Here is a 115,343-nt window from a genome sequence, read left to right on the forward strand (position 1 = left end):
CGGGGATGTCCTGCGACGTCACGGCGGACTGCACGAGGCGTCCGAAGCCCTGGCGGGAGAACACCGTCTCCACCACCACGGCCCCGGCGAGCAGGTTCCCGACGATCACGCCGAGCAGCGTCAGGGCCGGCAGCGCCGCATTGCGGGTCACGTGCCGCAGCTGCACACGCGTACGCGTCGCACCCTTCGCGAGCGCCGTCTCCACGTACGGCGCGGCCCATGCGGCCCGCATGCCCTGCGCGAGCACCTGCGCGATCGTCGCCGACAAGGGGATCGCCAGGGTGACCGCCGGCAGGACGAGGCTCGCGAAGCCCTGGTTGCCGACGGCCGGGAACACCGGCAGGCGGAACGACAGCAGCTGCAGCAGCACCAGCCCCACCCAGAACGTCGGCACCGCGACGCCCAGCGGCGGCAGCGCGAGCAGCAGGCCACGCAGCCGCGACGAGCGCGTCCACGACGCCGACGACGCGAGCCCCAGCCCGCCGACCACCGCGAGCAGCAGCGCGAACCCCGTGAGCCGCGCGGTCTCCGGCAGCGCCTGCCCGATGAGCGTCGCCACCGGCGCACCCGACGCGAAAGACGTCCCGAGGTCGCCCGTCGCCGCGTTCCCGAGCGCCTGCAGGTACTGCTGGAACGGGCTCTGGTCGAGCCCCAGGCGGTCGCGCAGCGCCTCCGCCTGCGCCGGGTCGACGCCCCCGCCGCCGGTGCCCGCGTCGAGCATGATGCTCGCCGGGTCGCTCGGCAGCAGGTAGAGGACCACGAAGGTGACCGTGAACGCCGCGAGGAGCACGACGAGGGCCGCGGCGACCCGGCGCAGGACGTAGGTGGTCATCAGTCCTGCTCGATCCAGGCGTCGTGGAACAGCAGGCGGGAGGACGCGTCGAACGTCACGCCGTGCACGTCACCGGCCACGCCGATGGACTGCGCGAGCTCGAACAGCGGGATCGCGAGCGCCTGGTCGACGATCTCCTGCTGCGCCTGCGCGACCAGGTCCGCACGCTTCGCCGGGTCGGCCGCGGCGAGCTGGTCCGCGAGCAGCGGGTCGAGCACGTCGTCGGCCTCGCGGTGGTTGATGTTGCGGCCCGTCGAGGCGAACTGCGGGCGCAGGATGTCCGCGTCGGCGCGCGTGACGTTGTAGTAGTACGTGTCGTAGTCGCCCGAGTCGAGCAGCGCCTGCTGGTCGGCGGGCGTGACCTGCCGCAGCACCAGGTCGATCCCGACCGCGCGCAGCTGCTGCTGCACGAGCTCGAGCACCGCCTGCGAGCCCGTGAACAGCGGCGCGTACACCACGTCGATGCTGAGCTTCTCGCCGTCCTTCGCGCGGATGCCGTCGGCGCCCGCGACCCAGCCCGCGTCGTCGAGGAGTGACGCCGCCGCGGCCGCGTCGAGCGCGAGGTCGTCGGACAGGTCCGTGTACCCCGGCGTGGTGGACGCGAGCACGCTCGTCGCCGGCTCGAACGCGTCCGACAGGACCGTGTCGACCAGCTGCTGCCGGTCGATCGCGAGGTTCAGCGCCTGGCGCACCGCGACGTCGTCGAGCGGCGCGGCCGAGACGTTCGGCTGCAGGACGAACGTGACGCCCGGGTTGGTGCGCGTGAGCACCGAGCCGCCCGCGCCCTCGACCTGCGCGACGTCCTGCGGAAGCACGTCCCCGACCGCGTCGAACTGGTCGGACGCGAGCCCGCCGGCCCGCACGCCCGACTCCGGGACGACCGTGAACTGGATCTTGTCCAGGTACGCCTCGCCGTCGTTCTCACCGAGTCCCGACGGCCACGCGTACCCGTCGCGGCGGGTCACGACCGCGCCCTGGTCCTGCGTGTAGCTCTCGAGCACGAACGGCCCCGAGCCGACGACCTTGCCCTGCAGGCGCTCGTTCGGGTCGACCGCCGCCGTGGCGTCGGACAGGATCGCGAGCGACACCGTGGACGTGGCCTGCAGGAACTGCGCGTTCGGCGCGTCGAAAGCGACGGTCGCGGTGTGCTCGTCGACGACCGTCGTGCCGGCGTACCCGGCGAGGTAGCTCGCGGCGAGCGGCGCGGTCGCGCCGAGCTCGCCCGTGAGCGCGTCGAAGTTCGCCTTGACCGTGGTGGCGGTCAGCGGCGTGCCGTCGGAGAACGTCACGTCGTCGCGCAGGTGGAACGTGAACGTCGTGAGGTCGTCGCTCACCTCCCAGGACTCCGCGAGCCACGGGACGATCTCGCCCGTCGTCAGGTCCTGGTCCGTGAGCGAGTCCGCGAGCTGGCGCGCGATGTAGATGCTGACGTTCGAGCCGACCTGCTGCGGGTCGACGCCCGACGGGGAGGCGCCGAGCGCGAAGCGCAGCGTGCCGCCCGGCGTCGCGTCGGCGGTGTCGGCGGTCGTGGTCGCGGCGGCGCTCGTCCCGGACGTCGTGCCGCCCGACGAGCAGGCGGCGAGCAGCAGGGCCGGGACGACGAGCGTCGCGGCGAGCGCGCGGGCACGGGCGGGGATCCGCGGGGTGCGGGTCATGGTGTCCTCTCAGGGGGAACGGGGGACGAACGGGGGGTCGTGGGTCGTGCGGGTCGCAGGCCGGGTCAGCCCGCGAGCTCGGTCGCCTGGTCGGCCACCTCGGGGCGGCCCAGCCCCAGGTGGTCGCGCAGCGTCGGGCCGGAGTACTCGGTGCGGAACACGCCGCGCTCCTGCAGCAGGGGGACCACCTGGTCGAGCACGTCGTCCAGGCCGTGCGGCGTCAGGTGCGGGACGAGGATGAAGCCGTCGGAGGCGTCCTCCTGGACGTGCCGGTCCAGGTCCTCGGCCACCTGCTGCGCCGTCCCGACGAAGCTGCCGCGCGTCGTCGTGTGGATCACGAGGTCACGGATGGACCAGCGGTTCGCCTCGGCCTGCTCGCGCCACGCCGCGACGATCGCGAGCGGGTCGCGCGCGTGCCGCACGCGGCCGCGCGTGATCGAGATGTTCTCCACGTCGGGGTCGACGTCCGGCAGCGGGCCGTCCGGGTCGTACGCCTCCAGGTCGCGGCCCCACACCTGCTCGAGGAACGCGATCGCGGTCGGGCCCGAGACCTGCTGGCGGCGGATGTGCGCCGCGCGCTCGGCGGCCTCCTCGGCGGTGTCGCCCAGCACGACCGTCGTCGCCGGCAGGATCTTGAGGTCGCCGCGCGAGCGCCCGGCCGCGACGAGCCGCGCCTGCACGTCGTCGTAGAACGCGCGCCCCGCCTCGAACGACGAGTGCATCGAGAAGATGACGTCCGCGGTGCGCGCCGCGAAGTCACGGCCCTCCGCGGAGTCGCCCGCCTGGAACAGCACCGGGTGGCCCTGCGGTCCGCGCGGCGTGGTGAACGTCCCGACGACGTCCGCGTACCGGCCGTGGTGCTCGACCGGACGCACCGCGCCGGGGCGCAGGAACCGGCCGCCCTCGGCGTCGGCGAGCACCGCGTCGTCGTCCCACGAGTCCCACAGCGTGCGGGCGACCTCGACGACCTCCGCCGCCCGCTCGTACCGCTCCGCGTACGGCAGGTACCCGCCGCGCCGGAAGTTCTCTCCCGTGAACGCGTCCGGGCTGGTCACCAGGTTCCACGCCGCGCGCCCGCCCGAGAGGACGTCGAGCGTCGCGAACTGCCGCGCGAGCTCCCACGGCTCGTTGAACGTCGTGTTGATCGTCCCCGCGAGCCCGATGCGCTCGGTCACCGCCGACAGCGCCGCGAGCACCGGGAGCGTGTCCGGCCGGCCCACGACGTCGAGGTCGTGGATGCGGCCCTTGTGCTCGCGCAGCCGCAGCCCTTCCGCGAGGAAGAAGAAGTCGAGCTTCGCGGCCTCGGCGCGCGTCGCGAGGTGCTCGAACGAGGCGAAGTCGATCTGGCTGCCCGACTCCGGGTCGCTCCAGACCGTCGTGCTGTTGACCCCCGGGAAGTGCACGCCCAGATGGATCTGCTTGCGTCGCGTGGTCATGTCCCCCCGCCCTCAGGCCGTCGCGGCGAACACGTTGGCGGGGCGCGCGAGCCCGAGCGTGTCGCGCAGCGTGCGGCCCGGGTACGCGGTGCGGAACAGGCCCGCGGACTGCAGCGTCGGCACGACCTTGTCGACCAGCGCGTCCAGGTCCGTCGACAGCGACGACGGCCGCACGACGAACCCGTCCGCGGCACCCGCGGCGACCCACGCGTCGATCGCCGCGACGAGCGCGTCGGGCGTGCCCACGTGCTCGAACGTCGTCGACGCACCCGCGCGCGGCTCGAGGTCGTCGAGCAGCTCGAGGCGCGCCCGCGCGCTCGCCTCGTCGTCCGCGAGCACCACGAACGCGTCGACGAGCACGCGCAGCTGGTCCGCGTCGCGCCCCGCGTCGGCGGCCCGCGTGCGCAGCAGCTCGCGCTGCGCGACGGCCTCGTCGAGCGAGGTGGCCTGCAGGCGGACGACGTCCGCGTGCCGCGCGGCGAGCGTGAGCGCCGCGTCGCTCGTCGCGCGCACGACGACCGGCGGTCGGCCCTGCGGCGGGCGCGGCGTGATCGACGGGCCCTTCACCCGGAACCTGATGCCCTCGTAGTCGACGTAGTGCAGCTTCTCCCGGTCGACGAACCGACCCGTCGCGACGTCGCGGATCTCCGCGTCGTCCTCCCACGAGTCCCACAGCCGGCCGACGACGTCGATCACGTCGCCCGCCTCGTCGACCGCGTCCGCCTCGTCCTGCACGCCCTTGCGACCGAACGCGCGGGCGGCCTCCGGCGTCGTCGACCAGCCCACGCCCCACGCCGCGCGGCCGCGGCTCACGTGGTCGATCGTCGCGACGGCCTTCGACACGTGGAACGGCTCGGTGTGCGTCGTGTCGATCGTCGGGACGAGGCCGATCCCCGCGCTGCGCGGCGCGAGGCGGGACGCGACGAGCGCCGCGTCGAGCCGGCCCTGCGCGCCGTGGCGCTGCACGGGCTGCAGCGAGAACGCGTCGTCGAGCACGACGAGGTCGAGCAGGCCGCGCTGCGCGGTCGCGACGAGGGACGCGAGGCGCTGCGCGTCGAACAGCCGCTGCGCCTGCGAGCCCAGGTCACGCCAGGCGGCGGGGTGCGCGCCGGCGTCGGTGAGGTCGACGCCCAGGTGCACCGAGGGTGCGCTCAGGTCGGTCCGGTGGCGGTGGTGCTGCGACATCGGGTGCTCCAGCTCGGTCAGGTGCGGTTCGGTCGGGTCGGGTGGGGCGCGGGTCGGCGCCGTGACGTCGCCGCACGCCCGGACGGGTCGTCCGGGTACGGCGATGCCGGGCGCGCGGGTGTCGCGCGGTGGGTCCGGGCGTCGTCGACGCTCGGACCCTGCCTGCGGCGTGCGGGGACGCGCGGTCGTCGTCGGACGTGTGCGCGTCCGTGGACCGTCAGGTCAGGTGGCCCGGCCGGTGGCCGGTGGGCGGATCAGCGTCCGCCGTGCCCGTGAGGCGTCGTCAGCGACAGCTCTCGTCGGTGCACATGGAGCGACAGCACATGTCGAGGCGCGTGGCGCGGGTGTCCCCGTCGGTGCTCCTCATGCTCATGGGCTCGTCTCCCTCGGTCCGCTGCGTTGCCGGACGGCGGGGTTTCGCCGTCCGACCAGGTCCTCACCCGGGGCACCCCGCCGCGCGGGAGGGTTGCCGTCCGACCAGCCGGGGCTACGCGTCGGAGCTCATGACCTTCGTGCTGCAGACCGGAAAATTCGGACTGCATTGGTCAGGAAAACTAGGCCCACCCCGTCGAGGTGTCAACGACGCCCCACCCCTGTCCCACAATCCGGACCAACACACTCCCCTTTTGCGACCGGCCCCCGCCCACCGCCTCCGGTCCACCCCGAGACGAGACCGGGGTTGCTCCGGCGTCGACCGGTCAGAGCCGGAGCAACCGCGGGGTCGGCGGAGGAGACATCGCCGAGACCGTCGTCGCTCCGGCTCTGGGGTCACGGAACCGGAGGAAGCGCGGGGTCGACGGCGGGTCGTCGGGACGACGACGAGGCCCCCGCGCCGGTGGGTGCGGGGGCCTCGGGGTCGTGCGGGGCCTCGGTTCGTGCGGGGCCTCGGGTCGTGCGGGGTCAGGCGAAGTGGCGCGGGAGGGTGGCCTCGAAGACCTCGCGGGCCTCGGCCAGCGGGATCGAGAACAGGCCCTCGACCTCGACAGCCGGACCCGCCTCGTCGTCGTCCGTCGCGACGTCCGCCGTCTGGCCCAGCTTGAGGGCCGGGACGCCGCGCGCGACGCACAGGTCCGCGAACCGCACCTCCTCCGAGCGCGGCACCGCGACGAGCGCTCGGGCCGTGGACTCGGAGAACAGCGCCTCGAACGGCGTCACGCCGTCGCGCTCGCACAGCGCGTCGAGCGACACCCGCGCACCCACGCCGAACCGCAGCGAGGACTCGAGCAGCGCCTGGACCAGACCACCCTCGGACAGGTCGTGCGCGGCGTCGACGAGCCCGTCGCGCGCCGCGTTCTGCAGCACCGCGGCCAGCGCGCGCTCGGCGGCCAGGTCGACCCGCGGCGGCAGGCCGCCGAGGTGGGCGTGCTCGACGTCGGCCCACGCGGAGCCGTCGAGCTCGGCGCGCGTCGTGCCCAGCAGGTAGACGGACACGCCGGGGGCCGTCCAGCCCGACGGCACGGCCTGCGCGACGTCGTCGAGCACGCCCAGCACGCCGACGACGGGCGTCGGGTGGATGGCGGAGTCGATCTTCCCGGGCTCGCCCGTGCCGTTGTAGAGCGAGACGTTGCCGCCGGTCACCGGGACCTCGAGCGTCTGGCACGCGTCGGCCAGGCCGCGGATGGCCTCGACGAGCTGCCACATCGAGTCCGGGTGCTCGGGGCTGCCGAAGTTGAGGCAGTCGGTCACCGCGAGCGGGCGGGCGCCCGTCGTCGCGACGTTGCGGTACGCCTCGGCGAGCGCGAGCTGCGCGCCCGTGTATGGGTCGAGCTTGCCGTAGCGGCCGTTCGCGTCGGTCGCGAGCGCGACGCCCAGGCCGGTGGCCTCGTCGACGCGGACGACGCCCGAGTCGTCGGGCTGCGCGAGGGCCGTGTTGCCCTGCACGAACCGGTCGTACTGCTTGGTCACCCACTCCTTGGACGCGAGGTTGGGCGAGCCGAGCAGGCGCAGCGCGGTCGCGCGCAGCTCGTCGGGGCTCGTCGGACGCGCGAGCGACGCGGAGGTGTCGGCGTTCAGCCCGTCCTGCCACGCGGGACGCGCGTAGGGACGGTCGTACACCGGGCCCTCGTGCGCGACCGTCTTCGGGTCGACGTCGACGATGCGGTGGCCGTGGTGGTCGATCGTGAGGCGGCCGGTGCCGGTGACCTCGCCGATGATCGCGGTCTCGACGTCCCACTTCGAGGTGATCGCGAGGAACTCGTCCAGCTTGGCGGGCGAGACGACCGCCATCATCCGCTCCTGCGACTCCGACATGAGGATCTCGCCGGCGGTCAGCGTGGGGTCGCGCAGCAGCACGTTCTCGAGGTCGACGTGCATGCCGCCGTCACCATTGGAGGCGAGCTCGCTCGTCGCGCACGAGATGCCCGCGGCGCCCAGGTCCTGGATGCCCTCGACGACGCGCGCGGCGTACAGCTCGAGGCAGCACTCGATGAGCACCTTCTCCATGAACGGGTCGCCGACCTGCACCGACGGGCGCTTGGACGGCTTGGTGTCGTCGAACGTCTCGGAGGCGAGGATCGACGCGCCGCCGATGCCGTCGCCGCCCGTGCGCGCGCCGAACAGCACGACCTTGTTGCCCGTGCCGGACGCGTTGGCCAGGTGGATGTCCTCGTGCCGCAGCACGCCCAGGCACAGGGCGTTGACGAGCGGGTTGCCCTGGTAGCAGGGGTCGAACACGAGCTCGCCGCCGATGTTCGGCAGGCCGAGCGAGTTGCCGTACCCGCCGACGCCCGCGACGACGCCGTGCACCACGCGGGCGGTGTCCGGGTGGTCGACCGCGCCGAACCGCAGCTGGTCCATGACGGCGACGGGGCGCGCACCCATCGAGATGATGTCGCGCACGATGCCGCCGACGCCCGTGGCCGCGCCCTGGTACGGCTCGACGTACGACGGGTGGTTGTGGGACTCGACCTTGAACGTCACCGCCCAGCCGTCGCCGATGTCGACGACGCCCGCGTTCTCGCCGATGCCGACGAGCAGGTGCTCCTTCATCGCCGGCGTGGTCTTGTCCCCGAACTGGCGCAGGTGCGTCTTGGAGGACTTGTACGAGCAGTGCTCGGACCACATGACGGAGTACATCGCGAGCTCGGCGGCGGTGGGCCGGCGGCCGAGGATGTCCCGGATGCGCTGGTACTCGTCGGGCTTGAGACCGAGCTCCGCGTACGGCTGCTCGAGGTCGGGGGTCGCCGCGGCGTCCTCGACGGTGTCGTAGTGCTGGTCGCTGCTGGGGCGCGCGGGTGCGGAGGTCATCGGTTCCCTTGGGCGAGTTCCAAGCCGTGCTGGCCGGCCGGCAGGGACACGGCCGTCGTCGGCGGACGGCCACAGGATACCGACGCCCCGGCGGCCGTCGGACCCGCGTCCACGACCCGGCGCGGACCCGTCACGGACCGCCGCGCGCGGCCCTCGGCGCGCGGTCGTCGGACGTCCGTCGGACGCTCGTCCAGGTGACGCTCGCCCGGACGGGCGAGCCGACGGTGGGCCCAACGGGTGACACGTGCCCGGAACACGGCGTGCCGCACGCGACACGCCGATGGGGGAATTGTGCGTTATGCCTGATCACCCCTACTGTTCCGGCTTGGTCGGATGTCCGATTCGACCGTTTTCGACGCACTCTCCCCGAGTCGAGGTCCGATGCTCTCCCGTGCCGCTGCCGCCACCGCCCTCCCCCTCGTCACCGGTCTCCTCCTCGTCGCCTCGTCCACGGGCGCGTGGGCCGGCGGGTCGGACGACCCCGTGCCCTACTCCGTGACGGTCGACGGCCTCACGCTCGCACCCGGTGACACGTTCGCGAACCACGACCACGTGAACGTGACGTACACGCACCGCGGCCGCACGGGATCGGCGAACCTGCACATCGAGGGCACGCGGTCGACCGGCGGCCTCATCGGCAAGAACGCGGTGCGCTGGGACACGGTCGGCATCCCCGAGAACTCGTGCATCACCTGGGTGCAGGTCAGCAAGTACAACGAGCACTACGGCGAGGGCGGCCAGAAGCCCGTCTGCTCGACGACGTGCCGCCCGACCCCGAACCCGACCTACCCGCCGCAGCCGTCGCCGTCGCCCACGCCGACGCCGTACCCGACCTACCCGCCGCGTCCCACGCCGACGCCGACGCCCACCGCGACGCCGACCCCGCCCGTCGAGGAGCCGACGACCCCGCCGGTCGAGGAGCCCACGCCGACGCCGGAGCCCTCGGACGAGGCACCGACCCCGGAGCCCACCCCGGAGGAGACCACGCCCGCGCCGACGCCCACCGAGCCGACCCCGCCGTCGGACGAGGAGACGCCGACCCCCGAGCCGTCGCTGTCGAGCCCCGTCGCGCCGGGTGACGACGACGAGGTCGTCGTGGCCGGACCGACGCCGACGCCGAGCTACCCGTCCGCGGTGCTGGCCGACGAGCCCGAGGAGCCGCCGCTCGCGGCCACCGGCTCCGACTCGCTCGTGCCCGGCCTCGCCGCCGGTCTCGGTGCGCTCGCCGCGGGTGCCGGTCTCCTCGCGGTCCACGCCCGCAAGCGGTACCGCCCCGCGCACCGTCGCTGACACGACCGACGGACCGGCGACCGCACGCACGGGTGCGGGAACCGGTCCGTCGGGTCGACGTCCGGCCGCACCCCCTCCCCCTGAGCGACCGGGCGCGGGCCCGGCGGGCACGAGCCTCGGCTCGGCCCGCCGGGCTCCGGCACGTGGGCGCTAGGTTCGGCGCGTGCCCACCGCCGTGACCCGCCGCGCGCTCGCCGCACTGCTCGCGGGGGTCGTCGTCGCGCTCGTCGGGGCGTGCACACCGTCGCCGGCGCAGCCTGGCGCCACGACGAGCCCGCACGCGGCGACGTCGTCTCCGGCCGCGGCGACGCCGGCCGCGTCGGCCGCGCCGTCAACCGCCGCGTCGGCGGCGCCGTCACCCGCCGCGTCGGCGGCGCCGTCACAGGGCGCGGACGACGCGCTCCTCGACCGCGCGATCCGCGGCGGTGTGACGGTGCGCTCGTCGGGCCCCTCGTCGGGGACGGTCGCGCTGCGCGTGCTCGCCGACGCCACGCCGCGCGCGCTCGACGACGGGTCGGTCCGGGTGCCGCTCGCGGCAGGCGACGGCACGGTCGTCGTCGTCGCGCCCGCGCCCTGGCGGCTCGACGTGCTCGCGGACGGGACCGCGCTCGTCCTGCTCGACGACGAGCCCGTCGCCGGCCTGCGGGCCGAGCCCGCGGGACGGCTGCGCACGCTCACGCGCACGGAGGTGGACGGCACGACGAGCGACGTCGCGGTGCTGCGCGCGGACGACGAGCCGACGAGCGTGTGGATCACCGCGCGCGCGGTGCTCGACCTGTCGTGGGGCGAGCGCGAGGGCGGGCGGTCGCTCGCGGTGACCCCCGCGGACTGGGCGCGCGGAGGCGGGCTCGCGGCAGCCGCGCTCGTGCCCGCGCAGGTCGTCGCGGCCGAGCCGGAGGCGGGGACCGCGACGATGCTCGACCAGCTCGCGTGCCACCAGCAGGGCGCGCGGCGCAAGGCCGCGTGGAACATCGAGCCGTGGCGGCCGCAGGTCTCGGCGCTGGAGCTGGTCGCGACCCGGTGCAACCCGACGTGACGCGTCAGCCGCGCAGCTCCTCGATGCGCACGAGCCCGCCGATGACGGGCCCGATCACCACGAGGTAGATCAGGCCCAGGAACAACGCGGTGAGCAGCGTGAAGAACACCATCCCCGTGAGCCCGCCGGGGCTGCGCACGTGCGCGACGACCTTGCGCACGAGCGAGGACGGGTGCCGCACGTCCCAGGAGTTGAGGCGCACGTTGCGCCCCAGGTAGATGCCGAGCGCGACGAGCAGCAGGATCACGACGCACAGCACGACGGACGACCGGTCGGCGAGCGCGGTCGCGTCCTCCCCGGAGGACACGAGCACCCACTCGAGCTGCACGACGAACACGTTGAGCACGGTGTTGAGCACGCCGGACATCGCCAGGACGAGCACGAGCAGCGTGTCGAACCACATGGGCACGTGCTCGTCGGGCTTGCGGTGGCTGAGGTTGAGCTCGGTGATGAGGTAGGCCGCGTTGGGCAGCAGGAGCAGCCACGCGAGAGCGCCGACGGCGAGCACCGCCCACCCGACGCCGCGCAGGTCCAGCCGGACCAGCACGGCCCACACGACGGCCACGAGGCCGAGCAGCACGAGGGGCGCGACGGACAGCGCGAGGTTGAGCAGCATCGGCCGGTAGACGCGCGTGCCGAACGCCGGCCCGCGTGCGAGCACCAGCGCCAGCGCGAGCACGTTCATGCCCGCGGCGCCGACGACGAGGCTGGTCAGCATGTCGCCATCACAGCAGAGCGCGACCGCCCCCGCTCTCCCGGTGCGGGAGGGACGGGGGCGGTCGACGTCCACCGGGCCGACGGGACGGGCCGTCAGCGCAGGTGCTTCTCGGGGACCGCGAGACGCCCGGCGGCGCGCTCGGTCCGGTAGTGCGCGCGTGCCTCGTCCTGCCGCTCCTTCTCGGCGCCCGACGCGATGGGCGCCCGCAGGTGCTCGGGCGCGTAGCCGAACCCGTCGACGAGGTCCTGCGCGTAGGGCCGCAGCCGCACGAGCAGACGGTCGATGTACGACGAGACCGTGCGCGCCCGGCCGGCGGACAGACGGCCGTTGACGAGGTACCACGCGAGGTTCCGCTCGACGAGCGTGAGCCCGAACAGGTCGCGCAGCCACGTGAGCACCTGACGCGTGCCGGGGTCGGTCGCGGCGTGCACGCCGCGCGTGAACGCCTCCCACTGCACGCGCTCGGCGTGCGCGCGCGCGGCCTCGATGAGCTCGTTCTGGTGCGCGTTCACGAGCGCCGCGGCCTCGGCCGGCGCCAGCTTCGTCGCGGGGCGCAGCGCGGCGGCGAGCTCGGCGACCATGACCTCGACGCGCTCGGTGAGCAGCTCGCGCTGCGTCTCCTCGTCGCGCAGCTGGCCCGCCGAGCGACGCGCGTCGCCGACGTCGGCGATGGTCTGCGCGGCGCGCACGAGCAGCGTGCGGTGCACGGCCTTGTCCGCGACGAGCCGCGCGACGTCACCCGCGCCGCCGGCCTTGAGCGCCTTCGCGAAGTCACCCAGGAGCCGCTTGCCGACGAGCTGGTAGAGCACGGTGTTGTCGCCCTCGAACGTCACGTAGACGTCCATGTCCTGGTGCAGGCCGACGAGCCTGTTCTCGGCGAGGAAGCCGGCGCCGCCGCACGCCTCGCGGCACTCCTGGACGGTGCGCATCGCGAGCCACGTGGAGGTGGGCTTGAGGGTCGCGGCGAGCGTCTCCAGGTCCTCGCGGGAGTCGGGCGTGTCGTCGCGGCCGGAGAACACCTCGTCGAACGACGCGAGCAGCTCCTCGTGCGCGAACGTCGAGGCGTACGTCTCGGCGAGCAGCGGCAGCAGGCGGCGCTGGTGACGCTGGTAGTCGAGCAGGACGACCTCGTCCTCGCCCGCGCCCGCGAACTGGCGGCGCTCGTTCGCGTACCGCACGGCGATGGCGAGCGCGATCTTGCTCGCGTTGACCGCCGCGCCGTCGAGCGAGACGCGGCCCTGCACGAGCGTGCCGAGCATCGTGAAGAACCGGCGGCCCGGGCTCGCGATCGGCGAGGTGTACGTGCCGTCCTCGGCGACGTCGCCGTACCGGTTGAGCAGGTTGGTCCGGGGCACGCGCACGTGGTCGAAGTGCAGGCGGCCGTTGTCGATGCCGTTCAGCCCGCCCTTGAGGCCGTCGTCCTCGCCGCCGATGCCGGGCAGGAACTGCCCGTCCTCGTCGCGCAGCGGCACGTAGAACGCGTGCACACCGTGGTTGACGCGTGGCTTGCCCTCGGGCGCGGTGATGAGCTGCGCGAACACGACGGCCGCGCGGCCGTGCAGCGCGGCGTTGCCGAGGTAGTCCTTCCACGCCGCGCGGAACGGCGTGTGGATGACGAACTCCTGCGTCTCGCGGTCGTACTCGGCCGTGGTGCCGATGGACGCGACGTCGGACCCGTGGCCCGTCTCGGTCATCGCGAACGCGCCGGGCATCTCCACCGACATCGCGGCGGGCAGGAACGTGTCGTGGTGGTGCTCGGTGCCCAGGTGCAGGATCGCGGACGCGAACAGGCCCCACTGCACACCGGCCTTGATCTGCAGCGACGCGTCGCCCGCGACGAGCTCCTCGAACCGCGCGAGGCTGCCGCCGTGGTCGTCGGCGCCGCCGAGGCGCGTGGGGAACGCGCGCAGCACGTCGTGGTGCGCGACGAGCTCGCGCAGCTGGTGCAGCACGCGCTCGCGGTGCTCCGCCATCGGCAGGCCGTCGATCTTCTGGAACTCGGGCGTGCCGGTCAGCGCGCGGGCCTCGCGACGCAGCGTCGCGTACTGCCCGAGGAGCTGGTCCGTGAGCGCGGCGACGTCGACGCGCGGCTGGTCGGTGGAGGCGAGGCTGGTGCCGCGCCGCGGGGACGGGGTGGTGGGACCTGTGGGTGCGGTCGTGGTGGCGGTCATCGGGTCTCCCGGGTCATCGGATCTCCCATGGGCGGGTGGACGTGTGGGGGAAGCGCTCGCGGGCGAGCAGGCCGACGGGGCCCGCCCAGAGCCACGCGGCGACCTGGGCGGTGAGGGTCTCGCGGTCGGGCACGCCGGGCTCGCCGCGGTGGGCCATCCACCACTCGCCCGCGCCGCGCACGAAGCCGACGGCTCCGGCGGCCCAGACCTCGGCGAGCGAGTCGCGCGCCGCGGCGGCGAGGTCCGGTGCCGCACCCTCGTCGTGCTCGCCCTGCTCGCCGTGGTCCGCGTGGTCGGACAGCTCGCGCGCGAACGGCAGCGCGACGAGGTGCGTCACGGAGTCGAGGAAGTGCCCGAGCGGGCCGCCGGACTCCACGGACCCGTCGCGCGTGACGAACGCGTAGACGTGCGGCGACGACTCGATCATCTCGAGGTAGACCGCGACCATCGCGCGCAGGCCGTCGCGCGGGGTGGGGGCGACGCGCAGGACGCCCTCGAGCGCGCCCTGGATCTGCAGCACGACGGCCTCGGCGACCGCGATCTGCAGGCCGGTCTTGTCGGAGAAGTAGCGGTAGACGATCGACTTCGACGTCCCCGCGGCGTTCGCGATCTCCTCCATGGAGACGTCGGGGCCCTTGTGGTGCACCGTGCGGCGCGCGATGCGCACGAGCTCGGCGCGGCGGGCCTCGCGGTGGTCGGCCCAGCGGGCGGAGCGGCCGTCGACGACGAAGGGGTCGTCGCGGCGGACGTCGCGTGCCGTCTCGCGCGAGAGGGCCCCGGCCGCGCTCCCCCCTGGGGTGCCCGCCGGCGCGCTGGAGGCCGTCGCCGTCGACGGGCCCGGTGTGATCGGACTCACGAAACCGAAGGTATCAGGTACTGTGGGTTCTGGACACCAGGTCGGGACATTGGTCCCTGGACCAGGGGACACGCAGGGCCCCTGGACACCGTCCCGACACCCCGCTGGACGAACCATCGCGACGACGCGAGAGGAGCGCCACCGCATGGCACTCGAGAAGACGGCCCGCTCGAAGGCGGCCCAGCCCACGCCCCCGTCCGGCCCGCGCCGCGCGCTCGTCCTGGGCGGCAACCGCATCCCGTTCGCCCGGGCCGGCGGGAGGTACGCGCACGCCTCCAACCAGGACATGCTCACCGCGGCCCTCGAGGGCCTCGTCGCGCGGTACGGCCTGCAGGGGCAGCGGATCGGCGAGGTCGCCGCAGGCGCGGTGCTCAAGCACAGCCGCGACTTCAACCTCACGCGCGAGGCCGTGCTCGGCTCGTCGCTCGCCGCGACCACGCCCGCGTACGACGTGCAGCAGGCGTGCGCGACCGGGCTCGAGACGCTCGTCGGGCTGTCCAACAAGATCCGGCTCGGGCAGCTCGAGTCCGCGATCGCGGGTGGCGTGGACTCCACGTCGGACGCGCCGATCGTCGTGACCGACCGCCTGCGCCGCGCACTGCTCGACCTGTCGCGCGCCAAGACGGCCGGGCAGAAGCTCGCCGCGCTCGGGCGCATCCGCCCCAAGGACCTCGCGCCCGTCGCACCGTCCACGGGCGAGCCGCGCACGCGCCTGTCGATGGGCGAGCACCAGGCGCTCACGACCGCGGAGTGGGGCATCACGCGTGAGGCGCAGGACGAGCTCGCGCTCGCCTCCCACCAGCGGCTCGCGGCCGCGTGGGACGCCGGGTTCTTCGACGACCTCGTCACGCCGTACCGCGGCCAGACGATCGACGGGAACCTGCGCAAGGACACCTCGCTCGAGAAGCTCGCGAGCCTCAAGCCCACGTTCGGCACCCGGCTCGACGCGCCCGCGACCATGACCGCCGGCAACTCGACGCCGCTCACCGACGGCGCGTCGACCGTGCTGCTCGGGTCCGACGAGTGGGCCGCGCAGCACGGGCTCACGCCGCTCGCCGCGGTCGTCGACGCCGAGGCCGGCGCGGTCGACTTCGTGCACGGCGAGGACGGGCTGCTCATGGCACCGGTGTTCGCAGTGCCGCGCCTGCTGGCGCGCAACGGCCTGTCGCTGGCGGACCTGGAGTACGTCGAGATCCACGAGGCGTTCGCGTCGACGGTGCTCACCACGCTCGCCGCGTGGGAGTCCGAGGAGTTCGGCCGCACACGGCTCGGGCTGGACGGCGCGTTCGGCGCGGTCGACCGCGCACGGCTCAACGTGCACGGCTCGTCGCTCGCCGCGGGGCACCCGTTCGCCGCGACCGGCGGGCGCATCGTCGCGACCATCGCCAAGGAGCTCCACCTGCGCAAGCAGCGCGACGGCGGCACCCCGCGCGCGCTCGTGTCCATCTGTGCGGCCGGCGGGCTCGGCCTCACCGCGATCCTCGAGGCGGCCTGACATGGCGAACCCCATCACGACCACCCTCTCGGCCAAGCTCTCGGGGCTGCTCGGCTTCTCCCCCGCCGTCCCGCTGCGGCGCTGGGAGCCCGGTCAGCCGCTCGTCGACGGCAAGGTCCTCGTGCTCGGCGCGGGCGACGGGCCGGACGCCGACGCGGACGCCGTCGCGGCGCTCCTGTCGGGCTCGCCCGCGCAGCCGTCCGCGACCCCCGACGCCGCGGGCGCCGAGGTGCTCGACGGCTGGGGCCTGGACGTCTACCGCCACCCCGTGCCCGACGAGCGGTACGCCGCGGTCGTCGTCGTCCTGACGGGCGTCGAGCACCCCGACGACCTGCACGCGCCGATGCTCGCCGCGGCCTCGACCCTCAAGAAGCTCGCACGCGGCGGCCGGGTCGTGACGATCTCGCGCGCCGCGACCGCGTCCGACGCGCCCGCCGTCGCGGCAGCCCGCCAGGGCGTCGACGCCGTCGTGCGGACCATCGCCAAGGAGTCGCGCGGCGGTGCCACCGCCAACGGCATCGTGCTCGGCGCGGACGTGCCCGTGACCGCGGCCTCGGCCGTCGGCGCGCTGCGGTTCCTGCTGTCCACGCGCTCCGCGTTCGTGCACGGGCAGCTGCTCGCCGTCGACTCGACCGCCGGCTCGCTGCCCGCCGACTGGGACGCGCCGCTCGCCGGTCGCGTCGCGGTCGTCACGGGCGCCGCGCGCGGAATCGGCGCGGCCATCGCCCGCACGCTCGCGCGGGACGGCGCGACCGTGGTCGCGGTCGACGTGCCCGCCGCGGGCGAGCAGCTCGCGGCGGTCGCCAACGAGGTCCGCGGCACCGCGCTGCAGCTCGACATCACCGCCCCCGACGCGGGCGCGACGATCCTCGAGCACGCCCTCGCGCGGCACGGGCACCTCGACGTCGTCGTGCACAACGCCGGCATCACGCGCGACAAGCTGTTCGCCAACATGACCGACGCGCAGTGGGACTCGGTCATCGCGGTGAACATCGCCGCGCAGCTCGCGATCAACGAGGCGCTCCTGACCTCGGGCGACTTCACCGACGCGCCCCGCATCGTGTCCATCTCGTCGACCACGGGCCTCGCGGGCAACCGCGGCCAGGCCAACTACGCGGCCACCAAGGGCGGCGTGATCGGCATGGTCCGCGCGACCGCGCCGCTGCTCGAGCCGTTCGGCGGCACCGCCAACGCGGTCGCTCCCGGCTTCATCGAGACCGAGATGACCGCGAAGATGCCCGCCGTGACGCGGCAGGTCGCGCGCCAGCTCAACTCGCTGCAGCAGGGCGGGCGGCCCGTCGACGTCGCCGAGGCCGTGTCGTTCCTCGCGTCGCCGCAGGCCGGCGGGGTCGTCGGGCGCACGCTGCGGGTGTGCGGGCAGAACGTGGTGGGCGCGTGACGCTCGTCGACCTGCCCGCCGTCCCCGGCCTCGGCGGGCTCTACGCGCGCGGCGCGGCGTCCACCGGTCGGCTCGCCGTCGCGCGTCGCACCGGCTCCGCGCCCGTCGAGCTGCCCGGCACCGAGTACCGCGTGCGCGGCGTGCGCCCCTCGCTCGAGCACCTGACCGCCTACCAGCGGCTCGTCGGGGAGTCGGCGACGGACACGTTGCCGCCCGGGTTCGTGCACGTGCTCGGCTTCCCGCTCGCGATCGCGCTCATGGCGCGCACCGACTTCCCGCTGCCGATGCTCGGGATGGTGCACCTCGCGAACGTCGTCGAGCAGCGCCGCTCCATCGGGTACGACGAGACGCTCGACGTCACGGCGTCCGCGCGCGACCTGCGGCCCCACCGCACCGGCACGCAGGTGGACCTCGTCGTCGAGGTCACCGTGGACGACGAGCGCGTCTGGCGCGGCACCTCGACGTACCTCGCCAAGGGCGTCCGGCTGTCGGGGTCCGGGTCCGACGAAGCCGCGTCCGACGCAGCCACGTCCGACGACGCCGCGTCCGACGAGAGCGCGACGGACGAGCGTGCGCCGTTCGAGCCTCCGCTCCCCACCGGCCAGTGGAGGCTCGGCGCCGACACCGGTCGGCAGTACGCCCGCGTCTCGGGCGACCGCAACCCGATCCACCTCAACCCGCTCACCGCCAAGGCGCTCGGCTTCCCGCGCACCATCGCGCACGGCATGTACACCGCGTCGCGCCTGCTCGCGGACGCGGGCCGGGGCCGCGGCGACGCGTTCGTCTGGTCGGTCGACTTCGTCAAGCCCGTCCTGCTCCCGGCGACGGTCGCGACGAGCGTCCGCCACCGCCCGCGCGGCGGCTTCGACCTCGCGGCCTGGCACCCGCGCACGTCCAAGCCGCACGTCCTCTCCTCGGTCCTCCCCCTCCCCTGACCACTCCACCGCCGACCCCGCGGTTGCTCCGGCTCCCAACCCTCGAAGCCGGAGCAACCCCGGGCTCGACCGTCCCCCTCGGCCGCGACCCCGTCATTGCTCCGGCTATCCGCGGTCTGAGCCGGAGCAACCGCAAGGTCGGCCGACGTCCATCACCGCCCATCAGCCTCGACCGCGACCCCGCCGTCGCTCCGGCTATCCCCGCTCAAGGCCGGAACAACCCCAGAGTCGACCGTCCCTCTCTGCCACGACCCCGTCATTGCTCCGGGTATCCGTGGTCTGAGCCGGAGCAACCGCGGGGTCGGCCAGAGAGCACTTGGACGGGGGATCGGGTCGGGCGGGCGGGTTGTCAGGTGGGGAGCCAGCCGGCCAGGGCCGCGATGCCGCGGGCGATCTCGTCGGGGGTGCGGCCCGTGGTGCCGACGCGGTGGACCGACGGTGGGCAGCCGCGGTCGAGTCCGCGCGCCGCGGCGTCGCTGCGCGCGACGTGCGCGTCGAGCTCCGCGCCGTGCTCGCGCCGCGCGAGGCGTTCGTGGGCCGTGGCGTCGTCAGCCGTGAGCAGCACCGCGGTGACGCGCGGGGCGTCGCCCATCGCGAGGGCCAGGTCGTCGGCGTACTGCGGGCTCACGGTGTTCGTGTAGACCAGTCGCCGGTAGCCCAGGTCGCGGTACGCGGACCAGACCGCGCGCAGGTTGCGTTCCGCGAGGCGCTCGGCGTGCGGTGCGGGGTGCGCGAGGTCGAGGTAGTCGCCCTCGATCACGGCGTGCCGCACGTCGGCGGCCGTGAGCAGCGCGTGCAGCGCGTGCGCGACGGTCGACTTGCCGACCCCCGAGCGCCCACCGATGAGCACGACGTGCGACCGCTCGCCGTCCGGGGCGCCGGCACGCGCAGCCTCGTCGGGACGCGCAGCCTCGTCGGGCCGTCCGCTCGCGTCGGTGAGCGCGGCCTCGTCGGGCCCAGGGAGCCCCAGGCGCTCGCGCAGGCGCGTGCGGGCGGCTGGCCACTCGTCGGCGAGGATCGAGAAGTACACCGAGTCGCCGCGTGAGCCGTCGGGCGCGAGCCGGTGCCCGCGCAGCCGCCCCTCCTCGACCGCGCCGAGCCGCGCGACGGCGGCGAGCGAGCGCGCGTTGCGCGCGTCCACCCGCAGCGCCACGCGGTGCACGCCCCACGTCTCGAACGCGTGGGTCAGGAGCGCGAGCTTGCAGGCGGGGTTGACGTGCGTGCCCCACACGGCGGGGTCGTAGAACGTGTGGCCGATCTCGAGGCGGCCGATGCGCAGGTCGACGTCGTAGAGCGACGTCGAGCCGAGCACCGCGCCGGTCGCGTCGTCGAGCACCGCGAACGCGTACCGGCCTGGCGCAGCGAGTGCGGTCTCGACGTCCGCGCGCATGTCGTCGGGCGTGCGCGGCACGGGTGACGTCATGCCGCGCCAGACCCGGTCGTCGACGAACGCGACGAGCGCCGCGGCGTGGTCGAGGGCGAGAGGGACGAGGCGGACCCCGGGGGCGCGGAGCGTCAGGTCGTGCTGCACGCGCCGCATCGTGCCACCGGGGCCGCGTGCGGCTCGAACGCTTTGCGCCCGCGGGTGGGTGCGGGGTGGCAGGGTGGGCGCATGCTTCTCGACGCCGGCGGCGACTACGACGGTCTGACGTTCACCGAGGAGGACCTCGCGGGCCAGGACGGCAGCGAGGCGCGGTTCCTGGACTGCACGTTCGTCGGTGTCGTGCTGGACGGCGCGGACCTGCGGCACGCACGGTTCGTCGACTCCGAGTGGAGCGGCGTGCGGGCGTCCGAGCTCGACCTGTCGAGCACCGCGTGGCAGGACGGCGAGTGGCGGGACTGCCGGCTCGGCGCGGTCCAGGCGTACGGGTCGCGGTGGACGCGCCTGCATCTCGTCGGCGGGAAGATCGACTACCTCAACCTGCGCGACGCGACGCTCGAGGAGGTGCGGCTGTCGGGGGTCGTGGTCGACGAGCTCGACCTGGCCCGGGTGCGCGCGAAGCGGCTCGTGCTGGAGGACTGCCGCGTGCGGCGGCTCGACGTGACGGGCGCGTCGCTGACCGATGCGGACCTGCGCGGCGTGCGGGACCTGCAGCACCTCGACGGCGTGGCGGGGCTCGCCGGCTCGACGATCACGTCCGAGCAGCTGGTCGAGCTCGCGCCGGCGCTCGCCGAGCACCTGGGTCTGCGCGTGCGCTGACGCCCACGCCGGGTGGCGGTCAGGAGAGCGTCATCGCCAGCGCCGACCTGGTGAACGCGTCGGGGTCGTCGGGGCGGACGCCGACGGCCGCGAGCTGGCCCAGCCCGACGACGGAGGCGAGCGCGACGAGCGAGCGGCGGCGGGCCTCGTCGGGGTCGTGGCCGAGCTCGACGAGCAGGTCGGCGAGGTAGTCGACGCGCCGCTGCGACACACGCGCCACCACGTCGCCGACCCCCTCGACGGCGGCCTCGACGTAGAGCCGCGCGGACTCACGGCGCAGGCGGGCGACCGCGGCGAACAGCGCCTCGAGGCGCGCGCGGGCATCGCCGCCGGTCTGCGCGAGCGCGATCACGGCGTCGGTGTGCTCGTCCTCCCACCGCGCGACGACGGCGGCGACGAGCTCGGCGCGGTCGGCGAAGTGCCAGTAGAAGGAGCCCTTGGTCGCGCCGAGCGAGCGCGCGAGCGGCTCGACGCGCACGGCGGCGAGGCCGTCGCGCCGGAACGTGTCGTAGGCCGCGTCGAGCCACGCCTGCTTCGTCGTCGAGGCCTTGACCATGATCCGTACGCTACCGTACGGTCATGTTCCGTACGGCACCGTACGGAACGGCTGCCACGAGGTGAGGGGGCACCACGATGGGCACGGCGATGGGCACCACGACGGGCACGACGACGCGCACGCGCTGGTCGCTCGCGATGCGCGACTTCCCGCCCGACTACGCGGACACGACGATCGTCCGCCTGCCCGACGGCGCCACGACGGACCCGCGCACCTGGGCCACGACGACGTTCTCGCCGCGCACCATGCCGCGCTGGGTGCTCGCCGCGCTCGGGCTGCGCCAGCTCCTCGTCCCGCTGATCGGGGTCCGGCCCGCACCGCGGGCCACGTTCGCGGTCGACGAGGTGGTCGCCGACGAGCACGGGGGCGAGGCGCTCGTCGTCGCCGACGACCGGCACCTCGACTTCCGGTGCGGCGTCGCGGTCGACGCGCGGGCGGGCCTCGTCGCGGTCACGACGAACGTGCGCGTCCACAACCGGCGCGGCCGGCTCTACTTCCTGCCCGTGCGCGCGCTGCACCCGCACGTCGTGCGCAGCATGCTCACGCGCGCCGCGCGCGTCCTGGCGCCCTGACCCCGGCTGCTCAGTCCAGCGCGGGGCCGCACGCGGCCGCGGCGGTCGCGGCCAGGTGGTCCAGGCCGTGCACCGCGAGCAGCGGACGCGTGTCGTCGACGACCGCCCAGCAGCCGTCCTCGATCGCGTACCGCGAGCGCGGCCCGTCCGTGACGTAGGCGTGCAGCGCGGCGACGAGCCGGTCGACCGCCTCGCTCGGCGTCCCGACACCCACCGACGCGCGGATCGCGCCGTTGCTCGCCCCCAGGCGCGTGAGCAGCGGGTGCGCGCAGAACCGACCGTCGCGCACACCGATGCCGTGCTCCGCGGCGAGGTACGCCGCGACGAGGCCTGGGTCGTGGCCCTCGACGGTGAACGTCACGACGCCCACCGGCTCGGCCGAGTCCGGCCAGATGCTCGCGACCCGCACGCCCGGCACCTGCTCGAGACCCGCGACGAGCCGCGAGCGCAGCGCCTGCTCGTGCGCGACGAGCGCGCCGTCGGGCAGCGCCGCGAGCGCGTCGCACGCCTGGGCGAGCGCGATCGCGCCGATGACGTTGGGCGACCCGGCCTCGTGGCGCGCCGGGGCCGGCTGCCACACCGTCCGATCGGTCCGCACGTCGCGCACCGCACCTCCCCCTGCGAGGTACGGCGTGCCCGTGTCGAGCCAGTCGCGGCGGCCGACGAGCGCGCCCGCGCCGAACGGCGCGTAGATCTTGTGGCCGGAGAACACGACGTAGTCGGCGCCCGAGCGCGCGAGCGAGAAGCCGCGGTGCGGGACCAGCTGGGCCCCGTCGACCGCGACGCGCGCCCCCGCGGCGTGCGCGATCTCGACGACCTGCTCGACGGGCAGCGCCTCGCCCGTGACGTTGGACGCCCCCGAGACCGTGACCAGCGCGTACGGCCGCGCGGCGAGCTCGGTGCGCAGCGACTCGAGCGTCGCCGCGACCGTCTCGGCGATCGGCAGGATCGTCGTGCGACGGCCCTGCGGGTCGGACGAGCGCAGCCACGGCAGCAGGTTCGCGTGGTGCTCGAGGTCGAGCACCAGGACGCGCTCGCCGGCGGGCACGACGCCCGCGAGCAGGTTGAGCGAGTCGGTGGTGTTGCGCGTGATGATCGCGACGTCGTCCTCGCGCGCGTCGACGAACCGCGCGATCGTCTGCCGCGCGGACTCGTACAGCGCGGTCGACACCTGCGAGAGGTACCCCGCGCCGCGGTGCACCGACGCGTACAGCGGCAGCACCTCCGCGACCCGGTCGGCCACGGCCTGCAGCGCCGGGGCGCTCGCCGCGTAGTCGAGGTTCGCGTAGACGCGCTGCGTGCCGTCGACGAGCGGCACCGTGGTGCTGGCGCCGACCACCGGCAGCAGGGGCTCCACGGCGCCCGCCGGGGTCGTCGTCGGGGTCGTCGCACCCGTCGTCGGACAGGACGTCGTCTCGGCCAGAGCGGTCACGGGGGTACCTCCGTGGGTCCGGGGACTCCGGGGTCGGGCGTCCCGCGCTTGCCGTCACCGGTCGGTGCACGGCCTGGTCGTCACCCGGGGCACCCCACCGCGGAGGAGGGTTGCCGGCCAGCGAGCCGGGGCTTCGCGCTGGCACTCATGACCTGACCGAAAGGGTGACGAGCCGGACGAGCGGCTGTCAACGCAGACGCGCGTCCGTCTCGTCACACGGGACGGTGTGTCCACGAGGTGGATACCTGCGGCGGACCGGCGTTAGTCTCCTCGCACCATCCAGAGCGGCCGAGAGATCTGGCTCGACGACGCCGCAGCAACCCGCAGGCCCCGCGCCTGGCCGAGGGTGCTACCGCCAGGACCGATGGAGGAGCGACATGGCCGAACCCTACGCAGGCGACCTCACCCCGCAGGAGGCCTGGGACCTCGTGACGTCCGACGAGCGCGCGCTGCTCGTCGACGTGCGCACCGAGGCCGAGTGGCAGCAGATCGGCGTCCCGGACGCCGCCGACGCCGACGACCGCGCCGCGTTCGTCCAGTGGCTGACCCCCGCCGGGCCCAACCCCACGTTCCTCGACGAGCTCGCGGCCACCGGGCTGCAGCCCGGCGACGGCCGGCCCGTGGTGTTCCTGTGCCGCTCGGGCGTCCGCTCCGTGGCCGCCGCACAGGCCGCGACCGCTGCCGGCTACGGCCCCGCCTACAACGTGCTGCGCGGGTTCGAGGGCGACGTCGGACCCGACGGGCAGCGCGGCCACTGGGGCTGGCGCGCCGAGGGTCTGCCCTGGCGGCAGGCGTGAGCGCGCACGTCCCGGGCCCCGGCGACTGGGACTCCCGGCGCGTCGAGCGCTCGACGCTGCGCCCCGACACGCTCGCGGTGCGCGGCGGTCAGGTCCGCTCGCAGTTCGGCGAGTTCGGCGAGGCCCTGTTCCTCACCCAGGGCTTCACGTACGACTCCGCGGGCCAGGCCGAGGCCGCGTTCGCGGGCGAGGTCGACCGGTTCCTGTACTCGCGCTACAACAACCCGACCGTCTCGACGTTCGAGGAGCGCCTGCGGCTGCTCGACGGGGCCGAGGCCTGCTACGCCACGGCCACCGGCATGAGCGCGGTGTTCACGGCGCTCGCCGCGCTCGTCGGGTCCGGGTCGCGCATCGTCGCGGCGCGCGCGCTGTTCGGGTCGAGCGTCGTGATCTTCGACGAGATCCTCGCCCGGTGGGGCGTGCGCACCGACTACGTCGACGGCCACGTGCTCTCCCAGTGGGAGGAGGCGCTCGCGACCCCGGCCGACGTCGTGTTCTTCGAGACGCCGTCCAACCCGATGCAGGACCTCGTCGACATCGAGGCCGTCTCGCGCCTCGCGCACGCCGCCGGCGCGGTCGTCGTCGTCGACAACGTATTCGCGACGCCCGTGTTCTCCCGACCGCTCGACCTGGGCGCGGACGTGGTCGTGTACTCCGCGACCAAGCACATCGACGGGCAGGGCCGTGTGCTCGGCGGCGCGATCCTCGGCTCGTCGGACTTCGTCAACGGACCCGTCCAGACGCTCGTCCGCAACACCGGGCCGTCGCTGTCGCCGTTCAACGCGTGGGTGCTGCTCAAGGGCCTCGAGACGCTGTCGATCCGCGTGCGGCACCAGGCCGCGTCCGCGCTCACGCTCGCGCGCTGGCTCGAGTCCCACCCGGCGGTCGAGTCCGTGCGCTACCCGTTCCTCGAGTCGCACCCGCAGCACGACCTCGCGCTGCGGCAGCAGACCGGCGGCGGGACGGTCGTGACGTTCACGCTCCGCACGCCCGACGGCGCGACGCCCGAGCTCGCGAAGAAGACGACGTTCGGCGTGCTCGACGCGCTGCGCATCATCGACATCTCCAACAACCTGGGCGACGCGAAGTCGATCGTCACGCACCCCGCCACGACGACGCACCGCAAGCTCGGCCCCGAGGGTCGCGCGAAGGTCGGCATCGGCGAGGCCACGGTCCGCTTCTCGGTCGGCCTGGAGGACGTCGACGACCTGCGCGAGGACCTGGACCAGGCCCTCGCCACCCTCCGCTGACCGCCCCGCGCCCCGCGCCCCGCGCCCCGCACCACCCGACGACCCCGGGGTTGCTCCGGCTCAGACCGTCCGAAGCCGGAGCAACGACGGGGTCGCCGTGCGTCTTGTCGGCCGACCCCGTGGTTGCTCCGGCTCTGACGAGCGATACCAAGAGCAACGACGGGGTCGTCGGGACCCACTGTCGACCCCGGGGTTGCTCCGGGTCTGGCCGGTCGGAGCCGGAGGAAGGGCGGGGTCGTCAGGGGTGGGCGGGGAGGGTGCGGGCCAGCGTGCGGGCGATCGTCGGCGCGTGGCGACGGGAGCGGCCGACGAGCACGAGCTCGACGCGGTCGACGCCCGTGCGGCGGGCGAGCTCGGCGGCCTCGTCGACGACCGTGCCCGGCGCAGCGACGAGCATCGTCGCGTCCGCCTGCCACGCGAGGTGGCTGAACGCCGCGGAGTAGGCCAGGTGGCCGCGTCGACGAGCCGCGTCGTCCTCGTCGTCGGCGACGACGGTCTCGACCTCGAGCACGACCGTGACGTCGTCGCGCGAGCGGCCGACGGCCGCGACCTCGTCGTCGAGCATCGCGACGAGCGCGCGGACCGACGCGTGCGTCGGCAGGCCGGCGCCGTGGCGGACCCGGATGACGTCCGCGCGGGCGGCTGCGAGCGCGAGGGTCGTGGGGACGAGCGTCGCATCGTCGATGACGAACTCGGTGACGTGCCGCGGGGCGGGTGCCGCGAGCGCGACGGTCGCGGCGGAGGACGTGAGGTCGGGGGACGTGACGGAGGGGGTGCGCACGTGCGCGAGGGGCTGAGCCACGGGAGGAGGTCCTCGGGTCGGACGGGGATGCGCGACGAGGGCCGTCGGGCCGCGGGCGCGCGCGAGCGTCAGCTCAGCGACAACACACCCGGACCGAGAACATGGCGGACAGGCTAACCATGGCCCGCTCGTCGTGACCACCCCATGTCCACGATCCGTCGCGTACTTCACCCGTGAAGGGAACTTCGCCGGCAACCGCCCGCAAGTTTCGGCCTCATACCCGGAATCGTTTAGCGGATGGACCGAAAGGGAAACCCCGGTCGAAGGTCCGAAGTGTTCAGCCCGCGTTCACCGTGCGTCCGCCGGTCGGTCTCCAGCCCGCGCGGGCGCGAACGCTACTTCCGGGGGGCAAGCGTTTCCATGACTCAGCTCGTGCTCATCGCCGTCGACCTGCTGGCCGTGTCCGCCCTCGCCGGCGTCTACTTCCACCGGCACCGTCGCCGTGACCTCGTCGCCGCGTTCGTCGGCCTCAACGTGGGCGTGCTGGCCGTGGCGTCCTCGATGAACGACGGCGGGATCGGCGCGGGCGTCGGGCTCGGGCTGTTCGGCGTGCTGTCGATCATCCGCCTGCGCTCCGCGGAGATCGACCAGAGCGAGGTGGCCTACTACTTCGCGGCGCTCGCGCTCGGCATCCTCGGCGCGCTGCGGCTCGACCCGTGGTGGCAGGCGCCCGCGCTCATGGCGCTGATCCTCACGGCCGTCGTCGTCGGGGACCACCCGCGCCTGCTGCGCCGCTACGCACGCCAGGAGCTCGTGCTCGACGGCGCGATCGCCGACCGCGTCGCGCTCGTCGGGCGGCTCGAGCAGCTGCTCGGCGCGCGCGTGCACGCCGTGTCCGTGCAGCGCCTCGACCTCGTCAACGACACCACCTGGGTCGACGTGCGGTACGAGACACCGGCCTCGCCGCGGCGCCGCGCGGCCGCACCCCGCCGCGAACCGGCGCACGCCGGCATCGCGCCGTGGGAGGTCTCCGGGTGACGGCGACGGTCGACGACCTGCTGCGGCGGCTCGCCCCGGTCAGCCTCGAGGAGCTGATCGCGGCCGCCGAGCTCCAGACGCGCGTCGACCGCAAGTACCTGCTCCCCGTCGGTCAGGTCGACCCCCTCGTCGTGCACCTGGCCGACACGGCGCAGGTGCTCGAGATCGGCACCACGCGGCTGTTCGACTACGAGTCGGTGTACTTCGACACGCCCGACCTGCTGGCGTACCGGCTCGCGGCCACCCGACGCCGCCGCCGGTTCAAGGTCCGCACGCGCAGCTACCTCGACTCGGCGCAGTGCTGGCTGGAGGTCAAGACGCGCGGCCCGCGCGGCGCGACGGTCAAGGACCGGCTGCCCTACGAGCTGCGGGACCGCCTCTCGGTCGCGCCCGGCCGCTGGTACGTCTCGACGGTGCTCGACCGCACGGGCGTGCTCGCGGGCAGCGGGCGGGACCTCGACGACCTCGTGCTGCGGCCCGTGCTGGTCACGCGCTACCTGCGCACGACGCTCCTGCTGCCCGGCACGGCGAGCCGCGTGACCATCGACACCGGCCTGCGCTGGGACGACGGCACGCGCAGCGCCGTGCTGGACGGGCTCGCGGTGGTCGAGACGAAGACCGGGTCGACCGCGTCCGCCGCGGACCGTGCGCTGTGGTCGCTCGGGCACCGGCCGGTGCGTGTCTCGAAGTACGCGACCGGCCTCGCGGCGCTGCGTCCCGAGCTGCCCTCGCACCGCTGGCGGCGCACGCTGCACCGCCTCGCACCCCACCTCGAGCCGGCCCCCGACGCGCGCGAGTGAGCCCCACGGGCGCCTGCCGGCCGCCCGCCACGGACGCAGCCCGCGTCCCTGACGAAGGAGAGTCCCATGCGCGCCTCGCTGCCGAGAGCCGCCACGACCACCCTGCTCGCCGCCGCGATGCTCGTCGGCGCGGGCGCGGCCGCCTGGGCCGCACCGCCGGGCGCCCGGCCCGCCGCGCAGCCCGCCGGAGCCCCGGGTGACGTGCCCGCGCTCGTCGCGCCCGCCGCGGTCGACACGGGCCTGGCCGGCGACATCACGTTCTCGCGCGCGAGCGGGACGTTCACCGGCAGCGTCCAGGTCACGCTCGGCACGGGCGTCGCGGGCGCGCAGATCCGGTACACGACCAACGGCGAGGCACCGACGGCGAGCTCGCCCGTGTACTCCGCGCCGCTCACGCTGACGCGCAGCACCGAGGTCCGCGCGCAGGCGTTCGTCGGCGGCACCGCGACGGGCGAGCCCGGCTCGGCGCAGTACGTCGCGACGAGCGTGACGACGACCCACGACCTGCCCGTGCTCGTCGTCGACAACTACGGCACGGGCGCGGTCGGCGACGACTGGCGCAACGCGGCGTTCCTGTCGTTCGAGCCCACGGGCGGCACGACGAGCCTGAGCGCGGCACCCGAGCTCGTCTCGCGCGCCGGGTACCACCTGCGCGGGCAGTCGAGCCGCATGTTCGCCAAGCTGCCGTACCGGATCGAGCTGAGGGACAACACCGACGACGACCTCGACCTGCCGCTGCAGGGCATGCCCGCCGAGTCCGACTGGGTGCTGCGCGGCCCGTTCAGCGACAAGTCGCTGGTGCGGGAGGCGTTCGTGCTGGACCTCGGCCGCGAGCTCGGCCTGCAGGTCCCGCGGTACAAGCTCGTCGAGGTGTACGTGAACGAGGACTCCCAGCCCGTGAGCAGCGACGACTACCGGGGCGTCTACCTGTTGCTGGAGACCATCAAGAACCAGAAGAACCGGCTCGACCTCAAGAGCCTCAAGCCCGAGGACGTCACGCCGCCCAAGGTCGAGGGCGGGTACATCCTGAAGTTCGAGTGGCAGGCCGCCGAGGGCGTCACGCTGCCCTGCACGGGCAGCACCTCGACGTGCTGGCGGGACCTGGAGGTGCACGATCCCGACGACCTGGTGCCCGCGCAGCGCGACTGGATCGCCGGGTACGTGCAGAAGTTCCACGACTCCCTGCGCTCGTCGCAGCCGGCCGACCCGAGCACCGGCTACCCCGCGTACATCGACGTGGACTCGTTCGTCTACCAGGTGATCGTCAACGAGCTGAGCCGCGAGATGGACTCGTACATCCGCAGCCAGTACTTCTACAAGGACCGCGGCGGCAAGCTGGTCGCGGGGCCGTTGTGGGACTACGACCTGTCGTTCGGCGTCGGCGGGTACTTCGGCAACGAGCAGACCAGCGGGTGGCAGTACCAGCAGACCCGCACGCCCGTGGCGAACGACTGGTTCGTGCGCCTCATGTCCGACCAGGCGTTCGCCAACCGCGTGAAGGTGCGCTGGCAGGAGCTGCGCCGCGGCGCGCTGTCGGACGCGAGCCTGCAGGCGCGCCTCGATGCGCTCACCGCGCCGCTGGGCAACGCGGCGGCGCGCAACTTCGCGAAGTACCCGAACCTGTCGACGCGCATGATCGGCCCGTTCATCACCTCGACCACCGGGACGTGGCAGGGCCAGGTGCAGGACCTGCGCACGTGGCTGCGCAGCCGCGCGGCGTGGCTCGACACCACGGCGGCCTGGGGTGGTCCGACGACCCCGCTCCCGACCGACGAACCCACGGAGGAGCCCACGGAGGACCCGACGGACGACCCCACGGAGGACCCGACCGACGAGCCCACCGACGACCCGACGGACGACCCGACCGAGGAACCCACGGACGAGCCGACGACGAGCCCGGCCGGTTGCACCGCGTCGGTGAACGTCCCGAGCCGGTGGCCCGGCGGGTTCCAGGGCGACGTGGTGGTGACCGCAGGGTCACGGCCGGTGAACGGCTGGACCGTGACGTTGACGTTCCCGGCGGGCTACGGCGTGAGCCAGGTGTGGAACGCGTCGACGACGACGAGCGGGCAGACCGTGACCGCGAGGAACGTCTCGTGGAACGGCTCGCTCGCGGCGGGTGGCACGGCGATGTTCGGCTTCATCGGCAGCGCACCGACGTCCGGCGGCACGGGCACCCCGACCGCCACCTGCAGCGCGAGCTGACGGACGGCCCACGCCGGCTCGCGGACGCGGCGGCCCGCCCTCGTGGCGGGCCGCCGCGTCGTGCCGCGACCCGCGCGGCGAGTCCGCCCGGGGCACCGCCGAGGACGCCGCTCAGCCGAGCGGGCGGCCGAACCAGAGCGTGAGGAAGTCGCCCGCGCGGTCGGTGAACGGCAGCACCGGCCGGTACCCGGCGGACAGGTACAGCGTCACGGCCTCGGGCTGGCGGATGCCGGTGCCGAGCACGGTCGTCGCGAATCCGCGGGCACGGGCCTCGTCGTGCGCCGCCGCGAGCAGCGCGCGCGCCACGCCCGTCCCGCGCGCCTCGTCGGCGACGAACATCTTCTTGAGCTCGACGCTCCCGTCCGGGTAGCCGGGGCGCGGCGCCCGCAGCGTCAGGCAGCCCGCGGGCGTCCCGCCCACGCGTGCGAGCCACGTGGTGAGCGCGCCGACGCCCTGGCGCGCGTCGTCGGACGCGAAGCCCTGGTCGGGCTCGTCGGGGACGAGCTCCGGGTAGCGCTCGACGTTGAACGCCCACATCGCGCGCCGCAGCGCGCGGGCGTCGGGGTGGTCCCACGGCACGGTCTCGATCGTCACGTCCGCACCGGCGGTCGAGGGTCCCGACGAGACGCGCGGCGCCGGCGACAGGTCCTTGGCGAAGCACCGCGAGGACGGCTCGTCGACGTACTCGGCGTAGTTCGGGATCGACCGGTAGCCGAGCGCCAGGTACAGCCCGATCGCGTCGGGCTGCAGCACACCGGTCTCGAGCACGAGGCGCGTGAGGCCGCGCTCGGCCGCGAGGCGCTCGAGCTCGACCATGACCCGCCGCGCGTGGCCGCGTCCACGTGCCGACGGCACGGTGTACAGCCGCTTGACCTCGCCCGCGCCGGGGCCGAGGTCCGCGGACGCGTCACGCAGCGCGACGCACGCGACCGGCTCGTCGTCGTCCCGCGCCACGACCATCGCGACGATCCCGTCGCCCGTCATGGTGTGGCCGATGTCGTCGTCGCCGTACCGCTCGCGCAGCTCCGCCTGCTGGGCGGTGCGCAGGGCCGCGGCGTGGACGTCGTCCCAGTGGACGAGGTCGAGCGCGACCGTCATGCGTCAGCCGACGAGCGAGTGCAGGACCGAGGTGAAGAACCGCAGGCCGTCGGTGCCGCTGCGCGGGCCCTTCGCGCCGTCGGGGCCGAAGCCCGGCTCGACGGCGTGCTCGGGGTGCGGCATGAGGCCGACGACGTTGCCGCGCGCGTTGCTGATGCCCGCGATCCCGCGGCGCGAGCCGTTGGGGTTGTGGTCCTGGTAGCGGAACACGACCCGACCCTCGCCCTCGAGCTCGTCGAGCGTGCGCTCGTCGGCGACGTACTGGCCGTCCTGGTTCTTCAGCGGGATCGTGATCCGCTCGCCGGGCGTGTAGTCCCGCGTCCAGGCGGTGTCGACGTTCTCGACCGACAGCACCTGCTCGCGGCACACGAAGTGCAGGTGGTCGTTCTTGATCATCGAGCCCGGCAGCAGGTGCGCCTCGGTGAGCACCTGGAAGCCGTTGCAGATGCCGAGCACCGGCAGGCCGCCGTGCGCGGCGTCGACGATCTCGGTCATGACCGGCGCGAACCGGCTGATCGCGCCCGCGCGCAGGTAGTCGCCGTAGGAGAACCCGCCGGGCAGGACGACCGCGTCCACGCCGTGCAGGTCCGCGTCCGCGTGCCACAGCGCGACAGGCTCGGCGCCCGCGAGGCGCACCGCGCGCGCGGCGTCGCGGTCGTCGAGCGTCCCCGGGAAGGTGACGACGCCGATGCGGGTCACGCCGGGACCTGCTCGTCCGCGTAGACCGCGACGACGTCCTCGATCACGGGGTTCGACAGGACCTGCTCGCCCGCCTCACGGGCCGCGGCGAGCACCTCGTCGGTGACGTCGCCGTCGACCTCGAGCTCGAACCGCTTGCCCTGCCGCACGCTCGCGAACTGACCGAACCCGAGACGGCTCAGCGCGGCGGCGACGGCCTTGCCCTGCGGGTCGAGGATCTCCGGCTTCGGCATGACGTCGACGACAACTCGTCCCACAGGTCTGCTCCTGGTTGCGCGGTGGCGGGGGGTTCGTCGCGAGTCTACCGACCCGCACCGCACGCCCCGCCCGCCGCCCGCCGGTCGGACAGGCGCCCCGGGCGGGTCAGCGGTCGGCCTCGCGGAGCACCGGTCCGGCCGTCGTCCCGCGCACGGGCGCGGCCCGCGGCGTGTCGAGAGCGGGCACCCGACCTCGCAGCAGCGCCACGACGTCGACGAGCGCGACCTCGTCGGCGGGCCCGCGCAGGACGACGAGCAGCGCGACGAGCGGCGGGAGCACGACGAGCCCGCCGCCCACGACCGCGTACGACAGCACCGGCGCGTACGAGACCTCGAACGACAGGAGGAACACGGTCAGGGCGACCGCCAGCAGCGCCACGAGCCCGCTGCGCAGGTGGTCCCGCACGACGAGGCGGTGCGGCTGGTCGTGCGGCGCGTCGAGTCGGGGTCGCACGCGGCGCACGGCGCGCACGGCGGCGAGCGTCCCGACGAGCAGGCCGCACACGACGACGGCAGCCGCCACCGGACCGAACCCGCCCGGCGGGACCGCGGTCGTCTCGACGCACACCTGCCCGCACGACACCACTTCGAGGTGCCCGGGCGCCGCGAGCACGACGCCCACGGCGGCGAGGGTCCCGGCGAGGACGCCGGCGGCCACCCACCGCAGCGCGGTCCGCGCCGCGAACCGGCGACGCGGGGCCCAGTCCCACCCGAGGTCCCAGGGCGTGGGGGCCTCGCCGGGCTGGGCCACGAGGTGCTTGGCCCGCCACCGGTTCAGGTGAACGGCGCGACGTAGCAGGACGACCGGGAGCAGTGCCAGCACGTACGCGAGGAACGAGCCGGTCCTCGTCAGCGCCGCCACCGCCAGGAACGGCCACGCCGACCACAGCCACTCGCCGAGCGCGCCCGACACGGTGCTCCGCTCGTCGTGCGCCCAGCCGCGGTGGTGCACGGGGATCCGGGTGTCGAGCAGCCGGTACGCGGCGCGGGTCCGCAACGGGGGTCCGGTGCGCACGCGCGTGGCGAGCCCGCCGCGGACGAGCCCGAACCCCTCGCGGACGCCGACGCGCTGCGGGTCGCTCCCGCCGATCTCGGCGATGTCGGCGAGCAGGTCGGCCACCTCACGCGCCCGCGCCGCACGCCACCGGGGCGGGTAGGCGGCGAGGCACCAGCGCAGCGGGAGCCCTCCGGGTCCGCGGCGCGCCATCACGCACGGCCCAGCGCGGGCCGCGCAGGCCGCACGGAGAGGATGCGCCGCGCGCGTGACGCGAGCTCGCGCAGCCGGTCGGTCTCGGCGGTGACCTCGGCGAGGCCCTCGTCGGTCAGCCGGTAGTAGCGCCGCAGGCGCCCGTCGACGACGACCTCGTCGGACATCTGCGCCCAGCCGCGCTCGACGAGCCGGTCGAGCACGCCGTACAGCGTCCCGGCCCCGAGCGCGACGCGCCCGCCCGACAGCGCCTTCACCTCGCGTACCACGCCGTAGCCGTGGCGCGGCTCGTCCGCGAGCGCGAGCATCACGAGGTACGTCTGCTCACTCATCCCCTTGGCCATATCCGATATATATCGCTGAACGACATATGCGCACAAGGGGTTCGAGCAGGTCAGTCGTGCCCGCGGACCTCGTGCGCCTCGTGCGCGACCCGCACCGTCAGCGCCCCGGGACGCACGCGCGCCTCGACCTCGCGGAACTCCCCGACCGGGTCGCCGTCCAGCTGCGCGGCCACCGGCCGGCTCACCCGCACGCGCACCGCGGGCGCCTGCTGCCGGTCGAGGTGCCGGTGCCCCGGCCCCGAGCGCACCACGGTCACGAGCGTGCGCACCCAGCCGACGAGCCCGCGCGGCGCGACCACCGCGACGTCGAGCAGCCCGTCGTCGAGCTGCGCGTCCGGCATGAGCTCGAGCCCGCCCTGCAGGCGACCGCTGTTGCCGATCACCACGGCCTTCGCCGAGCGCCGCACCGGCGTGGCGCCGGCCACCTGGACGTGCGCCGTGAAGCCGCGCCCGACCGCCGCCCGCAGCCCGCCCAGCAGGTACGCGGGCCACCCGACGGCGGCCTTGAGCCGTTCATCGGTGCGCGCCATCGTCTCGGCGTCCAGGCCGACGCCGGCCATCACGAGGAACACGTGCTCGCGCGCGTCGCCGTCGAACCGCATGACGCCCACGTCCACCCGCTCGTCGCGCCCGTCGAGCACCACGCGCATGGCGTCGCCCACGTCGTCCGCCGTCAGGCTCAGCGCACGCGCCAGCAGGTTGCCCGTGCCACCCGGCAGGAGCCCGAGCGGGACGTCGCCGCCCGCGAGCACCTCCGCCACCGCGCGGACCGTGCCGTCGCCGCCGAACGCGCACACCAGGTCCGCGCCCTGCTCGAGCGCCGCGCGCGTCTGACCGACCCCCGGGTCCTCCGGGGTGGTCTCGAGCCACAGCGGCCGCTCCAGCCCGGCCTGCTCGCAGACCTCGTCGAGCAGGGGTCGCGCGTCGACGACCTCCGGCTTCGACGGGTTCGCCACGATCGCCACGCGCGTCATCGTCGTGCTCCCGTCGTCGTGCTGCCGTCGGCGTCCACCGCGTGCGCGTCGTCAGCTGCCTTCGACCGCGGCGTGCTCAGCCAGCCCCACCCCAGCACCGCGCACAGGAGCCCGTTGACGCACCCGACGAGCACGTCGCTCGGGTGGTGCATCCCCCGGTACAGGCGCGAGGTCATGACGAGCACCGGGACCAGGAGCAGCACGACCGTCAGCACGACCCGCAGCCACGTGCGCCGGATGCGCTGCGCCATGAGCGCGAGCGTCACGTACAGCGCGGTCGACGCACCCGAGTGGCCGCTCGGGAAGCTCGACGTGGGCGGCGCCTCGTCGAGCTGCTCCACGTCCGGTCGACTGCGCCCGACGAGCGCGGACGACCCGAGGAACACCATCACCTGCGCGCTGAGCGCGACCGCGGGGACCACCGCGTACCACCAGCGACGCGTGCGCCACCAGACGGCGGCGACGACGAGCACGCACACCGCGATGATCCACTGGGTGTTGCCGACGTGGGACGCGAACGCGGACAGCGCGTCGAGCGTCGCGGTGCGCTGCTCGACGAACCACCGGCTGACCGGGTCCTCGCGCTCGGCGACCCAGCGCAGCGGGCCGTCGAGCAGCATCCCGAGCCCGACGACCACGGCGCCCCAGACGACTGCGGGCAGCAGCACGCGCACCGCCAGGTCACGCGCGGCCCGCCGCGGCTCGGGTCGGGTCGCGACGTCCGGGTCCCAGCGGTGCAGGTCGAGCATCAGGCCGCGCCCCTCTCGTCGTCGTGCCGGTACCAGTGCCGGAAGCCGAGGTACGACGCGAGGGCGAACCCCACGCCGAGCAGCATCCCCGCGACCACGTCGCTCGGGTAGTGGACGCCCAGCATGACCCGGTCCGCGGCGGTCGCCACGGTGAGCAGCGCGGCGCCGGTCACGGCCGCGACCCGCAGCCCCCGCGAGCGCAGCGAGGGCCACACCAGCAGGACGAGGACCGTGGTCATCAGCGCGGTGTTCGTCGCGTGACCGGACGGGAACGAGTACCCGTGCGCGACCTCGACGGGCTCGTCGAGCACGGGCCGGGCACGCTGCACGAGCTCCTTGAGCACGTTCGACAGGGCCCAGCCCGCGAGGACGGTCACGGCCGCCCACACCGCACGCGCGGTGTCCCGCGTGCGCCACCAGTACCAGCCGCACAGCGCCAGCACCGGGATGACGAGGTTGCGCGCGAGGAAGACCGTCTGCCAGACGACGAGCGCGCGCAGCAGCCCCGGCTCTCCCCCCGACAGCCGCGTACCGGCGTTCACGGCGGCCTCGTCGAGCCGCACGAGCGGGGACCACTCGCCGCGCACGAGCAGAGCGACGGCCACGACGAGCACGCCCGTCCCGACGCCGGTCAGCACCGCGAGCCCGAGGCTTCGAGCGCCGCGCACGGCGCGCTCGGGCTCGGCCGGGCGTGAGCTCGGTCGGGGGCGGCGCAGGAGCTGGCGGGTCACGCGGCACACCGTGCCACACGCCGGGCGAACCGGCCTGTCGAGCGGCGTCCGGCACCCGTGCGGGGGACCTCGCGGCCCGGCTCGCGCGGCGGGCTCAGAGCGCGAGCGGCACTCCCGTGAGGCGCTCGTACGCCTCGAGGTAGCGCGCCCGCGTGCGCTCGACCACGTCGGCCGGCAGCGGCGGGGGCGGTGCGTCCGACGCGCGCTCCCACCCCGACGACGCCGACGTCAGCCAGTCGCGCACGAACTGCTTGTCGAAGCTCGGCTGCGGGTGCCCGGGCTGCCACTGGTCGGCGGGCCAGAACCGCGACGAGTCCGGTGTGAGCACCTCGTCGCCGAGCGTGATCGCGCCCGTGGCGGGGTCGGTGCCGAACTCGAGCTTGGTGTCCGCGAGCAGCACGCCGCGCTCGCGCGCGATCGCCTCGGCCCGCGAGTAGACCGCGAGCGTGAGGTCGCGCAGCGCGGCGGCGTTCTCGTCGCCGACCGTCGCGGCGACCACCGAGAACGGCACGTTCTCGTCGTGGTCGCCCAGCTCGGCCTTGGTGGCGGGCGTGAAGACGGGCTCGGGCAGACGCGAGCCGTCGACGAGGCCCGCGGGCAGCGGGATGCCGGTGACCTCGCCCGACGCGCGGTACTCCGCGAGCCCCGAGCCGGTGAGGTAGCCGCGCACGACGCACTCGACCGGGAACATCTGCAGGCGCCGGCAGATCATCGCGCGGCCCGCGACCGCGGCGGGCACGTCGGTCGACACCACGTGGCTCGGCACCAGGTCGGCGAGCTGCTCGAACCACCACAGCGACAGCTGCGTGAGCACCACGCCCTTGTCGGGGATGCCCGGGGAGAGCACGTGGTCGTACGCCGAGACGCGATCGCTCGCGACGACGAGCACCACGTCGCCGTGCTCCTCCCGCACGGCCCGGCCCTGCGCGCTCTCGTCGGGGACGTACAGGTCCCGGACCTTGCCCGAGTACGTGTGCGTCCACCCGGGGAGGGCGGCGGTGGTCGTCGCGGCGGGGGCGTCCGTGGCGTCGTGGGTCACCGGGACAGTCTGGCCGCTCGCAGCCGCGAGGTCACATCGGGGCCAGCAGGTGGGCGGGGCCCGACGAGCGGCGCGTCAGGACGCCGCGGACGCCTTCGCCGCGATGTCCGAGCGGTGGTGCGCGCCCTCGAGCCCGATGCTCGCGACACCCACGTACGCGCGCTCGCGCGCCTCCGCGAGGTCCGCGCCGGTCGCCGTCACGGACAGCACGCGCCCGCCCGCGCTGACCACGCGACCCTCGGCGTCGTACGCGGTGCCGGCGTGCAGCACGTGCACACCCTCGACGGCCTCGGCCGTCTGCAGCCCGGTGATGACGTCGCCCGTGCGCGGCGCGGCCGGGTAGCCCTGCGACGCGACGACCACGGTGACCGCGGCCTCGTCGGACCACTCGAGCGGGGCGAGCGCGCCCAGGCCGCCCGTCGCCGCCGCGTGCAGCACGCCCGCGAGCGGGGTGCGCAGGCGCGCGAGCACGACCTGCGTCTCGGGGTCGCCGAACCGCGCGTTGAACTCCACGACGCGCACGCCCTTCGACGTCAGCGCGAGCCCGCAGTACAGGACGCCGACGAACGGCGTGCCGCGGCGCGCCATCTCCGCGACCGTGGGGCGGGCGACGGTCTCGAGGACCTCCTCGACGAGTCCGTCGGGCGCCCACGGCAGCGGCGTGTACGCGCCCATGCCGCCCGTGTTCGGGCCCTTGTCGTCGTCGAGCGCGCGCTTGAAGTCCTGCGCCGGCACGAGCGGGACCACGTCGGTGCCGTCCGACAGCACGAACAGCGAGACCTCGGGGCCGTCGAGGTACTCCTCGACGACGACCGCGCCGCCCTCCTTCGCGAGGCACGCACGCGCGTGGTCGACCGCGACCTGACGGTCCTCGGTCACGACGACGCCCTTGCCCGCCGCGAGCCCGTCCTCCTTGACGACGTGCGGCGCGCCGAGCTCGTCGATCGCTGCGACGGCCTCCTCGACCGTGCGCGCGACGCGCGGCTCGGCCGTGGGCACGCCCGCGGCGGCCATGACCTCCTTGGCGAACGCCTTGGAGCCCTCGAGCCGCGCGGCCTGCGCCGACGGCCCGAAGACCGGGATCCCGGCGGCGCGCACCGCGTCACCCACGCCCGCGACGAGCGGCGCCTCGGGGCCGACGACGACGAGGTCCGCGCCGAGCTCGCGCGCGAGGTCCGCGACCGCCGCGCCGTCGAGCGGGTCGACCGCGTGCAGCGTCGCGACCTCGCCGATCCCCGGGTTGCCGGGGGCCGCGTGCAGCTGGGTCACGGCCGGGTCGAGCGCGAGGGCTCGGGTGATCGCGTGCTCACGGGCGCCGGTGCCGACGACGAGGATCTTCACGGCGGCGAGGGTACCCGCGCGCCCCGGCCGCGCGTCGGGGCGTCCCACACGTCAGTCGTCGGGGCCGGTCGTCGGGGCCCGTCGTCGGGGCCGGTCGTCGGGGCCCGTCGTCGGGTCAGTCGTCGAGCGGCAGCGGGAACACGTCGGCGTACACGCGCACGCGGCGGCGACCCTCGGTGTCGCCCGCCTCCTTGCGCGCCTTGGCCGCGTCCGTGTGCCGGTCGATGACCTCGACGAGCTCGTGGGACAGCGCGGACGCCTCCTCGAGCGTGAGGTCCGACGACGACGTGGTGTGCACCGCCACGTCGTCCCACGGCGCCGCGGTGCTGATCGAGTCGAACCAGGTCTGCAACGTCTCGGCGCGCTCCTGGATGACCGCCCGCAGCGCGGTGTCGGCCGCGAGGCGCGCGGCCGGGTCGTCGAGGTGCCGCCGGTCGAGCGTGAAGCCGACCGGCCGCCACCAGCGCTCACGACCGCCCGTCGGGGCCGTCGGGTCGTCCTCGATCAGCCCGTGCCGCTCGAGCTGGCGCAGGTGGTAGCTCGTCTGGCCGGTGCTCTCCCCCAGGTGCCGCGCGACCTGGCTCGCCGTTCCGCGGCCGTGCGCGGTCAGGTACCGGTACATCGCGATGCGCAGCGGGTGCGCGAACGCCTTCAGGGCCTCGACGCCGAGCGCGCGGGGCGCGTCGCCGAAGGGCGACGACGACTCGAGCGGCGACGACTCGGCAGGTGCGCCGTCCGCACCCTGCGCGGAAGACGGGAGTCGAACCCGCCTTCCCTCGTCGGGCGTCGCGGCGTCGTCGACGGACGCGGGGGGCTTGCGCTCGGCCATATGCAGAGATACCTTTGCACTCGTTCCTTTGCAGAGATTCCTTTGCATCGAACTCTCTGCACTACCACGAGCCTAACGGGAGCACCGATGACCACCACGCAGACGCACCAGGACGTCACCGCGGCGACCGCGTCGTCGGTGCCCGCGGAGACCCCGGTGACCACCGAGCCGCTCGGCTCGCGGTTCACCGCGCTCCTCACCACGACGGGCCTCGCCAACCTCGGCGACGGCATCGTGCAGATGGGCGCACCGCTGGTCGCCCTCACGCTCACGCGCTCCCCCGGTCAGATCTCGCTGCTCGCGGCGGCCACGTGGCTCCCCTGGCTCCTGCTCGGGCTCGCGGGCGGCGTCGTGGTCGACCGCACCGACCGTCGCACCGCGCAGGTCGTGGCCCTGGCCACCCGCGCCGCGCTGCTCGGCGTGGGCGCGTGGCTCGCGCTGACCGACGCGCTGTCGATGCCCGCGCTCGTCGTGCTCGTCCTGCTCTACGGCGTGACGGAGGTGTTCGCGGACCTCGCGCAGACCTCGCTCGTCCCGGACGTCGTGCCGCGGCCCCGGCTGCAGGCGGCCAACGGTCGGCTCATCGCCGTGCAGCAGGTGACCAACACGTTCGTCGGCGGACCCGTCGCAGGCGGCCTGCTCGCCCTCGGCACCGGCTGGGTGTTCGGCCTGCCCGCCGGGCTCGCCGTGATCGCGGTCGTCGTGCTCCTGCGCGGCGTGCCGGGACGCTACAAGCCCGAGCGGACGCAGGAGAGCAAGCCGGTCGCGGACGTGCGCGAGGGCCTGCGCTACGTCGTGCACCACCCCGTGCTGCGCCCGTTCGTCATCGGCGGCGGCGTCATGAACATGGCGAGCACCGCGTACTTCTCGGTGTTCATCCTGTGGGTCGTCGGGCCCGGGTCGCGCATGGAGATGCGCGCCGAGCACTTCCCGCTCGTCACCGCCGTGCTCGCCGTGGGCGCCGTCATCGGCTCGCTGCTCACGGAGATGCTCGTCGACCGGCTCCCCGAGCTCGCCGTCATGTACGGGTGCTGGCTCGCGTGCGTGCCGCTCATGGTCGTGCCGCTCGTCGCGCCGACGGTCCCCGCGCTCGTCGTCGCGATCTTCTTCCTCGGCCTGACCAACACGATCGGCAACACCATCTCGCAGTCGCTGCGCCAGCGGATCGTGCCGCGCGCCCTGCTCGGCCGCACCACCGGGGCGGGGCGGACCATCGGCTACGGCCTCATGCCGGTCGGCGCGCTGCTCGGCGGGCTCGTCGCCGAGCACGCGGGGCTGCCCACGCTGTTCGTCGGCGCGACCGTCCTGACGGCGCTCGCCATCGCGTACCCGGCGCTCACCGTGCGCCGCTCGACGGTCGCCGCGGCCGAGGCCGCGAACACCGACCGGCACGACGAGCCCGCCTGAGACCTTCCAGGGGCGACGAGAGCCGGTGACCGGGGAACCCCCGCGTCACCGGCTCTCGGCGTGCGCTGCGGACGAGCGCTCAGTCGAGCAGGTCGTGCTTGATGATCGTCGCCTCACGGCCCGGTCCGACGCCGATCGCGCTGATCCGCGTGCCGGACACCGACTCCAGGAACTCCAGGTAGCGCTGCGCCGCGGCGGGCAGGTCGTCCCACTCGCGCGCCCCCGTGATGTCCTGCGTCCAGCCGTCGAGGTACTCGTAGACGGGCGTGGCGTGGTGGAAGTCCGACTGGTCGAGCGGCATCTCGTCGACGCGCTGCCCGTCCACCTCGTACGCGACGCACACCGGGATGCGGTCGCGGCCGGTCAGCACGTCGAGCTTCGTCAGGACGATGTCCGTCAAGCCGTTGACGCGCGACGCGTACCGCGAGACGACCGCGTCGTACCAGCCGGTCCGGCGCGGACGGCCCGTCGTCGTGCCGAACTCGCCGCCGGTCTGCCGCAGCCACTCGCCGTCGTCGTCCAGCAGCTCCGTCGGGAACGGGCCCTCGCCGACGCGCGTCGTGTACGCCTTCGCGACGCCCACGACCCGGTCGATGCGGGTCGGGCCGACGCCCGAGCCCGTGCACGCGCCGCCCGCGGTCGCGGACGACGACGTCACGAACGGGTACGTGCCGTGGTCGACGTCGAGCATCGTCGCCTGGCCGGCCTCGAACACGAGCGTCTTGCCCGCGTCGAGCGCGCGGTTCAGCTCCAGGGGCGTGTCCGCGACGAACGGGCGCAGGCGCTCGGCGTAGCGCAGCAGGTCCTCGACCGTCTCCTCGACCGTGATCGCGCGGCGGTTGTAGACCTTCACGAGCAGGTGGTTCTTCTGGTCGAGGGCACCCTCGACCTTCTGCGCGAGGATCTTCTCGTCGAACAGGTCCTGCACGCGGATGCCGACGCGGTTGATCTTGTCCGCGTACGTCGGGCCGATGCCGCGGCCCGTGGTGCCGATGCGGCGCTTGCCGAGGAACCGCTCCGTGACCTTGTCGACCGTGCGGTTGTACGGCGCGATGACGTGCGCGGCGGACGAGACGAGCAGGCGCGAGGTGTCGACACCGCGGCCCTCCAGGCCGTCGATCTCCTGGAACAGGACCTCGAGGTCGATGACGACACCGTTGCCGATGACGGGTACGACGCCCGGGGAGAGGATGCCCGAGGGCAGCAGGTGCAGCGCGTACTTCTCGCCGCCGACGACGACCGTGTGGCCGGCGTTGTTGCCGCCGTTGAACTTCACGACGTACTCGATGCGCGAGCCGAGCTGGTCGGTCGCCTTGCCCTTGCCCTCGTCGCCCCACTGGACGCCGAGCACCACGACGGCGGGCATCTGATCACCACTCCCACCTGCCTGAGGCTTTCGCCGAGCCGCGCGTCGGGCGGCGGCGGGCACAGGGCGACAGGACCCGGTACCTCCGAGAGGGTACCCGACGGTCAAGAAACGGTCAGGTCGCGACCGTCGGTCAGCGCAGGCCCGAGACCTCCTCGGCCGACGTGCCCGAGTCGACGAGGAACTGCTGGCAGCGCTCCGCCTCGTCCGACTCGCCGATCGCGTCCGCCGCCTCCGCGAGCGCGAGCAGCGCGCGCAGGAAGCCCTGGTTGGGCTCGTGGTCCGCGGGGATCGGGCCGCGACCGCGCCACCCCGCGCGGCGCAGCGCGTCGAGCCCGCGGTGGTAGCCGGTGCGCGCGTACGCGTACGCCGCCACCGGGTCGCCCGTGTCCTGCAGCGCCTGCTCCGCGAGCAGGGCCCACACCAGCGAGGCCGCGGGCGCGACCCGCACCGCGCCCCGCGCGTCCTCGCCCGCCGCGAGCGCTGCGCGGGCCTCGGCGTCGTCACCGTCGGCGGGCAGCAGCGTCGGCTCGGGGCCCAGGAGGTTCTCGTGCGTCATGGCACCAGTCTGACCCGTCCCGGCCCGACGAGCGGCGCGTGGCGTCCGGGGGACTTCATCGGACAACCGTCCGGGAGTCGCCCGGTTCGGCGTGCGGACCCTCGACGGCCCAACTAGTGTCGACCCGCCGAGCCACCACACCCCCTGGGGACGGACACACACATGATCGAGATCTCCACGTCGCCGACGAGCACCACGCTCGTGATCTCCGGCGACCTCGACCTCGCGGAGCGCGACCAGTTCCCCGAGGTCGCCGCGCGGGTCGTCGGGCTGCGCCGTCAGCTCGTCGTCATCGACATGTGCCGCGTGACGTTCATGGACTCCACGGGGGCAGCTTTCCTGATCTCGCTCGCCGACTCGGCACGCAAGCGTGGCGGCGCCGCGGCGCTGCGCGGCGCGGACCCGCGCGACCTGTTCGTGCTCGAGGTCTGCGGCGCGCTCGAGCTGTTCCGCATCGACGCGGACCACCGCTGCGAGGACGCGCGCCCCACGTCGGACTTCTCGGCGCCCGCGACCACCTGACGCACCCGGCCCCGGGCACGCCCTGGCGGCGCGTCCTCGGCCCGCGTGCGCCCGCGGGCGCCCATGACCTGCCGGCGGCCGCTTCCTGCTCGCGGCGTCCCGGTCAGCGGCCGGTCGGCGGCAGCGCGCCCGGGCGCACCTTGGCCCACACGACCTTGCCGCGGCTCGACTGCCGCCAGCCCCAGTCGGCCAGGCGCTCGACGATCTGCATGCCGAACCCGCCGACGCGCCCGGGGTGGCCGTCGGTCGTCACGGGCGGCGCGGGGTTGCCGTCCTCGACCTCGATGCGCAGGCCGTCGCCCGTGTCGTAGAGCTGCAGCGAGACGTGGCCGTAGCCGTGCAGCACCGCGTTCGCGACGAGCTCGGAGACGACGAGCTCCGCGTTCGACGCGTCCGGCATGTCCCACGCGTGGCACGTGCGCACCACCGCGTGCCGCGCGCGGCCCACCGACGCGGCCTCGCTCGGCAGCGACCAGCGCCGGCGCCGCGGGCTGCGGCCCCGCTGCGCGACGTCGCTCGGGTCGGGCACGCGCACGACGACGACCGCGACGTCGTCCTCGGGGTGGTCCGCGAGCCGGGACAGCAGCTCCTCGCCGATGCCCGCGGAGTCGCGCGCGGTGACGCCGGCGACCACGCGGGACAGCGCGTCGAGACCCTCGCGCAGGTCGCGGTCGCGCCGCTCGACGAGACCGTCCGTGTGGTAGACGAGCACGTCACCGGGCTCGAGCTCGAGCTCGGCCGTGCCGCGCTGCCCGTTGCCGAACCCGACGAGCGGCCCGCCCGCGGCCAGCAGCTGCGCCACCTCACCGCCGCGCACGTGCAGCACCGGCAGGTGCCCGGCGCGCGACCAGCGCAGCAGCCAGCGGTCGCCCAGGCGGTGCAGCGTGGACAGCACGAGCCCCGCGGCGCGCGGGATCCGCATGCCCGCGACCAGCTGGTCGACACGCTCCAGCACCGGCCCCGGCAGCGTCACGTCGTACGCGTAGGACCGCACCACCGAACGCAGCTGGCCCATCGCCGCCGCCGCCTCCACGTCGTGCCCCACGACGTCGCCGATCACCACGCCCACGACGTCGTGCTCGATCTGCAGCACGTCGTACCAGTCGCCGCCGACCTGTGCGTTCTCGGAGTTCGGCGCGTAGTACGTCCACACGTCGAGGCCGTCGACCTCGGCCTGCTGCGGAAGCATCGCGCGCTGCAGCGTCTCCGCGAGACGGTGCTCGCGGTCGTACAGGCGAGCGTTGTCGAGCACGAGGCCCACGCGGCGCGCGATGAGCTCGAGCACGGTCGTCGTCGACGCCTCGAGCCGCCCGCCCGCCTCAGGACGCGGCAGCACGACGAGCACGCCGATGACCCGGCGACGCCCCGGCACCGGCACGACGAACGCCGCCTCCGGCAGCTCGTCGAGACCCGACTCGAGCGCGACCCGCTCGACGAGCCAGTGCGACGCGCTCGCGCGCGCGTAGTCGCGGTCCAGCACGAGCTCGACGGGCCGGTCCCGGTCCCCGTCGAGGAGCTGCTGCACGGCGTCCTGCGGCGCGTGCTCGACGTCCCCGCCGTCCGGGCGGCGGTGCTCGCCGTGCCGGCTCCCACGGCCCGACGGCGGCCGCAGCTCGCTCGTCGCGTCCACGGGCCGCAGACCACCGTCGTTGACGTAGAACGCCGCCCACGACACGACCGAGCGCTGCAGCAGCGTGGCGATCTCGTGCAGCGGCGTCGCGCGGTCCGTGACGTCCATGAGCAGGTCGGAGACCTGGACGATGATGCTGACGCTGCGGCGCTCGCGGCGCTCCGCCTCGACGAGCGCCGCCTGCTGCTCGTCGTGCGAGACGCGCTCGGAACGGTCCTCGAACGCGACGATCCAGTGCGCGGGGCCCGCGGGGCTCCCGTCGGGCGTCTCGTCGCCCGGCGGCCCGGCCGGCGCCTCGACCGGCGCGAAGTGCACCCGGCACGGGAACAGCGACCCGTCGGCGCGCGGGATGGACAGCTCGGCGGTCGTCGGCTCCCCCTGCGCGAGCCGCGCCCGCAGCGCGGCCATCTCACCGTGCCGGCGCGCCCCCTCGGGGATCGGCTGCCGCTGCCGCTCGCGCGCCCCCGCGGCGTCGTAGCCCATGGTCCGCTCGAACGCCTCGTTCGCCCACACGATGCGCAGGTCGCCCGCCTCGCACATCGCGTACGGCACGATCGTGGCCTCGAGCGCGCGCGCCAGCAGGGCGGTCGACGGGGGCGCGAGCACGCCCGACGTGGGGGCCTGCGCGGGCCCTGCGGAGGCCTCGGTCGCGGCCTCCTCGACAGATCCGGACGTACGGGTCGTGCCCGGGGTGTTGACCACCACCACCTCCGATCGTCTAGCGTGCCGAACGGGTGCGACGTCGTCCTGTCGTCGCCACTCGCGGAAGGAGCACCGTGCGCGACGGTAACAGCACGATGGAGGGCGGGCCCGTCCAGCCGACGGCCGGCCCGACGCGCTCCTCGTCACCAGGTGACGGGGAGCAGGGGGGCGTCCACGTGATCGTCGGGGTGGACACGACGAGGATCGTCCTGTCCGGGGAGGTCGACGCCGACCTCGGCCCCGAGCTGCACGAGGCCACCACCGAGGCCGAGAACGCGGGTCTGCCGATCGAGGTGGACGCGCACCACGTCACGTTCATGGACTCGTCGGGCGTGGCGTTCCTCGCCCGCCTGTCGATCCGTTCGCAGCACCGCGTGCGGCTGCTGCGCGTCCCGCCGACCGTGCGCTTCCTGCTGGAGGTCACGCGGATCGGCGAGCTGCTGGACGTCGTCGAGGAGTCCGACGAGCGGGAGTTCCAGCCCGTCGCACCCGACACGACGCCCTGACACCCGCACGGCCCGAGCACACGACGAGCCGCCGCGGTCCGAGGAAGGACCGCGGCGGCTCGTGGGTTCGAGCGCTGGTGCTCAGCGCGCCCGGGTCAGCGGATCTTCTGGCCCGCCGAGCGCAGCTGCTGCGCGGCCTCGACGATGCGGGCGGCCATGCCGGCCTCGGCCAGCTTGCCCCACGCGCGCGGGTCGTACGCCTTCTTGTTGCCGACCTCGCCGTCGACCTTCAGCACGCCGTCGTAGTTGCGGAAGAAGTGGTCCGCGACCGGGCGGCTGAACGCGTACTGCGTGTCGGTGTCGATGTTCATCTTGATGACGCCGTTGTCGACCGCCTCGGCGATCTCCGCGGCCGTCGAGCCCGACCCGCCGTGGAAGACGAGGTCGAACGGCGACTCCTTGCCGATCTCCGCGCCGACGGCCTTCTGGATGTCCGCGAGGATCGACGGGCGCAGCTTGACCGCACCCGGCTTGTACACGCCGTGCACGTTGCCGAACGTGAGGGCCGTCAGGTAGCGGCCCTTCTCGCCGGCGCCGAGCGCGCGGACCGTCGCCAGACCGTCCTCGGCCGTCGTGTACAGCTTCTCGTTGATCTCGGCCTCGTGGCCGTCCTCCTCGCCACCGACGACGCCGACCTCGATCTCGAGGATCGTGCGCGCGGCCTGCGAGAGCTCGAGCAGCTCCGCGGCGATGACGAGGTTCTCCTCGAGCGGGATGTCCGAGCCGTCGAACATGTGCGACTGGAACGTCGGGTTCTCGCCGCGCTTGACCTGCTCGGCCTCGAGCGCGAACAGCGGGCGCACCCAGGAGTCGAGGTTCTTCTTGACGCAGTGGTCGGTGTGCAGCGCGATCGTCACGTCGTAGTTCTTCGCGACCTCACGCGCGTACGCGGCGAGCGCGAGCGAACCGGCGATGCGGTCCTTGATCGTCGAGCCGGACGCGTACTCCGCACCGCCGACGGAGACCTGGATGATGCCGTCCGACTCGGCCTCCGCGAAGCCCTGGATGGCGGCGGTGACGGTCTGGGACGACGTGATGTTGACGGCCGGGTAGGCGAACTTGCCTGCCTTCGCCCGGTCGATCATCTCCGCGTACACCTCGGGGGTGGCGATGGCCATGCGCTCACAACTCCTGTGGCTGGATGGGGGTGGTGTCGGCACCGAGTCTGCCACTACCCGCCGTCTCGGTGGCCGGGACGTCCTTCCCATGGACGCGACCTGCGGCTGCGCTCGTGGGCGGCCGGGTGCGTCAGGCGTCCGCGGGCGCCGGCAGGTCGGCGTGCTGCTCGACCCACGCGTGCATCGCGATCGCCGCGGCCGCGCCCGCGTTGATCGACCGCGTCGAGCCGAACTGCGCGATGTGCAGGACGTCCACGGCCGCCGCGCGCGCCTCGTCGGACAGCCCCACGGACTCCTGGCCGAACAGCAGCACGCACGCACGCGGCAGCGGGTACCCCTCGATCGGCACGGACCCCGGCAGGTTGTCGACCCCGAGCACGGGCAGGTCCTCGGCGTTCGCCCACGCGATGAGCTCCCCCACGCTCGCGTGATGCTGCACGTGCTGGTAGCGGTCCGTCACCATCGCGCCGCGCCGGTTCCAGCGCCGGCGCCCGACGATGTGCACGCGCGCCGCGAGGAACGCGTTCGCGGTCCGCACGACCGACCCGATGTTGAGGTCGTGCTGCCAGTTCTCGATCGCCACGTGGAACGTGTGCCGCCGGGCGTCGAGGTCCGCGACGATCGCCTCGAGCGTCCAGTAGCGGTACCGGTCGGCGACGTTGCGCCGGTCCCCGTGGGCCAGCAGCTCGGGGTCGTAGTGGGGCGCGTCGGGCCACGCCTGCGGCCCGCCCGGCCACGGGGGGACACCGACCTCGGACTCCTCCACGCGCCCCAACCTAACCCCGGGCCGGGCGTCGCCCGCGTGGGACACGGCGGGTACGCGCGGGTCCGCGTGGATGTCGGGGTCAGGAGTCCCGCAGGCCCGCGACGAGCTCGGCGAACACGGCCTGCGCGTCGTCCCAGCGGGCGAGCGCGGCCGACTGACCGACCCACAGCGACAGCAGCTCACCCTCGTCGCGCTGCGCCGCGACCGCCCGGAACCGGCCCGTGAGCCAGTTCTGCGCGGGGAACGGCGCGATCGCGCCCGCAGCCTCGACGGCCCGCACCGCGCGGTTCGGCACACCGCGAGCGAGGCGTCCGCTCATCGCGCGCGTCAGGACCGTGCCGTGCGCGGGGCTCGCGGCGATCGCCGCGCGGTGCGCGTCGCTCGCGGCCGACTGCCGCGTCCGAAGGAACGCCGTGCCGACGACCACGCCGTGCGCCCCGAGCGCGCGGGCCGCGGCCACGCCGCGACGGTCCGCGACACCGCCGGCCGCGAGCACGGGCACACGAACCGCGTCCACGACCTGCGGGACCAGCGCGAACGTCCCGACGACCGCATCGGCCGCGTCGTGCAGGAACGACACGCGGTGGCCGGCGGCCTCCGCACCGGACGCGACCACGGCGTCGACCCCCGCGTCCGCGAGCGCGCGCGCCTCGTCGACGGTCGTCGCGGTCCCGACGACGAGCGTGCCGCGCTCGTGCGCGGTCTGGACGACCCACGGCGCGGGCACGCCGTACACGACGCTCAGCACAGCCGGGCGCGCGTCGAGCACCGCCGCGAGCTGCTCGTCGACGTCCGGCAGGTACGCGTCGGGCTCGTCGGGCTGCGCGAGGCCCAGCTCCGCGAAGAACGCATCCACCGCGGCGCGCGGACCCGTCAGGTCCACCTCGCCGGGCCGCACCTCGTCGCCGCGCGCGAGCCACACGTTGAGCGCGAACGGCCGGTCCGTCGCGGCACGCAGCTCCGCCACGGTGCGCTCGACCCGGTCCGGTGCGTAGCCGTACAGGCCGTAGGACCCGAGCCCGCCGAGCCTGCTCACCGTCGCCGTGAGCTCGACCGACGACAGACCGCCGAACGGTCCCAGGACGACCGGGACCTCGATCCCGAGCAGCGCCTCCAACCGGCCCGTCATGCGGCGACTGTACCGAGCGGGGCCACCGCGACGGTGACCTGCGCCACTCGTCGGACACCCCCCGCGGCGCGCTGTCCTGCACGTCCACGCGAACCTCGCAGTCCGGACGCAAGCCCCGCACACGACACGCCCGTACCCTGGTGGGCATGCTCACGACGACCGCCCTCGCGGCGCTGCCTGCCGTGGGGCCGGTCCCCGCCCTCGGGCCCGACTTCCTCGACGCCGACCACCTCATCCAGTCGTTCGGCGGCGCCGCGCTCCTCGGCATCGTGATCGTCGTGTTCATCGAGACGGGGCTGCTGTTCCCGATCCTGCCCGGCGACTCGCTCCTGTTCACCGCGGGTGCGCTCGTCGCGCAGGACGTCCTCGACTTCCCGCTGTGGCTGCTGTGCCTGCTGATCTTCCTGGCCGCGTTCCTGGGCGACCAGACCGCGTTCCTCATCGGCCGCAAGGCCGGGCCCAAGGTGTTCAACAAGCCCGACTCACGCTTCTTCAAGCAGTCGTACATCGACCAGACGTACGCGTACTTCGACAAGTACGGCGGGCGGACGATCATCGTCGCGCGCTTCGTGCCGATCGTGCGGACGTACGCCCCCGTCGCCGCGGGCGTCGGGCACATGAGCTACCGGCACTTCGTGTCGTTCAACGTCATCGGCGCGCTGCTGTGGGGCGTCGGGGTGACGCTCCTGGGCTTCGCGCTCGGGAACATCGCGTTCGTCAAGAACAACATCGAGGCGCTGCTCGTCGTCCTCGTCCTGATCTCCGTCCTGCCGATGGTGTGGGAGGTCTGGCGCGCCAAGCGGCGCACGCGCGACGAGCGGTACGACGAGCCCGCGGAGCGCTCCGACGTCGAGCGGAGGACCTTCGGTGACGCGTGAGATCCGGGCCTGGCTGTCCGACATGGACGGCGTGCTCGTGCACGAGGGCATCGCGGTGCCCGGTGCGGCGGAGTTCGTGCGCGCGCTGCGCGACGCCGAGCGGCCGTTCCTCGTCCTGACGAACAACTCGATCTTCACGCCGCGTGACCTGCGCGCGCGCCTCGCGACGTCCGGCATCGACCTGCCCGAGGACGCGATCTGGACGTCCGCACTTGCGACCGCGCGGTTCCTCGTCGACCAGATGCCCACCGGGTCCGCCTACGTGATCGGCGAGGCCGGCCTGACGACCGCGCTGTACGAGTCGGGCTACACGCTCACCGCCGCCGAGCCCGACTTCGTCGTGCTGGGCGAGACGCGCACCTACTCGTTCGAGGCCATCACCAAGGCGATCCGGCTCATCCAGGGCGGCGCGCGGTTCATCTGCACCAACCCCGACGTCACCGGGCCGTCCATCGAGGGCGACCTGCCCGCGACCGGCGCGGTCGCCGCCATGATCCAGGCCGCCACGCGGCGGCAGCCGTACTTCGTCGGGAAGCCGAACCCCATCATGATGCGCACCGCGCTCAACCGGCTCGGCGCGCACTCCGAGACCACCGCGATGGTCGGGGACCGCATGGACACCGACGTCGTCGCGGGCATCGAGGCCGGCCTGCGCACCTACCTGGTGCTCACGGGGTCGACCCGGCGCGAGGACGTCGAGCGCTTCCCGTTCCGGCCGTCGGAGATCGTGGGGTCCGTCGCGGACCTCGTCGACCTCGTCTGACCTCGTCCGACCGCTCGGTCGCGGGCGCCTCCCACGCGCGGGGCGCCGCACCCACCCGGGACCTTGGTCCCGGGGCGAACCGGGCACGCTCGGGCGATCCTGCGCGCATGCCCAGCCCGCCCGCACCGGCCCGCCCGACGACGCCACGCCCGGCCGGCGCCCGGCCCGCGTCGCGACGACGAGGCCCCGGCTGGGTGCCGCGCGAGCACGGCGCGTGGGCCATGCTCGTCGTCCCCGTGCTCGTCGGCGCGATCCTGACCACCCCGACCTGGCGCAACGCGCTCCTGCTCGTCACCTGGCTCGTCGCGTACCTCGCGTTCCACGCGACCGGCCTGTGGCTGCGCGCGTCCCGACGACCGCGCTACCTGCCGCCCGTGCGCGCGTACGGGGTCACGCTCGTCGTGCTCGGGGCCGTCCTGCTCGGCTCGGCGCCGGGGCTCGTGCGCTGGGCGCCCGCCTACGGCGTGCTGCTCACGACAAGCCTCGTGTGCTCACGGCGACGCGCGGACCGGTCGTGGCTCAACGACGCCGTGACCGTCGGCGCCGCCGTGCTCATGAGCGTGGTGTCCGCGGGCCTCGGCCGGGACGGCACCCCGTCCGCGACCACCCTCACCGGGACGTGGGTGCCGCCGGGCGCGGACGACGCGGCGGCCTGGGCCGTCGCCGCCGTGCTCGCCGGCTACTTCCTCGGCACGGTCCCCTACGTCAAGACGCTGCTGCGCTCGCGGGGCAGCCGAGTCGTGCTCGCGGTGTCCGTCGGCTGGCACGCGGCGCTCGTGCTGGCGGCCTGCGCCGTGCTCGTCTCCCGGCTCGCCGACGACCGGTCCGGCGGCACCGGGGCGGCCGTCGCGCTCGTCGTCGTCGCCGCCTGCCTGCTCGCCCGTGCGGTCCTCGTCCCCCGCGTCCGCCCCTGGCCCAGCCCGAAGGCGATCGGCTTCGGCGAGATCGCGGCCACCCTCGCAGTCACGGCCGCCACCCTCACCACCCCCACCCTCCTCCCCTGACCACCCCGCCCCACCCCCGCCGAGTGCGCACGTTCCGGCCCCACCGCGCACGCCGTGCGTGCGCACTCGCGCACCAACGTGCGCACTCGCGCAAGGGCCGGTCACCGACCGGCGCGGGGGCCCACCACCCCGCACCGACCCGCGCGCGCACTCGCACCCACGGTCGGGGGCACCCACCTCCCGCCGAGTGCGCGCGTTCCGGTCCCACCGCGCACGCAGTGCGTGCGCACTCGCGCACCAACGTGCGCACTCGGCGGGGGGTGGGGGTCCGGCCGGGGCCGGCGGGCACGCCGTCGGGTCGGAGGTGGTGGGTGCGGGTCGAGGTGGTGGGTGCGGGCCGAGGTGGTGGGTGCGGGGCGAGGTGGTGGGTGCGGGGCGGGGGGGATGACGAAGGCCGGTCGCGTCGCGACCGGCCTTCGTCAGCTCAGGAGCTTGCGCGTCCTGGTCAGAACTGGACCGTGGGTGCCTGGCGGACCTGCGGGTCCTGCACCTCGAAGTACTCCGCGCGCTCGAAGTGGAACATGCCCGCGATGACGTTCGTCGGGAACGTCTCGATCTTGGTGTTGAGGCTGCGCACGTTCGCGTTGTAGAAGCGGCGCGCGGCGGCGATCCGGTCCTCGGTCGTCGACAGCTCGTTCTGGAGCTGCTGGAAGTTCTCGCTCGCGCGCAGCACCGGGTAGTTCTCGGCGACCGCGAACAGGCGGCCCAGGGCCTGCGTCAGCTGGTTCTCCTGCGCGGCCTGCTCCGCGACGGACGCGCCCTGCCCCGCAGCGGCGGCTCGCGCGCGCGTGACCTCGTCGAACACCGCGCGCTCGTGCGCGGCGTAGCCCTTGACGGTCTCGACGAGGTTCGGGATCAGGTCGTGCCGGCGGTGCAGCTCGACGTCGATCTGACGCCACGACTCCTGCACCAGGTTCCGCAGGCGCACCAGCGCGTTGTACTGCGCGACGGCCCACAGCAGGGCGATGACGACGAGCACGCCCACGACGATCGCGGCGATGGCTCCACCAGGCACGAGGACTCCTTCTCCAGGGGTAGGTGTGAGCCTAGCGGGCCAGCGGGTCGTGCCCGTGGTCCAGCCAGACATGACGCGGGACGGCGTCGGCGATCGCGGCGAGCAGCGCGATCCGCGCGTCGAACCGTTGCAGGTCCGTGCGGCCGGGCGCCCACGTGAGCAGCGTCGTGCCCTCGATGCGCCACGCGACCCGGTTCTCCCGCAGCAGGCGCTCGACGAGCCGCGGGTGGAGGATGGCGTGCCCGACCGCCAGGTCGGTCGCCCGCACGGCGTAGCGCTTGTTGAACTCGGCGGACTCGACGTCCAGGTCCGTCTTGCCGAACGCGGTGGCCAGGCGCGAGCCGACCGACTCGGGCGTCACCTCGAGGTCCGGCAGGAACGCGGGCAGCTGCAACGTGACCACGTGGAACGTGTGCGTCGTCGTGCTGCGCTTGCCGTCCGAGTCGGTGCTCGACGTCTCGTACGAGTACACGAACGACATCAGCTCGTGCTGCTGGAACCGACCCGCGACGGTGTCGCAGACCTTGCGGTTGTCGCCCGTACCGAACGGGGACCCGCGCCACCGGCTCACGAGCGAGCGGTCGTCGGGCTGCCGGGTCCAGCCCCGGGTGGTGAGCCACGCGTCGAGCGCCGCCTGGTGCTTGCGGTGCGAGATGGTCGACCAGACCACCATCAGGATCATCAACGCGGCGCCGATGCCCAGGATCCACGCGACGTCGAACCCGGCCCCGAAGACCGCACCCGAGCTAGACACGACCCACCTCCGTCCGGGCGTCCTGCCACACGTGCGGCGGGACGAAGGCGAGCACTGTATCGAGCAGGTGCAGGCAGTGGTCGATCGTCGCGCTCCGAAGGAAGCGCGGATCGTGCCACGTCAGGATCCAGCCGCCCTCGACCACCCAGGGAAGACCGAGCAGCAGGTCGGGATCGACGAGCCTGCGAGCGAGCCCACCGGTCAGCAGGTCCCACGCGACGCGCGGCTCCTCGGCGTCGACCACGTACCTCGTGTCGAACTCCGGGACACCGAGCTCGAGACCACGCCTGCCGCGCGCCCCGAGCACGGACCTCCCGAACGCCTCGGGCATGACCTCGGTCCTCGGCAGGTCGGCAGGGAGCCGGACCGCCACGACCTGCAGGTCGGCGGACAGCGGGATGCCCCCGGGCCGCTGCGCGACGTACCGGTACGTGTAGGTCACGGTCTCCAGCTCGACCGCGGTGGCACCGTCCCGCTCGGGCGTTCCGGGCACGTCCACGGGCAGCAGACGAAGGGTGCGCGTGACGTCGACTGCCAGGTCACGAGTCGCGTACGGCTCGGTGACGCGCGGAGGACCGGTCAGGCCGTCGAGCACCGAGTCGTCGCGCGCCGCGAACAACCACCCGCGCTCGCGCGCCAGGCGCTGGGCGTCGGCTGTCTGCGCGCGATGCCGGCGACCCTGTCGGCTGAGCACGACGACCCAGAAGGCGCCGGCCAAGGACACCATGGCCAGCATGGCGAGGGAGTAGAGCAGCGGCTCCTCGGTCGTGATCGCGTAGATCAGCGAGGTGACCGCCCAGCACGTTCCCAGCACCACGGCGAGGCGGACGTAGCCCTGCCGCTCGGGTGCCGCCCGCTCCCCCCGCACGACCGGCCCGTCAGGCCAGGCCGAGGTCGGCCAGGTCGAAGAGGAAGTGGTACGGGACGCCGAGGGCCTCGATCGCCTCGCGGGCACCGGTGCCACGGTCGACGATGACCGCGACGCCCGCGACCTCGCCGCCCGCCTCGCGCACGGCCTCGACCGCGGTGATCGCGGAGCCGCCCGTCGTCGAGGTGTCCTCGAGCACGACGACGCGCCGTCCCGTGACGTCCGGCCCCTCGATGCGGCGCTGTAGGCCGTGGGCCTTGCCGGCCTTGCGGACGACGAACGCGTCGACGTCCTGCCCGCGGCTCGCGGCCGCGTGCAGCACCGACGTGGCGACCGGGTCCGCGCCGAGCGTCAGCCCGCCGACCGCGTCGACCTCGGCGGTGCCGAGACCCACCTCCTCGAGCAGGTCGAGCATGAGGTGGCCGATGAGCGGCGCCGCGCGGTGGTGCAGCGTGACGCGGCGCAGGTCGACGTAGTAGTCGGCCTCGCGGCCCGAGGAGAGCGTGACCTTGCCGTGCACGACGGCGAGGTCCTTGATGAGGGTGAGGAGCTGGTCCCGAGGGCTGGCGGCGAGGGTGGCGTCGGTCACGCGGGAAGGCTACCGCCGCCGGGGACGGCTCAGCGGGCGTCGTCCACAGGCTCGGCGTCAGCCTCGGAGGAGGCCGTCGCCCCCGGCGACTCGAGGGCCTTGCGGTAGCGACCGACCGCGCGGATCGCACTGCGCGGGGCCAGCCGGGCCGCGGCGGAGACCGAGCGGTAGCGCAGGCTGGGCGTGGAGATGACGACCCCGCGCCGCACGTCCGCGAGCGCGCGCGCGACGACGTCCTCGGCGTCGAGCCACGCGAAGTCCGGGTAGGCGGACACGTCGATCGCACCGCGCTCGTGGAACTCGGTGCGCACGAACCCGGGGCACAGCGCGGTCGCGGTGACGCCCGTGCCCTTGAGCTCGACCGCGAGTCCCTCGGTGAACGAGCGGACCCACGCCTTGTGCGCGGAGTACGTGCCCGACGCGAGCAGCGCCGCGACCGACGCGACGTTGAGGATCGCCCCGCGCCCTCGTCGGACCATGGCGTCCGCCGCGGCGTGCGACAGGACGAGCGGCGTGCGGACCATGAGGTCCAGCGCGCGCTCCTCGCGCTCGAGGTCGCCGCCGACGAAGCGCTGGTTGAGCCCGAGGCCCGCGTTGTTCACCAGCAGCCCCACCGGGCGCTCGTCGTCGCGCAGCCGGTCCGCGACGCGCTCCACCTGCGCCCGGTCGGACAGGTCCGCGACGAGCACCTCGGCGCGCACGCCGGCGCCCGCCTCGAGCTGGTGCGCGAGGCGCGTGAGGCGGGCCTCGTCGCGTGCGACGAGGACGAGGTCGTGCCTGGCCGTCGCGAGCTGCCACGCGAACTCCAGGCCCAGGCCGGCGGACGCGCCGGTGACGAGTGCGGTTCCCACGCGCCCACCCTACGGACCGGGACCGACCCGGCAACCTCCGCCACGCTCGCGCGGGACGGGCGACGCGGGACCGGCGGGTCCGCGGGGACGACGAGGGCTGTGGACGACCGGGGGTCGTGTCGGTCGGGGCTCGTAGGGTGGTCGCGTGCACCCCGACGACTCGCCCCTCCTCGACGCGCCCGTGGGCGCCGAGCCCTGGCCGGACGAGCCGCCGTACGACCCGTTCTACGACGACGCGCCGCCGGACCTCGACGCGTGGGCGCACGGCGTCCCGCACGACGCGGGCTCGGGCGAGCTCGCGGCCGCGGTCGCGGCGACGACCCGTGGCACCGCGGGCCGGTCGTCGCGCAGGTCCGCAGGCTCGTCGGACACCCCGGCCCGCGCGGCCGCCGCCGCGTCCGGGACGCCGCTCGAGGTGCTGCGCCGCGTCTGGGGGTACGACGAGTTCCGCGGCGACCAGGCGGAGATCATCGACACGGTCGTCGCCGGCGGGGACGCGCTCGTGCTCATGCCGACCGGTGGCGGCAAGTCGCTGTGCTACCAGGTGCCCGCTCTCGTGCGCGAGGGCACCGGCGTCGTCGTCTCGCCGCTGATCGCGCTCATGCAGGACCAGGTCGACGCGCTGTCCGCGCTCGGCGTACGCGCCGGCTTCCTCAACTCGACGCAGCAGGCGTGGCAGCGCCGCGAGGTCGAGGAGGCGTACCTCGCGGGCGAGCTCGACCTGCTCTACCTCGCCCCTGAGCGGCTCAACGTGCCGGACACGATCGACCTGCTGGACCGCGGGACCGTCGCGCTGTTCGCGATCGACGAGGCGCACTGCGTGTCGCAGTGGGGCCACGACTTCCGGCCCGACTACCTGCGGCTGTCGATGCTGCACGAGCGGTGGCCGGACGTGCCGCGCGTCGCGCTGACCGCGACCGCCACCAAGGTCACGCACACGGAGATCGCGCAGCGGCTGCAGCTCGAGGACGCGCGGCACTTCGTCGCGAGCTTCGACCGGCCCAACATCCAGTACCGGATCGTCCCCAAGGACAACCCGCGCGCGCAGCTGCTCGACCTGCTGCGCACGGAGCACGCGGGCGACGCGGGCATCGTCTACTGCCTGTCCCGGGCGTCGGTCGAGCAGACCGCGGAGTACCTGGTGGCGCAGGGGGTCGCCGCGCTGCCGTACCACGCGGGGCTCGACCGGCAGGTGCGCGCGCACAACCAGGCGCGGTTCCTGCGCGAGGACGGAATCGTGATGGTCGCGACCATCGCGTTCGGCATGGGCATCGACAAGCCCGACGTGCGGTTCGTCGCGCACCTCGACCTGCCCAAGTCCGTCGAGGGGTACTACCAGGAGACCGGGCGCGCCGGGCGCGACGGCCTGCCGTCGACCGCGTGGATGGCCTACGGGCTGCAGGACGTGGTGCAGCAGCGGCGTCTCATCGACACCTCGGAGGGCGACGCCGCGCACCGGCGGCGTCTCACGCAGCACCTCGACGCGATGCTCGCGCTGTGCGAGACCGCGTCGTGCCGGCGCGTGCAGCTGCTCAACTACTTCGGCCAGCAGGCCGAGCCGTGCGGCAACTGCGACACGTGCCTGACTCCTCCGTCCACGTGGGACGGCACGGTCGCCGCGCAGAAGCTGCTCTCGACGATCGTGCGCATGGCGCAGCGCGGGCAGCGTTACGGCGTGGGTCACGTGGTCGACGTGCTGCGCGGCAAGCGCACGGCGCGCGTGACGCAGCTCGGGCACGAGTCGCTGTCGACGTTCGGGATCGGCGCGGACCTGTCCGACGCCGAGTGGCGCGGCGTGGTGCGCCAGCTCATCGCCGCGGAGCTCCTGGCGGTCGACACCGAGGGGTACGGGACGCTGCAGCTGGTCGAGGCGTCGGGCGAGGTGCTCAAGGGCGAGCGCACGGTCCTGGTGCGGCGCGAGCCGGAGCGCACGCGTCGGCGCTCGTCGGGGTCCGGCGGCTCCGGCTCGTCGGGCTCGTCGTCGAAGGCGGCCGCCGACCTGGACGGCGAGACCCTCGAGCTGTTCGAGAAGCTGCGCGCGTGGCGGGCCGGCGCCGCGAAGGAGCAGGGCGTGCCCGCGTACGTCGTGTTCCACGACGCGACGCTGCGCGACATCGCGCTGCGTCGCCCTTCGTCGGTCGACGAGCTCGCGACGATCGGCGGCGTCGGCGCGACGAAGCTCGAGCGCTACGGCGAGGGCGTGCTCGCGACGCTCGCGGGCTGACGCGCTCGTCGGACCCGGGCCGCAGGCCGGGGCAACTCCGCACGTCCTCGTCCGTGGCGAGTCGCAGCAAGAAACGTTTCGGCGGTTCCCCGTAGGAGGGTCGGCTCCGCAGCCTGGAACGACACCGCCCCAGCCGGTGTCCTGACCCTGCGGCGAGGATGCCGCGCACTCGAGTGAGGGTGATCCGACATGCAACGGCACCGAACCATCCTCCGGACGGGACGCGGCCTCGCCGCTGTCGTCGTCGGAGCGATCGCACTGGCCGCCATCCCGAGCGCCGCACAGGCGCACGGCGGCCTCACCGACCCCGCCACACGCACGTACGCGTGCTACGAGGACGGCCTGGCCGGCGGCGCCGCGGCCGGCGAGGCCGGCAACATGAAGCCGCGCAACCCCGCGTGCGTCAACGCGTTCGCCAACGAGGGCAACTACTCGTTCTACAACTGGTACGGCAACCTGCTCGGCACCATCGCGGGCCGCCACGAGACGATCGCCGACGGCAAGCTCTGCGGCCCGGACGCGAAGTTCGCGTCCTACAACACGCCGTCCACGTCGTGGCCGACGACGAGCGTCCGCCCCGGTCAGCAGATGACCTTCAAGTACGCGGCGGTCGCCCGGCACCCCGGCTACTTCACGACCTGGATCACGAAGGACGGCTGGAACCCGTCCGAGCCGATCGGCTGGGACGACCTCGAGCCCGCCCCGTTCGACCGCGTGCTGAACCCGCCGCTGCGTGAGGGCGGCGTCGCCGGGCCCGAGTACTACTGGAACGTGACGCTGCCGTCGAACAAGAGCGGCAAGCACGTGCTGTTCAACATCTGGGAGCGCACCGACAGCCCGGAGTCGTTCTACAACTGCGTCGACGTGGACTTCAGCGGAAGCACCTCCACGCCGACGCCGACCCCGACGCCGACCCCGACGCCGACTCCGGACGTCACGCCCACCCCGGACGACAACGGCACCCCGAACACCAGCCCGTCGCCCACCCCGACGGCCACCCCGACGAACACGGCCACGACCCCGACGCCGACCGACGGTCAGTGCGAGATCGGGGTGGACGTCTCCAACGCGTGGCCGGGTGGCTTCCAGGGCACGGTCACGGCGTTCAACGCGACGATGCAACCCGTCAACGGCTGGACCGTGACGTGGACGTTCGCCAACGGTGAGACCGTCCAGCAGGCGTGGAACGCCACCGCGACGCAGTCCGGGTCGACTGTCACCGCGAAGAACGTGGCGTGGAACGCGACGATCGCGCACCACAACGCGGTGTCGTTCGGCTTCATCGGCTCGGGCACGCCCGCCCCGGTGAAGTCCGCGACCCTCAACGGGGCGAGCTGCATCGTCCGCTGACGTCCGCCGCACGCACCACGGCCCTCGTCACCCCGTCTCCGGGTGGCGGGGGCCGTGCGCGTCCCGGTCAGAGCCCGTCGGGGCGGCGCTTCTGCGGGTAGACCGTGCGCCCCTCGGCGAGGTCGGCGACGAACGTCGCGATCCGTCGGGCACGGGTCTCGGGGCGCTTGGCGCCGGTGACGCGGTACAGGACCGCGAACCGGTTCTGGGACGTCAGCGCGTCGAACCACGCGCGAGCGGTCGGCACCGCGTCGAGTGCCGCCGCGAGGTCGTCGGGGACCTCGATGGTCGCGGGACCGCGGTACGCCGCGTCCCACCGGCCGTCGGCCTGCGCGGCGGCGACCTGGGCGCGACCCGCCTCGTGCATGCGTCCCTCGCGCTCGAGACGCGCGACGCGGTCGACGTTGACCGCCGACCACGCACTGCGCGGCCGACGCGGCGTCATGCGCTGCAGGCTGCTGTGCTCGTCGCGGCTGCGCCGCTGCCCGTCGATCCACCCGAAGCACAGCGCCTCGTCGACCGCCTGGTCGTACGTCAGCTCCGTGACCGTGCCGCCCTTCTTGTGGGTCACGAGCCACACCCCGGTCGGCTGCGCGTGGTGCTCGACGAGCCACGCCCGCCACGCGCTCGCGTCGGGGACCAGCAGCACGGGAAGGTCATCAGCCACCCCCCGATCCTCCACCCCACCACCCACACCTCCCGCGACCACCTCGCGCTCGTCGAGTCCCGCGTCAGCCCCCGGCGGGCGGATGCGCACGCGGGGAGGGCTGAGGTCACTCGCCGGTGAGATGGCCGCGGAGCTCGATCACCTCGAACTCCTCGCCCTGGTCGACGGTGTGGGTCGTGCCCTCGACGTCACGCCACCGGCCGCTCGGGTCCATGTCGAGCCGGTAGCGGCCGCTCCAGGCGGTCGTGAGGGAGATGGTCCGCCGTCCCAGGTCGAGGTACGTGTGCGTCACGACGAACGCCGGGTAGGGGCGCCCCGGGTCCGCCGTGACCACGGTCTCGCCGTCACCGAAGTCCCAGGTGTACGACTCCGGAGTCACGACGACGTCGACGCCGTACTCGCCGAACAGCACCGTGCGGAGCTCCTGGTCCTCGGGCTCCGCGAAGACGATCGTCGGCTTCCTATGTCTGGCCCCGGAGGTCGACGGCGGCCGCCTCGATCGACCAGCGGCCGTCCCGCCACACCACATGCATGTCCGCCACGACGCGCGACGTCTTCGGGAAGTCCTCGACGACCGCGCCGCTCGCATCGAGCGTCGCGGACGGGTGCTCGGTGAATCGAAGCAGCACGCCGTACTCGCCTGCACGGATCTCCGTGGCGCGGGTCTCCGTGAACTCGATCCGCCCACCCACGGAGTGCTGCCCTTCCGACAGGTCCTCCACCATGTCGCCGGCGTTGGCGCAGTAGTCGCAGAACTCGCCGCTCAGGCTGTTCCACGCCTCGAGGTCCCCCGTGGCTTGCGCGTAGGGGAACAACGACATGAAGTACTGCGCGACCTCGAGGGCCGCATCGCTCGACGGTGGTCCAGACAAGCCCTTCGGAGACTTCGGGGGAACTGACGCGTCGAACTCGGCGGCCTCCGGCGACGGGGAGGGTGTCGGTCTCGCGCTCGGGGTCGGGGTCGGCGACGGCGACGGTGCCGCCACGGTCGTGATCGTCGGGCCGGGATCGGGTTGTTCCCCGCTGCAGGCGGTGAGACCGAGCGTCGCCACGATCAGTGCGGTCGCGAGTGCCCCCACGCATGCGCAGGAACCTACCGAAACCGGGCAGCGCCGTGGGCCGGACCCTCCTCCCTGTGGACAGGCCCGCCCGGTCGCTCGCGAGTCGGGCGTGGAGTCGTGCGTTTCTCGCCAAGTCGTGCAGACGAACGCACGAGTCGGCGAGAAACGCACGACTTCGCGGGGTGGGGCGGGGTGGCGGCGCGGTGGGGTGGGGTCAGCGGGTGAGGGTGCGGAGGACGGCTTCCGCCTCGTCGTGGCGGCCCGCGGCGCGCAGGACCGTGACCAGGGTGGAGGCGGCCTCGCCGCGGGGGCCGGGCCGGTGCGCGAGCGAGAAGCCCTCGACCGCCGACTCCAGGTTCCACACGGCCTCGTCGACCTGGCCGAGGCCGTCGTGCAGGCGACCCGCGAGCCAGAACGCGTGCGCCGCGTCCACGACGTGCCCCGCGCCCGCGTAGGCCTCGGCGGCGCGGGTCGCGCGCGCGGCGGCTGCCGCGGCCTGTGCCGGACCGGTGGAGGCGAGGACGCGGGCGGCGGTGTCGTCGAGGTCGGCGCGGGCGCGGCGGCGCACGGCGTCGGCGCGGGCGGCGAGCTCGGCGCCCGCGGCCGCGGCGGCGGGGTCCGCAGCGCCCGCACCCCCGCCGGTGAGCGCTCCGGCACCGCCGGCAGCTGCGGCGGCGTCTGCGGAGTCGAGGTCCACGAGGAGGGCATCGACCGCCTCGAGCACGGCGTCGGCGCCGCCCGTGGCGGACGCGGCGGGGGCCCACGCGACGACGACGGCCGTGACGATCTCGGGTGCCGCTCCCCCGGCCCGCAGGCGAGCGACGGCCGCCGGGTAGGTCGCGGCGGCACCCTCCTCGTCGCCGGCCTCCTGCGCGCAGCGCGCGGCCTCGGCGAGCGCCAGGCCGGCGTCGGCGAGGCGACCCTCCGCCTCGGCGGCGGCGGACGCCTCGAGCCACGCGGCGGCGGCCGCGACCAGGTCGCCCGAGCGCACCAGACGCTCCGCGCGGTCCACGGCGGACTCACCGCCACCCGAGACCGGTCCGGCATCGTCGAGCAGCAGGCCGGGGAGCGAGGCGGGGTCGGCGCCCAGCGGCCCGAGCGGCCCGTCGGTGAGCAGCACGTCCGCCTCGTCGGGCGCGGCGGACGAGCCCAGGGAAGGGACGGGCGACGGCGCGGCGCCCGTCGGGATGACCGCGAGGTCCAGGGTCACGTCGGCGGGGCGGGTCGCGCGCGCCTCGGCAAGCCGCCGGGCGAACCGGTCGGTGCCGTTGCGGGCGTCGAACGCCGCCGCGAGCGCGGTCGCCTCGGCGACGCACCACGCGTGCAACGCGGCGACGTCGGACGCGGGCACCCCGTCGAGCGCGACGTGGTGCCCCGCGGCGTCGGGCAGGAGGGCCGCGGTGCCGGCGACCACGTCGGTGAGGAAGCCGAACCGACCGTGCGGGGTGTCGGCCTCGAGCAGCAGGTGCGCGTCCTCGGTGAGCGCGCGCAGCGCCCGGCGGGTCTGCCCGCCGCGGGCCAGGAGAACGAACCGCGAGCCGCGTGCGCTCGTCATGTCGGACGGCGCGCCCGCGAGCGCGGCGACCGCGCGCCGGTGCGCCACGACGGCCTGCTCGGCCCGGCCCGCGTCGAGGTGGATCAGCGCGAGCGTGGACAGCATGTCGGCGGGTTCGGTCGCGCAGGTCGCGCCCGAGTCGAGGGTCGCCTGGATGAGGCGTGCGGCCTCGTCGTCGTCCCCGCGTTCCACGAGGTACGACGCGCGGTCGCCCGGGTCGCACGCGTGGCACTGCGAGTAGTCGTCGCGCGGCGTGCGGACCCACTCCTCGAACAGCGCGTCGACGTCGTCGGACCCGCGCAGCCGCGCCCACCCGAACGCCTCGAACGCGACCGCGTCCCGACCGAGGCCCGCGAGCGCGTAGCGCCGCTCCATGTCGGCGAGGGTCGCCTCGATCTGCTCCGCGGGGATGTCGGGGAAGTCCGACAGGTGCCCGACCATCCACTTGAACGACCAGAACAGCCCGTGGGTGTCCTCGGCGTCGAAGTGCTCGGGGTGCTCGTCGTACCAGCGCACGGCCTTGGTGAACGGCAGGTACGCGCGCTCGACCTCGCCGCCCCACACGAACGACTCGACGAGCACGTTGAGCGCGTACGCGCGCGACGCGTCGGGCCCCTCGGCCTCGACGAGCCGCACCTGCTGCTCCGCGGCCTGCGTGCGGGCGATGCCGTAGGGCATCTTGCGGACGCGGGAGATCTCCCGGTTCGCCTCCTCGACCGACCGTGTCACGCGTCCTCCTGGGTCTCGTCGGGCAGTGCGGCGCCCGGCCGCGTCAGCCCTGCCTCGAGCAGCACGCTCATGGCGTCGTTCATGAGCTCGGCCTCGCGTGCCCGCAGGGGTTCTCCGGCAAGGAGCACGGCCGTGACGTACAGAGACCGCACGCCCGCGGCGAGCACGGGGTCGGCCGGGTCGGCGGCGAGCAGCCGCCGCACGGTGGGGTTGGCGTCGTTCACGACGAGGCGGCGGGCGGGCTCGTCGTCGCCGGTCACGAAGCCGGCGAGGACGCCGCCCCACAGGTCGTCGGCGGCGGCGACGGTGCGCCGAGCGTCCTGCTGGTGCTCGCCGTCGCGGTCCTGCAGCAGCACGGCGGGCACCTCGGCGGGCTCGAAGCGGCGCACGACGAGCGCGCAGTCCAGCGGCCGCACCACGGCGGCGGCGGCCTGCACCTGGTCGAGGACCTCGAGCTCGCGGTGCGGCTCGACGGGCGCGAGGACCTGTGCGACGTCCTGCGCGCGCAGCTCGCGGACCTGCCAGCCGGGCCGTCGCGCGAGCCGGGCGAGCAGCTCGTCGTCGTACACGTAGCCCGCGTTGACGACCGTCATGCCCTGCGCGCGCGCCACGGGCGCGACGCGACGGAAGTCCTCGACGCGCGTGGTGTGCAGGACCTCGCCGACGTCCTCGCGGACCTGCGCGAGCGTCGTGGCGCCGTCGGTCGTCTCGAACGGCAGGACGTGCGCGACGAGGTCGAGCACCTCGTCGTCGGTGACCGCGAGCGAGCGCAGCGCGAGGTGGTGGGTGGAGACGATGCGGCGGACCGTCTCGAACGGCATGTCCGCCGCGGCGGACGTGAGCTCCGACGAGCCTGCGCCCGACGAGCCCGCGCCGGCCGACCCCGCGCCCGACGAGGCCGTCAGCGCCGCGACGGTCCACGCGCGCACCTGCGCGGCGAGGACCTCCTGCGTCGCGAGCAGCAGCTCGTCGGAGTAGAGCTGCTCGCGCGACGCGGTGGGGCGCAGCACGCTCGTGTCGACGACGCACCGGACGAAGAACGCCCACTCGGGCAGCAGGTCGTCGACGTGCGTGCCCAGGAGCATGCGCTTGAGGTAGACCCGGTGCCGGCTGCCCGCGCCGGGCGGGACGGCGGTGGGCAGCACGAACGCGACGCCCGTGAGCCCCGCGAGCGGCACCGACAGGTCGATGTGCGCGAGCGGCGTGAAGCCGAGGGTCCGCTCGCAGTACGCGGCGAGCGCGGCGGTGCGCGCGGCCTCGTCGGGGTAGGTCGCGAGCCACGGCAGCGACGGCTCGGAGACCCGGCGCCACGCGGTCGCGGGCGACGAGCCCGACGACCCGCCCGCGACGTCCTGCAGGGGGACCTCGACCGCGACGTCGACGGGCAGCAGGCCGCCGAACTCCTGCGCGAGCGCGACGACGGTGTCGGCCGAGAGCCAGTGCTCGGCGTCGCGGCGTGCGCGCAGCCGGACCGTCGAGCCGACGGGGACGTCCGCGTCGACGGGCAGCACCGACAGGTCGTACCGGCCGTCGGCGTAGCCCACCCAGCGCACGGGCGGGGCACCGGCCTCGACCGCGGAGCGCGACACGAGCTCGATCTCGTCGGCCACCATGAACGCGGACAGCAGGCCGATGCCGAACTGCCCGAGGAACTCCTCGCGGCCCAGCCCCAGGTCCAGGTCGCGCTTCGACGAGCGCCCGACGGTCGCCAGGAGCTCGGTCGCCTGCGCGGGCGTGAGCCCGATGCCGGTGTCCGTGACCTCGAGCGTGCCGTCCGGCCCGGGTCGCAGCCGCACCCGGGCCGGGGCGTCCGCGTCGTGCAGGCGGCGGGCCGTGATCGCGTCGACGCCGTTCTGCAGGAGCTCGCGCACGTAGACGCGCGGGCCGGAGTACAGGTGCCGGGCGAGCAGGTCGACCACGCCGCGCAGGTCGACCTGGAAGGCCCGACCCGCGGCGGTGAGGTCCTCGCTCACGCGCCGCCCTGGTCCTGCTGGGCCTCCTGCTCGGCCTTGGCCGCCGCGGCCTGCTCCGGGTACTTCTCGTCGAGGTGCTCGAACAGCTGCAGGCTCGTCGAGATCGCGCACGCGAGGTGCAGGTCGACCTGGGCGTCGCTCACGCCGTGCTCGTAGTCGACCGTGTGCTCCGCGTAGACGCCGAGCACCTCGTCCTCGACCCGCACGTAGCCCTTGGGCCACAGCCGGTCCGCGTTCCACGCGTTGACGACGCGCGTGACGTCGTCGAGGTGCTCGGTGCCGAGCACGCGGTTCCAGCGGCCGCGCACCTGCAGGTACTCGCCGGCCTGGCCGAGGACGAAGAAGTAGAACAGGTGCCCGTCCCAGATGCCCCCGACGTCACCGTCGTCGTCGATGCCGTAGTTCAGGCCGCGCGCGTCGAGGCTCGCGGTGATCCGGTCACGGCTCAGCGGCGCGAGGCCTTCCTGCGGTCCCGTCGCGTCCTTGGTGAAGAAGCCCATGATCTCCCCGCTCGCCGGGCCGCCCGCGCCGGGTGCGCGGGTCCGGAGCCCGGGGACGAGCCTAGACAACCCGGGCGGCCTGCCCGTGCGGTTCGACGGTTCTCACATCGATGCGGTCCGCGAGGCGCGCGGACGTGGGCCGTACGGCCCGATTTCCACGATTCGAGTCGTTGAAAATCGGGGTCATGGACGAGCAGCAGCAGCCGGGTCGGGTGGTCGTCGTCGGCGCGGGCATGGTGGCGCACCGGCTCGCGGCGCAGATGGTCGCGCGCGGCGGCGACTGGCACCTGACGGTCGTCGGCGACGAGCCGTACGCCCCGTACGACCGCGTGCACCTGTCCGACGCGATCACCGGCGCGAGCGCGCAGGACCTCACGCTCGACCCGGCCGTGTGGGACGACGACCGCGTCGAGCTGCTCACGGGCGAGTACGTGACCGCGCTCGACCGCGACGCCCGCACGGTGCACACCCGCTCGGGCCGCGCGATCGGCTACGACGACCTGGTCCTCGCGACCGGCTCGTGGGCGTGGGTGCCGCGCACCGAGGGCGCGGACCTGCCCGGGGTGCTGACGTACCGCACGCTCGACGACATCGCGGCGGTCAAGGACAGGGTCGCGGAGCGCGCCGCGACCCTGGGCCGCCCGGTGCGCGGGGCGGTCGTCGGCGGCGGCGTGCTCGGCCTGGAGGCCGCCGCGGCGCTGCTGCACCTGGGGGCGGGCGCGACGGTCGTGGAGTTCGCGGACCGGCTCATGGCGGTCCAGCTCGACGCGGGCGGCGGCGAGGCGCTGCGCGTCCTGGTCCAGGGCCTGGGCATCGACGTGCGCACGACGACCGCCGCGTCGCGGGTCGTCGCGGGCGACGACGGCAGCGTGGCCGCGCTCGAGCTGTCGGACGGCGAGGTGCTCGACGCGGACGTCGTGGTGTTCTCCACGGGCATCCGGCCGCGGGACCGGCTCGCGCGCGAGTCGGGGCTCGGCATCGGCGAGCGCGGCGGGGTGCTCGTCGGTCCGACGTGCCGCTCGTCGGACCCGCGCGTCTGGGCGATCGGCGAGTGCGCGTCGTTCGAGGGCGAGTGCGCGGGCCTCGTCGCGCCCGGCAACGCGATGGCGGACGTCGTCGTCGACCAGCTGTTCGGGGGCCGCAGCGTGCACTCGCGCGCGGCGGACGGCACGCGGCTGAAAGGCGTGGGGGTCGAGGCCGCGAGCTTCGGCGACGTGCTCGCGCTGACGCCGGGCGCGCTGGAGGTCACGTTCGCGGACCCGGTCGCCCGCACGTACCGCAAGCTCGTCGTGTCCGACGACGCGAGCACGCTGCTGGGCGGCGTGCTCGTGGGCGACGTCGCGCTGTACTCGTCGCTGCGCCCGATGCTGGGCCGTCCGCTCGGCGCCGACCCGTCCGCGTTCCTCGCGCCCGAGGGCGGGGCGGGCGCACCGGAGGTCGAGCTGCCCGACGAGGTCGTGGTCTGCTCGTGCGCGAACGTCACCGCGGGCACGATCCGTGGTGCGGTCAGCGAGCACGGCTGCCGGTCGGTGGGCGAGGTCAAGACGTGCACCAAGGCGGGCACGGTGTGCGGCTCGTGCGTGCCGCTGCTCACGACGATCGTCAACGTGTCGCTCGAGCGTGCGGGCGTCGCGGTGTCGAACGCGATGTGCGAGCACTTCACGATGTCGCGCGCCGAGCTGTTCGCGCTCGTGCGGTCGGGCACGGAGCGGACGTTCAGCGCGATCGTCGCGGCGCACGGCACGGGCCGGGGCTGCGCGATCTGCCGGCCCGTGGTCGCGTCGATCCTGTCGTCGCTCGGCGTGGGGCACGTGCTGCAGCCCGACCAGGCGCCGCTGCAGGACACCAACGACCACCTGCTCGCCAACCTGCAGAAGGACGGCACGTACTCCGTGGTGCCACGCATGCCGGGCGGCGAGGTCACGCCCGACAAGCTGCTCGCGTTCGCGCAGATCGCGGCGGACTTCGGGCTGTTCACGCGCGTCACGGGTGCGCAGCGGCTCGGCATGTTCGGCGCGCGCCAGGACCAGCTCCCCGAGATCTGGCGGCGCCTCGTGGCGGCGGGCTTCGAGTCCGGGCAGGCGTACGGCAAGTCGCTGCGCGCGGTGAAGACGTGCGTGGGCTCGACGTGGTGCCGGTTCGGCGTGCAGGACTCGTCGTCCATGGCGGTGCGCCTCGAGCTGCGGTACCGGGGTCTGCGCTCGCCGCACAAGTTCAAGGTCGGGGTGTCGGGGTGCGCGCGCGAGTGCGCCGAGGCACGCGGCAAGGACGTCGGGGTCATCGCGACCGCGAAGGGCTGGAACGTGTACGTCGGCGGCAACGGCGGGTTCACGCCGCGGCACGCGGAGCTGCTCGCGGAGGACCTGGACGACGACCTGCTCGTGCGGGTGGTCGACCGCTTCCTCGCGCTGTACATCCGCTCCGCCGACCGGCTGCAGCGCACCGCGCCGTGGGTCGCGGCGTACCCGGGCGGCATGGAGGCGCTGCGCGCGGTCGTCGTCGACGACCGGGACGGCATCGCGGCCGAGCTCGAGGCCGAGATCGAGCGGCACGTCGCCGGGTACGTGGACGAGTGGCGGGCGACGCTCGACGACCCCGCGAAGCTCGCGCAGTTCACGCCGTACCTCAACGCGCCGCGGAGCACCGACCCGGACCTCGCGTACGTCCCGCGTCGCGGCCAGCGCGTGCCGCTGGCCGTCGACGTGGTCGACGCACCGCGGGACGGCCGTACGACGACGAACGTGCGCGAGCGCGTGTGCGCGCTGGCCGACCTCACCCCCGAGCGCGGCGCGGGCGTGCTGCTCGACGGGAGCGTGCCGGTCGCGGTGTTCCGCCTCGCCGACGACCGCGTGCTCGCGGTGCAGCAGCGCGACCCGTTCAGCGGCGCGAACGTGCTGTCCCGCGGGATCGTCGGCGACCGCGCGGGCCGCCCCACGCTCACGTCCCCCATGCACAAGCAGGTGTGGGACCTCGAGACGGGCGAGTGCCTCGACCCGGTCGGCAAGGACCCCGTCGACCTGCGGGTGTACCGCGTGGAGGTCGAGGCGGGCGACGTGCTGCTGTCCTCCTGAGCCCTACCGCGCGATGCGCCAGACCAGCTCGCGGCCGAACGGCTCGGCGAAGCCCAGGTGCTCGTACATCGCGCGCCCGTCCGGCGTCGCCGACAGGCCGACGCGCGTCACCTCGGTCTCGTCGTGGAACCACGTCATGAGCGCCATGACCGTCGCGCGCGCGTAGCCGCGGCGGCGGTACGCGGGCTCGGTCGACACGTTGAACACGTGGCCGCGCCGGCCGGACGGGTTCCACGGCTCGGGCGCGTGCTCCTGGAAGTCGCCGACCGCGCACGCGACGGGTCCGGTGGTGCCGTCGCCCCGGTCGCCGTCGACGACGAACGCGACGACCGTCCCGGCCGCGAGGCGCTCCGCGAACCACCGCGTGCACGTGGCCTGCCAGTCGTCCTCGTCGGCGCGGGGCACGCCCATCGCCTGGAGCATGAGGCGACGCAGGCGGGTGAGCGCGGCGGCGTCGCCCTCGCCGGCGCGGCGGACGGTCACGGGCTCGAGCGTGCGCGCGGGCGCGTCGTCGTCCCGGCGCGCGGGCTCGTCGGGGGTGTCGGCGGCGGTCTCGACCGGCGACGACGCGCGGTCCGCGCCCGCGGCGAGCGGCGGGTGGTCGGCGGGCGTGGTGCGGAACCGCGCCTGCGGCTCGTCGGACAGCGCCGCGTCGAGACGGGCGCGCACCGCCGCCGACAGCGGCGGCAGGGCGTCGAGCGGGAACCACGCGGCCTCGAGGTTCTCGCCGTCCGCGGGGTACGGCTCGCCGCCGACCCACCGCATGAGGAACACGAGGTCGAGGTACTGCGCCCGGTCGCCGTTGGCGTACGTCATGGGCGCGAGGACCTCGACGAGCGCGAGCCGCACGGCCTCGGCGTGCACCGCGGCCTCCTCGAGCACCTCGCGCGCGGCCGCGACGGCGGGCTCCTCACCGGGGTCGACGATGCCGCCGACGGGCGACCACGCGCCGGTGTCGGCGCGGCGCACCAGCAGGACCTCACGCGCCGACGAGCCGGCCGACGCGGCCGACCCACCCGGCGCGTCCCGCACGACGACCGCGGTCGCGCCCGTGAGCCACAGCGGGTCGGTGCCGATCTTCTCCCGCAGCGCGAGGATGAACTCGGGCGTCGCCACTCAGGCGCCCGCGTGCGTGCCGTCGACGGCGTACGGCTCGATCGCCGCGACCTCCTCGTCGGTCAGCGGCGGCGCGGACAGCGCGGCCACGTTGTCCTCGAGCTGCGCGACCGACGACGCGCCGATGAGCGCCGAGGTGACGCGCTCGTCGCGCAGCACCCAGGACAGCGCGAGCTGCGCGAGCGACTGTCCGCGCCCCTCGGCGACGGCCGCGAGCGCGCGCGCCCGCTCCAGGTACGTGGGCGAGATCGCGTCGGGCGTGAGGAAGTGCCCGACGGACGCGCGCGAGCCGGCCGGCACGTCCCCGGACAGGTACCGCCCGGTGAGCAGCCCCTGCTGCAGCGGCGAGAACACGATCATCCCGATGCCGAGGTCGCCCACGGCGTCGAGCAGGGACTCGCTCTGCCCGTCGGCGACCTGCTCGACGTGCCGGTTGAACATCGAATAGCTGGGCTGGTGGATGAGCAGCGGTGTGCCGAGGTCCGCGAGGATCCGCGCGGCCTCGCGCGTCGCGGACGGCGTGTAGTTCGAGATGCCCGCGTACAGCGCGCGGCCCGAGGTGACCGCGGTGTGCAGCGCGCCCATGGTCTCCTCGAGCGGCGTGTCGGGGTCCATGCGGTGGGAGTAGAAGACGTCGACGTAGTCGAGGCCCATCCGCGCGAGCGACTGGTCGAGCGACGCGAGCAGGTACTTGCGCGACCCGCCGTCCCCGTACGGGCCGGGCCACATGTCGTAGCCGGCCTTGCTGGAGATGACGAGCTCGTCGCGGTACGGCCGCAGGTCGGCGGCGAGCACGCGGCCGAAGGTCTCCTCGGCGGAGCCGTACGGCGGGCCGTAGTTGTTCGCGAGGTCGAAGTGGGTGACGCCGAGGTCGAACGCGCGGCGCAGCACGGCGCGCTGCGTCTCGTACGGCGTGCCGTGCCCGAAGTTGTGCCACAGGCCGAGCGACAGCCCCGGCAGCCGCAGCCCGCTGCGCCCGACCCTGCGGTACGTCATCGCGTCGTAGCGCGTCTCGTCGGCACGGTAGGCGGGCTCGGTGGCCATGCGGGCGGTTCCTCTCGTCGGGCGGTGCCTTGCACGCTATCCGACGACGCGCGCAGGTCCGGACCTGCGCGTCCGGGCGTCAGGCCAGGACCGGTGTGGACTCGCGCAGCACGACCTCGGTCGGCACCTCGACGACGCGCGGCGCACCGTTGCCCGCCTCGAGCACGAGCCGCATGGCCTCGGTGCCGACCTCCTCGAGCGGGATCCGCACGGTCGTGAGTCCGGGGACGACGTCGCGCAGCGTCGTGATGTCGCCGAAGCCCGCGAGCGCGAGGTCGTCGGGCACGACGAGACCCGCGGCCCGGGCCGCGGCGAGCGCGCCGAGCGCCATGACGTCGTTGACGGCGAACACGAGCTGCGGGCGGGCGCCGGACGCGAGCAGGCGCGTCATGGCGTCCTCACCGCCCTCGTGGTCGAACCCGCAGGTGAGCACGCGCTCGTCGGGCACTGGCGCGCCCAGCGCGGCGAGCTCGGACGTGAACGCGGTGCGCCGCTCGCGCGCGGTGAGGTGGTGCTCGGGGCCTGCGAGCACGGCGACGTCGCGGTAGCCGCGCCCGTGCAGGGCGCGGGCGAGTGCGCGGGCGCCGTCGACGTTCGCGACGTGCACCGCGTCGGTGCCGAGCACGGGCTGGCCGACGACCGCGGCGGCACCGCCCGACGTCCGGTACTCGTCGAGCGCGTCGCGCAGCGCGTTCGCGGTGCCCTCGTCGTCGTACCGGGACCCGGCGATGACGATCGCGCGCGCCCGCTGGCGCCGCAGCAGCCCGACGATCTCGACCTCGCGCGACGGGTCCTGCTCGGTGCTCGCGAGGATCACCTGCAGCCCGGCCCGGCCGGCGGCGTGCGCGACGCCGCGCGCGATCGTCGAGAAGTACGGGTCGGCGATGTCGTGCACGACGAGTCCGACGGACGTGGTCCGGCCACGCGCCATGGCCTGCGCGTTCGCGTCCGGCGAGTAGCGCAGGCGCTCGGCGGCGGCGAGCACCCGCGCGCGCAGCTCCGGCCCGACGGTGCGGGTGGGGCTGCCGTTGATCGCGCGGGAGGCGGTGGCGAGCGAGACGCCTGCCTCGCGGGCGACGTCGCTCAGCGTCACGGGTCCGGCCATGCGCACGAGACTAGGGGACCGCTCGTCGGGAAAGCGGTATCCTCGGGGTGACCCCGCTCGGCACGACTCACCCGCGAGGACGACGATGACGAACTCTTCCGCCGGCGTGCTCGTGCTGCGCGACGACGACCACGTGGGTGTCGCGACGCGCGACCTGCCCGCCGGCACCACCGTGCCGCTGCCGGGCGGTACGACGCTCGTCGTCCGCCACGGCATCCCCCGCGGGCACAAGCTCGCGCTGCGCGCCGTCCCCACAGGCAGCGCCGTGCACAAGTACGGACAGTCGATCGGCCGCGCGACACGCGACATCGCGCCCGGCGACCACGTCCACACGCACAACCTCGGCATGGCCGACGACGAGCGCACCTACGAGGTCGGCACCGCGCGCACCCGGCTGCCCGCACCCGCGCAGCCCCGCACGTTCGACGGGTACCGCCGCGCCGACGGCCGCTGGGGCACGCGCAACTACGTCGGCATCGTGACCTCGGTCAACTGCTCCGCGTCGACCGCACGCCTGGTCGCGGACCAGTTCCGCGGCCGCGTGCTCGACGCGTACCCGCACGTCGACGGGGTCGTCGCGCTCACGCACGACACCGGCTGCGGCCTGGTCCCGACGAGCGAGGGCGCGCAGCTCACGCTGCGCACGCTGCGCGGCTACGCCGACCACCCCAACATCGCCGCGCTCCTGGTGCTCGGCCTCGGCTGCGAGATGCTCCCGCCCGCCGCGGTCCTCGACGGCCTCGACCTGCCCGCCGACAAGCCCGTGCGCGTCCTGTCCATCCAGGAGACCGGCGGCATCCGCCGCACCGTGCGCGCGGGCGTCGCCGCGATCGAGGACATGCTCCCCGAGGTCGACGCGCTGCGCCGCGAGCCCGCCCCCGTCTCCGAGCTCGTCCTCGGCCTCAACTGCGGCGGCTCCGACGGCTACTCCGGCATCACCGCCAACCCCGCGCTCGGCCGCGCGTCCGACCTGCTCGTCGCGCACGGCGGCACGAGCGTCCTCGCCGAGACGCCCGAGGTGTTCGGCGCCGAGCACCTGCTGCTGCGCCGCGCGGTGTCGCGCGACGTCGCGCAGCGCCTGCTCGACCGCATCGACTGGTGGAAGCAGTACACCGCCGCGGGCGGCGGCACCCTCGACAACAACCCCTCCCCCGGGAACAAGGCCGGCGGCCTCACGACGATCCTCGAGAAGTCGCTCGGCGCGGTCGCCAAGGCCGGCACCGCGGACCTCACCGCTGTCTACGAGTACGCCGAGCGCGTCACCACCCGCGGTCTCGCGTTCATGGACACCCCCGGCTACGACCCGGTCTCCGTCACCGGGCTCGTCGCGGGCGGCGCGACCGTCGTCGTGTTCACCACCGGCCGCGGGTCCGTGCTCGGGTGCAAGCCCACCCCGTCGATCAAGGTCGCGACGAACACCGCGACCTACCTGCGCATGACCGAGGACATGGACCTCGACGCGGGGCGCATCGTCGACGGGACCGCGACCCTGGAGCAGGTCGGGCAGGAGATCTTCGACCTGGTCGTCGAGGTCGCGTCCGGCCGGCAGACCGTCTCCGAGGAGCTCGACCTCGGCGCCGACGAGTTCGTCCCCTGGCAGCTCGGCGCAGTCACCTGAGCCGAGGCCCTCGACGGCGGCAAGGGTGCGGGCGGGCTCGTCGTGCCAGAGGAGGAAGTGCGACGAGCCCGCCCGCGCGAACCGCGCGCCCGGTCGGCACCGGGCACACGGGGTTCAGCGCGGCGCGTACGACTCGCGCGGCAGGTGCAGGGCCAGGTCGACGGCGGTCTCGACGGCCTCGTCGAGGTCGAGGCGGTGCTCGGCGACGAGGCGGGCGAGGTAGCCGGCGTCGATGCGACGGGCCAGGTCGTGGCGGGCGGGGATGGAGCAGAACGCGCGGGTGTCGTCGACGAAGCCGGTGGTGTTGTAGAAGCCCGCGGTGTCGGTGACGGCCTCGCGGAAGCGGCGCATGCCGTCGGGGGTGTCGAGGAACCACCAGGGCGCGCCGAGCCGGACGGCCGGGTAGACGCCGGCGAGCGGCGCGAGCTCGCGGGAGAACGCGTCCTCGTCGACGGTGAACAGGACCATGCGCAGGTTCGGGTGGTGCCCGAACGACTCGAGCACCGGGCGCAGCGCGCGCGTGAACTCGGTGGGGACGGGGATGTCGTAGCCGACGTCGGGGCCGCGCGCGGCGTGCACCGCGGGGTCGTGGTCGCGCAGGACGCCCGCGTGCAGCTGCAGGACGAGGCCGTCCTCACTGGCCATGCGCGCCGTCTCGTGGAGCATGTGGCCGGCGAACGCGGCGGCGTCGGCGGGCTCGACGTGCCCGCGCAGCGCTGCGGTGAGGATGCGCTGCGCCTCGGCGTCGGTCAGCGGGGTCGCGTCCGCGCGCAGGTGGCCGTGGTCCGACGAGCGTGCGCCGGCGGCCTTGAACGCGCGCCGCCGCTCCTCGAGCGCCTGGACCAGCAGCCGGTACGACGAGACCTCGTAGCCGACACGGGCCTCGAGCGCGCGCAGCGCGGCACGCCAACCGGGCCGGTCGAGGTGCACGACGGCGTCGGGGCGGAACGTGGGGACGACGCGGTCGCCCCAGCCGTCGGCGGCGAGGCGCGCGTGGTCCTCGAGCCCCGAGTCGGCGGGGTCGGTGGTCGACAGGATCTCGAGGTTGAACCGCTCGAACAGCGCGCGGGGCCGGAACTCGGGCTGCGCGAGGCGGTCGACCAGGTGGTCGTAGACGCGGTCGGCGGACGCCGCGGACAGCGGCTCGGTGACGCCGAAGACCTCGACGAGCTCGTGCTCGAGCCACAGCCGGGTGGGCGTGCCGCGGAACAGGTGCCAGCGTGAGGCGAACGTCCGCCAGATCGCGCGCGGGTCGGTCTCGACGGGGACGCCGTCGCGGCGCGGCACGCCGAGCGCGTCCTGCGGGACGCCCTGCGAGACGAGCATGCGGATCAGGTAGTGGTCGGGGACGACGAGGAGCGCGGCCGGGTCGGGGAACGGCTCGTCGTCCGCGAGCAGTGCGGCGTCGACGTGCCCGTGCATGGAGACGAGCGGCAGGTCGCGCGTCTGCTCGAAGATCTCGCGGGCCAGGGGGCGCAGCGTCGGGTCCGCGGGGAGCGCGCGGTCGGGGTGCAGCGTGCGGGTCGTCGTCGTCATGCTCGCGCCTCTCGGGACGTCGCGGCTCTGAAACATCCTGAACGCGCATTCACGCGGTCGGATGCGCTTCTCAAGCATGGTCGACGCTACACGGCAAGCGCTTCCCGGACTAGGGTGTGCCGTGATGAAATCGCATTCATCGACGCGCCGGGCCCGACGAGGCGCCCGGCACCCCTGATCCGCCGGTCGAGGACGACCGCCCCGAGGAGGTCCACGTGGTCACGACGCTGCGCGACGTCGCGCGAGCCGCCGGGGTCTCCCCCGCGACCGCCTCGCGCGCCCTGACGCACCCCGAGCTCGTCGCGCCCGGGCGCCGCGTGCTCGTCGAGCGCGCCGCCGCGGCGCTCGACTACCGCCCGAACCGCGCGGCCCGCGAGCTCGCGGGCGGCCGCACCGGCAACCTCGCGGTCGTCGTGCCCGACATCGCCAACCCGTTCTTCGCGGGCCTCGTCAAGGGCGTGCAGGCCCGCGCGCGCGAGCTCGGGTACGGCGTGTTCGTCGCGGACGCCGACGACGACCCGCGCCTCGAGGCCGAGCTCGTCGCGCAGGTCGGCGCACAGGCGGACGGCACGATCCTCGCCTCACCGCGGATGTCCGACGACGAGGTCGCGCGCCTGCCCGACGACCGGCCGTTCGTGCTGGTCAACCGACGCCACGACGCGCACGCGTCGGTGGTCGTCGACAACACCGACGGCATGCGGCAGGCCGTGCGGCACCTGCACGCGCTCGGGCACCGGCGCATCGGGTTCGCGGGCGGACCGGCCGGGTCGTGGTCGGACGCGCGGCGGCGCGACGGGCTCGAGGTCGCGGCGCACGGGCTGCACCGGCTCGAGGTGGTCGACCTCGGGGCGTTCCCCGCGACGACCGCGGGCGGCACCGCCGCGGCGGACGTGGTCGCCGCGACCGGGGTGACGGCGGTGCTCGCGCACAACGACCTCGTCGCGCTCGCGCTCCTGGACCGGCTGCGCACGCGCGGCATCCGCACGCCCGAGGACGTGTCGGTCGTCGGGCACGACGACACGGTCGCGGTGCTCGGCAGCCCGCGCCTGACGACGGTCGCCGTGCCGCTCGCCCGCCTGGGCCGCGCGGCGGTCGACCGCCTGCTCGACGACGACCCCGGCCCCGACGTCCCGCTGCCGGTCGAGCTCGTCGTGCGCGCCTCGACCGCACCGGCCACCGCAACGGCCGCCGCGCCCAGCACCGCGCCGGCCACCGCACCCACCCGAGAGGCCCTGTCGTGACCGCACGCCTGTCCCGCCGCACGCTCGCCGACGCGCTCCCGCGCCCCGGCGTCAGCGGCCCGCCGCTCGTCCCCGCGCGCACGGGCGTCGTCCACCTGGGCCTGGGGGCGTTCCACCGCGCGCACCAGGCCGTGCTCACCGAGGACGCCGCGGCCGCGACGGACGACGACCGCTGGGGGATCCTCGGCGTCACGCAGCGCTCGGCGCGCGTCGTCGAGCAGGTCGCGCCGCAGGACGGGCTGTACGGCGTGCTGACGCTCGACCGCGACCGCGAGGACCTGCGCGTGGTCGCCGCGCTGCGCGAGGCCGTGTTCCCGGGTCCGCCCGGGTCGGGCACCGCGCGCGTGCTCGCCACGGTCGCGTCGTCGGACACGCACGTCGTGACGCTGACGGTCACGGAGAAGGGGTACCGCCTGGGTGCGGACGGGCGCGCGGACCTGTCCGACGAGGGCGTGCTCGCCGACCTCGCGGCGCTGCGCGGCCGCAGCGACGCCCCGGCACGCTCCGCCACGGGCCTGCTGGCGCGCGCGCTCGACCGGCGACGCCGCGCGGACGCCGGGCCGCTGACGGTGGTCTGCTGCGACAACCTGACGGGCAACGGCGCCGTGCTCGCGGGCGTGGTCGACGACCTGCTCGCGGCGACCGGCGACGACGACCTGCGCGCGTGGGTCGCGGCGTCGGTGCGGTTCCCGTCGACGATGGTCGACCGGATCGTCCCGGCGACGACCGCGGAGCACCGCGAGCGCGCGCAGCGGCTGCTCGGGCTGCGGGACGAGGCGCTCGTGGTGGGCGAGCCGTTCACGCAGTGGGTGGTCGAGGACGCGTTCGCCGGGCCGCGGCCCGCGTGGGAGAAGGCCGGCGCGACGCTCACCGCGGACGTGGAGCCGTACGAGCGCGCCAAGCTGCGGCTGCTCAATGCGACGCACTCGCTGCTCGCGTACGCGGGTGCGCTGCGCGGGCACGCGACGATCGCGCAGGCCGTCGAGGACGACGAGCTGCGCGCGTGGGCGACCGCGTTCACGGACACCGACGTGCTGCCGACGCTCGAGCCGCCGGACGGCGCGGACCTGGTCGCGTACCGGGACTCGCTGCTGCGCCGGTTCGCCAACCCGGCGACGGGGCACACCACCGTGCAGGTCGCGATGGACGGCTCGGTGAAGCTGCCGCAGCGGCTCCTGGGCACGGTGCGCGACCGGCTGGCCGCCGGCGCTGTGCCCGAGCACGCGGCGCTCGTCGTCGCGGCGTGGATGGCGTACGTGCGCGCGGCCTCGTCGGGCGCGCTCGTCGTCGCCGGACGCGAGGTGACGCTCGACGACCCGCTCGCGGCGGACCTCGCCGCCGCGGCCGCGGGGCCCGTCGAGGGGCTGGCCGACCGGCTGCTGCGCGTCGAGGCGGTGTTCGGCCCGGACCTCGGCGAGCACGCCGGTCTCCGGGCGGCCGTGGCCTCGGCACTGAGGTCCTTCCCCGTCCGCTGACGCGGGAGGCGTTGACCGGGCGGTCGTCGTGCGGAACGATGGAAAGCGCATTCCCTACTCGCCGTCGCCGCCCCGGAGGACCACGTTGACCACCCGCACCCTGCGCATCGCCATGAACGGCATCACCGGCCGGATGGGCTACCGCCAGCACCTCGTCCGCTCGATCCTGCCGATCCGCGAGCAGGGCGGCCTCACGCTCCCCGACGGCACGCGCGTGCAGGTCGAGCCCGTGCTCGTCGGCCGCAACGCCGACAAGGTCGGCGAGATCGCACGCCGCCACGGCGTCGAGCGGTGGAGCACCGACCTGGACTCGCTCGTCGACGACCCCGAGATCGACATCGTGTTCGACGCGTCCATGACGAGCCTGCGCGCCGCGACCCTCACCCGCGCCATGAAGGCCGGCAAGCACGTCTACACCGAGAAGCCCACCGCCGAGACGCTCGCCGAGGCCGTCGACCTGGCCCGGCTGCGCGAGGAGACCGGCGTCACCGCGGGCGTCGTGCACGACAAGCTCTACCTGCCTGGCCTGGTCAAGCTGCGCCGGCTCGTCGACGAGGGGTTCTTCGGGCGGGTCCTGTCGCTGCGCGGCGAGTTCGGGTACTGGGTGTTCGAGGGCGACCACCAGGGCGCGCAGCGCCCGTCGTGGAACTACCGCGCCGAGGACGGCGGCGGCATGACCACCGACATGTTCTGCCACTGGAACTACGTGCTCGAGGGCATCCTCGGCACGGTCCGCACCGTCACCGCGACCACCGTCACGCACATCCCCACGCGCTGGGACGAGCAGGGCCGCGTGTACGACGCGACCGCCGACGACGCCGCGTACGCGATCTTCGACGTCGTCACGCCCGGCGGCGACCCGGTCGTCGCGCAGATCAACTCCTCGTGGGCCGTGCGCGTGCACCGCGACGAGCTCGTCGAGTTCCAGGTCGACGGCACGCACGGCTCGGCCGTCGCGGGGCTGCGCCGCTGCGTCGCGCAGCACCGCGCGCACACCCCCAAGCCCGTGTGGAACCCGGACCTGCCCGTCACCGAGCCGTTCCGCGAGCAGTGGCTCGACGTGCCCGACAACGGCGACCTCGACAACGGCTTCAAGCTGCAGTGGGAGGAGTTCCTCGCGGACGTCGCGTCGGGCCGCCCGCACCGGTACGACCTGCTGTCCGCGGCGCGCGGCGTACAGCTCGCGTCGCTCGGCCTGCGGTCGTCGGCCGAGGGGCGCCGGCTCGACGTCCCGGAGATCGTCCTGTGAGCACCGACGCGGCTCCCGACCTCTCGCGCCTGTCCCTCAACACCGCGACGACGAAGCGGTGGACGCTCGCGGAGGCGGTCGCCGGGGCCGCGCGCGCCGGGCTCGGGGCCGTCGGGCTGTGGCGCGACCGCGTCGACGAGATCGGCGCGGAGCGCGCCGCGAAGATCGTCGCCGACGCGGGCCTGCGGGTCTCGTCGCTGTGCCGCGGGGGCTTCCTCACGGCCGACGACGAGCGCGGGCGACGCGGGGCGCTCGACGACAACCGCCGCGCCGTCGAGCAGGCCGCGACGCTCGGCACGCGCGAGCTCGTCATGGTCGTCGGCGGCCTGACCGCCGCCCCCGGACCCGAGGCCGCCGCGTCCCCGTACCCCGCGGGCGCCGCCGCCGACCCGGCGCGCGACCTCGTCGCGACCCGCGCGCGCGTCGCCGACCGCATCGCCGAGCTCGCACCGTTCGCCGCCGAGCACGGCGTGCGGCTCGTGCTCGAGCCCCTGCACCCGCTGTTCGCCGCGGACCGCGCGGTCATCAGCACGCTCGGCCAGGCGCTCGACCTCGCGGCACCGTTCGACCCCGCGGTCGTCGGGGTCGTCGTCGACACCTACCACGTGTGGTGGGACCCGGACCTGGCGCGACAGGTCGCCCGCGCCGGGGCGCAGGGGCGGCTCGCGGGGTACCAGGTGTGCGACTGGGTGCTGCCGCTGTCCCCGACCGCGCTGCGCTCCCGCGGGCACGTGGGCGACGGGTACGTCGACTTCGCCGCGATCACGTCCTGGGTGCGCGACGCCGGGTACACCGGCGACGTCGAGGTCGAGATCTTCGCCGAGACGGTGTGGGACGCACCCGGCGACGAGACCGTCGCGACGCTCGTCGAGCGCTACGTGCGGCACGTGCTCCCCTACGTGTAGCGGAAGGGGCCCATATCAACCCCAGGGGCGACTCGTCGACCATCTCACCTGCCGCAGCCGGTACGGGCGTCCTGGCGGTGCGACGTGACCTCGTCGTCGACGGCCCGGACGGCCACGACCGCCGACGACATCCTCGCGAGAGCCGACCGTCAGACGACCTCAGAGACGACCCGCTGGACGCCGAGGCTCGCGAGGACTCGCTCCCGGGCTCCACGGCGCGGTCCCGTGTCGCACATCAGCCGGCCTTCGGTGAGCACGACGACGCGGTCCGCCAGCGCGAGGGCCTCGTCGACGTCGTGCGTGACCAGGACCGTCGCGACCGGGCGGGCCGCGCGCACCTCGCGCACGAGCGCGTGCGCCTCGCGGCGGGTCAACGCGTCGAGCGCCGCGAACGGCTCGTCGAGCAGCAGCAGGTCCGGGTCGCGCGCGAGCGCGCGGGCCAGCGCGACGCGCTGCGCCTGACCCCCGCTGAGCGTGCCCGCACGCTGGTCCGCCACGTCCGCGAGACCGACCCGCGCGAGCGCCGCCACCGCACGCGGGCGGTCGGCGCGGCGCACGGGTGCGTCCGCGAGCAGCACCGTGCGCCACGTGCGCTCCCACGGCAGCAGGCGCGGCTCCTGGAACACCACGCCGACCCGCTCGGGGCGCACGAGGACGTCGGCGTGCGCAGCACCGTCCAGCCCGGCGAGCACCCGCAGCAGCGTCGACTTGCCGCACCCGCTGCGCCCGACGACCGCCACGAGCTCGTCGGCGCCGACGTCGAGGTCCAGCCCCGCGAGCACGGGCGGCGCGCCGTCCGCGAACACGCGGTGCAGCCCCCGTACCCGGACCGCCGCAGGCGCCCGCGACACGGCCCGGTCCCGGGTCGGCACGGTCACCCGCGCACGTCGTGCCACGCGCGCGACACGTCGACCGGCTCCGCGAGCAGCCCCTCCTCGACGTACAGCTCGGCGACGCGCGCGAGCTCGGCCGCGAGGTCCTCGTCGGCGTACGCGAGCCGCGGCGTCGCCAGCGCGGTGAGCCCCGCGACGACCGCGTCCGACGCGCCCGCGTCCCGGTAGGCGTCCGCGAGCGGCGCGGGGTCGGCGGCGAGCGCGTCGGCCTCGGCCGCGAGCGCGTCCACGACCGCGCGCACCACGTCCGGGTGCGCGTCGACGAAGTCCCGCCGCGCGACGTGCACGCTCGCGTTGTCGGAGCCCAGGTCCCGCGCGAGCGCGACCGTGCGCGCGCCGTCGACCTGCGCACCCACGAGGTACTGGTCCCACGTCGCCCACGCGTCGACCTTGCCCGCCGCGAACGCCGCCGCCGCGTCCGGCGGGGCCAGGTAGACGGTCTCGACGTCGTCCGGCGTGAGGCCCGCGCGGCGCAGAGCGAGGCGCAGCAGGTACTCCCCCGTGCCGCCCTGGTTGACCGCGACGGAGTGCCCCGCGAGGTCGCCGACGTCCGCGATGCCGCTGGCGGGCGTCGCGACGATGCCCTGCGTGTCGCCGTCGGTGCGCTCCACCGCGACGACGACGAGGTCCGGGTCGCCCGCGAGCGCCGCGACGACGGCCGTGGTCGAGCCCGACGTGACGTCGACCCGGCCCGCGGCCATCGCCTCCGCCGCGGGGGCGAACGCCGCGAACGGCTCGGTGGTCTCGGCCCGCGCGCCGACGCTCGCGACGGCCTCGTCGAGCGTGCGGTCGCCGGCCGCGAGCGTCAGGAGGTTCTGCGTCGTGAGGACGCCCACGCGCACGGGCACGTCGGGCGGCGCGGTCGTCGTGGTGCTGTCCGCGGTCGCGGCGCACCCGGCGAGGGCGGCCGCGAGCGCGAGCGCGGCGAGGGCGCGAGGTCGGACGCGGGTCAGGGGGGATCGGGTCAGGCGTGCTCGGGTCATGGGTGCTGGGCTCCAGGGGTGACGGACGCGAGGGTCGGGGTGGACGTGGTCGGGGTCGTGGGCGTGGCGGACGGATGGCGCCCGACGACGGGCGGCGGCTGCAGGAGGCGTTCGAGCGCGCGGACCAGGGCGTCGGTGACCAGGCCGAGCGCCGCGTAGACGAGCACGCACAGCAGGACGACGTCCGTGCGCGCGTACGTCCGCGCGTCGGTGAGCAGCGCGCCCACGCCCTCGGCGGCGTTGACGCTCTCGGCGACGACGAGCGCGACCCACGCGGTGCCGAGCGCGAGGCGCAGCCCGACGAGCACGGCAGGCAGCGCCGCGGGGAGCAGCACGCGCGTCGCGGTGCGACGCCGGCCCAGGCCGTAGGCCGCGGCGAGCTCGCGCAGCCGCGGGTCGACGCCGCGCACGCCGCCGACGGTCGCGAGGTACGTCGGGACGAGCGCGGCGACCGCGACGAGCAGCACCTTGGGCGGCTCACCGAGACCGACCCAGACGACGAGCAACGGTGTGACCGCCGTGAACGGCACGGCCCGGACGGCCTGCAGGGGCCGGTCGACGACGTCGTGCGCGATCCCCGACAGCCCCGCGAGCAGCCCGAGCAGCAGCCCGACCGCGACACCCGCTCCCGCACCGACGGCCACGCGCGTGCCGCTCACCGCGAGCGCGGCGGGCAGCGAACCGTCCGCGACCAGGTCCCACGCGGCCCGGAGCACCGCACCCGGCGCGGGCAGGACGTGCGGGTCGAGCCGCCCGCTCGCACCGACGACCGCCCAGGCGGCGAGCAGACCGACCGTGCTGAGCCACGGCCGCCACGCGCCCGGGGGCCGCGTCACGAGAGCGCCGCGCGCTCGTCGGACACACGGTCGTCGGGCACGCGCCCGTCGGACACAGGGTCGTCGGACACGCGGTCGTCGGGCACGCGGTCGTCGGACACACGGTCGGCGCCCACGCCGAGGCCGGCGAGGACCGTGCGCGTGACGCGCTCGTCGGGGACGCCGGGCGTGCGCGGGCGCGGGTCGTCGACCGCGATCTCCTGCGCGACGACCGCGGGGCGGCCGGACAGGCGCACCACGCGGTCGCCGAGCGTGACGGCCTCCCCCACGTCGTGCGTGACGAGCAGCCCGGTCCACCGGTGCGCGGCCCACGTCGCGGCGAGCCACAGCTGCGCGTCGAGGCGGGTGAGCGCGTCGAGCGCGCCGAACGGCTCGTCGAGGAGCACGACGTCCCGGCCCTGCAGCACGGTGCGGGCGAGCGCGGCGCGTTGCCGCATCCCGCCGGACAGCTCGTCGGGCCGCGCGTCCGCAAAGGACTCCAACCCGAACTCGGCGAGCACGTCGCGGGCGCGGGCGCGCGCGTCACGTCGTCGCACGCCCTGCACGCGCAGGCCGAGCGCGACGTTGTCGCACACGGTGTGCCAGGCGAACAGGTGGTCCTGCTGCGGCATGAAGGCGGTGCGCGCGGGCGTGCCGGTCACGTCGAGCCCGCCGACGAGCACGCGGCCCCGGTCGGGTCGCAGCAGTCCCGCGACGACCGACAGCAGCGTGCTCTTGCCGCACCCGCTGGGCCCGACGACGCACACGAGCTCGCCCGGTCGCACGCGCAGGTCGACGCCGCCGAGCACCGGCAGCGGACCGCGCGCGCCGGGGCGCGCGACGTGCACGTCGCGGACCTCGAGCTCACGCACGGGCCACCGCCCGCGGGTGCGCCCACGGCACGGTCACGCGCTCGAGCAGCCACGTCAGCCCGTACAGGGTCACGCTGACGAGCGCGCACAGTGCGACGGCCGCGAGCACCAGGTCGGTGCGGAACGCCGCGCGCTGCATGTTCATGTACGTGCCGAGGCCCCGCACGGCGCCGACGTACTCGGCGAACACCGCCCCGACCACCGCGTACGTGACCGCGATGCGGAGCGCCGTGAAGAACCGCGGCAGCGCCCCGGGCAGGCGGACCCAGCGCAGCTGCTGCCACCGCGAGGCGCCCATGCTCGTGAGCAGCGCGGTCGCGCCCGGGCCGGCCGCGCGCAGGCCCTCGACCAGCCCGACGACGAGCGGGAAGAACGTCACGAGCGTCACGACGAGCACCTTGGGCAGCAGCCCGAACCCGAACCACAGCACCACCAGCGGCGCGAGCGCGACCACGGGGATCGTCTGCGACGCGACGAGCACGGGAACGATCCCGCGCCCGACCGCGGGCACCAGGTCGACCAGCAGCGCGAGCGCCCACGCGACCAGGACCGACACCCCGAAGCCCGCGGCGGTCACCCCGAGCGTCGCCGTGGTGTGCTCTGCCAGGACGTCGCGGTGCGCCCACGCCTGCTCGGCCACCCGACCGGGCGTCGGCAGGAGCCGCGGGTTCGCGACGCTGAGCGCCGCGACCTGCCACACCGCCCCGAGCACCGTCAGCACGAGCAGCACCGGCAGCGCCCGCGCGGCGCCGCGGGTCACGGCTCCCCCAGCAGGCTCGTCGTGAACGTGGTCGACCAGTCCGGACGCTCGGCGAGCGGCTCGCCGTCCGGCCCCGCGAGGATGCCCGCGTCGAACAGGAAGTCCCCGTAGCCGGAGACCTGGTCGAGCGTCATGGTGCCGACCGAGCCGTCGTCGGCGCGCAGCCAGTCGGCGGACAGCATCCGCTGGCTCTGCGTCACCAGGTCTGGGTCGGCGAACGCGTCCGGGTTCTGCTCGACGAGCAGCGCCGCGGCCTCGTCGGGATGCTCCGCCGCCCACGCGTACCCGCGCTGCAGAGCCCCGACGAACGCGCGCGCCGCCTCGGGCTCGTCGGCGACCCACTGCCGCGAGGCGTCCACCACCACGGCGTACGCGTCCGGGAAGCCGTGGTCCGTGTACTCCAGGTAGCGCATGGGCGTGCCCGCGCGCTCCGCCTCGATGCCCTCCCACGCGACGTACGGGATGGTGAAGTCCGCCTCGCCCGCGTACAACGCCTCGTACGCCGACGAGCCGAGCACGACGGTCGTGAACTCCCCCGTCCCGCCGTCCGCGCGGATCACCTCCTGCAGGAGCGGGACCTCGCCGGGCGTGCCGAAGCCCGCGTACGTCAGGCCGTCCAGGTCGCGCGGGCTGGTGATGCGCTCGTCGTCGGCCCGCACGCCGATCGCGGTCGCCCAGTGCTGCAGGACCGCGAGCACCGCGACGACGTCCGCGCCGGCGGCCTGCGCGATGAGCGACGAGTCGTGCGTGCTGATCCCCGCCTCGGCGGCGCCCGCGTCGACGAGCTGGTCGGGGGCGGTGTCGCTGTACGGCAGCACCTGCACGTCCAGCCCCGCCTCGGCGAACATGCCGCGGGCGATCGCCACGTACAGCCCGGTGTGGTTGGTGTTGGGCGTCCAGTCGAGCGCGAACCGCACCCGCGTGAGCCCGTCGTCGTCGCCGCGCGACGGGCCGGCGCACCCGCCGACGACGAGCGCGAGGGCGACGAGCAGCGCGCAGCCGCGCGCCCGGAAGGTGGTGCGAGACATCGGGACCTCTGTTCAGCAGCAGGAGTGGGAGCACGCCCGTGGCGCAGGTGGCCTCGCGCACGGCGAAGCACCCGCGCACGGCGCGCAGGAGAACCACCCGCGGGATGCGGGTGCGGATGCCGGGGCCGGTCGGTAGTCCGCCGGTCGGTGGTTCGCCCGTCGGCGGTTCGCCGGTCGGTGAGCGGAGCGCGGGACGCGAACGTCCGCGCGGGAGAGCCGGCGGGGTTACGCGCGCGGGTGGGCGTGCTCGCGGGGTGCCCGGTGGGGGCGGGGCGTGCGGTGCGGACGCATGCGGGTCATGCGCGACATCCCTTCGCTAGTGCTACCTAGATCAGGTTCGACGGGTGTGATCTCAGCCGCTCGATGCGGCACCCCGTGTCACGGAACGTGCTCACCGTAGTCCGGTTCGCCCCCGTCGACGACGTCCCTGTCCACCCCTCGGATGTGCGCTCAGCCGACGCTCAGCCGACCGTCTGCCGGCCGTCAGCCGGCCGTCAGCCGGCCGTCAGCCGACATTGCCGTGGTCGCGGAAGTCGCGCCAGACGTTCTCGAAGAAGTCGTCGTCCTGCGGCAGGGGGCGCCGCGGCCGCCAGCGGAACACCGGCTCGCCGGCGGGGTCGTCGCTCGCGCGTCCGACGACCGCGTGCCACCCGTCGAGGGTCCGGGCGTGCGCGTCGGGCGTCGCGGGCGGGCGCCAGGCGGACTCCTGCACCTCGTCGTCGAGCGCGCCCTCGTCGAGGCGGAAGCGGAACACCTCGGGCAGGTCGAGCTCGTCGTCGGACCGGGGGCCGTACCCGACGCGCGGCAGCTCGCCCGCCGGGTCGGAGTACAGGACGGACCCGCGCGAGCGTCCCCCGTGCGCGACGTAGTCCGCCATCGCGGACAGGTACACGTACGCGGCGGTGAGGGTGTCGCGGACGAGGAACACGCGGTTGACGGAGCGGCGCGACGACGGGTCGGCGCTCACGGTCCGCTCGTACTCGGTGAGCCAGGCGTGCACCTGGTCGAGCGCCTCGTGGATGGACTTCTCCGAGCGGACGGGCCCGGCCTTGGCGCTCATGAGCTCCTGCACACGGCGCAGCAGGTCGCCGGTGTCCTCGTCCCACCCTGCGGCGGCCCGCCCGGCCGCGGCGGCGACGAGCCCGGTCGCGGCCGCCTGGACCGGCGCGGCAGCCGCGGCGAACCGGTCGAGCGCGACGGGCGCGTCCCTGCGCCGCGCGGCGATCAGCTGCGCGGCGCGGGTCGCCCCGACCTGCCCGCTGTTGAGCGCCGCGCCACCCGGCCGGTAGACGCCGTGCGCGCCACCGGCCTCGCCCACGGGGAACAGCCCGCGCACGTTCGACTCCCACCACGCGTCGACCACGAGCCCGCCGTTGTTGTGCTGCGCGCACACGTCGACCTCGAGCAGGTCGGTCTCGAGGTCCACGTACGGGTTCTTGCGCAGGTAGAACTGGTACGCGGGCTCGTTCATGCGCCGCAGCCGCTGCACCGGGGTGCCGAACAGCACGCCCGCGCGCTCCAGGTAGTCGCGGGCCTCGGGGCTGAGCGCGGCGGGGTCGAGCTCGTCGCGCACGGGGTTGCGGCGGAAGTCGAGGAACACGCGCCGCCCGCGCAGCACGGTCTCGCGGTAGACGAGCAGGTCGACGAGCGACGAGCCGTCGCGCGCCTTGCGGACGTCGAACGGCCACTGGTAGCCCTTGAGGAACACCAGGCCGAGCAGCCGCCCGTAGTCGCCGATCGCCTCGGTGAGGAACTCGCGCTCGTCGCCGCCGTCGGCGTCCGTCGACACGAACCGCGGGATGACCTGCATGTACGTGCCGGACACGTTCCACCGCGGGTGCGTCGAGGCGAGCCCGAACTGCCACTCGGTGAGGTTCTTGCCGTGCACGCCCGCCCGGTACGCCGCGCCGGAGGCGCCCCACTGCCCGTGCGGGAACACGCGCGTCGCGTACATCCCCGCGGGGCCGCCGGTCGCGTAGACCACGTTGGTGCAGCGGAACAGCAGGAACGGCGACTGCTCGCCGTCGTGCCGCACGTCGGTCCGCAGGACGAGCAGCCCGACGACGGCGCGCCCGCCCGGCGCGTCCGCGGCGGGGACCGTCACGAGGTCGACCACGCGGCACTCGTCGAAGACGCGCGTGCCGTTGCGGTGCACCTTCGCCTCGAGCCGCTCCACCATGGTGCGGCTCGTGTACGGACCGACGGACGTGGCTCGTCGGCGCGGGTCGTGGTCGGTCTTGTAGCCGACGAACTCGCCGTACCGGTTCTGCGGGAACGGGACGCCCAGGTCGCACAGCCGCAGGAACCCGCGCGCGGACAGCGCCGCCTCCGCGAGCGCGTTGTCGCCGTCCATCGCGCCGCCCGCGAACAGCGTCTGCGCCATCTCGTGCACGGAGTCGCCGTCGCCGCCGCTGAGCGTGAGCTTGTAGTACGTCTGCTTGTCGGAGCCCGCGTTGCGGGACGCACCCGCGTTGACCTTGTCGGCGACCATGACGACGTCGTCCTGGCCGAGCTCCCACAGGCGGTCGGCGGCGCAGAACCCGGCCGAACCGGTACCGACGACGACGGTGTTCGCGGTGACGACGGGGACGTCGGTCTCGCCGATGCGGACGAGCACGGGGTCGTGGCGGTGGGGCATCGTCGGCTCCTCGTCGCTGGTCACGGGGTCGGTCACAGGACGGGGACGTGCATGCCGCCGTCGACGTGGAAGACCTCGCCCGTCGAGTACGGCGTCGCGCCGGACGCGAGCATGGCGACCGCGCCCGCGACGTCGGCGGGTCGGCCCCAGCGCGCGATGGGCGCGAGACCGTCGGCGAGCAGCGCGTCGTACTTCGGCGCGACGCCCGCGGTCATGTCGGTCGCGATGACGCCGGGCCGCACCTCGTGCACGACGATCCCCTCGGGCGCGAGGCGCACGGCCCACAGCTGCGTGGCCATCGCGACGCCCGCCTTGGAGACGCAGTAGTCGCCGCGGTCGGTCGAGACGGTCGTCGCGGAGATCGACGAGACGTTGACGACCGTCGCGACCGGCTCCAGCGGCGGCGCGGTGAGCGCGCCGCGCAGCGCGACGACGCGGCGCGCGAACTCCTGCGTGAGGAAGTACGGCCCGCGCAGGTTGATGCCGAGCACGCGGTCGAACGACTCGGTGGTCGCCTCCAGCAGGTCGGCGCGCTGGGCGGGCGCGACGCCGGCGTTGTTGACGAGCACGTCGAGACGGCCCCACGCGTCGAGCGCGTCCTGCACGTAGCGGACGTGGTCGGCGGGTTCGGCGACCGAGCCGCGCACGTAGCGCACGGCGTCGTCGGAACCGGCGAGCTCACGCAGCTCGGCGAGCACGTCGGTGGGTTCCTCGCGCGTCGCGAGGATCGAGACGGCGTACCCGTCGGTGACGAGTCGTCGGCTGATGCCGAGCCCGATGCCCCGGTTGCCGCCGGTGATGAGTGCGACGCGCGCCACGGGCCGTCCCCTCTGTCGTCGGGCTCGTCGTCGGGCTCGTCGTCGAGCCGTCGGAGAGCGGGACGCGACCGCGCCCCGCGTCCCGATCGTGGCAGAGGGCGCCCGGTTCGGCAAGCGCTTTCCGCTAGCCGAGACCGAGGCCCAGCTCGTCGACCAGCACCGCCTGCCCGGTCGCGAGCGACCGGTTCGCCGCGATGCCCACCGCCACCGCGCGCAGCCCGTCCGTCATCCCCGCGCTGCGCCCCAGCGGGTCGTCGGACACGCGCAGGTGCCGGCGGAACACGTCCTTGAGCAGGATCGCGTCCCCGCCCCCGTGCCCGCCGATGCCCGCGGGGATCGGCACCTCGCGCGGCGCCTCCCAGTGCCGCTGCACCACGAGCCGCTCCCCCTCGGGCCGCACCCGCTGCCCGCCGGCCGCCACGGGCGTCGCCGACGGGTCGAGCACCGCGCGCCCGTCGTCGTCCACCGCGATCGCACCCCGCTCGACCACCTCGAGCTCGGCGCGGCCCGCCGTCCCGTTGATGGCGACCCGGTAGCCCTCCCAGGGGCTGTGCGCGTTGAGCGAGTACGTCATCGACGCCCCGCCGCGGTAGTCGACGACGAGCGAGGCGTTGTCCTCGATCGTGATGCCCGGCGCGAACACGTCCCGGTCGCGCAGGTACCCGTCGTGCCGCTCGGCGTCCAGGTACAGCGCCGTGAGGCGAGCGTCGCGCGTGAGGTCGAGCGCGAACGGGTCGCCCTGCACGCCCGTCCCGCGCTCGGGCCGCGGACCGAGCCCGCGCGCGCGAGCGTTCTCGTCGCCGTAGAACCGCAGCCCGCCCGACGCGAACACGCGCGCCGGCACGTCCCCCAACCACCAGTTCACGAGGTCGAAGTGGTGGCTCGACTTGTGCACGAGCAGCCCGCCCGACCACTCCTTGTCCCGGTGCCAGCGCCGGAAGTAGTCCGCGCCGTGCACGGTGTCGAGCACCCACTCGAAGTGCACCGACGTGACCGTCCCGATCTCGCCCGCCGCGACCACCTGGCGCAGCGTCGAGTTCCGCGGCGAGTAGCGGTAGTTGAACGTCATGACCACGTCGTTGCCGCTGCGACGCACCGCGTCCGCGATCGTGCGGCAGCCCTCGACCGTCGTCGTCAGCGGCTTCTCGACGACGACGTGCGCGCCCGCGTCGAGCGCACGCGCGACGAGGTCCGCGTGCGTGCGGTCGGGCGAGGTCACGACGACGACGTCGACCCGCTCGTCGGCCACCATCCGCTCCAGGCCGTCGGGCGTGTACCGCGGCAGGCCGAGCGGCTCGTCGCGGCCCAGGCGCCGCGCGGCGTGCGCGTCGTAGTGGTCGATCCGCCCCGGGTTGGGGTCGAGCCACGCGACGAGCTGCGCGACGTCCGCGTGCTCGCCCGTGATCGCGTCGACGTACATCCCGGCGCGGTGCCCGGTCCCCGCGACCGCGTACCGCAGCCGCTCGCCCGGCGGTGCGGGCGCGTAGTCGGGCACGACGCCCGCCCCGGGGACGGTCGCGCGGTGCGACGCCGGGCGCGGCGCGGTCGGGTTCTGGTCGCTCGGCTCGTGCACGGTTCCTCCTGACGGCCTGCCGGCCTACGGGCGGGCGAGGGGCGCGGTCACGGCCGCGGGCTCGGCCTGCGCCGCCGCGAGCGCGAACGGCGCGCCCAGCTCGGTGAACGTCGCGGGTTCGAGCGCGGCTCGCTCGCACCACGCGGCGATGCTGCCGACCACGGGGTGCCGGTCCTGCCCGACCCCGCGCCAGCGCAGGTGCGCGGCGGGGACCTGACGCGGGTCGGGCGCGAGCCGCACGGCCTCGAGCACGCGCATGAACGCACCGGTCGACGCGACGTCGCAGCGCAGCCGCGCCGACGGGTCGACGCGCGCGGCGAGCAGGTCGTCGAGCAGGTCGACGCGCGCGAACGTCCGCCGCCAGGACTGCGTGCGGGTGTGCACCTCGAGCTCGTCGTGCTCGTACAGCAGCGTCGCCTCGCCCGCGGTGCCGCGCACGACGACGCGCGCGGGCGTCCGCTCCGCGGCGGCGAGCGTGAGCCCGGCGCCGACCGTGACCCCGCCCGCGGTCCGCACGACGAGCGAGGACGTGTCGTCCGCCTCGATCGGGTGCGCGTGGAACTGGTCGAGGCGCACGTCGAGCACGTCCGCCGCGGTCCGGGCCCCCGCGACGCGCAGCGCGGTCGCGACGGCGTGCGCGAGCGGGTTCGTCACGACGCCGTCGACCACGTCCACGCCGTCCAGCCGGCGCTTCCCCGCCCACCGGGCGCGCGCGTAGTACGCGGCCGTGCGGACCCACGTCCCGACCGCGCCGACGACCCGCACCTCGCCGAGCGCACCCGACGCGACGAGCCGCTCGAGCTCGTCGACCGCGGCCGACCCGAACGACTGGAACCCGACCTGGCAGCGGCGCCCCGTCTCCTCGACGAACGCGACGAGCTCGGCGTGCTCCGCGAGGGACGCGGTCGTCGGCTTCTCGAGCAGCACGTCGCACCCGGCGCGCAGGGCGGCGCGCGCGAGCGGCAGGTGCGTGTGGATGGGCGTCGCGAGGACGACGACGTCGGGCCGCTCCGGTCCGGCGAGCAGGTCGTCGAGCGCCGGCACCCACCGCGTGCCCGGCGGGACGTACGCGAGGTCGTCGACGGGCCGCGGGTCGACCACGGCCGCCAGCCGCGCGGCGCCCTTCCCGGCGAGCCGCAGCACGTGGCGCACGTGCGTGTGGCCGTGGCCGTGGACGCCGACGACCGCGACCGCGGGTGCGCCGGTCATGACCACGCACCCGCCGCGAGCGCGTCGGCCTCGTCGGCGTCGACCGCCCGGTCGAGCACCACGGCGGCCATCCGCACGACGAGCTCGTCGCCGTGCGCGACGTGCAGCGGCGCGTCCCACGCGAGCGCCGGTCCGGCGCCCACGTACTCGGCGACGCGCGCGAACCAGGGGCGCACGGCGTCGGGGTCCTGCACGAGCAGCAGCGTGGTGGCGGCGGTGTCGCGGCGCTGCACGAACGCGAGCCACGGCGAGTCGCTACCGTGCACGGACGCCTCGCCGACGAGCCCGCGGCCGAGCGCGAGCGTCGAGTGCGCGCCCGGCAGCCGCCAGAACAGCCCGCCGTAGCCGGCGTTCGCCCGCCCGTTGGTGCCGGGGCTCTCGATCCGCAGGTCGCGCTCGGTCGCGCGCAGCACCGACGTCCAGCGCAGCGTCCAGCCGCCCGCCGCGGGCGCCGCCGCGAGCGTGCGCGTCTCGCGCAGCAGCACGTCGCCGTGCTCGTCGTACCAGGTCACCTCGTCGACCGCGGACCGCCCGTCGGACGCGACGCGCGCGCCCTGCCCCGCCTGCCGGCCGTGGTTCGGCAGCAGCGTCGGGCCCTCGTCGCGCACGTAGGTGCGCCCGCCCCAGTAGGACGTCCCGTTGACGACCGGCACCGCCATGGACACGCCGTAGTGGTGCCGGTGGTCGACGGGGCTCGTCTCGGTGAGGTCGACGCCCGCCGCGGACCGCACGGGGTGCAGGTACGGGCGCGGCGCGTGGACCTGCGGTACGCGCTCGCCGCTCTCGTACCGCGCGAGGGGCAGGTCGCCGTCCGCACCGGAGGTGCGGGCGTCGAGCCGCAGGACGTCGCCGTCGGTCCGCCAGCGCACGTCGGTCACCTCCGGTGCCGTGCGGGCGGGTGCCCGGTCGGGTGCCGACGAGCGCACGGCCGGCGGCACGGGACCCGTGCTCGCACGGACCGCGAGGTGCGGGCGGATGGGCTCGTCGGGCAGCGGGGAGACGCCCGAGCCGAGGCCGACGAGCGCGCCCAGGCGGGCCCACGCGGCGCGGCCGAGGTCGACCTGCGGGACGGTCGCGGTGGTGAGCGACGGGACCGAGAACCGCGCGAGCTCGATGTCGTCGAACCCGGTGACGGACACGTCCCCGGGCACCGCGACGCCCAGCTCGTTGAGGCGCGCGAGGAGGCCGAACGCGACGAGGTCGTTGTAGGCCACGACGGCGGTCGCACGCGACGCGAGCACGTCGCCCGCGGCGGCGTAGCCGCTCTCGACCGACGACCCCGCGGCCCGTTCGGACAGCCGCACCTCGGCGCGGCGCGCCGCGGCCGTCCGCAGCGCCGCGAGGCGGGCCGCGTGCGACGCGCTCTGCGGCGGGCCCGCGAGGTACAGCAGGTGCCGGTGCCCGAGGCCGACGAGGTGCTCGACGATGTCCTCGATCCCGGCCGCGTAGTCGATCGCGAGGGTCGGGGTCGCGCCGTCGGGCTCCCGGTTGATCACGACGACCGGCCCGACCTCGGGCAGCAGCGCGCGCAGCTCCGCCTCGGGCATGCGCGGCGAGACGAGCACGAGCGCGTCGCAGCGCAGCCGGGCGTCGAGCGCGACCTGGCGCTCGTCGGACGCGGTCTCGGACGTGTCGGCGACGAGCACGCGGTACCCGTCCTCGCCCGCGGCGGCGGACACCCCGCGCAGCACCTGCTGGAACATGGGGTTCGCGAGGTCCGGCACGACGACCGCGACGGTGTTGGTGCGCCCGAGCGACAGGCTCCGTGCAACCGTGCTCGGGCGGTAGTGCAGACGCTCGGCGACCTCGCGGACGCGCTGCGCGAGCTCCTCGTCGACCGTGACCCGGCCGTTCATGACGCGCGAGACGGTCGCGCGCGAGACACCCGCGGCTCGCGCCACCTCGGCGATCGTGGGCGCCGGTCTGGCCCACGCGTTCTGCGTCACTGCAGCCTCCTGGGGCGTCTGTGCTCGGGGGTCGATCGGTGCCGGGCGACCTCGCGACGACGTCGTGCGGGTGCGGTCCGGTACGACCGGTTCGTGCCAGACCATACCCGACGGGAAACCGGTTCCCAACACCCTGGCACGGTGCTACGGTGCACGCCAAGCAACCGGTTTCCTCCCGATATGCGCCAGTCACGAAGAGGTGATGACGATGTCCGTGGTGTCCGAGCTGCGACGCGCCGCCGGGGCGCGCCGCGGTGGCCCACCGCCGACGCCCGGCACGTCAGCCGGCGACGAACCGCCCGCCCGTCGGCGCCGCCGCGGGGACGGACGCGCGGCCGCGCTCTTCCTCGCACCCTGGTTCCTCGGGCTCGTCCTCATCACGCTCGGGCCCATGGCGGCCTCCGCCTACCTGTCGTTCACCGACTACGACCTGCTCCAGCCCCCGGAGTGGATCGGCCTGGACAACTACACGCGGATGCTCGACGACCCCCGGCTGCACAAGTCGCTCGTCGTCACGTTCACGTACGTGCTCACCGCGGTGCCGCTGCAGCTCGTCGTCGCCCTCGGGCTCGCGATGCTGCTCGACCGCGGGATGCGCGGCCTCGCGTTCTACCGGTCCGTGTTCTACCTGCCGTCGCTGCTCGGCGGCTCCGTCGCCGTGGCGATCCTCTGGCGCGAGGTGTTCGGCGTCGACGGGCTCGTCAACGCGTTCCTCGCCCTGTTCGGCGTCGAGGGGCAGGGCTGGGTGTCGTCCCCCGACACCGCGCTCGGCACGCTCGTGATCCTGCACGTGTGGACGTTCGGCGCGCCCATGATCATCTTCCTCGCCGGGCTGCGGCAGATCCCCGAGATGTACTACGAGGCCGCGTCGATCGACGGCGCCGGCAGGGTGCGCCAGTTCTTCTCCATCACGGTGCCGCTGCTCACGCCGATCATCTTCTTCAACCTCGTCCTGCAGGTCATCGGCGCGTTCCAGAGCTTCACGCAGGCGTTCGTCGTCTCCGGCGGCACGGGCGGTCCCGCGGACTCGACCCTCTTCTACACGCTCTACCTCTACCAGAAGGGCTTCGCGTCCCTCGACATGGGGTACGCGTCCGCCATGGCGTGGCTGCTGCTGCTGATCGTCGGCGCCATGACCGCCCTCAACTTCCTCGCCTCCAAGTACTGGGTGTTCTACGGTGACTGACCTCGACATGCGACCCGACCCCGCCGCCGGCGTCCACGCGTCGCGCCCCGACTCCCGCACCTCGTCGGCCCCGGCCCCGCGCCCCCGGCGGCACCCCCGCTGGCGCGGCGCGGTGCGCTCGACGGCCAAGCACGCGGGGCTGATCGCCCTCGCGCTCGTCATGCTCTACCCGCTGATCTGGCTGCTCGCGAGCTCGCTCAAGCCGAACGACCTGATCTTCCGCGACCTGTCGGTCATCCCGACCGACGTCGACCTGTCGAACTACACCGACGGGTGGAACGCGCTGACCTATCCGTTCGGCCGGTACCTGCTGAACTCCGCGGTGATCGTGCTCGGCTCGCTGCTCGGCAACCTCGTCGCGTGCTCGATGGCCGCCTACGCGTTCGCGCGGCTCGAGTTCCGGGGCCGGCGCCTGTGGTTCGCGATCATGCTCATGTCGATCATGCTGCCGATCCACGTGATCATCGTCCCGCAGTACGTGATGTTCTCCCGGCTCGAGTGGATCAACACGTTCCTGCCGCTGATCGTCCCGAAGCTGCTCGCGACCGACGCGTTCTTCATCTTCCTCATGGTCCAGTTCTTCCGCGGCATCCCGCGCGAGCTGGACGAGGCCGCTCGCCTCGACGGCTGCGGGCACCTGCGGATCTACGCGCGGATCATGCTGCCGCTGTCGATGCCGGCGCTCGCGACGACCGCGATCTTCACGTTCATCTGGACCTGGAACGACTTCTTCAGCCAGCTGATCTTCCTCACCAAGCCCTCGATGTACACCGCGCCCGTCGCGCTGCGCACGTTCCTCGACTCCAGCGGGCAGAGCTCGTGGGGGCCGATGTTCGCGATGTCGATCGTGACGCTCGTGCCGGTGTTCCTCGCGTTCCTGTTCGGCCAGAAGTACCTGGTCAAGGGCATCGCCACGACCGGGATCAAGTAGCACTCCGAACTCGCGCCGGGGCCGGCGGCACCCGCACTGCCACCGCCCTCGGCGCGGCACCACCCGAGCCTCGCTCGGGGTGACCAGCACGACGGCGTCTCGTCACGAAGGAGAACCATGCGACACCCACGCCCGACCCTTCTCAAGGTGGCCGCGTTCGCTGCCGCAGGCGCGCTCGCGCTGACCGCCTGCGGGAGCGACGACAGTCCCGGCGGCTCCGCGCAGACCGGCGGCGGCCCCACCGACGAGGAGGTCACGATCCGCTTCTCGTGGTGGGGCTCCGACACCCGCCACGAGCTGACCCAGCAGGTCATCGACGCGTTCGAGGCCGAGCACCCGAACATCCACGTCGAACCCGACTACACCGACTGGGACTCGTACTTCGACAAGCTCAGCACGTCCGTCGCGGGCGGCGACGCACCGGACGTCATCACGCAGGAGGAGCGCTTCCTCACCGACTACGCGTCGCGCGGCGTCCTCGCCGACCTCGGCTCGCTCGGCCTGGACACCTCGAAGATCGACGAGTCGATCCTCAGCTCCGGCACGATCGACGGGAAGCTCTACGGCGTCGCGACCGGCGTCAACGCGTACGTCGTCGTCGCGGACCCCACCGCGTTCGAGAAGGCGGGCGTGGAGCTGCCCGACGACGAGACGTGGACGTGGCAGGACTACGTGGACCTCGCCAACGAGATCACCGAGAAGTCCGACGGCGCCGTGGTCGGCGCGCAGGACTACGGGTTCAACGAGCCCGGCTTCTCGATCTTCGCGCGTCAGCGCGGGCAGTCGCTGTACGCGCCGGACGGCACGCTCGGGTACGACGACGCGACGCTCGCGCAGTGGTGGCAGTACTCGCTCGACCTGCAGGCCGCCGGCGGCACCCCGAGCGCGGCCCAGAGCGTCGAGATCGACTCGGGCGGCCCCGAGCAGTCCGTCGTCGCGACCGGCAAGGGCGCGATGGCGTGGTTCTGGACCAACCAGCTCACCGCCATCACGAGCGCCGCGGGCCACCCGCTCGAGCTGCTGCGCGTGCCCGGCGAGACCGAGGCCGAGCGCACCGGGATGTACTTCAAGCCCGCGATGTTCTACTCGGTCTCGGCGAAGTCGCAGCACCCGGAGGAGGCCGCTCTCTTCGTCGACTTCCTGGTGAACTCGCAGGCCGCCGGCGAGCTGCTCCTGTCGGACCGCGGGCTGCCCGCGAACACCGACGTGCGTGCCGCCGTCGAGCCGCTGTTCAACGAGACGGACAAGCAGGCCGCCGCGTTCCTCGCGGACATCGCCGACGACGTCGTCGACGGCCCGCCCGTCCCGCCGAACGGCGCCGGTGAGGTCGCCGCGATCACCAAGCGCATCAACCAGGAGGTGCTGTTCGGGCGCCTCACGCCGCAGAAGGCCGCCGAGCAGTTCACGAACGAGGTGAGCACCGCCATCGGGCAGTGATCCCGGCACCGCCCCGGAGGGAAGGGGCCCCGCCTGACCGGCGGGGCCCCTTCGTCGTGCGTGTCCGCCGCGGTCGGGGTCAGCGGTCGACGCGGGCCGAGCCGCCGCCCGCGAGCTTGAGCACCTCGGCCTTGGTGACCATCGTCGTGTCACCCGGGGTGGTCATGGCGAGCGCACCGTGCGCCGCGCCGTACTCCACCGCGGTCGCCAGCGGCAGGCCTTCGAGCAGCCCGTACACCAGGCCCGACGCGAACGAGTCGCCGCCGCCCACGCGGTCGAGGATCTCCAGGCGCTCCCGGTGCGTGGCCTGCACGAGGCCCTCGGCGCGGGACCACGCGAGCGCACCCCAGTCGTTCACGGTCGCCGACCGCACCGTGCGCAGCGTCGTCGCGATGACCTGGAAGCTCGGGTAGGCGCGCGCGACGCGGTCGATCATCGCGGCGAACGCGTCGACCTCGAGGTGCGACAGGGACTCGTCGACGCCCTCGACCTCGAACCCGAGGGCCGCGGTGAAGTCCTCCTCGTTGCCGATCATGACGTCGACGTACGGCGCGACCGCGCGGTTGACCTCCTGCGCGCGGGCCTGCCCGCCGATCGCCTTCCACAGCGAGGGCCGGTAGTTGAGGTCGTACGAGACCACCGTGCCGTGGCGACGCGCCGCCTGGACGGCGGCGAGCACGGTGTCCGCGGAGGTCTCGGAGAGCGCGGCGTAGATGCCGCCCGTGTGCAGCCACCGGACGCCGAGCTCCCCGAACAGGTGGTCCCAGTCGACGTCGTCGGCCCGCAGCTGCGACGCGGCGGTGTGCCCGCGGTCGCTCACGCCGACCGCGCCGCGCACGCCGAACCCGCGCTCGGTGAAGTTGAGGCCGTTGCGGACCGTGCGGCCGACGCCGTCGTACGGCACCCACCGGACGAACGCGGTGTCGACCCCGCCCGTCAGGACCAGGTCCTCGACCAGGCGGCCGACCTCGTTGTCGGCGAGCGCCGTGACGACCGCGGCGCGCTGGTCGAACGCGCGGCGCAGCCCGCGCGCGACGTTGTACTCCCCGCCGCCCTCCCACACGCGGAACTGGCGGGCGGTGCGCACGCGACCCTCGCCGGGGTCGAGCCGCAGCATCACCTCCCCGAGCGCGACGACGTCGTAGCGCACGGTGTCGGCGGGGCGCAGGGTCAGGCGGGTGTGCGTCACTGTCGGTCCTTCTGCGGGTCGGCGGGGTCAGGTGCGGGCGGGGTCAGGTGCGGGCGGGGTCAGGTGCGGGCGGGGTCGGTGCCGGCAGGTCAGGCGCGGGCGAGCGGGCGCAGCGCGTCGGCCGCCGCGACGGCGTCCGCGACGAGCGTGCGCAGCGCGTCGTGCGCGTGGGCGGCGACGAGGTCGCGCGGCACCATCCAGGACCCGCCGACGGCGGCGACGCACTCCAGGGCGAGGTAGTCGTGCAGGTTCGTCGGGCCGATCCCGCCCGTGGGGACGAAGCGCACGTCGCGGAACGGGGCGGCGAGCGCGGCGATCGCGGGTGCGCCTCCGCTGGTCCCCGCGGGGAAGAACTTCACGGTGGTGACGCCCAGCTCGAGGGCGGCCTGCACCTCGGTGGCCGTCACGGCGCCGGGCAGCGCGAGCACGCCGTGCTCGGCGCACCGCTCGACGACGGCGCGGCTCGTGCCGGGCGAGACGACGTACCGCGCGCCGGCCGCGACGGCGGCGTCGACCTGGCCGGGCGTCAGCACGGTCCCGGCGCCGACGAGCACGTCGCCCCGGTCGGCGAGCGCGCGGATCGCGCCGGGTGCGGCGGCGGTGCGGAACGTGACCTCGGCGACGGGCAGCCCGCCCGCGACGAGCGCGTCGCCGAGTGCGAAGGCGTCGGCGGCGTCGTCGATCACGACGACGGGGACGAGGCGGTGTCGGGCGAGCTCGGCGAGGACGTCCATAAGGGCTCCGTTGCGCTAGGCGAAACATCGGTATCGCTACGCGCAACATCCTGCCATCTCGCGGGCGCGACGTCACCAGGCCGCGTGCGACCCGGCGAACGCTCCGACGAGGACGCCCGACGTCAGGCGGGCAGGTGCAGCCCGGCCGGCAGGAGCGGGGGCAGCACCGCGCGCATGCGCTCGTGCACCTCGACCACACGCTCGTCGTCCAGCCGCTCGACCGGCGCCGTGACGCTCACCGCCGCGACGGGCACCCCACCGCGCAGCACCGGCACCGCGACGCACCCGATGCCCGGCTCGTTCTCCTGGTTCTCGACCGCACGGCCCGTCGCCCGCGCGCTCTCGAGCGCGTGCCACACCCGCGCCGCGTCCCCCGGCGCCGCGTACCCCGCGAGCGCCGCCCGGTCCGTGCCCCGGAACGCGAGCAGCGCCCGCCCCAGCGCGGTGCGCGCCGCGGGGATCGTGCGCCCCACCTGCGACCACACACGCACCGGACGGTCCGGCTCGACCTTGTCGAGGTACACGACCTCGGTGCCCACCAGCACGCCGAGGTGCACGAGCTCCGCGACGTCCTTCGACAGCGCGACGAGCGCCGGGTGCAGCAGCACCGCGAGGTTGTCTCCCGCGAGGTACGACTCCCCCAGCGCGACCGCCGCACCCCCGAGCGCGTACGCACCGCCGGGGTCCTGCGTCACGAAGTCCCGGTACCGCAGCGCCGCGAGCGTGCGGTGCACCGTCGTCTTGTGCACCCCCAGGCGCGCCGCGAGGTCCGCCAGGACGAGCCCGCGCGGACCGGCCTCCGCGAGCGTCGTCAGCACCTGCAACGCGCGGTCCACGCTCTCGATCGGCGAACCCTGCGACGCGACCTCCGCCATCACGCACCGCCCGGGAAGCCGAGCTGGCGCCACGCCTCGTACGTCGCGACCGCCGCCGCGTTCGTGAGGTTCATCGAGCGGCGGCCCGCCAGCATCGGGATGCGCACCTCGTCGTCGACCCGCGGGTGCGCGAGCACCTCGTCGGGCAGACCCGTCGGCTCCGGTCCGAACAGCAGCACGTCGTCGTCGCGGTACTCCACGTCCGTGTACCAGCGGGTCGCGCGCGTCGTGAACGCGAGCACGCGGCCCGGCAGCGCGTCCAGCAACGCCTCCAGGTCGGGGTGCACGACGACGTGCGCGAGGTCGTGGTAGTCCAGCCCGGCGCGCTTGAGCTTGGCCTCGCTGAGGTCGAAGCCGAGCGGCTCGACCAGGTGCAACGTGGCGCCCGTCCCCGCGGCGAGACGGATGGCGCTGCCCGTGTTGCCCGGGATGCGTGGCTCGAAGTAGGCGAGGTGGAGCACGCGCTCATCCTCGCAGGCCGGAACCCGCGCGACGACGCGTCCGAGTCGTCCCGCGAGCCCGGTACGGCGGCGGGGCGCACGGTGCTAACGTCGCGCTCGAAAGTGTCGGCCCAGCAGAAGGGCAACCCGAGATGACGACCACCGAGCCGGACGAGGCGACGACGCCCGCGCCCGGCACCGCTGCCGGCGACGGCGCCGAGGGCGGACGGGGCGGGACGACGATCGCGGCGATCGCCGCCGAGGCCGGCGTCTCCGTGCCCACCGTGTCGAAGGTCCTCAACGGGCGGGCCGACGTCGCCGCGGCGACGCGCGCACGCGTCGAGGAGGTCATCGAGCGCCACGGGTACCGGCGTCGGCGGTCCTCGTCCGGCACCGGGTCGGGTCTCATCGAGCTCGTCTTCCACGAGCTCGACTCGCCCTGGGCGCTGCAGATCATCAAGGGCGTCGAGACCGTCGCCGGACCCGCACGCATCGGAGTCGTGCTGTCCGAGCTCGGCGGCGAGCACCGCCCACCGCAGGAGTGGCTCGACGACGTGCTCGCCCGCCGCCCGCGTGGCGTGATCTTCGTGCAGTCGGAGCTCGACCCCGCGCAGCACGCCCAGCTCAAGTCCCGCTCCATCCCGTTCGTCGTCGTCGACACCGCGGGCGAGCAGCCCCCCGGCATCCCCGTCGTCGGCTCCGCGAACTGGGCGGGCGGCCTCGCCGCGACGCGGCACCTGCTCGGCCTCGGCCACCGCCGCATCGCCGTGATCTCCGGCCCGCGCGACGTGCTGTGCTCGCGCGCCCGGATCGACGGCTACCGCTCCGCGCTCGACGAGGCCGGCATCCCGTTCGACCCGAACCTCGTGCGGTACGGCAACTTCTTCGTCGACGGCGGCTACCAGCACGGCCGCGAGCTGCTCAGCCGCGAGGACCGGCCCACCGCGATCTTCGCGGGCGCCGACTTCCAGGCGCTCGGCGTCGTGCGCGCCGCGCGCGAGCTCGGGCTGTCCGTGCCGCGGGACCTGTCCGTCGTCGGGTACGACGACCTGCCCGTCACCGAGTGGGTGCAGCCCGGCCTGACGACCGTGTGCCAGCCGCTCCAGGAGATGGCCGCGACCGCCGCGCGCATGCTCCTGCAGATCGCGGGCGGGTCCACACCGTCGAACCTGCGGATCGACCTCGCGACCGAGCTGGTCGTACGCGAGAGCACGGCACCGCCGGCGCTCTGACCTCCGCTCTCCCCGCGCGTCGGCCGTCGTCCCTCCGGGGCGGCGGCCGCGTCAGTGCGCAGCCGCGAGCCCCAGCGAGCGCAGCGCCTCGTCGACGACCTGCGCAGGCGGCGGGCCGATCGGCACGACGACGCCGTCCTCGTCGTCCTCCAACGGCTCGAGCGTCGCGAGCTGAGACGGCAGCAGCGACGGCGGCATGAAGTGCCCCGTGCGCGCCGCGATCCGCGCCGCGAGCAGCTCCGGGTCCCCCGCGAGGTGCACGAACCGCACGTCACCCGCCGCGCTGCGCAGCACGTCCCGGTAGCGGCGCCGCAGCGCCGAGCAGGTCAGGACGGTGCTCACGCCCTCCGCGTCGCGCTGCGACACCCACTGCGCGATCGACGCGAGCCACGGCGCACGGTCCTCGTCGGTCAGCGGCGTGCCGGCCGCCATGAGCGCGACGTTCGCCTCCGGGTGGAAGTCGTCCGCCTCGGCGAACGTCCAGCCGAGCCGCTCCGCGAGCAGGAGCGCGACCGTCGTCTTGCCCGAGCCCGAGACCCCCATCACGACCAGGTGCTGCATGGCCGCCATCCTGTCAGGTGCGGTCGGCCAGGACGCCTCGCAGGGTCGGCAGGTCGGTCGGGCCGAACGACACGTTGAGCCGCGGCGTCACCTCGACCAGGTCGCCCGTGACCCGCACCGTCACGGTGAGCACCTGGGTGTCCTCGAGCGCGCGGACCGTGGCGACGTACTCGTCACGCGCGGTCCACACCGCGTGCGCCAGCACGGGCTCCGGCCCGGGCATGCCGGGGTACCGCGGCGCGATCTCGCCGGGCGCGGGCTCGTCGTGCCCGAGGTCCAGCGCGACCGTCTCCCCCTCGACGCGCACCTCGACGTGGTCGCTGGTCTCGCCGAACCGGACCGTCGCGGACGTGACGCCGAGCGGGTTCGGGTCGAACGTCACGCGGCGGCCGTCCAGGTGCGCCGCGACCGGTGCCGTCGGCTCGCCCTGCGGCCAGGTGACGCGCAGCGCGGCGAACGCCTCCGCGAGCGCCGCGCGGCCCTCGTCGTCCGGTGCGAGAGGCGCATCGCCGCACGCGGGCAGCAGGTGCTCCCACACCGCGTCGAGCGGCACCTGCAGGTCGCGCACCGCCGACGACATCGCGACGACCACGTCCTGCTCGGGCAGCACCAGGCAGTACTGGCCGAACGCGCCGTCACCGCGGAACCCGTGCCGCGAGCGCCACATCTGGAAGCCGTAGCCCTGCGTCCAGTCGTTGCGCTCGTCGCCCGGCGCGGTCCCCGGCGGCACGTGCGCCTGCGACGCGAGCGCGACCCAGCCGTCCGGGAGCAGCCGCCGCCCCCGCCACACGCCGTCGCGCAGCAGCAGCTCGCCGAACGCGGCGACGTCCCGCGTCGCCGCCGAGAGCCCGAACCCACCCGTGACGTGCCCCTCGGGTGACAGCTCCCACGTGCTCGGGCCGAAGCCGAGCGGGTCGAGGAGCCGCGGCCGCAGGTACTCGAGCAGCCCCACACCCGCGACGCGCTCGACGAGCGCGGCGAGCACGGCGGTCGCGGCGGTGTTGTAGACGAAGTGCGTGCCGGGCTCGTGCGCGAGCGGCAGCCCCATGAAGCGCGCGACCCACCGGTCCGTCGGGAAGACCTCCTCCGACGGGTCGGTGTCGTGCCCCGACCGCATGGTCAGCAGGTCGCGCACGGTCAGCCGGCCGAGCCGCGCGCGCTCGTCGTCGGACAGGCCGCTCGTCGGGACGTCGTCGGGCGCCAGCTCGACGACGACGTCGTCGAGCGAGAGCAGCCACTCGTCCACGGCGAAGCCCACGGCGGTCGCCGTGAACGTCTTGCTCAGCGAGTACAGCGCGTGCGGACGGTCGGTCATGTACGGGGCGCGGGCGCCCTCGGCGACGACGTGCCCGTGCCGGACGACGACGAGCGAGCGCAGCTCCTGGGTGGGTGGACCGCCCGCGAGCGCGGCGACCAGAGCCGCGAGCCCGCGCGGGTCGACGCCCTGCTCCTCCGGGCTGCTGCCCGGCAGAACCGACGCGGAACGCTGGCCTGCGGACTCGTCGGGTACCGCGGGACCTGCGGCAACGGTGGCGCTCGTCATGCGCGCATCGTCGCACCCTCCGCCGACATCGAGCCAGGGCTCTTCGTCCGTCGCCCGACCGGGCGTGCTCACGACCGCGGCCACTCGCACGCCGCCGCCACGTAGTCGTGGATCGCCCCGCGCAGCGCGTCGCCGGGCGGCAGGTGGACGACCTCCTGCTCGACCCCGTCGACCAGCGCGTGCACCCCGAGGAACGTGCCTCGCTTGTCCTCCGCGACGGCGTGCGGGTCGCAGCGCGCGGGCTCGAACGTCAGCGTCACCTCGGCCGGTCCCGCCGCCGAGTCGAGCGCGAGCGGCCACGACGCCGCGCCACCCAGCGGGGTCAGCAGCGTCGTCCCGTCGACCCTCACGACCTCGACGCGCGGACCGCCCGGCACGGGCTCGAGCCGCAGCGTCACCGACCCCGTCAGCCGGCCGCCGCCGCCCGGGTCGCCGAGCGTCACGTGCGGGTCGAGGCTCAGCCGCGCGCCGGACGCGACCGCCGCGGCGGCGCAGTCCTCGCGGTGGATGCGGTCCAGCACGCCGTTCGGGTCGTCCGGCGTCCCGTGCCACGCACCGGTGCGCCCGTCGTCGTCGACGAGGTCGAGCTCGACCGCGAGCGCACCGCCCGACGCGGTCGCGGACCCCTCGCACCGCGGCGCCCCGAGCGCGACCGACAGGTCACGGTCGACCCCGCTGCGCACGGCCCGTCCGCGCGTCGACACCGCGACCCCAGACGCGCCCGGTGTGGTGAGCCGCGCCTCGACGACCGTCACGTCGACCGCCGAGCCGTTCGCGACCCGCACCTGCACGACCCGCCGCTCCCGGTCGAGCCGCGCCTGCGCGACCGACACGGCGATGCCGCCCAGCACGTCGTCCTCGAGCGGCGCGACCGTGGTGGCCACCGCGGTCGGCTCGTCGACCGAGGTCCCCGCCGGCGCGCACGCGGCCGCCGCGGCCGTCACGGCGACGACCCCGACGACGAACCGGACCGCACGGGCATGCACGACGACGATCGTCGTCCAGCCCCGCGCGCAGGTCGAGACCCTCCCGGGCGGGCGGAACGCAGCCCCGGACGCGGCGAGGGCCGGGACCTCGTGCGGTCCCGGCCCTCGCCGGCGTCGTGCTGTGGTGCGTCAGGCGGGCTGCAGGCCCGAGCCGCCGTCACCGGACGCCGCGATCGGCGGCGCGGCGGGCAGGTCGCGGCCCGAGCCGGGCGTGCCGGCCGAGACACCGGCGCCCACCGGCTCCTTCTCGACCGCGCCGCGCTCGACACCCTCGAACGTGAACTCCCCGAGCAGACCCTCGCCGACCGCGTCGACGATGACCTTCTGCCCGGACTTGAGCTCGCCGAACAGGATCTTCTCCGACAGCGCGTCCTCGATGTCCCGCTGGATCGCGCGACGCAGCGGCCGAGCACCCAGGACCGGGTCGTAGCCCTTCTCGGACAGCAGCTTCTTGGCCGCGGGCGTGAGCTCGATGCCCATGTCCTTGTCCTTGAGGCGCTTGTCGAGCTTGGCGATCATCAGGTCCACGATCGAGAAGATCTCCGGCTGCGAGAGCTGCGGGAAGACCACCACGTCGTCGACGCGGTTGAGGAACTCCGGACGGAAGTGCGTCTTGAGCTCGTCGTTGACCTTCGCCTTCATGCGCTCGTAGTCCGTCGCGAGCTCGCCACCGGCCTGGAAGCCGGTCATGACGCCCTTCGCGATGTCCCGCGTGCCGAGGTTCGTCGTCATGATGATGACGGTGTTCTTGAAGTCGACCACGCGGCCCTGCGAGTCGGTCAGGCGACCGTCCTCGAGGATCTGCAGCAGCGAGTTGAAGATGTCCGCGTGGGCCTTCTCGACCTCGTCGAACAGGACGACGGAGAACGGCCGGCGGCGCACCTTCTCGGTGAGCTGACCACCCTCGTCGTACCCGACGTACCCGGGGGGCGAGCCGAACAGGCGCGAGACCGTGTGCTTCTCCGAGAACTCGGACATGTCGAGCTGGATCAGCGCGTCCTCGTCACCGAACAGGAACTCCGCGAGCGCCTTGGCGAGCTCGGTCTTCCCGACGCCCGTGGGGCCGGCGAAGATGAACGACCCACCGGGACGCTTCGGGTCCTTGAGGCCCGCCCGCGTGCGGCGGATGGCCTGCGAGAGCGCCTTGATGGCGGCGTCCTGGCCGACGACCCGCTTGTGCAGGTTCTCCTCCATGTGGAGCAGGCGGCTGGACTCCTCCTCGGTGAGCTTGAACACCGGGATGCCCGTGGCGTTCGCCAGCACCTCGGCGATGAGCTCCTCGTCGACCTCCGCGACCGCGTCCAGGTCGCCCGACTTCCAGGCCTTCTCCTTCTCCTGGCGCTTGAGGCCGAGCTGCTTCTCCTGGTCGCGCAGGCGCGCGGCCTTCTCGAAGTCCTGCTCGTCGATCGCCGACTCCTTGTCGCGACGCGTCGCGGCGATCTCCTCGTCCAGCTCGCGCAGCTCCGGCGGGGCCGTCATGCGGCGGATGCGCAGGCGCGCGCCCGCCTCGTCGACCAGGTCGATCGCCTTGTCCGGCAGGTAGCGGTCGTTGACGTAACGGTCCGCGAGCGTCGCGGCCGCGACGAGCGCGCCGTCCGTGATCGAGACGCGGTGGTGCGCCTCGTAGCGGTCGCGCAGACCCTTGAGGATCTCGATCGCGTGCTGCAGGTTCGGCTCGCTGACCTGGATCGGCTGGAAACGGCGCTCCAGAGCCGGGTCCTTCTCGACGTACTTGCGGTACTCGTCGAGCGTCGTCGCGCCGATCGTCTGCAGCTCGCCGCGGGCCAGCATCGGCTTGAGGATCGACGCGGCGTCGATCGCACCCTCGGCGGCACCCGCACCGACGAGCGTGTGGATCTCGTCGATGAACAGGATGATGTCGCCGCGCGTGCGGATCTCCTTGAGGACCTTCTTCAGGCGCTCCTCGAAGTCACCGCGGTAGCGGGACCCGGCGACCAGGGCGCCCAGGTCCAGCGTGTACAGCTGCTTGTCCTTGAGCGTCTCCGGCACGTCGCCGCGCACGATGTCCTGCGCCAGACCCTCGACCACGGCCGTCTTGCCGACGCCGGGCTCGCCGATCAGCACCGGATTGTTCTTGGTGCGGCGGGACAGCACCTGCATGACCCGCTCGATCTCCTTCTCGCGCCCGATCACCGGGTCGAGCTTGGTGTCCCGCGCGGCCTGCGTGAGGTTGCGCCCGAACTGGTCGAGCACCGCCGAGCCCGAGGGCTGGCCCTCCTGCGGCCCACCCGCGGCGACGGGTTCCTTGCCCTGGTAGCCGGAGACGAGCTGGATCACCTGCTGGCGCACGCGGTTGAGGTCCGCGCCCAGCTTGTTCAGCACCTGGGCGGCGACACCCTCACCCTCACGGATGAGCCCGAGCAGGATGTGCTCGGTGCCGATGTAGTTGTGGCCGAGCTGCAGCGCCTCGCGCAGCGACAGCTCCAGCACCTTCTTGGCGCGCGGCGTGAACGGGATGTGCCCGCTCGGCGCCTGCTGGCCCTCGCCGATGATCTCCTGGACCTGGGCGCGCACGGCCTCCAGCGAGATCCCGAGCGACTCGAGCGCCTTGGCCGCGACACCCTCTCCCTCGTGGATCAGGCCCAGGAGGATGTGCTCGGTGCCGATGTAGTTGTGGTTGAGCATCCGCGCCTCTTCCTGGGCGAGGACGACCACGCGACGGGCTCGGTCCGTGAATCTCTCGAACATGTGCACTCCTCACGAGCGGCGTGCTCGTCGCCCTGACCCGGCTTCGGTGGGGAGCGCCAGGGGCCGACGACGATGCGGCGTTGTTCGATGCTAACGGCGGCACCACGGCCGATAGGCCCGTGTTCGCCGCAGGCGTGAAAGCCGACCCGCCCCACGCTCCCGCGACGACGCCCACGAGGACGGTTGTCCACAACCCGACGGACCGCCCGACCCGCCGCATGCCCGAGTTGGGTAGTTTTCGCCCATGTCCCGGACGCCCGCCGCGCTGATGCTCGCCCTCGCGACCCTCACCCTCGCCGCCTGCACCTCGCAGATCCCTGACCCGTCCACGACCACGGCCTCCCCGAGCGCGTCCCTCGTCGCCGAGCCCGCGCCGTCCGCGTCACCGACGCCACCGCCTCCCGTGCCTTCGCCGAGCGCGACCACCGAGGTCCAGGACGTGACTGTGCCGCCCGAGCGCCCCGCCGCCCTCAGCGGCCCCGCGACCGAGGAGAGCGCGAAGGCGGTCGGGCGTTACGTGCTGTCGCTCGTGCCGTACGCCTTTGCGACCGGCGACCTCACCGAGTGGAACGCACTGAGCGGCGAGCCGTGCAACTACTGCAAGAGCGTGCGGGAGACCGTCACCGACATCTTTGACGCGGGTGGCCATGGAACCGGCGGTGCTCTGGAGCTCGGCTTCACCTCGGCCTTCGACCTCGGCCACGGCGAGTTCGTCGTCGGTCTCGAGTACTACGAGGCGCCGGCGCAGACCGTCGCCCGGGACGGCACCGTCACTGACGAGACGACGGAGACCGCGTCGTACAAGGCCAACCTCAGCCTCGTCTGGTCAGGTTCGTCATGGAAGGTCAAGGGCGTCCAGGTCGACCCGTGGGGCGCGAGCAAGTGAGAGCGCTTCAGCGGGTCGTGGCGCTCGGCGTCATCTCCACCATGGCGGCCACCGTGGGCGCCGGAGCCGCGCACGCCCAGACCTTTCTGGGCGACGACAAGGTCGTGCTCTCGGACGCGTTCAAGACCTCGTTGGAGTTCCGCCGGTGGCAGGCCGACCCCGACCCTCGGATCGCCTACGCGCGGGCGCCGTTGTGCAACGTGAACTCGCAGTACCTGACGCCAGAGATCGACGGCACGTGCGCACCGCCGAACGGCACGGTCGTCATCCCCGGCTGCGGCGACGACGAGCCGGTCGAGCCGCTGTGGCGTCGCACGCGCCCGACGCCGACGAGCACCAACTGGTCCGACTGGGAGATGCTCTCGGGCTGGGCGTGCCCCGACGACCTCCTGCCGCCGTTCAGCCAGGAGGACTTCCGACAGCTGACGATCAAGCCGCTGACCGCGCACCGGCAGCCGTCGGGCGAGGAGGCGCTGGTCAACAAGCCGCTGATCGTCTACGCCGACGCCGAGCACCGCACGTTCCGCACTGACCTGTTCGGCTTCGGGATCGATGTCGACGTCTACCCGGTCGAGTACACGTGGGAGTTCGGCGACGGCGAGACCCTCACGACAGTCGACCCCGGCTCCCCCTACCCGTCGTTCGACGTCGCGCACACCTACGCGGAACCGCTGACGGCCCGGGTCGCGCTGACGACGACGTGGAAGGGCAGATACCGGGTGGACGAGGACCCCGACCACGAGTGGCGAGACATCACCGGCACGGCGCTGACGACGACGCCGTTCGCGCCGTTCGACGTGATCGAGCTCCGCAGCACGCTCGTCGGATGAGGAATCTCCGGGCAGACCGGTGATCGACCGGTCATTTCGCCACGGGAAGAGGTTGCCAAGCGCCATACTCCCGCCGTGAAGATGACGATGCGCGCCGCCGCGTGCCTCCTGCTGCTCGCCGGTTTCTACGTGGTGGTGGCCGCCCTGATCGTCGGGTTCCTGGCGCTGGCGGCCGGGCTGATCTCGTGGTCCACCGCGAGCGCGAAGTTCGCGTGGATGGCGCTGGCGGCGGCGGTCGGGCTCGTCGTCACCCTGTGGAAGGTGAGCCGGGCGCAGCGCAGCGAGCCCAGCGGGGTGCTGGTGGAGCGCACGCAGGCGCCCGAGCTGTGGGCGCTCATCGACGAGGTCTCCGCCGCCGCGCGCACGGCCGGGCCGCGCGAGATCCGCCTCGTGCCGGACCTCAACGCGGGCGTCAGCGAGGACACCCGGCTGCTGGGTCTGCTGGGCGGCACGCGCCGCCTGGTGCTCGGCATCCCGCTGCTGCTGGCGCTGGACGTGGCGCAGCTGCGCGCGGTGATCGGGCACGAGCTCGGGCACTACTCGCAGGGGCACACGCGGCTCGGTGCGGTCGCGTACCGGGGCCGGCAGGTCGTGGGTGGTGCGGCGACGCACGTCACGGGCTTCTCGGGGTGGGTGCTGCGCGGGTACGCGCGGCTGTACTTCGCGGCATCGGCCGCGGTGAGCCGCCGTCAGGAGCTCGAGGCGGACGCCGTCGCGGTCGCGGTGGGCGGTCGCGAGAGCGCGCAGCAGGCGCTGCTGGAGGTGGAGGTCGCCGCGGCGGCGTGGTCGTTCTACTCGGACCGCTACCTGGCCGAGGCGTGGGAGCTGGGTGTCGCACCGACCGACGGCGGCTTCTTCGGCGGGTTCGCGCACCTGATGACCGCCCGCCAGGACGAGCTGGACCGGCTCCGCGCGAGCGCGCCGCCCGCGGACCGCTCGGCGTGGGACACGCACCCGCCGACGGCGGACCGCATCGCGGCGATGGAGCGGCTCGAGTCGTCGACGGTGGTGCGCGACGAGCGGCCGGCGACGAGCCTGCTGCCGGCGTTCCCGGCCGCGGCCGCCGCGGTCGCCACGGAGTTCCTCGACGTCGCGGACCGTGAGCGCCTGCCGTGGGACGACATCGCGACGCGCATCTTCGCGGCCCGCGCGCAGCGCACCGCTGACCTCGTCTTCCGCGCCACCGCGCGGCTCACGGGCGGCAAGGAGGCGAGCCTCGCCGACGTGATCGACCTGGCGGAAGCGGGCCGGTTCGGCGAGCTGGTGCTCGCGCTCGGCATGGACCCCGACGCGGGTCCGGACGAGGACGGGGACACGCCCGTGTCGTCGGTGTGGGCCGCGCTCCTGCGGTGCGCGCTCGTCAGCGGCGACGCCCGGTGGGTGCACTCGTGGGAGTCGGGCGGCACGCTCGTCGGACCCGACGACGAGCCCGCCCCGGTGGAGCCGCTCGCGCACCTCGGTGCCGAGGGCAGGCTCGACGAGCTGCGCGCGGAGCTCGTCACGCACGGTGTCGAGCTGCGGTCCGTGGCCATCGCGAACGTCGTCGACGTGCACCGCGCCGAGGTCGTCGACGGCATCTCGAACGTCAAGGTGGACGACGACGAGTGGCACGACCTGCTCGTCCTGACGCACGGGCTCGTCCTGATCCCCGCCCCCAAGTCGACCAACGACGCCAAGAAGCGGATGCGGCACCACCTCGAGAGCGGCAGCGCGGCGGACCTCGCCGAGTGGTTCCGCTTCATCCCGTTCGAGGAGGTCGCCTCGGGCACCGTGCTCAAGACGCTGCCCGCGCGCATCGCGCTGACCCTCCACGACGGCACGACGGTGACCCTGCGGACCCGGATGGACAGCGAGGAACTGCGCTCCGGTGCGTCGGCGCGGCTCGTCGAGCTCGCGAGGAAGTACTCCCCGGCAACCGTCTGACCCTGTCCGACCAGGCACGACGTGCCTCGCGGTCGCGCACCCTGACACGACCGCGCCCGACCTCAGGGATACCCCACCCCGAAACCGGGGGTATCCCGGATGGTCCCCTTTGTTCCTTGTGCGGGAGCGTTTCCTCGGCGCTCGGTCAGCGTCATCTCTCCCTTCCCTCACATCGACGCCGTTCAGGGGGCGTGTCATGGTCAAGGTCGCCGGGTGGGTCACCCACCGGTACGTGAAGTACGTCGTCATCGCGTTCTGGCTCGGGGCCCTCGCGCTCCTCGGCCCGCTCGCCGGAAAGCTCAACGACGCGCAGGACAACGACGCCGCGAGCTGGTTGCCGAAGGACGCGGAGTCCACGCAGGTGCTGGAACGCGCGTCCGCGTTCGTCCCGGAGGACACCGCGCCGGCGGTCGTCGTCTACGAGAGACCAGGCGGGCTCACCGCGCAGGACGAGCAGGCGATCGCCGACGACGTGCGCGAGTTCGCCGGCGTCGACATGCTGGCGGGCGAGGTCGTCGGCCCGCAGATCTCGCAGGACGGCGAGGCGGCGCAGGTGATCGTCCCGGTCTCCATGGAGGACTGGGACCTGTCGATCGACGTGGTCAAGGAGCTGCGCACCGCAGGCGAGGACAACCCCGAGGGGCTCGCGCTGCACGTCACGGGTCCGGTCGGGTCGTCGGCCGACGCGGCGGAGGCGTTCGAGGGCATCGACTCCACGCTGCTGTACGCGGCGGGTGCCGTCGTCATCATCATCCTGCTGCTCACCTACCGCAGCCCCGTGCTGTGGCTCCTGCCCGTCATCTCGGCGGTCGTCGCCCTCACGGTCGCGCAGGCCGTGGTGTACCTGCTCGCGGAGAACGCGGACCTCACGGTGAACGCGCAGAGCGCGGGCATCCTCACCGTTCTCGTGTTCGGGGCGGGCACCGACTACGCGTTGCTGCTCACCGCGAGATACCGCGAGGAGCTGCGCAAGCACGGTGACCGGCACGCCGCGATGGCGGTCGCGCTGCACCGTGCGAGCCCGGCGATCATCGCGTCCGGCGCCACGGTCGCGGCCGGGATGATGTGCCTGCTGTTCGCGACGATGAGCTCGACCGCGGGCCTCGGGCCCGTGGCCGCCGCCGGCATCGTTGTCTGCCTGCTCGTCATGCTCACGCTGCTGCCCGCCCTGCTCGTCACGGTCGGGCGCTGGGTGTTCTGGCCGCGCGTCCCGCACCTGGGCGACGCCGAGCCGACCGAGCACGGCTTCTGGGCGCGGGTGGGCGACCGCATCGCGCTGCGGCCGCGCCGCACGTGGGTCGGCACCGCCGCGGTGCTCCTCATCGCGTCGTTCGGCGTGGTGCAGCTCAACGCGACCGGCCTGTCGACCGAGGACTCGTTCACCTCGGAGCAGCCGTCGATCGTGGGTGAGCGCGTGCTCGTCGAGCACTTCACGGGTGGTGTCGGCACGCCGGTCGTTGTCCTCGCGGACGCCGAGGCGGCCGACGAGGTCGCCGAGGTCTTCGCCGGGGTCGAGGGCATCGACCCGACGAGCGTCACCGAGCCCGTCGTCGCGAACGGCACCGCCTACCTCGAGGGGACGCTCACGAGCGAGCCGGACTCCGACGAGGCCTTCGACACGATCGACCGGGTCCGCGACGCGGTGCACGCCGTGCCGGGCGCGGACGCGCAGGTCGGCGGTGAGACCGCGATCACCCTGGACGTGAACCGGGCCTCGTCGCGCGACAACCTCGTCGTGATCCCGATCATCCTGCTCGCGGTCCTGCTCATCCTCATCGCGCTGCTGCGCTCCGTGGTCGCACCGCTGGTGCTCATGGGCACCGTGATCCTGTCGTTCGGCGCGGCCCTCGGCGTCTCCGCCCTCGTGTTCCGGCACGTGTTCGGCTTCGCCGGCGCGGACACGTCGTTCCCGCTGTTCGTCTTCGTGTTCCTCGTGGCGCTCGGGATCGACTACAACATCTTCCTCATGACGCGCGTCCGCGAGGAGGTGCAGCGCGTCGGCCACCGCCGCGGCACGCTCATCGGCCTCGCGGCGACCGGTGGTGTCATCACCTCCGCCGGTCTGGTGCTCGCGGGCACGTTCGCGACGCTCGGCACTCTCCCCGCGGTCGGGTTCGCGGAGATCGGGTTCGCCGTCGCGTTCGGCGTGCTGCTGGACACGCTCGTCGTGCGCTCGGTGCTCGTCACCGCGCTGAACCTCGACATCGGCCCCCGCATGTGGTGGCCGAGCCGACTGGCGCGCCGGCCCGAGCCGGAGCCCGCGCCGGTCGTGGAGCGGGTGCCCGAACCGGTCGCCTGACCCACCCGAGAACGGTCCTGCCCCCGCCCACGCGACCCGCGGCGCGGGGGCGGGTCCGTCCTCAGTGCGTGTAGTCCGGCCCGACCTCGCGCGCCCAGGGCGTGTCAGGCTGCAGCGACCAGACCTGGGCACGGTCCGGCCCGTCGTACGCCTGCACGCTCACCTCTGCGAGCAGCAGCCGCTCCGGGAGGTGAGCCTGCGCCCAGGCGACCACCAGGAGACGGTGATCCCGTCCCACGTCTCAGTCTGGCGCCCGTCCATCGACGTGGTCTGGTCGATGTGCGACGTGACCGCCGAGCTGGCACCCCTCGCGTTCGACATCGGGTTGCGTCTGACCGAGCGTGCGTTCTCGGGCGCTGTCGCGGTCGTCTGCGACATCCAGCGCGAGCGCGTCGCCAGCGCCGAGGGGTGGGACCTCACCGGCCTGGATGACCAGCTCGTCGCACACGCCATGGCGCTCTCCGACGAGCTCGGCTGAGCTCGTCGTACCGTCCTCCTATGGCACGTTCCATCGCGACGAACACCTCCGTCTCGCTCGACGAGCTCCTCGACTTCGTCCGCCCCCGGCACCACCTGCTGCTCGTCACCGCGCGCTCGGACGGGCGACCGCAGGTCTCGCCGGTCGCCGGCGGGGTGGACGACGTGGGACGCATCGTCATCTCGACGTACCCGGGCCGCGCGAAGACGCGCAACGCGGAGCGTGACCCGCGGGTGAGCGTGTGCGTGCTGTCGGACGACTGGAACGGCCCGTGGGTGCAAATCGACGGCACCGCGGAGGTGCTGCACATGCCGGAGGCGGAGGACGCGCTCGTCGACTACTTCCGCTGCATCGCGGGCGAGCACCCCGACTGGGACGAGTACCGCGCGGCGATGCGCCTGCAGGGCAAGTCGCTGCTGCGCGTCACGCCGGAGCGCTGGGGTCCGATCGCCACCGGCGGGTTCCCCGCGGACGTGGCCGCGCGCCTGGACGCGCAGGGCTGACGTGCCGCACCACCACGACGAGCCCACGGTCACGGTCCTGACGGGCGCGGGCATCTCGACGTCGTCGGGCATCCCGGACTTCCGCGGGCCGCAGGGCGTGTGGACGCAGGACCCGGCGGCGGCGCGGCTGCTGGAGATCGACGCGTACGTGCGAGACGCCGACGTGCGGGTCGCGGGGTGGCGCGCGTGGGCCGAGCACGCGGTGTGGCAGGCCCGGCCGACGGCGGCGCACCGGGCGCTCGCGGAGCTCGAGCGGGCGGGGCACCTGCGCGCGGTCCTCACGCAGAACTTCGACGGCCTGCACCAGGCCGCGGGCTCGTCCGACGAGCACGTGGTCGAGCTGCACGGGTCGCTCGCGACGACGTCGTGCCTGCGGTGCACGACGACGTGGCCCACCAGCGAGGTGCTCGCGCGCCTGGCCGACGAGCCGGACCCGCGCTGCGTCGAGTGCGGCGGGGTGCTCAAGCCGGACGTCGTGTACTTCGGCGAGCAGCTGCCCGACGACGCGCTGGGCCGGGCGATCGCGGCGGCGACCGACGCGGAGACGTTCGTCGCGATCGGTACGACGCTGACGGTGCACCCTGTGGCGAGCCTCGCGCCGCTCGCGGTGGAGTCGGGCGCGCGGCTGGTGATCGTCAACGCCGAGCCCACGCCGTACGACCACCTGGCCGACGAGCTGGTCCGCGACCCGATCGACGAGGCCGTCCCCGCGCTCGTCGAGACCCTGACGCGTTGACCCGTCGCAGCGCCGTATAGCGACGCGCTATGGTCGGTGCGTGTCGACCGACCTCGCGGAGCGCCGTCGCCGGCGCGGCCTGACGCAGGCCGAGCTCGCGCACCGCAGCGGCGTGCCGCAGCCCAACATCAGCGCGCACGAGACGGGGCGTCGCCCGCTCGGCCCCGTCCAGCTCGACCGGGTGCTCGCCGCCCTGCGCCCGCTCCCCTCGGAGGCGCTGCGCGAGCACCGTGACGAGATCGCCGAGATCGTCCGGGCGCACGGCGGGCACTCCGTGCGGGTGTTCGGCTCGGCAGCGGTCGGCTCAGACACGCCCGCGTCCGACCTCGACCTGCTCGTCGAGACCGCCCCCGGGACGTCACTCGTCGAC

102 protein-coding genes and 4 riboswitches (2 of these 106 cut by a window edge) are annotated in these 115,343 nt (G+C 74.4%); of the genes, 38 read left to right on the forward strand and 64 right to left on the reverse strand.

The genetic code is table 11. The features are described 5' to 3' along the window. The 5 genes from F1D97_RS00355 to purL all read right to left on the reverse strand — a co-directional run. Positions 1–832 carry the 5' portion of an ABC transporter permease gene (locus F1D97_RS00355; RefSeq protein ID WP_236121777.1) on the reverse strand. The gene continues 122 nt to the left of window position 1, outside the view, so only the first 832 of its 954 coding nucleotides appear in the window; the start codon lies at positions 830–832; the stop codon falls past the left edge of the window. Continuing rightward, positions 832–2,487, reverse strand: coding sequence for an ABC transporter substrate-binding protein (locus F1D97_RS00360; RefSeq protein ID WP_236121778.1), 1,656 nt, complete (start codon positions 2,485–2,487; stop codon positions 832–834). The genes F1D97_RS00355 and F1D97_RS00360 overlap by 1 nt, the downstream gene beginning before the upstream one ends. A 65-nt stretch (positions 2,488–2,552) precedes the next feature. Beyond that, positions 2,553–3,923 carry an NtaA/DmoA family FMN-dependent monooxygenase gene (locus tag F1D97_RS00365; RefSeq protein ID WP_236121779.1) on the reverse strand — a complete coding sequence of 457 codons (1,371 nt, stop codon included), beginning with the start codon at positions 3,921–3,923 and terminating at the stop codon, positions 2,553–2,555. Between the two features lie 12 nt (positions 3,924–3,935). After that, positions 3,936–5,108, reverse strand: coding sequence for an LLM class flavin-dependent oxidoreductase (locus tag F1D97_RS00370; RefSeq protein ID WP_236121780.1), 1,173 nt, complete (start codon positions 5,106–5,108; stop codon positions 3,936–3,938). A 393-nt stretch (positions 5,109–5,501) separates the two neighbouring features. Then, positions 5,502–5,617: riboswitch (SAM riboswitch) on the reverse strand. Positions 5,618–6,008: 391 nt separating this feature from the next. Next, the gene (gene purL, locus F1D97_RS00375; RefSeq protein ID WP_236121781.1) at positions 6,009–8,354 is read right to left on the reverse strand and encodes a phosphoribosylformylglycinamidine synthase subunit PurL; all 2,346 of its coding nucleotides are present in this window, start codon (positions 8,352–8,354) and stop codon (positions 6,009–6,011) included. 381 nt (positions 8,355–8,735) lie between these two features. Here purL and F1D97_RS00380 point away from each other — a divergent pair, with 381 nt between their 5' ends. Then, positions 8,736–9,644 (forward strand): hypothetical protein, encoded by a 909-nt coding sequence (locus F1D97_RS00380; RefSeq protein ID WP_236121782.1) that lies wholly within the window; start codon positions 8,736–8,738, stop codon positions 9,642–9,644. Between the two features lie 163 nt (positions 9,645–9,807). Beyond that, entirely contained in the window at positions 9,808–10,680 is an 873-nt protein-coding gene (locus F1D97_RS00385) for a DUF2599 domain-containing protein (protein ID WP_236121783.1), read from the forward strand. Between the two features lie 4 nt (positions 10,681–10,684). On the opposite strand, the gene F1D97_RS00390 is transcribed toward F1D97_RS00385, so the two are convergent. The 3 genes from F1D97_RS00390 to F1D97_RS00400 form a co-directional block, all read right to left on the reverse strand. Further along, on the reverse strand, positions 10,685–11,398 hold the full coding sequence (locus tag F1D97_RS00390) for a DUF1361 domain-containing protein (protein WP_236121784.1): 714 nt from the start codon (positions 11,396–11,398) through the stop codon (positions 10,685–10,687). 92 nt (positions 11,399–11,490) lie between these two features. Beyond that, positions 11,491–13,569 (reverse strand): acyl-CoA dehydrogenase family protein, encoded by a 2,079-nt coding sequence (locus tag F1D97_RS00395; RefSeq protein WP_236121785.1) that lies wholly within the window; start codon positions 13,567–13,569, stop codon positions 11,491–11,493. Positions 13,570–13,582: 13 nt separating this feature from the next. Further along, complete coding sequence (locus tag F1D97_RS00400; protein WP_236121786.1) at positions 13,583–14,425, reverse strand: TetR/AcrR family transcriptional regulator; 843 nt, start codon at positions 14,423–14,425, stop codon at positions 13,583–13,585. A 145-nt stretch (positions 14,426–14,570) separates the two neighbouring features. Between F1D97_RS00400 and F1D97_RS00405 the strand changes: the two genes are divergently transcribed. From F1D97_RS00405 to F1D97_RS00415, 3 genes are read left to right on the forward strand one after another with little or no spacing between them, the layout of a single operon-like run. Next, positions 14,571–15,920 (forward strand): acetyl-CoA C-acetyltransferase, encoded by a 1,350-nt coding sequence (locus F1D97_RS00405; RefSeq protein WP_236121787.1) that lies wholly within the window; start codon positions 14,571–14,573, stop codon positions 15,918–15,920. Position 15,921: 1 nt separating this feature from the next. Further along, complete coding sequence (locus tag F1D97_RS00410) at positions 15,922–17,319, forward strand: 3-oxoacyl-ACP reductase (protein ID WP_236121788.1); 1,398 nt, start codon at positions 15,922–15,924, stop codon at positions 17,317–17,319. Next, positions 17,316–18,254 (forward strand): MaoC/PaaZ C-terminal domain-containing protein, encoded by a 939-nt coding sequence (locus tag F1D97_RS00415; RefSeq protein ID WP_236121789.1) that lies wholly within the window; start codon positions 17,316–17,318, stop codon positions 18,252–18,254. The genes F1D97_RS00410 and F1D97_RS00415 overlap by 4 nt, the downstream gene beginning before the upstream one ends. A gap of 349 nt (positions 18,255–18,603) precedes the next feature. Here the strand turns inward: F1D97_RS00415 and F1D97_RS17430 are convergent, their stop codons facing one another. Next, on the reverse strand, positions 18,604–19,785 hold the full coding sequence (locus tag F1D97_RS17430; protein ID WP_317618918.1) for a GNAT family N-acetyltransferase: 1,182 nt from the start codon (positions 19,783–19,785) through the stop codon (positions 18,604–18,606). 81 nt (positions 19,786–19,866) lie between these two features. On the opposite strand from F1D97_RS17430, the gene F1D97_RS00430 reads away from it, so the two are divergent. After that, positions 19,867–20,454, forward strand: a complete 588-nt coding sequence (locus F1D97_RS00430) for a pentapeptide repeat-containing protein (RefSeq protein WP_236121790.1) — start codon at positions 19,867–19,869, stop codon at positions 20,452–20,454. Between the two features lie 19 nt (positions 20,455–20,473). Here F1D97_RS00430 and F1D97_RS00435 read toward each other — a convergent pair whose 3' ends face one another. Next, complete coding sequence (locus F1D97_RS00435; protein ID WP_236121791.1) at positions 20,474–21,010, reverse strand: TetR/AcrR family transcriptional regulator; 537 nt, start codon at positions 21,008–21,010, stop codon at positions 20,474–20,476. Positions 21,011–21,099: 89 nt separating this feature from the next. Here F1D97_RS00435 and F1D97_RS00440 point away from each other — a divergent pair, with 89 nt between their 5' ends. Continuing rightward, complete coding sequence (locus F1D97_RS00440; RefSeq protein ID WP_236121792.1) at positions 21,100–21,582, forward strand: DUF2867 domain-containing protein; 483 nt, start codon at positions 21,100–21,102, stop codon at positions 21,580–21,582. A 10-nt stretch (positions 21,583–21,592) separates the two neighbouring features. Here the strand turns inward: F1D97_RS00440 and F1D97_RS00445 are convergent, their stop codons facing one another. Next, positions 21,593–23,014: an aminotransferase class V-fold PLP-dependent enzyme gene (locus tag F1D97_RS00445; protein WP_396022544.1), complete on the reverse strand. Its 1,422-nt coding sequence runs from the start codon at positions 23,012–23,014 to the stop codon at positions 21,593–21,595. Between the two features lie 39 nt (positions 23,015–23,053). After that, positions 23,054–23,167: riboswitch (SAM riboswitch) on the reverse strand. A 119-nt stretch (positions 23,168–23,286) separates the two neighbouring features. After that, positions 23,287–23,385: riboswitch (SAM riboswitch) on the forward strand. Positions 23,386–23,391: 6 nt separating this feature from the next. Here F1D97_RS00445 and F1D97_RS00450 point away from each other — a divergent pair. Both F1D97_RS00450 and F1D97_RS00455 read left to right on the forward strand, forming a co-directional pair. After that, positions 23,392–23,811 carry a rhodanese-like domain-containing protein gene (locus F1D97_RS00450; RefSeq protein WP_236121793.1) on the forward strand — a complete coding sequence of 140 codons (420 nt, stop codon included), beginning with the start codon at positions 23,392–23,394 and terminating at the stop codon, positions 23,809–23,811. Beyond that, positions 23,808–25,061, forward strand: coding sequence for an O-succinylhomoserine sulfhydrylase (locus tag F1D97_RS00455; protein ID WP_236121794.1), 1,254 nt, complete (start codon positions 23,808–23,810; stop codon positions 25,059–25,061). The genes F1D97_RS00450 and F1D97_RS00455 overlap by 4 nt, the downstream gene beginning before the upstream one ends. Positions 25,062–25,299: 238 nt before the next feature. Here the strand turns inward: F1D97_RS00455 and F1D97_RS00460 are convergent, their stop codons facing one another. Continuing rightward, positions 25,300–25,863 (reverse strand): hypothetical protein, encoded by a 564-nt coding sequence (locus tag F1D97_RS00460; RefSeq protein WP_236121795.1) that lies wholly within the window; start codon positions 25,861–25,863, stop codon positions 25,300–25,302. A 360-nt stretch (positions 25,864–26,223) separates the two neighbouring features. Here F1D97_RS00460 and F1D97_RS00465 point away from each other — a divergent pair, with 360 nt between their 5' ends. The 3 genes from F1D97_RS00465 to F1D97_RS00475 all read left to right on the forward strand — a co-directional run bounded on the left by F1D97_RS00465 (position 26,224) and on the right by F1D97_RS00475 (position 29,846). After that, a complete protein-coding gene (locus F1D97_RS00465; RefSeq protein ID WP_236121796.1) occupies positions 26,224–26,841 on the forward strand; it encodes a DUF4956 domain-containing protein in 618 nt (205 codons plus the stop codon). Beyond that, a complete protein-coding gene (locus F1D97_RS00470; protein WP_236121797.1) occupies positions 26,838–27,641 on the forward strand; it encodes a polyphosphate polymerase domain-containing protein in 804 nt (267 codons plus the stop codon). The genes F1D97_RS00465 and F1D97_RS00470 overlap by 4 nt, the downstream gene beginning before the upstream one ends. Positions 27,642–27,707: 66 nt before the next feature. Beyond that, the gene (locus F1D97_RS00475; protein WP_236121798.1) at positions 27,708–29,846 is read left to right on the forward strand and encodes a CotH kinase family protein; all 2,139 of its coding nucleotides are present in this window, start codon (positions 27,708–27,710) and stop codon (positions 29,844–29,846) included. A gap of 111 nt (positions 29,847–29,957) precedes the next feature. On the opposite strand, the gene F1D97_RS00480 is transcribed toward F1D97_RS00475, so the two are convergent. From F1D97_RS00480 to F1D97_RS00530, 11 genes are all read right to left on the reverse strand, one after another. After that, complete coding sequence (locus F1D97_RS00480) at positions 29,958–30,944, reverse strand: GNAT family N-acetyltransferase (RefSeq protein ID WP_236121799.1); 987 nt, start codon at positions 30,942–30,944, stop codon at positions 29,958–29,960. Positions 30,945–30,947: 3 nt separating this feature from the next. After that, entirely contained in the window at positions 30,948–31,643 is a 696-nt protein-coding gene (purQ, locus tag F1D97_RS00485) for a phosphoribosylformylglycinamidine synthase subunit PurQ (protein WP_236121800.1), read from the reverse strand. Further along, positions 31,640–31,900 carry a phosphoribosylformylglycinamidine synthase subunit PurS gene (purS, locus tag F1D97_RS00490; RefSeq protein WP_236121801.1) on the reverse strand — a complete coding sequence of 87 codons (261 nt, stop codon included), beginning with the start codon at positions 31,898–31,900 and terminating at the stop codon, positions 31,640–31,642. Before purS ends, purQ begins: the two co-directional genes overlap by 4 nt. A 106-nt stretch (positions 31,901–32,006) precedes the next feature. Then, the gene (locus tag F1D97_RS00495) at positions 32,007–33,107 is read right to left on the reverse strand and encodes a hypothetical protein (protein WP_236121802.1); all 1,101 of its coding nucleotides are present in this window, start codon (positions 33,105–33,107) and stop codon (positions 32,007–32,009) included. Then, positions 33,107–33,439, reverse strand: coding sequence for a PadR family transcriptional regulator (locus F1D97_RS00500; RefSeq protein ID WP_236121803.1), 333 nt, complete (start codon positions 33,437–33,439; stop codon positions 33,107–33,109). The genes F1D97_RS00495 and F1D97_RS00500 overlap by 1 nt, the downstream gene beginning before the upstream one ends. Positions 33,440–33,501: 62 nt before the next feature. Further along, a complete protein-coding gene (locus F1D97_RS00505) occupies positions 33,502–34,425 on the reverse strand; it encodes a diacylglycerol/lipid kinase family protein (RefSeq protein WP_236121804.1) in 924 nt (307 codons plus the stop codon). Beyond that, on the reverse strand, positions 34,422–35,174 hold the full coding sequence (locus F1D97_RS00510) for a phosphatase PAP2 family protein (RefSeq protein WP_236121805.1): 753 nt from the start codon (positions 35,172–35,174) through the stop codon (positions 34,422–34,424). Before F1D97_RS00510 ends, F1D97_RS00505 begins: the two co-directional genes overlap by 4 nt. Further along, positions 35,174–35,905: a phosphatase PAP2 family protein gene (locus tag F1D97_RS00515; protein WP_236121806.1), complete on the reverse strand. Its 732-nt coding sequence runs from the start codon at positions 35,903–35,905 to the stop codon at positions 35,174–35,176. The genes F1D97_RS00510 and F1D97_RS00515 overlap by 1 nt, the downstream gene beginning before the upstream one ends. A gap of 94 nt (positions 35,906–35,999) precedes the next feature. After that, positions 36,000–36,944 (reverse strand): phosphoribosylaminoimidazolesuccinocarboxamide synthase, encoded by a 945-nt coding sequence (locus F1D97_RS00520; protein ID WP_236121807.1) that lies wholly within the window; start codon positions 36,942–36,944, stop codon positions 36,000–36,002. Between the two features lie 75 nt (positions 36,945–37,019). Further along, positions 37,020–38,285 (reverse strand): phosphoribosylamine--glycine ligase, encoded by a 1,266-nt coding sequence (purD, locus tag F1D97_RS00525; protein WP_236121808.1) that lies wholly within the window; start codon positions 38,283–38,285, stop codon positions 37,020–37,022. 115 nt (positions 38,286–38,400) lie between these two features. Beyond that, a complete protein-coding gene (locus F1D97_RS00530) occupies positions 38,401–39,114 on the reverse strand; it encodes a helix-turn-helix domain-containing protein (protein ID WP_236121809.1) in 714 nt (237 codons plus the stop codon). Positions 39,115–39,201: 87 nt separating this feature from the next. Here F1D97_RS00530 and F1D97_RS00535 point away from each other — a divergent pair, with 87 nt between their 5' ends. Further along, a complete protein-coding gene (locus F1D97_RS00535; RefSeq protein WP_236121810.1) occupies positions 39,202–40,521 on the forward strand; it encodes an MFS transporter in 1,320 nt (439 codons plus the stop codon). A gap of 79 nt (positions 40,522–40,600) precedes the next feature. Here the strand turns inward: F1D97_RS00535 and F1D97_RS00540 are convergent, their stop codons facing one another. Both F1D97_RS00540 and F1D97_RS00545 read right to left on the reverse strand, forming a co-directional pair. Continuing rightward, the gene (locus tag F1D97_RS00540; RefSeq protein WP_236121811.1) at positions 40,601–41,887 is read right to left on the reverse strand and encodes an adenylosuccinate synthase; all 1,287 of its coding nucleotides are present in this window, start codon (positions 41,885–41,887) and stop codon (positions 40,601–40,603) included. Positions 41,888–42,020: 133 nt separating this feature from the next. Continuing rightward, positions 42,021–42,446 carry a DUF3151 domain-containing protein gene (locus tag F1D97_RS00545; RefSeq protein ID WP_236121812.1) on the reverse strand — a complete coding sequence of 142 codons (426 nt, stop codon included), beginning with the start codon at positions 42,444–42,446 and terminating at the stop codon, positions 42,021–42,023. A 162-nt stretch (positions 42,447–42,608) separates the two neighbouring features. On the opposite strand from F1D97_RS00545, the gene F1D97_RS00550 reads away from it, so the two are divergent. Further along, on the forward strand, positions 42,609–42,968 hold the full coding sequence (locus F1D97_RS00550) for an STAS domain-containing protein (protein WP_236121813.1): 360 nt from the start codon (positions 42,609–42,611) through the stop codon (positions 42,966–42,968). Positions 42,969–43,071: 103 nt separating this feature from the next. Here F1D97_RS00550 and F1D97_RS00555 read toward each other — a convergent pair whose 3' ends face one another. After that, the gene (locus F1D97_RS00555; protein ID WP_236121814.1) at positions 43,072–45,300 is read right to left on the reverse strand and encodes an ATP-binding SpoIIE family protein phosphatase; all 2,229 of its coding nucleotides are present in this window, start codon (positions 45,298–45,300) and stop codon (positions 43,072–43,074) included. 176 nt (positions 45,301–45,476) lie between these two features. Here F1D97_RS00555 and F1D97_RS00560 point away from each other — a divergent pair, with 176 nt between their 5' ends. Further along, positions 45,477–45,806 (forward strand): STAS domain-containing protein, encoded by a 330-nt coding sequence (locus F1D97_RS00560; protein WP_236121815.1) that lies wholly within the window; start codon positions 45,477–45,479, stop codon positions 45,804–45,806. Positions 45,807–45,901: 95 nt separating this feature from the next. On the opposite strand, the gene fbaA is transcribed toward F1D97_RS00560, so the two are convergent. The 3 genes from fbaA to F1D97_RS00575 form a co-directional block, all read right to left on the reverse strand. Next, positions 45,902–46,924: a class II fructose-bisphosphate aldolase gene (gene fbaA, locus F1D97_RS00565; protein ID WP_236121816.1), complete on the reverse strand. Its 1,023-nt coding sequence runs from the start codon at positions 46,922–46,924 to the stop codon at positions 45,902–45,904. Positions 46,925–47,054: 130 nt separating this feature from the next. After that, positions 47,055–47,699 carry a TrmH family RNA methyltransferase gene (locus F1D97_RS00570; RefSeq protein WP_236121817.1) on the reverse strand — a complete coding sequence of 215 codons (645 nt, stop codon included), beginning with the start codon at positions 47,697–47,699 and terminating at the stop codon, positions 47,055–47,057. Positions 47,700–47,769: 70 nt separating this feature from the next. Further along, positions 47,770–48,819 (reverse strand): NAD(P)H-dependent flavin oxidoreductase, encoded by a 1,050-nt coding sequence (locus F1D97_RS00575; RefSeq protein ID WP_236121818.1) that lies wholly within the window; start codon positions 48,817–48,819, stop codon positions 47,770–47,772. A gap of 146 nt (positions 48,820–48,965) precedes the next feature. Here F1D97_RS00575 and F1D97_RS00580 point away from each other — a divergent pair, with 146 nt between their 5' ends. The 3 genes from F1D97_RS00580 to F1D97_RS00590 all read left to right on the forward strand — a co-directional run bounded on the left by F1D97_RS00580 (position 48,966) and on the right by F1D97_RS00590 (position 51,464). Then, positions 48,966–49,697 (forward strand): VTT domain-containing protein, encoded by a 732-nt coding sequence (locus tag F1D97_RS00580; protein WP_236121819.1) that lies wholly within the window; start codon positions 48,966–48,968, stop codon positions 49,695–49,697. Then, the gene (locus F1D97_RS00585; RefSeq protein WP_236121820.1) at positions 49,687–50,460 is read left to right on the forward strand and encodes an HAD-IIA family hydrolase; all 774 of its coding nucleotides are present in this window, start codon (positions 49,687–49,689) and stop codon (positions 50,458–50,460) included. Before F1D97_RS00580 ends, F1D97_RS00585 begins: the two co-directional genes overlap by 11 nt. A 107-nt stretch (positions 50,461–50,567) precedes the next feature. After that, positions 50,568–51,464 (forward strand): YwiC-like family protein, encoded by an 897-nt coding sequence (locus F1D97_RS00590; protein ID WP_236121821.1) that lies wholly within the window; start codon positions 50,568–50,570, stop codon positions 51,462–51,464. A 445-nt stretch (positions 51,465–51,909) separates the two neighbouring features. Here F1D97_RS00590 and F1D97_RS00595 read toward each other — a convergent pair whose 3' ends face one another. Genes F1D97_RS00595 through F1D97_RS00615 form a run of 5 tightly spaced genes read right to left on the reverse strand, consistent with a single transcriptional unit; the run spans position 51,910 to position 55,541 of the window. Next, positions 51,910–52,479 carry a LemA family protein gene (locus tag F1D97_RS00595; protein ID WP_236121822.1) on the reverse strand — a complete coding sequence of 190 codons (570 nt, stop codon included), beginning with the start codon at positions 52,477–52,479 and terminating at the stop codon, positions 51,910–51,912. A gap of 31 nt (positions 52,480–52,510) precedes the next feature. After that, positions 52,511–53,233: a DUF3137 domain-containing protein gene (locus tag F1D97_RS00600; protein WP_236121823.1), complete on the reverse strand. Its 723-nt coding sequence runs from the start codon at positions 53,231–53,233 to the stop codon at positions 52,511–52,513. After that, on the reverse strand, positions 53,226–54,101 hold the full coding sequence (locus F1D97_RS00605; RefSeq protein WP_236121824.1) for a hypothetical protein: 876 nt from the start codon (positions 54,099–54,101) through the stop codon (positions 53,226–53,228). Before F1D97_RS00605 ends, F1D97_RS00600 begins: the two co-directional genes overlap by 8 nt. Before the next feature lie 10 nt (positions 54,102–54,111). Further along, the gene (gene pyrE / locus F1D97_RS00610) at positions 54,112–54,690 is read right to left on the reverse strand and encodes an orotate phosphoribosyltransferase (RefSeq protein WP_236121825.1); all 579 of its coding nucleotides are present in this window, start codon (positions 54,688–54,690) and stop codon (positions 54,112–54,114) included. Positions 54,691–54,719: 29 nt separating this feature from the next. Next, on the reverse strand, positions 54,720–55,541 hold the full coding sequence (locus F1D97_RS00615) for an SDR family NAD(P)-dependent oxidoreductase (RefSeq protein WP_236121826.1): 822 nt from the start codon (positions 55,539–55,541) through the stop codon (positions 54,720–54,722). 145 nt (positions 55,542–55,686) lie between these two features. On the opposite strand from F1D97_RS00615, the gene recQ reads away from it, so the two are divergent. Continuing rightward, complete coding sequence (recQ, locus tag F1D97_RS00620) at positions 55,687–57,765, forward strand: DNA helicase RecQ (RefSeq protein WP_236121827.1); 2,079 nt, start codon at positions 55,687–55,689, stop codon at positions 57,763–57,765. Between the two features lie 189 nt (positions 57,766–57,954). Further along, positions 57,955–59,115 carry a lytic polysaccharide monooxygenase gene (locus tag F1D97_RS00625; RefSeq protein WP_236121828.1) on the forward strand — a complete coding sequence of 387 codons (1,161 nt, stop codon included), beginning with the start codon at positions 57,955–57,957 and terminating at the stop codon, positions 59,113–59,115. 67 nt (positions 59,116–59,182) lie between these two features. Here the strand turns inward: F1D97_RS00625 and F1D97_RS00630 are convergent, their stop codons facing one another. The 6 genes from F1D97_RS00630 to F1D97_RS00655 all read right to left on the reverse strand — a co-directional run bounded on the left by F1D97_RS00630 (position 59,183) and on the right by F1D97_RS00655 (position 65,600). Further along, positions 59,183–59,782, reverse strand: coding sequence for a YdeI/OmpD-associated family protein (locus F1D97_RS00630; RefSeq protein ID WP_236121829.1), 600 nt, complete (start codon positions 59,780–59,782; stop codon positions 59,183–59,185). 106 nt (positions 59,783–59,888) lie between these two features. Then, positions 59,889–60,194 (reverse strand): PKD domain-containing protein, encoded by a 306-nt coding sequence (locus F1D97_RS00635; protein WP_236121830.1) that lies wholly within the window; start codon positions 60,192–60,194, stop codon positions 59,889–59,891. 49 nt (positions 60,195–60,243) lie between these two features. Beyond that, positions 60,244–60,861 carry a DUF6318 family protein gene (locus F1D97_RS00640; protein WP_236123438.1) on the reverse strand — a complete coding sequence of 206 codons (618 nt, stop codon included), beginning with the start codon at positions 60,859–60,861 and terminating at the stop codon, positions 60,244–60,246. A gap of 196 nt (positions 60,862–61,057) precedes the next feature. Next, positions 61,058–63,127: a hypothetical protein gene (locus F1D97_RS00645; RefSeq protein ID WP_236121831.1), complete on the reverse strand. Its 2,070-nt coding sequence runs from the start codon at positions 63,125–63,127 to the stop codon at positions 61,058–61,060. After that, positions 63,124–65,100 (reverse strand): HSP90 family protein, encoded by a 1,977-nt coding sequence (locus tag F1D97_RS00650; protein ID WP_236121832.1) that lies wholly within the window; start codon positions 65,098–65,100, stop codon positions 63,124–63,126. Before F1D97_RS00650 ends, F1D97_RS00645 begins: the two co-directional genes overlap by 4 nt. Next, positions 65,097–65,600, reverse strand: coding sequence for a type III secretion system chaperone family protein (locus F1D97_RS00655; protein WP_236121833.1), 504 nt, complete (start codon positions 65,598–65,600; stop codon positions 65,097–65,099). The genes F1D97_RS00650 and F1D97_RS00655 overlap by 4 nt, the downstream gene beginning before the upstream one ends. Positions 65,601–65,785: 185 nt before the next feature. Here F1D97_RS00655 and nirB point away from each other — a divergent pair, with 185 nt between their 5' ends. Further along, the gene (gene nirB / locus F1D97_RS00660) at positions 65,786–68,671 is read left to right on the forward strand and encodes a nitrite reductase large subunit NirB (RefSeq protein ID WP_236121834.1); all 2,886 of its coding nucleotides are present in this window, start codon (positions 65,786–65,788) and stop codon (positions 68,669–68,671) included. A 3-nt stretch (positions 68,672–68,674) separates the two neighbouring features. On the opposite strand, the gene F1D97_RS17435 is transcribed toward nirB, so the two are convergent. The 3 genes from F1D97_RS17435 to F1D97_RS00680 all read right to left on the reverse strand — a co-directional run bounded on the left by F1D97_RS17435 (position 68,675) and on the right by F1D97_RS00680 (position 71,936). Further along, entirely contained in the window at positions 68,675–69,787 is a 1,113-nt protein-coding gene (locus tag F1D97_RS17435; protein WP_317618919.1) for a GNAT family N-acetyltransferase, read from the reverse strand. After that, on the reverse strand, positions 69,788–70,831 hold the full coding sequence (locus F1D97_RS00675) for an aldo/keto reductase (protein ID WP_317618920.1): 1,044 nt from the start codon (positions 70,829–70,831) through the stop codon (positions 69,788–69,790). Positions 70,832–70,910: 79 nt separating this feature from the next. Further along, on the reverse strand, positions 70,911–71,936 hold the full coding sequence (locus F1D97_RS00680; protein ID WP_236121835.1) for a LacI family DNA-binding transcriptional regulator: 1,026 nt from the start codon (positions 71,934–71,936) through the stop codon (positions 70,911–70,913). Positions 71,937–72,021: 85 nt separating this feature from the next. Between F1D97_RS00680 and F1D97_RS00685 the strand changes: the two genes are divergently transcribed. Next, complete coding sequence (locus F1D97_RS00685; protein ID WP_236121836.1) at positions 72,022–73,554, forward strand: UxaA family hydrolase; 1,533 nt, start codon at positions 72,022–72,024, stop codon at positions 73,552–73,554. Positions 73,555–73,668: 114 nt separating this feature from the next. On the opposite strand, the gene uxaC is transcribed toward F1D97_RS00685, so the two are convergent. Continuing rightward, positions 73,669–75,090, reverse strand: a complete 1,422-nt coding sequence (gene uxaC / locus F1D97_RS00690) for a glucuronate isomerase (RefSeq protein ID WP_236121837.1) — start codon at positions 75,088–75,090, stop codon at positions 73,669–73,671. Between the two features lie 215 nt (positions 75,091–75,305). On the opposite strand from uxaC, the gene F1D97_RS00695 reads away from it, so the two are divergent. From F1D97_RS00695 to F1D97_RS00710, 4 genes are all read left to right on the forward strand, one after another. Next, positions 75,306–76,331, forward strand: coding sequence for a LacI family DNA-binding transcriptional regulator (locus F1D97_RS00695; RefSeq protein WP_236121838.1), 1,026 nt, complete (start codon positions 75,306–75,308; stop codon positions 76,329–76,331). Next, the gene (locus F1D97_RS00700; protein WP_236121839.1) at positions 76,328–77,806 is read left to right on the forward strand and encodes a mannitol dehydrogenase family protein; all 1,479 of its coding nucleotides are present in this window, start codon (positions 76,328–76,330) and stop codon (positions 77,804–77,806) included. Before F1D97_RS00695 ends, F1D97_RS00700 begins: the two co-directional genes overlap by 4 nt. Before the next feature lie 112 nt (positions 77,807–77,918). After that, entirely contained in the window at positions 77,919–79,055 is a 1,137-nt protein-coding gene (locus F1D97_RS00705) for a Gfo/Idh/MocA family protein (RefSeq protein WP_236123441.1), read from the forward strand. After that, complete coding sequence (locus F1D97_RS00710) at positions 79,052–79,960, forward strand: sugar phosphate isomerase/epimerase family protein (protein ID WP_236121840.1); 909 nt, start codon at positions 79,052–79,054, stop codon at positions 79,958–79,960. Before F1D97_RS00705 ends, F1D97_RS00710 begins: the two co-directional genes overlap by 4 nt. Before the next feature lie 149 nt (positions 79,961–80,109). On the opposite strand, the gene F1D97_RS00715 is transcribed toward F1D97_RS00710, so the two are convergent. From F1D97_RS00715 to F1D97_RS00765, 11 genes are all read right to left on the reverse strand, one after another. Further along, entirely contained in the window at positions 80,110–80,838 is a 729-nt protein-coding gene (locus F1D97_RS00715) for an ABC transporter ATP-binding protein (RefSeq protein WP_236121841.1), read from the reverse strand. Continuing rightward, positions 80,835–81,836, reverse strand: a complete 1,002-nt coding sequence (locus tag F1D97_RS00720) for an NrtA/SsuA/CpmA family ABC transporter substrate-binding protein (protein WP_236121842.1) — start codon at positions 81,834–81,836, stop codon at positions 80,835–80,837. Before F1D97_RS00720 ends, F1D97_RS00715 begins: the two co-directional genes overlap by 4 nt. Further along, a complete protein-coding gene (locus tag F1D97_RS00725; RefSeq protein WP_236121843.1) occupies positions 81,833–82,672 on the reverse strand; it encodes an ABC transporter permease in 840 nt (279 codons plus the stop codon). Before F1D97_RS00725 ends, F1D97_RS00720 begins: the two co-directional genes overlap by 4 nt. After that, positions 82,669–83,523 (reverse strand): ABC transporter ATP-binding protein, encoded by an 855-nt coding sequence (locus F1D97_RS00730; protein ID WP_236121844.1) that lies wholly within the window; start codon positions 83,521–83,523, stop codon positions 82,669–82,671. Before F1D97_RS00730 ends, F1D97_RS00725 begins: the two co-directional genes overlap by 4 nt. Further along, a complete protein-coding gene (locus F1D97_RS00735; RefSeq protein ID WP_094181014.1) occupies positions 83,516–84,283 on the reverse strand; it encodes an ABC transporter permease in 768 nt (255 codons plus the stop codon). The genes F1D97_RS00730 and F1D97_RS00735 overlap by 8 nt, the downstream gene beginning before the upstream one ends. Further along, positions 84,280–85,311, reverse strand: a complete 1,032-nt coding sequence (locus F1D97_RS00740; protein ID WP_236121845.1) for an ABC transporter substrate-binding protein — start codon at positions 85,309–85,311, stop codon at positions 84,280–84,282. The genes F1D97_RS00735 and F1D97_RS00740 overlap by 4 nt, the downstream gene beginning before the upstream one ends. Before the next feature lie 291 nt (positions 85,312–85,602). Then, a riboswitch (TPP riboswitch) is annotated at positions 85,603–85,697 on the reverse strand. A 119-nt stretch (positions 85,698–85,816) separates the two neighbouring features. After that, on the reverse strand, positions 85,817–87,949 hold the full coding sequence (locus F1D97_RS00745) for an FAD-binding protein (protein ID WP_236121846.1): 2,133 nt from the start codon (positions 87,947–87,949) through the stop codon (positions 85,817–85,819). Positions 87,950–87,981: 32 nt separating this feature from the next. Further along, positions 87,982–88,767: a 3-ketoacyl-ACP reductase gene (locus F1D97_RS00750; RefSeq protein ID WP_236121847.1), complete on the reverse strand. Its 786-nt coding sequence runs from the start codon at positions 88,765–88,767 to the stop codon at positions 87,982–87,984. A gap of 124 nt (positions 88,768–88,891) precedes the next feature. Beyond that, positions 88,892–90,340, reverse strand: coding sequence for a Gfo/Idh/MocA family protein (locus tag F1D97_RS00755; RefSeq protein WP_396022546.1), 1,449 nt, complete (start codon positions 90,338–90,340; stop codon positions 88,892–88,894). Between the two features lie 24 nt (positions 90,341–90,364). Continuing rightward, the gene (locus F1D97_RS00760; protein ID WP_236121848.1) at positions 90,365–91,549 is read right to left on the reverse strand and encodes a Gfo/Idh/MocA family protein; all 1,185 of its coding nucleotides are present in this window, start codon (positions 91,547–91,549) and stop codon (positions 90,365–90,367) included. After that, positions 91,546–93,495 carry a DUF6807 family protein gene (locus F1D97_RS00765; RefSeq protein WP_236121849.1) on the reverse strand — a complete coding sequence of 650 codons (1,950 nt, stop codon included), beginning with the start codon at positions 93,493–93,495 and terminating at the stop codon, positions 91,546–91,548. Before F1D97_RS00765 ends, F1D97_RS00760 begins: the two co-directional genes overlap by 4 nt. 208 nt (positions 93,496–93,703) lie before the next feature. Here F1D97_RS00765 and F1D97_RS00770 point away from each other — a divergent pair, with 208 nt between their 5' ends. The 3 genes from F1D97_RS00770 to F1D97_RS00780 all read left to right on the forward strand — a co-directional run bounded on the left by F1D97_RS00770 (position 93,704) and on the right by F1D97_RS00780 (position 97,049). Further along, complete coding sequence (locus F1D97_RS00770; protein WP_236123443.1) at positions 93,704–94,681, forward strand: carbohydrate ABC transporter permease; 978 nt, start codon at positions 93,704–93,706, stop codon at positions 94,679–94,681. A gap of 7 nt (positions 94,682–94,688) precedes the next feature. Next, complete coding sequence (locus F1D97_RS00775) at positions 94,689–95,612, forward strand: carbohydrate ABC transporter permease (protein ID WP_236121850.1); 924 nt, start codon at positions 94,689–94,691, stop codon at positions 95,610–95,612. A 147-nt stretch (positions 95,613–95,759) separates the two neighbouring features. Then, positions 95,760–97,049 carry an ABC transporter substrate-binding protein gene (locus F1D97_RS00780; protein ID WP_236121851.1) on the forward strand — a complete coding sequence of 430 codons (1,290 nt, stop codon included), beginning with the start codon at positions 95,760–95,762 and terminating at the stop codon, positions 97,047–97,049. 79 nt (positions 97,050–97,128) lie between these two features. Here F1D97_RS00780 and F1D97_RS00785 read toward each other — a convergent pair whose 3' ends face one another. The 4 genes from F1D97_RS00785 to F1D97_RS00800 all read right to left on the reverse strand — a co-directional run bounded on the left by F1D97_RS00785 (position 97,129) and on the right by F1D97_RS00800 (position 100,308). After that, the gene (locus tag F1D97_RS00785; protein WP_236121852.1) at positions 97,129–98,238 is read right to left on the reverse strand and encodes a sugar kinase; all 1,110 of its coding nucleotides are present in this window, start codon (positions 98,236–98,238) and stop codon (positions 97,129–97,131) included. 89 nt (positions 98,239–98,327) lie between these two features. Next, complete coding sequence (gene eda / locus F1D97_RS00790) at positions 98,328–98,972, reverse strand: bifunctional 4-hydroxy-2-oxoglutarate aldolase/2-dehydro-3-deoxy-phosphogluconate aldolase (RefSeq protein ID WP_236121853.1); 645 nt, start codon at positions 98,970–98,972, stop codon at positions 98,328–98,330. 122 nt (positions 98,973–99,094) lie between these two features. Next, on the reverse strand, positions 99,095–99,847 hold the full coding sequence (locus F1D97_RS00795; protein WP_236121854.1) for an IclR family transcriptional regulator: 753 nt from the start codon (positions 99,845–99,847) through the stop codon (positions 99,095–99,097). Further along, complete coding sequence (locus tag F1D97_RS00800) at positions 99,847–100,308, reverse strand: tRNA (cytidine(34)-2'-O)-methyltransferase (RefSeq protein ID WP_094181025.1); 462 nt, start codon at positions 100,306–100,308, stop codon at positions 99,847–99,849. The genes F1D97_RS00795 and F1D97_RS00800 overlap by 1 nt, the downstream gene beginning before the upstream one ends. 131 nt (positions 100,309–100,439) lie before the next feature. On the opposite strand from F1D97_RS00800, the gene F1D97_RS00805 reads away from it, so the two are divergent. Then, positions 100,440–101,519 carry a LacI family DNA-binding transcriptional regulator gene (locus F1D97_RS00805; protein ID WP_236121855.1) on the forward strand — a complete coding sequence of 360 codons (1,080 nt, stop codon included), beginning with the start codon at positions 100,440–100,442 and terminating at the stop codon, positions 101,517–101,519. Between the two features lie 51 nt (positions 101,520–101,570). On the opposite strand, the gene F1D97_RS00810 is transcribed toward F1D97_RS00805, so the two are convergent. From F1D97_RS00810 to F1D97_RS00825, 4 genes are all read right to left on the reverse strand, one after another. Further along, the gene (locus F1D97_RS00810; RefSeq protein ID WP_236121856.1) at positions 101,571–102,080 is read right to left on the reverse strand and encodes a gluconokinase; all 510 of its coding nucleotides are present in this window, start codon (positions 102,078–102,080) and stop codon (positions 101,571–101,573) included. 13 nt (positions 102,081–102,093) lie between these two features. Further along, positions 102,094–103,623, reverse strand: a complete 1,530-nt coding sequence (locus F1D97_RS00815; protein ID WP_236121857.1) for a serine hydrolase domain-containing protein — start codon at positions 103,621–103,623, stop codon at positions 102,094–102,096. Between the two features lie 68 nt (positions 103,624–103,691). Then, positions 103,692–104,609, reverse strand: coding sequence for a hypothetical protein (locus tag F1D97_RS00820; protein WP_236121858.1), 918 nt, complete (start codon positions 104,607–104,609; stop codon positions 103,692–103,694). A 129-nt stretch (positions 104,610–104,738) separates the two neighbouring features. Beyond that, positions 104,739–107,318, reverse strand: coding sequence for an ATP-dependent Clp protease ATP-binding subunit (locus F1D97_RS00825; RefSeq protein WP_236121859.1), 2,580 nt, complete (start codon positions 107,316–107,318; stop codon positions 104,739–104,741). A 244-nt stretch (positions 107,319–107,562) separates the two neighbouring features. Between F1D97_RS00825 and F1D97_RS00830 the strand changes: the two genes are divergently transcribed. The 4 genes from F1D97_RS00830 (at position 107,563) to F1D97_RS00845 (ending at position 113,256) form a co-directional block, all read left to right on the forward strand. After that, the gene (locus F1D97_RS00830; protein ID WP_236121860.1) at positions 107,563–108,204 is read left to right on the forward strand and encodes a DUF6318 family protein; all 642 of its coding nucleotides are present in this window, start codon (positions 107,563–107,565) and stop codon (positions 108,202–108,204) included. Further along, on the forward strand, positions 108,201–109,034 hold the full coding sequence (locus tag F1D97_RS00835; protein ID WP_236121861.1) for a PKD domain-containing protein: 834 nt from the start codon (positions 108,201–108,203) through the stop codon (positions 109,032–109,034). The genes F1D97_RS00830 and F1D97_RS00835 overlap by 4 nt, the downstream gene beginning before the upstream one ends. A gap of 81 nt (positions 109,035–109,115) precedes the next feature. Continuing rightward, positions 109,116–110,957 carry a M48 family metallopeptidase gene (locus F1D97_RS00840; RefSeq protein WP_236123444.1) on the forward strand — a complete coding sequence of 614 codons (1,842 nt, stop codon included), beginning with the start codon at positions 109,116–109,118 and terminating at the stop codon, positions 110,955–110,957. 196 nt (positions 110,958–111,153) lie between these two features. Further along, complete coding sequence (locus F1D97_RS00845) at positions 111,154–113,256, forward strand: MMPL family transporter (RefSeq protein WP_236121862.1); 2,103 nt, start codon at positions 111,154–111,156, stop codon at positions 113,254–113,256. Positions 113,257–113,317: 61 nt separating this feature from the next. Here the strand turns inward: F1D97_RS00845 and F1D97_RS00850 are convergent, their stop codons facing one another. Continuing rightward, positions 113,318–113,470, reverse strand: a complete 153-nt coding sequence (locus tag F1D97_RS00850; protein WP_236121863.1) for a hypothetical protein — start codon at positions 113,468–113,470, stop codon at positions 113,318–113,320. A 72-nt stretch (positions 113,471–113,542) separates the two neighbouring features. Between F1D97_RS00850 and F1D97_RS00855 the strand changes: the two genes are divergently transcribed. The 4 genes in view from F1D97_RS00855 to F1D97_RS00870 are tightly spaced (at most 40 nt apart) and all read left to right on the forward strand, a layout consistent with a single transcriptional unit that may run on beyond the window. Continuing rightward, positions 113,543–113,734 carry a hypothetical protein gene (locus F1D97_RS00855; protein WP_236121864.1) on the forward strand — a complete coding sequence of 64 codons (192 nt, stop codon included), beginning with the start codon at positions 113,543–113,545 and terminating at the stop codon, positions 113,732–113,734. A 20-nt stretch (positions 113,735–113,754) separates the two neighbouring features. Continuing rightward, positions 113,755–114,237, forward strand: a complete 483-nt coding sequence (locus tag F1D97_RS00860; protein WP_236121865.1) for a PPOX class F420-dependent oxidoreductase — start codon at positions 113,755–113,757, stop codon at positions 114,235–114,237. A 1-nt stretch (position 114,238) separates the two neighbouring features. Beyond that, the gene (locus F1D97_RS00865) at positions 114,239–114,973 is read left to right on the forward strand and encodes an SIR2 family NAD-dependent protein deacylase (RefSeq protein ID WP_236121866.1); all 735 of its coding nucleotides are present in this window, start codon (positions 114,239–114,241) and stop codon (positions 114,971–114,973) included. A 40-nt stretch (positions 114,974–115,013) separates the two neighbouring features. After that, positions 115,014–115,343, forward strand: partial view of a nucleotidyltransferase domain-containing protein gene (locus tag F1D97_RS00870; RefSeq protein WP_236121867.1) — the 5' portion only. Its footprint extends 117 nt past the window's final position; only the first 330 of its 447 coding nucleotides appear in the window; its start codon is at positions 115,014–115,016; the stop codon falls past the right edge of the window.

This window comes from Cellulomonas palmilytica (genome assembly GCF_021590045.1).
In the GTDB taxonomy this organism is placed as follows: domain Bacteria; phylum Actinomycetota; class Actinomycetes; order Actinomycetales; family Cellulomonadaceae; genus Cellulomonas; species Cellulomonas palmilytica.

Coding starts and splice junctions, on each gene's coding strand:
- F1D97_RS00360 (WP_236121778.1), bottom strand. CDS start 2,487: ATGACCCGCACCCCGCGGATCCCCGCCCGTGCCCGCGCGCTCGCCGCG.
- F1D97_RS00365 (WP_236121779.1), bottom strand. CDS start 3,923: ATGACCACGCGACGCAAGCAGATCCATCTGGGCGTGCACTTCCCGGGG.
- F1D97_RS00370 (WP_236121780.1), bottom strand. CDS start 5,108: ATGTCGCAGCACCACCGCCACCGGACCGACCTGAGCGCACCCTCGGTG.
- purL (WP_236121781.1), bottom strand. CDS start 8,354: ATGACCTCCGCACCCGCGCGCCCCAGCAGCGACCAGCACTACGACACC.
- F1D97_RS00380 (WP_236121782.1), top strand. CDS start 8,736: ATGCTCTCCCGTGCCGCTGCCGCCACCGCCCTCCCCCTCGTCACCGGT.
- F1D97_RS00390 (WP_236121784.1), bottom strand. CDS start 11,398: ATGCTGACCAGCCTCGTCGTCGGCGCCGCGGGCATGAACGTGCTCGCG.
- F1D97_RS00395 (WP_236121785.1), bottom strand. CDS start 13,569: ATGACCGCCACCACGACCGCACCCACAGGTCCCACCACCCCGTCCCCG.
- F1D97_RS00405 (WP_236121787.1), top strand. CDS start 14,571: ATGGCACTCGAGAAGACGGCCCGCTCGAAGGCGGCCCAGCCCACGCCC.
- F1D97_RS00410 (WP_236121788.1), top strand. CDS start 15,922: ATGGCGAACCCCATCACGACCACCCTCTCGGCCAAGCTCTCGGGGCTG.
- F1D97_RS00430 (WP_236121790.1), top strand. CDS start 19,867: ATGCTTCTCGACGCCGGCGGCGACTACGACGGTCTGACGTTCACCGAG.
- F1D97_RS00435 (WP_236121791.1), bottom strand. CDS start 21,010: ATGGTCAAGGCCTCGACGACGAAGCAGGCGTGGCTCGACGCGGCCTAC.
- F1D97_RS00440 (WP_236121792.1), top strand. CDS start 21,100: ATGGGCACCACGACGGGCACGACGACGCGCACGCGCTGGTCGCTCGCG.
- F1D97_RS00450 (WP_236121793.1), top strand. CDS start 23,392: ATGGCCGAACCCTACGCAGGCGACCTCACCCCGCAGGAGGCCTGGGAC.
- F1D97_RS00465 (WP_236121796.1), top strand. CDS start 26,224: ATGACTCAGCTCGTGCTCATCGCCGTCGACCTGCTGGCCGTGTCCGCC.
- F1D97_RS00475 (WP_236121798.1), top strand. CDS start 27,708: ATGCGCGCCTCGCTGCCGAGAGCCGCCACGACCACCCTGCTCGCCGCC.
- F1D97_RS00480 (WP_236121799.1), bottom strand. CDS start 30,944: ATGACGGTCGCGCTCGACCTCGTCCACTGGGACGACGTCCACGCCGCG.
- F1D97_RS00495 (WP_236121802.1), bottom strand. CDS start 33,107: ATGGCGCGCCGCGGACCCGGAGGGCTCCCGCTGCGCTGGTGCCTCGCC.
- F1D97_RS00500 (WP_236121803.1), bottom strand. CDS start 33,439: ATGAGTGAGCAGACGTACCTCGTGATGCTCGCGCTCGCGGACGAGCCG.
- F1D97_RS00505 (WP_236121804.1), bottom strand. CDS start 34,425: ATGACGCGCGTGGCGATCGTGGCGAACCCGTCGAAGCCGGAGGTCGTC.
- F1D97_RS00510 (WP_236121805.1), bottom strand. CDS start 35,174: ATGCTCGACCTGCACCGCTGGGACCCGGACGTCGCGACCCGACCCGAG.
- F1D97_RS00530 (WP_236121809.1), bottom strand. CDS start 39,114: ATGGCCGAGCGCAAGCCCCCCGCGTCCGTCGACGACGCCGCGACGCCC.
- F1D97_RS00535 (WP_236121810.1), top strand. CDS start 39,202: ATGACCACCACGCAGACGCACCAGGACGTCACCGCGGCGACCGCGTCG.
- F1D97_RS00540 (WP_236121811.1), bottom strand. CDS start 41,887: ATGCCCGCCGTCGTGGTGCTCGGCGTCCAGTGGGGCGACGAGGGCAAG.
- F1D97_RS00545 (WP_236121812.1), bottom strand. CDS start 42,446: ATGACGCACGAGAACCTCCTGGGCCCCGAGCCGACGCTGCTGCCCGCC.
- F1D97_RS00550 (WP_236121813.1), top strand. CDS start 42,609: ATGATCGAGATCTCCACGTCGCCGACGAGCACCACGCTCGTGATCTCC.
- fbaA (WP_236121816.1), bottom strand. CDS start 46,924: ATGGCCATCGCCACCCCCGAGGTGTACGCGGAGATGATCGACCGGGCG.
- F1D97_RS00575 (WP_236121818.1), bottom strand. CDS start 48,819: ATGACGGGCCGGTTGGAGGCGCTGCTCGGGATCGAGGTCCCGGTCGTC.
- F1D97_RS00580 (WP_236121819.1), top strand. CDS start 48,966: ATGCTCACGACGACCGCCCTCGCGGCGCTGCCTGCCGTGGGGCCGGTC.
- F1D97_RS00590 (WP_236121821.1), top strand. CDS start 50,568: ATGCCCAGCCCGCCCGCACCGGCCCGCCCGACGACGCCACGCCCGGCC.
- F1D97_RS00625 (WP_236121828.1), top strand. CDS start 57,955: ATGCAACGGCACCGAACCATCCTCCGGACGGGACGCGGCCTCGCCGCT.
- F1D97_RS00655 (WP_236121833.1), bottom strand. CDS start 65,600: ATGGGCTTCTTCACCAAGGACGCGACGGGACCGCAGGAAGGCCTCGCG.
- nirB (WP_236121834.1), top strand. CDS start 65,786: ATGGACGAGCAGCAGCAGCCGGGTCGGGTGGTCGTCGTCGGCGCGGGC.
- F1D97_RS00675 (WP_317618920.1), bottom strand. CDS start 70,831: ATGGCCACCGAGCCCGCCTACCGTGCCGACGAGACGCGCTACGACGCG.
- F1D97_RS00680 (WP_236121835.1), bottom strand. CDS start 71,936: ATGGCCGGACCCGTGACGCTGAGCGACGTCGCCCGCGAGGCAGGCGTC.
- F1D97_RS00685 (WP_236121836.1), top strand. CDS start 72,022: ATGACGAACTCTTCCGCCGGCGTGCTCGTGCTGCGCGACGACGACCAC.
- uxaC (WP_236121837.1), bottom strand. CDS start 75,090: ATGACGACGACGACCCGCACGCTGCACCCCGACCGCGCGCTCCCCGCG.
- F1D97_RS00705 (WP_236123441.1), top strand. CDS start 77,919: ATGAACGGCATCACCGGCCGGATGGGCTACCGCCAGCACCTCGTCCGC.
- F1D97_RS00720 (WP_236121842.1), bottom strand. CDS start 81,836: ATGACCCGAGCACGCCTGACCCGATCCCCCCTGACCCGCGTCCGACCT.
- F1D97_RS00740 (WP_236121845.1), bottom strand. CDS start 85,311: ATGTCTCGCACCACCTTCCGGGCGCGCGGCTGCGCGCTGCTCGTCGCC.
- F1D97_RS00745 (WP_236121846.1), bottom strand. CDS start 87,949: ATGCCCCACCGCCACGACCCCGTGCTCGTCCGCATCGGCGAGACCGAC.
- F1D97_RS00760 (WP_236121848.1), bottom strand. CDS start 91,549: ATGACCGGCGCACCCGCGGTCGCGGTCGTCGGCGTCCACGGCCACGGC.
- F1D97_RS00770 (WP_236123443.1), top strand. CDS start 93,704: ATGTCCGTGGTGTCCGAGCTGCGACGCGCCGCCGGGGCGCGCCGCGGT.
- F1D97_RS00775 (WP_236121850.1), top strand. CDS start 94,689: ATGCGACCCGACCCCGCCGCCGGCGTCCACGCGTCGCGCCCCGACTCC.
- eda (WP_236121853.1), bottom strand. CDS start 98,972: ATGGACGTCCTCGCCGAGCTCGCCCGACACCGCCTCGTCCCCGTCGTC.
- F1D97_RS00795 (WP_236121854.1), bottom strand. CDS start 99,847: ATGGCGGAGGTCGCGTCGCAGGGTTCGCCGATCGAGAGCGTGGACCGC.
- F1D97_RS00805 (WP_236121855.1), top strand. CDS start 100,440: ATGACGACCACCGAGCCGGACGAGGCGACGACGCCCGCGCCCGGCACC.
- F1D97_RS00810 (WP_236121856.1), bottom strand. CDS start 102,080: ATGCAGCACCTGGTCGTGATGGGGGTCTCGGGCTCGGGCAAGACGACG.
- F1D97_RS00815 (WP_236121857.1), bottom strand. CDS start 103,623: ATGACGAGCGCCACCGTTGCCGCAGGTCCCGCGGTACCCGACGAGTCC.
- F1D97_RS00825 (WP_236121859.1), bottom strand. CDS start 107,318: ATGTTCGAGAGATTCACGGACCGAGCCCGTCGCGTGGTCGTCCTCGCC.
- F1D97_RS00830 (WP_236121860.1), top strand. CDS start 107,563: ATGTCCCGGACGCCCGCCGCGCTGATGCTCGCCCTCGCGACCCTCACC.
- F1D97_RS00840 (WP_236123444.1), top strand. CDS start 109,116: ATGACGATGCGCGCCGCCGCGTGCCTCCTGCTGCTCGCCGGTTTCTAC.
- F1D97_RS00845 (WP_236121862.1), top strand. CDS start 111,154: ATGGTCAAGGTCGCCGGGTGGGTCACCCACCGGTACGTGAAGTACGTC.
- F1D97_RS00860 (WP_236121865.1), top strand. CDS start 113,755: ATGGCACGTTCCATCGCGACGAACACCTCCGTCTCGCTCGACGAGCTC.